The organism is Aquirufa novilacunae, assembly GCF_045310505.1.
GTDB classification, from domain to species: domain Bacteria; phylum Bacteroidota; class Bacteroidia; order Cytophagales; family Spirosomataceae; genus Aquirufa; species Aquirufa novilacunae.
In genome coordinates this window covers 120,635-235,977 of record NZ_JBEWZG010000001.1, presented here as the reverse complement: position 1 = coordinate 235,977, position 115,343 = coordinate 120,635, and the positions used below count along the sequence as shown (strand labels likewise).

General features: G+C 40.9%; 103 protein-coding genes, 1 tRNA gene and 1 other RNA gene (2 of these 105 running past the window's edge). 47 read left to right on the top strand and 58 right to left on the bottom strand.

What is annotated here, in order from left to right:
* Positions 1-1,111, top strand: the 3' portion of a protein-coding gene (hisB, locus tag V7S74_RS01060; protein ID WP_406776924.1) for a bifunctional histidinol-phosphatase/imidazoleglycerol-phosphate dehydratase HisB. 2 nt of this gene lie to the left of the window's left edge; only the last 1,111 of its 1,113 coding nucleotides appear in the window; its start codon straddles the left edge of the window (only 1 of its three bases is visible, at position 1); the stop codon is at positions 1,109-1,111.
* Positions 1,112-1,258: 147 nt separating this feature from the next.
* On the opposite strand, the gene radC is transcribed toward hisB, so the two are convergent.
* Together radC and rpsT are read right to left on the bottom strand one after the other, a co-directional pair.
* Entirely contained in the window at positions 1,259-1,933 is a 675-nt protein-coding gene (gene radC, locus V7S74_RS01055; RefSeq protein WP_406776923.1) for a RadC family protein, read from the bottom strand.
* A gap of 74 nt (positions 1,934-2,007) precedes the next feature.
* Positions 2,008-2,265, bottom strand: a complete 258-nt coding sequence (gene rpsT / locus V7S74_RS01050; RefSeq protein ID WP_406776922.1) for a 30S ribosomal protein S20 — start codon at positions 2,263-2,265, stop codon at positions 2,008-2,010.
* Positions 2,266-2,364: 99 nt separating this feature from the next.
* Here rpsT and V7S74_RS01045 point away from each other — a divergent pair, with 99 nt between their 5' ends.
* Positions 2,365-3,195 (top strand): zinc dependent phospholipase C family protein, encoded by an 831-nt coding sequence (locus V7S74_RS01045; RefSeq protein ID WP_406776921.1) that lies wholly within the window; start codon positions 2,365-2,367, stop codon positions 3,193-3,195.
* A gap of 18 nt (positions 3,196-3,213) precedes the next feature.
* Positions 3,214-4,395 (top strand): class I SAM-dependent rRNA methyltransferase, encoded by a 1,182-nt coding sequence (locus tag V7S74_RS01040; protein WP_406776920.1) that lies wholly within the window; start codon positions 3,214-3,216, stop codon positions 4,393-4,395.
* Positions 4,396-4,442: 47 nt separating this feature from the next.
* On the opposite strand, the gene lepB is transcribed toward V7S74_RS01040, so the two are convergent.
* The 5 genes from lepB to V7S74_RS01015 are packed head-to-tail and all read right to left on the bottom strand — an operon-like array spanning position 4,443 to position 8,627.
* Positions 4,443-5,606: a signal peptidase I gene (gene lepB, locus V7S74_RS01035; RefSeq protein WP_406776919.1), complete on the bottom strand. Its 1,164-nt coding sequence runs from the start codon at positions 5,604-5,606 to the stop codon at positions 4,443-4,445.
* Between the two features lies 1 nt (position 5,607).
* Entirely contained in the window at positions 5,608-6,321 is a 714-nt protein-coding gene (gene dapB / locus V7S74_RS01030) for a 4-hydroxy-tetrahydrodipicolinate reductase (protein WP_406776918.1), read from the bottom strand.
* Between the two features lie 2 nt (positions 6,322-6,323).
* Positions 6,324-6,917 carry a DUF5683 domain-containing protein gene (locus tag V7S74_RS01025; protein WP_406776917.1) on the bottom strand — a complete coding sequence of 198 codons (594 nt, stop codon included), beginning with the start codon at positions 6,915-6,917 and terminating at the stop codon, positions 6,324-6,326.
* On the bottom strand, positions 6,917-7,837 hold the full coding sequence (locus V7S74_RS01020) for a ParB/RepB/Spo0J family partition protein (protein ID WP_406776916.1): 921 nt from the start codon (positions 7,835-7,837) through the stop codon (positions 6,917-6,919). The genes V7S74_RS01025 and V7S74_RS01020 overlap by 1 nt, the downstream gene beginning before the upstream one ends.
* Before the next feature lie 10 nt (positions 7,838-7,847).
* Positions 7,848-8,627, bottom strand: a complete 780-nt coding sequence (locus tag V7S74_RS01015; protein ID WP_406776915.1) for a ParA family protein — start codon at positions 8,625-8,627, stop codon at positions 7,848-7,850.
* Between the two features lie 97 nt (positions 8,628-8,724).
* On the opposite strand from V7S74_RS01015, the gene V7S74_RS01010 reads away from it, so the two are divergent.
* Positions 8,725-10,311 (top strand): peptide MFS transporter, encoded by a 1,587-nt coding sequence (locus V7S74_RS01010; protein ID WP_406776914.1) that lies wholly within the window; start codon positions 8,725-8,727, stop codon positions 10,309-10,311.
* A gap of 1 nt (position 10,312) precedes the next feature.
* Positions 10,313-11,014, top strand: coding sequence for a VIT1/CCC1 transporter family protein (locus V7S74_RS01005; protein WP_406776913.1), 702 nt, complete (start codon positions 10,313-10,315; stop codon positions 11,012-11,014).
* Here the strand turns inward: V7S74_RS01005 and ggt are convergent.
* On the bottom strand, positions 11,008-12,690 hold the full coding sequence (ggt, locus tag V7S74_RS01000; RefSeq protein ID WP_406776912.1) for a gamma-glutamyltransferase: 1,683 nt from the start codon (positions 12,688-12,690) through the stop codon (positions 11,008-11,010). The genes V7S74_RS01005 and ggt overlap by 7 nt on opposite strands.
* Positions 12,691-12,817: 127 nt before the next feature.
* On the opposite strand from ggt, the gene V7S74_RS00995 reads away from it, so the two are divergent.
* Both V7S74_RS00995 and V7S74_RS00990 read left to right on the top strand, forming a co-directional pair.
* Positions 12,818-14,056 (top strand): aminotransferase class I/II-fold pyridoxal phosphate-dependent enzyme, encoded by a 1,239-nt coding sequence (locus V7S74_RS00995; protein WP_406776911.1) that lies wholly within the window; start codon positions 12,818-12,820, stop codon positions 14,054-14,056.
* A gap of 176 nt (positions 14,057-14,232) precedes the next feature.
* Positions 14,233-14,412, top strand: coding sequence for a histone H1 (locus V7S74_RS00990; protein WP_406776910.1), 180 nt, complete (start codon positions 14,233-14,235; stop codon positions 14,410-14,412).
* Between the two features lie 53 nt (positions 14,413-14,465).
* Here V7S74_RS00990 and V7S74_RS00985 read toward each other — a convergent pair whose 3' ends face one another.
* Positions 14,466-14,870 carry a MaoC family dehydratase gene (locus V7S74_RS00985; RefSeq protein ID WP_406776909.1) on the bottom strand — a complete coding sequence of 135 codons (405 nt, stop codon included), beginning with the start codon at positions 14,868-14,870 and terminating at the stop codon, positions 14,466-14,468.
* A gap of 68 nt (positions 14,871-14,938) precedes the next feature.
* Between V7S74_RS00985 and V7S74_RS00980 the strand changes: the two genes are divergently transcribed.
* Together V7S74_RS00980 and dnaA are read left to right on the top strand one after the other, a co-directional pair.
* Positions 14,939-15,778, top strand: coding sequence for a diacylglycerol/lipid kinase family protein (locus V7S74_RS00980; protein WP_406776908.1), 840 nt, complete (start codon positions 14,939-14,941; stop codon positions 15,776-15,778).
* Between the two features lie 274 nt (positions 15,779-16,052).
* On the top strand, positions 16,053-17,483 hold the full coding sequence (gene dnaA, locus V7S74_RS00975) for a chromosomal replication initiator protein DnaA (RefSeq protein ID WP_406776907.1): 1,431 nt from the start codon (positions 16,053-16,055) through the stop codon (positions 17,481-17,483).
* 52 nt (positions 17,484-17,535) lie between these two features.
* Here the strand turns inward: dnaA and recA are convergent, their stop codons facing one another.
* A complete protein-coding gene (gene recA / locus V7S74_RS00970) occupies positions 17,536-18,594 on the bottom strand; it encodes a recombinase RecA (RefSeq protein ID WP_406776906.1) in 1,059 nt (352 codons plus the stop codon).
* Positions 18,595-18,719: 125 nt separating this feature from the next.
* Between recA and V7S74_RS00965 the strand changes: the two genes are divergently transcribed.
* Complete coding sequence (locus tag V7S74_RS00965; RefSeq protein WP_406776905.1) at positions 18,720-19,511, top strand: DUF3108 domain-containing protein; 792 nt, start codon at positions 18,720-18,722, stop codon at positions 19,509-19,511.
* Here the strand turns inward: V7S74_RS00965 and V7S74_RS00960 are convergent.
* Positions 19,487-20,776: a cryptochrome/photolyase family protein gene (locus V7S74_RS00960; protein WP_406776904.1), complete on the bottom strand. Its 1,290-nt coding sequence runs from the start codon at positions 20,774-20,776 to the stop codon at positions 19,487-19,489. The genes V7S74_RS00965 and V7S74_RS00960 overlap by 25 nt on opposite strands.
* Positions 20,777-20,896: 120 nt before the next feature.
* Between V7S74_RS00960 and queA the strand changes: the two genes are divergently transcribed.
* From queA to V7S74_RS00935, 5 genes are all read left to right on the top strand, one after another.
* Positions 20,897-21,949: a tRNA preQ1(34) S-adenosylmethionine ribosyltransferase-isomerase QueA gene (queA, locus tag V7S74_RS00955; protein WP_406776903.1), complete on the top strand. Its 1,053-nt coding sequence runs from the start codon at positions 20,897-20,899 to the stop codon at positions 21,947-21,949.
* Between the two features lie 20 nt (positions 21,950-21,969).
* Positions 21,970-22,635 (top strand): 2-C-methyl-D-erythritol 4-phosphate cytidylyltransferase, encoded by a 666-nt coding sequence (locus V7S74_RS00950; RefSeq protein ID WP_406776902.1) that lies wholly within the window; start codon positions 21,970-21,972, stop codon positions 22,633-22,635.
* Position 22,636: 1 nt separating this feature from the next.
* On the top strand, positions 22,637-25,009 hold the full coding sequence (locus V7S74_RS00945) for an efflux RND transporter permease subunit (RefSeq protein ID WP_406776901.1): 2,373 nt from the start codon (positions 22,637-22,639) through the stop codon (positions 25,007-25,009).
* Positions 25,010-26,191: an MFS transporter gene (locus V7S74_RS00940; RefSeq protein WP_406776900.1), complete on the top strand. Its 1,182-nt coding sequence runs from the start codon at positions 25,010-25,012 to the stop codon at positions 26,189-26,191. It abuts the gene before it with no gap.
* 300 nt (positions 26,192-26,491) lie between these two features.
* A complete protein-coding gene (locus V7S74_RS00935) occupies positions 26,492-28,114 on the top strand; it encodes an NADP-dependent glyceraldehyde-3-phosphate dehydrogenase (protein ID WP_406776899.1) in 1,623 nt (540 codons plus the stop codon).
* 65 nt (positions 28,115-28,179) lie between these two features.
* Here the strand turns inward: V7S74_RS00935 and V7S74_RS00930 are convergent, their stop codons facing one another.
* Positions 28,180-29,796 carry an ABC-F family ATP-binding cassette domain-containing protein gene (locus V7S74_RS00930; protein ID WP_406776898.1) on the bottom strand — a complete coding sequence of 539 codons (1,617 nt, stop codon included), beginning with the start codon at positions 29,794-29,796 and terminating at the stop codon, positions 28,180-28,182.
* A gap of 87 nt (positions 29,797-29,883) precedes the next feature.
* Between V7S74_RS00930 and V7S74_RS00925 the strand changes: the two genes are divergently transcribed.
* Complete coding sequence (locus tag V7S74_RS00925; protein ID WP_406776897.1) at positions 29,884-30,489, top strand: DUF3822 family protein; 606 nt, start codon at positions 29,884-29,886, stop codon at positions 30,487-30,489.
* Positions 30,476-30,934 carry a pantetheine-phosphate adenylyltransferase gene (gene coaD, locus V7S74_RS00920; protein WP_406776896.1) on the top strand — a complete coding sequence of 153 codons (459 nt, stop codon included), beginning with the start codon at positions 30,476-30,478 and terminating at the stop codon, positions 30,932-30,934. The genes V7S74_RS00925 and coaD overlap by 14 nt, the downstream gene beginning before the upstream one ends.
* Here coaD and V7S74_RS00915 read toward each other — a convergent pair.
* A complete protein-coding gene (locus V7S74_RS00915) occupies positions 30,926-31,603 on the bottom strand; it encodes an NUDIX hydrolase (RefSeq protein ID WP_406776895.1) in 678 nt (225 codons plus the stop codon). The two genes, coaD and V7S74_RS00915, sit on opposite strands and share 9 nt — an antisense overlap.
* Before the next feature lie 92 nt (positions 31,604-31,695).
* Between V7S74_RS00915 and pyrE the strand changes: the two genes are divergently transcribed.
* Positions 31,696-32,334, top strand: coding sequence for an orotate phosphoribosyltransferase (pyrE, locus tag V7S74_RS00910; RefSeq protein ID WP_406776894.1), 639 nt, complete (start codon positions 31,696-31,698; stop codon positions 32,332-32,334).
* On the opposite strand, the gene dprA is transcribed toward pyrE, so the two are convergent.
* Both dprA and V7S74_RS00900 read right to left on the bottom strand, forming a co-directional pair.
* Positions 32,335-33,402 carry a DNA-processing protein DprA gene (gene dprA, locus V7S74_RS00905; protein ID WP_406776893.1) on the bottom strand — a complete coding sequence of 356 codons (1,068 nt, stop codon included), beginning with the start codon at positions 33,400-33,402 and terminating at the stop codon, positions 32,335-32,337.
* 25 nt (positions 33,403-33,427) lie between these two features.
* On the bottom strand, positions 33,428-33,790 hold the full coding sequence (locus tag V7S74_RS00900; protein ID WP_406776892.1) for a MerR family transcriptional regulator: 363 nt from the start codon (positions 33,788-33,790) through the stop codon (positions 33,428-33,430).
* An 82-nt stretch (positions 33,791-33,872) separates the two neighbouring features.
* Between V7S74_RS00900 and alaS the strand changes: the two genes are divergently transcribed.
* The 4 genes from alaS to V7S74_RS00880 are packed head-to-tail and all read left to right on the top strand — an operon-like array spanning position 33,873 to position 39,511.
* Positions 33,873-36,497, top strand: coding sequence for an alanine--tRNA ligase (gene alaS / locus V7S74_RS00895; protein ID WP_406776891.1), 2,625 nt, complete (start codon positions 33,873-33,875; stop codon positions 36,495-36,497).
* A 5-nt stretch (positions 36,498-36,502) separates the two neighbouring features.
* Positions 36,503-37,471, top strand: a complete 969-nt coding sequence (locus V7S74_RS00890) for an aminodeoxychorismate synthase component I (RefSeq protein WP_406776890.1) — start codon at positions 36,503-36,505, stop codon at positions 37,469-37,471.
* 1 nt (position 37,472) lies between these two features.
* The gene (locus tag V7S74_RS00885) at positions 37,473-38,072 is read left to right on the top strand and encodes an aminotransferase class IV (RefSeq protein ID WP_406776889.1); all 600 of its coding nucleotides are present in this window, start codon (positions 37,473-37,475) and stop codon (positions 38,070-38,072) included.
* An 8-nt stretch (positions 38,073-38,080) separates the two neighbouring features.
* Positions 38,081-39,511 (top strand): ATP-dependent DNA helicase, encoded by a 1,431-nt coding sequence (locus tag V7S74_RS00880; RefSeq protein ID WP_406776888.1) that lies wholly within the window; start codon positions 38,081-38,083, stop codon positions 39,509-39,511.
* Here V7S74_RS00880 and ald read toward each other — a convergent pair.
* Positions 39,508-40,593 (bottom strand): alanine dehydrogenase, encoded by a 1,086-nt coding sequence (ald, locus tag V7S74_RS00875; protein WP_406776887.1) that lies wholly within the window; start codon positions 40,591-40,593, stop codon positions 39,508-39,510. The genes V7S74_RS00880 and ald overlap by 4 nt on opposite strands.
* 204 nt (positions 40,594-40,797) lie before the next feature.
* Here ald and V7S74_RS00870 point away from each other — a divergent pair, with 204 nt between their 5' ends.
* The 3 genes from V7S74_RS00870 to V7S74_RS00860 all read left to right on the top strand — a co-directional run bounded on the left by V7S74_RS00870 (position 40,798) and on the right by V7S74_RS00860 (position 42,804).
* A complete protein-coding gene (locus V7S74_RS00870; protein WP_406776886.1) occupies positions 40,798-41,268 on the top strand; it encodes an Lrp/AsnC family transcriptional regulator in 471 nt (156 codons plus the stop codon).
* 24 nt (positions 41,269-41,292) lie between these two features.
* Positions 41,293-41,661, top strand: a transfer-messenger RNA (tmRNA) gene (gene ssrA, locus V7S74_RS00865).
* Positions 41,662-41,781: 120 nt separating this feature from the next.
* A complete protein-coding gene (locus V7S74_RS00860; protein ID WP_406776885.1) occupies positions 41,782-42,804 on the top strand; it encodes a DUF6268 family outer membrane beta-barrel protein in 1,023 nt (340 codons plus the stop codon).
* 34 nt (positions 42,805-42,838) lie between these two features.
* Here the strand turns inward: V7S74_RS00860 and V7S74_RS00855 are convergent, their stop codons facing one another.
* The 13 genes from V7S74_RS00855 to V7S74_RS00795 all read right to left on the bottom strand — a co-directional run bounded on the left by V7S74_RS00855 (position 42,839) and on the right by V7S74_RS00795 (position 55,554).
* Positions 42,839-43,303: a DUF2147 domain-containing protein gene (locus V7S74_RS00855; protein WP_406776884.1), complete on the bottom strand. Its 465-nt coding sequence runs from the start codon at positions 43,301-43,303 to the stop codon at positions 42,839-42,841.
* An 18-nt stretch (positions 43,304-43,321) separates the two neighbouring features.
* Positions 43,322-44,707: an aminopeptidase P N-terminal domain-containing protein gene (locus tag V7S74_RS00850; protein ID WP_406776883.1), complete on the bottom strand. Its 1,386-nt coding sequence runs from the start codon at positions 44,705-44,707 to the stop codon at positions 43,322-43,324.
* 60 nt (positions 44,708-44,767) lie between these two features.
* Positions 44,768-45,316 carry a hypothetical protein gene (locus V7S74_RS00845; protein WP_406776882.1) on the bottom strand — a complete coding sequence of 183 codons (549 nt, stop codon included), beginning with the start codon at positions 45,314-45,316 and terminating at the stop codon, positions 44,768-44,770.
* 69 nt (positions 45,317-45,385) lie between these two features.
* Positions 45,386-47,464 (bottom strand): hypothetical protein, encoded by a 2,079-nt coding sequence (locus V7S74_RS00840; protein WP_406776881.1) that lies wholly within the window; start codon positions 47,462-47,464, stop codon positions 45,386-45,388.
* Positions 47,464-48,558, bottom strand: coding sequence for a glycoside hydrolase family 88/105 protein (locus V7S74_RS00835; RefSeq protein WP_406776880.1), 1,095 nt, complete (start codon positions 48,556-48,558; stop codon positions 47,464-47,466). Before V7S74_RS00835 ends, V7S74_RS00840 begins: the two co-directional genes overlap by 1 nt.
* Positions 48,558-48,851, bottom strand: coding sequence for an L-rhamnose mutarotase (rhaM, locus tag V7S74_RS00830; protein WP_406776879.1), 294 nt, complete (start codon positions 48,849-48,851; stop codon positions 48,558-48,560). The genes V7S74_RS00835 and rhaM overlap by 1 nt, the downstream gene beginning before the upstream one ends.
* A 60-nt stretch (positions 48,852-48,911) precedes the next feature.
* A complete protein-coding gene (locus V7S74_RS00825; protein ID WP_406776878.1) occupies positions 48,912-49,925 on the bottom strand; it encodes a threonine aldolase family protein in 1,014 nt (337 codons plus the stop codon).
* Between the two features lies 1 nt (position 49,926).
* Complete coding sequence (locus V7S74_RS00820) at positions 49,927-52,116, bottom strand: carbohydrate binding family 9 domain-containing protein (RefSeq protein WP_406776877.1); 2,190 nt, start codon at positions 52,114-52,116, stop codon at positions 49,927-49,929.
* The gene (locus tag V7S74_RS00815; RefSeq protein WP_406776876.1) at positions 52,117-53,220 is read right to left on the bottom strand and encodes an Lnb N-terminal periplasmic domain-containing protein; all 1,104 of its coding nucleotides are present in this window, start codon (positions 53,218-53,220) and stop codon (positions 52,117-52,119) included.
* A complete protein-coding gene (gene rsmI, locus V7S74_RS00810) occupies positions 53,221-53,892 on the bottom strand; it encodes a 16S rRNA (cytidine(1402)-2'-O)-methyltransferase (protein ID WP_406776875.1) in 672 nt (223 codons plus the stop codon).
* Positions 53,893-53,954: 62 nt separating this feature from the next.
* A tRNA-Ser gene (locus V7S74_RS00805) sits at positions 53,955-54,042 on the bottom strand.
* A 65-nt stretch (positions 54,043-54,107) separates the two neighbouring features.
* Positions 54,108-54,857 carry a tRNA (adenosine(37)-N6)-dimethylallyltransferase gene (locus tag V7S74_RS00800; protein ID WP_406776874.1) on the bottom strand — a complete coding sequence of 250 codons (750 nt, stop codon included), beginning with the start codon at positions 54,855-54,857 and terminating at the stop codon, positions 54,108-54,110.
* The gene (locus tag V7S74_RS00795; RefSeq protein ID WP_406776873.1) at positions 54,844-55,554 is read right to left on the bottom strand and encodes a hypothetical protein; all 711 of its coding nucleotides are present in this window, start codon (positions 55,552-55,554) and stop codon (positions 54,844-54,846) included. Before V7S74_RS00795 ends, V7S74_RS00800 begins: the two co-directional genes overlap by 14 nt.
* 64 nt (positions 55,555-55,618) lie before the next feature.
* On the opposite strand from V7S74_RS00795, the gene kduI reads away from it, so the two are divergent.
* Both kduI and V7S74_RS00785 read left to right on the top strand, forming a co-directional pair.
* The gene (kduI, locus tag V7S74_RS00790; protein ID WP_406776872.1) at positions 55,619-56,449 is read left to right on the top strand and encodes a 5-dehydro-4-deoxy-D-glucuronate isomerase; all 831 of its coding nucleotides are present in this window, start codon (positions 55,619-55,621) and stop codon (positions 56,447-56,449) included.
* Position 56,450: 1 nt separating this feature from the next.
* Positions 56,451-58,316, top strand: coding sequence for a glycoside hydrolase family 88 protein (locus tag V7S74_RS00785; RefSeq protein WP_406776871.1), 1,866 nt, complete (start codon positions 56,451-56,453; stop codon positions 58,314-58,316).
* Here the strand turns inward: V7S74_RS00785 and V7S74_RS00780 are convergent.
* Positions 58,308-58,967 (bottom strand): DNA/RNA non-specific endonuclease, encoded by a 660-nt coding sequence (locus V7S74_RS00780; RefSeq protein WP_406776870.1) that lies wholly within the window; start codon positions 58,965-58,967, stop codon positions 58,308-58,310. The genes V7S74_RS00785 and V7S74_RS00780 overlap by 9 nt on opposite strands.
* Positions 58,967-60,856, bottom strand: a complete 1,890-nt coding sequence (locus V7S74_RS00775; RefSeq protein ID WP_406776869.1) for a beta-N-acetylhexosaminidase — start codon at positions 60,854-60,856, stop codon at positions 58,967-58,969. The genes V7S74_RS00780 and V7S74_RS00775 overlap by 1 nt, the downstream gene beginning before the upstream one ends.
* Before the next feature lie 104 nt (positions 60,857-60,960).
* Here V7S74_RS00775 and V7S74_RS00770 point away from each other — a divergent pair, with 104 nt between their 5' ends.
* Both V7S74_RS00770 and V7S74_RS00765 read left to right on the top strand, forming a co-directional pair.
* The gene (locus V7S74_RS00770; RefSeq protein ID WP_406776868.1) at positions 60,961-62,214 is read left to right on the top strand and encodes an ammonium transporter; all 1,254 of its coding nucleotides are present in this window, start codon (positions 60,961-60,963) and stop codon (positions 62,212-62,214) included.
* Positions 62,215-62,232: 18 nt separating this feature from the next.
* Positions 62,233-62,574: a P-II family nitrogen regulator gene (locus V7S74_RS00765; protein WP_406776867.1), complete on the top strand. Its 342-nt coding sequence runs from the start codon at positions 62,233-62,235 to the stop codon at positions 62,572-62,574.
* Positions 62,575-62,749: 175 nt separating this feature from the next.
* Here V7S74_RS00765 and V7S74_RS00760 read toward each other — a convergent pair whose 3' ends face one another.
* On the bottom strand, positions 62,750-63,415 hold the full coding sequence (locus V7S74_RS00760; protein WP_406776866.1) for a spheroidene monooxygenase: 666 nt from the start codon (positions 63,413-63,415) through the stop codon (positions 62,750-62,752).
* A 57-nt stretch (positions 63,416-63,472) separates the two neighbouring features.
* Between V7S74_RS00760 and V7S74_RS00755 the strand changes: the two genes are divergently transcribed.
* Positions 63,473-64,582 carry a vWA domain-containing protein gene (locus tag V7S74_RS00755; protein ID WP_406776865.1) on the top strand — a complete coding sequence of 370 codons (1,110 nt, stop codon included), beginning with the start codon at positions 63,473-63,475 and terminating at the stop codon, positions 64,580-64,582.
* 1 nt (position 64,583) lies between these two features.
* The gene (locus tag V7S74_RS00750; protein ID WP_406776864.1) at positions 64,584-66,014 is read left to right on the top strand and encodes an AAA family ATPase; all 1,431 of its coding nucleotides are present in this window, start codon (positions 64,584-64,586) and stop codon (positions 66,012-66,014) included.
* Between the two features lie 185 nt (positions 66,015-66,199).
* On the opposite strand, the gene mnmE is transcribed toward V7S74_RS00750, so the two are convergent.
* The 7 genes from mnmE to lpxK are packed head-to-tail and all read right to left on the bottom strand — an operon-like array spanning position 66,200 to position 75,897.
* Positions 66,200-67,555 (bottom strand): tRNA uridine-5-carboxymethylaminomethyl(34) synthesis GTPase MnmE, encoded by a 1,356-nt coding sequence (mnmE, locus tag V7S74_RS00745; protein WP_406776863.1) that lies wholly within the window; start codon positions 67,553-67,555, stop codon positions 66,200-66,202.
* A 3-nt stretch (positions 67,556-67,558) separates the two neighbouring features.
* On the bottom strand, positions 67,559-67,843 hold the full coding sequence (locus V7S74_RS00740) for an SCP2 sterol-binding domain-containing protein (RefSeq protein WP_406776862.1): 285 nt from the start codon (positions 67,841-67,843) through the stop codon (positions 67,559-67,561).
* A gap of 42 nt (positions 67,844-67,885) precedes the next feature.
* Complete coding sequence (locus V7S74_RS00735; protein WP_406776861.1) at positions 67,886-70,711, bottom strand: PD-(D/E)XK nuclease family protein; 2,826 nt, start codon at positions 70,709-70,711, stop codon at positions 67,886-67,888.
* Positions 70,711-72,417: a GMC oxidoreductase gene (locus tag V7S74_RS00730; protein WP_406776860.1), complete on the bottom strand. Its 1,707-nt coding sequence runs from the start codon at positions 72,415-72,417 to the stop codon at positions 70,711-70,713. The genes V7S74_RS00735 and V7S74_RS00730 overlap by 1 nt, the downstream gene beginning before the upstream one ends.
* Positions 72,418-72,425: 8 nt before the next feature.
* Entirely contained in the window at positions 72,426-72,914 is a 489-nt protein-coding gene (locus V7S74_RS00725) for a gluconate 2-dehydrogenase subunit 3 family protein (RefSeq protein WP_406776859.1), read from the bottom strand.
* Between the two features lie 22 nt (positions 72,915-72,936).
* Complete coding sequence (locus tag V7S74_RS00720) at positions 72,937-74,883, bottom strand: putative porin (RefSeq protein ID WP_406776858.1); 1,947 nt, start codon at positions 74,881-74,883, stop codon at positions 72,937-72,939.
* A 9-nt stretch (positions 74,884-74,892) separates the two neighbouring features.
* The gene (gene lpxK, locus V7S74_RS00715) at positions 74,893-75,897 is read right to left on the bottom strand and encodes a tetraacyldisaccharide 4'-kinase (RefSeq protein ID WP_406776857.1); all 1,005 of its coding nucleotides are present in this window, start codon (positions 75,895-75,897) and stop codon (positions 74,893-74,895) included.
* 68 nt (positions 75,898-75,965) lie between these two features.
* Between lpxK and V7S74_RS00710 the strand changes: the two genes are divergently transcribed.
* Complete coding sequence (locus V7S74_RS00710) at positions 75,966-77,015, top strand: o-succinylbenzoate synthase (protein WP_406776856.1); 1,050 nt, start codon at positions 75,966-75,968, stop codon at positions 77,013-77,015.
* A 17-nt stretch (positions 77,016-77,032) separates the two neighbouring features.
* Positions 77,033-77,431: a hypothetical protein gene (locus V7S74_RS00705; protein ID WP_261345521.1), complete on the top strand. Its 399-nt coding sequence runs from the start codon at positions 77,033-77,035 to the stop codon at positions 77,429-77,431.
* 29 nt (positions 77,432-77,460) lie between these two features.
* Here V7S74_RS00705 and hemF read toward each other — a convergent pair whose 3' ends face one another.
* From hemF to V7S74_RS00690, 3 genes are read right to left on the bottom strand one after another with little or no spacing between them, the layout of a single operon-like run.
* Complete coding sequence (gene hemF, locus V7S74_RS00700) at positions 77,461-78,342, bottom strand: oxygen-dependent coproporphyrinogen oxidase (protein ID WP_406776855.1); 882 nt, start codon at positions 78,340-78,342, stop codon at positions 77,461-77,463.
* Position 78,343: 1 nt separating this feature from the next.
* A complete protein-coding gene (locus V7S74_RS00695; RefSeq protein ID WP_406776854.1) occupies positions 78,344-80,956 on the bottom strand; it encodes a transglycosylase domain-containing protein in 2,613 nt (870 codons plus the stop codon).
* 1 nt (position 80,957) lies between these two features.
* A complete protein-coding gene (locus tag V7S74_RS00690; RefSeq protein ID WP_406776853.1) occupies positions 80,958-81,545 on the bottom strand; it encodes an N-(5'-phosphoribosyl)anthranilate isomerase in 588 nt (195 codons plus the stop codon).
* Positions 81,546-81,652: 107 nt separating this feature from the next.
* Between V7S74_RS00690 and mnmA the strand changes: the two genes are divergently transcribed.
* Complete coding sequence (gene mnmA / locus V7S74_RS00685; protein WP_406776852.1) at positions 81,653-82,795, top strand: tRNA 2-thiouridine(34) synthase MnmA; 1,143 nt, start codon at positions 81,653-81,655, stop codon at positions 82,793-82,795.
* On the opposite strand, the gene V7S74_RS00680 is transcribed toward mnmA, so the two are convergent.
* Genes V7S74_RS00680 through V7S74_RS00670 form a run of 3 tightly spaced genes read right to left on the bottom strand, consistent with a single transcriptional unit; the run spans position 82,788 to position 88,308 of the window.
* Positions 82,788-83,303, bottom strand: a complete 516-nt coding sequence (locus V7S74_RS00680) for a metallophosphoesterase family protein (protein WP_406776851.1) — start codon at positions 83,301-83,303, stop codon at positions 82,788-82,790. The genes mnmA and V7S74_RS00680 overlap by 8 nt on opposite strands.
* Positions 83,304-84,269 (bottom strand): zinc dependent phospholipase C family protein, encoded by a 966-nt coding sequence (locus tag V7S74_RS00675; RefSeq protein ID WP_406776850.1) that lies wholly within the window; start codon positions 84,267-84,269, stop codon positions 83,304-83,306.
* A 1-nt stretch (position 84,270) separates the two neighbouring features.
* Positions 84,271-88,308, bottom strand: coding sequence for a two-component regulator propeller domain-containing protein (locus V7S74_RS00670; protein WP_406776849.1), 4,038 nt, complete (start codon positions 88,306-88,308; stop codon positions 84,271-84,273).
* Positions 88,309-88,458: 150 nt separating this feature from the next.
* Here V7S74_RS00670 and V7S74_RS00665 point away from each other — a divergent pair, with 150 nt between their 5' ends.
* Positions 88,459-89,481 (top strand): GntR family transcriptional regulator, encoded by a 1,023-nt coding sequence (locus V7S74_RS00665; RefSeq protein ID WP_406776848.1) that lies wholly within the window; start codon positions 88,459-88,461, stop codon positions 89,479-89,481.
* 31 nt (positions 89,482-89,512) lie between these two features.
* On the opposite strand, the gene queG is transcribed toward V7S74_RS00665, so the two are convergent.
* Positions 89,513-90,430, bottom strand: a complete 918-nt coding sequence (gene queG / locus V7S74_RS00660; protein WP_406776847.1) for a tRNA epoxyqueuosine(34) reductase QueG — start codon at positions 90,428-90,430, stop codon at positions 89,513-89,515.
* A 102-nt stretch (positions 90,431-90,532) separates the two neighbouring features.
* Here queG and V7S74_RS00655 point away from each other — a divergent pair, with 102 nt between their 5' ends.
* Both V7S74_RS00655 and dnaJ read left to right on the top strand, forming a co-directional pair.
* Positions 90,533-91,042, top strand: a complete 510-nt coding sequence (locus tag V7S74_RS00655; protein ID WP_406776846.1) for a nucleotide exchange factor GrpE — start codon at positions 90,533-90,535, stop codon at positions 91,040-91,042.
* Between the two features lie 6 nt (positions 91,043-91,048).
* Positions 91,049-92,209 (top strand): molecular chaperone DnaJ, encoded by a 1,161-nt coding sequence (gene dnaJ / locus V7S74_RS00650; protein WP_406776845.1) that lies wholly within the window; start codon positions 91,049-91,051, stop codon positions 92,207-92,209.
* Positions 92,210-92,380: 171 nt separating this feature from the next.
* Here dnaJ and V7S74_RS00645 read toward each other — a convergent pair whose 3' ends face one another.
* Genes V7S74_RS00645 through V7S74_RS00635 form a run of 3 tightly spaced genes read right to left on the bottom strand, consistent with a single transcriptional unit; the run spans position 92,381 to position 97,040 of the window.
* The gene (locus V7S74_RS00645) at positions 92,381-95,359 is read right to left on the bottom strand and encodes a DUF2723 domain-containing protein (protein ID WP_406776844.1); all 2,979 of its coding nucleotides are present in this window, start codon (positions 95,357-95,359) and stop codon (positions 92,381-92,383) included.
* 8 nt (positions 95,360-95,367) lie between these two features.
* Positions 95,368-96,393, bottom strand: coding sequence for a phenylalanine--tRNA ligase subunit alpha (gene pheS, locus V7S74_RS00640; protein WP_406776843.1), 1,026 nt, complete (start codon positions 96,391-96,393; stop codon positions 95,368-95,370).
* A gap of 8 nt (positions 96,394-96,401) precedes the next feature.
* On the bottom strand, positions 96,402-97,040 hold the full coding sequence (locus V7S74_RS00635; protein ID WP_406776842.1) for a porin family protein: 639 nt from the start codon (positions 97,038-97,040) through the stop codon (positions 96,402-96,404).
* 100 nt (positions 97,041-97,140) lie between these two features.
* On the opposite strand from V7S74_RS00635, the gene radA reads away from it, so the two are divergent.
* On the top strand, positions 97,141-98,520 hold the full coding sequence (radA, locus tag V7S74_RS00630) for a DNA repair protein RadA (RefSeq protein WP_406776841.1): 1,380 nt from the start codon (positions 97,141-97,143) through the stop codon (positions 98,518-98,520).
* On the opposite strand, the gene truA is transcribed toward radA, so the two are convergent.
* The 3 genes from truA to V7S74_RS00615 form a co-directional block, all read right to left on the bottom strand.
* Complete coding sequence (truA, locus tag V7S74_RS00625; RefSeq protein ID WP_406776840.1) at positions 98,492-99,256, bottom strand: tRNA pseudouridine(38-40) synthase TruA; 765 nt, start codon at positions 99,254-99,256, stop codon at positions 98,492-98,494. The genes radA and truA overlap by 29 nt on opposite strands.
* Before the next feature lie 5 nt (positions 99,257-99,261).
* On the bottom strand, positions 99,262-101,493 hold the full coding sequence (gene purL, locus V7S74_RS00620; RefSeq protein ID WP_406776839.1) for a phosphoribosylformylglycinamidine synthase subunit PurL: 2,232 nt from the start codon (positions 101,491-101,493) through the stop codon (positions 99,262-99,264).
* Between the two features lie 327 nt (positions 101,494-101,820).
* Positions 101,821-102,393 carry a nucleotidyltransferase family protein gene (locus tag V7S74_RS00615; protein ID WP_406776838.1) on the bottom strand — a complete coding sequence of 191 codons (573 nt, stop codon included), beginning with the start codon at positions 102,391-102,393 and terminating at the stop codon, positions 101,821-101,823.
* A 66-nt stretch (positions 102,394-102,459) separates the two neighbouring features.
* On the opposite strand from V7S74_RS00615, the gene V7S74_RS00610 reads away from it, so the two are divergent.
* The 5 genes from V7S74_RS00610 to V7S74_RS00590 are packed head-to-tail and all read left to right on the top strand — an operon-like array spanning position 102,460 to position 106,281.
* Positions 102,460-103,623: a class I SAM-dependent methyltransferase gene (locus V7S74_RS00610; protein WP_406776837.1), complete on the top strand. Its 1,164-nt coding sequence runs from the start codon at positions 102,460-102,462 to the stop codon at positions 103,621-103,623.
* Between the two features lie 22 nt (positions 103,624-103,645).
* On the top strand, positions 103,646-104,317 hold the full coding sequence (locus V7S74_RS00605) for a hypothetical protein (protein WP_406776836.1): 672 nt from the start codon (positions 103,646-103,648) through the stop codon (positions 104,315-104,317).
* Positions 104,314-104,589 (top strand): hypothetical protein, encoded by a 276-nt coding sequence (locus tag V7S74_RS00600; RefSeq protein ID WP_406776835.1) that lies wholly within the window; start codon positions 104,314-104,316, stop codon positions 104,587-104,589. Before V7S74_RS00605 ends, V7S74_RS00600 begins: the two co-directional genes overlap by 4 nt.
* Before the next feature lies 1 nt (position 104,590).
* The gene (locus V7S74_RS00595; RefSeq protein WP_406776834.1) at positions 104,591-105,040 is read left to right on the top strand and encodes an SRPBCC family protein; all 450 of its coding nucleotides are present in this window, start codon (positions 104,591-104,593) and stop codon (positions 105,038-105,040) included.
* 2 nt (positions 105,041-105,042) lie between these two features.
* A complete protein-coding gene (locus V7S74_RS00590) occupies positions 105,043-106,281 on the top strand; it encodes a dicarboxylate/amino acid:cation symporter (protein WP_406776833.1) in 1,239 nt (412 codons plus the stop codon).
* Here V7S74_RS00590 and V7S74_RS00585 read toward each other — a convergent pair.
* On the bottom strand, positions 106,259-107,494 hold the full coding sequence (locus V7S74_RS00585; protein WP_406776832.1) for an ABC transporter permease: 1,236 nt from the start codon (positions 107,492-107,494) through the stop codon (positions 106,259-106,261). The two genes, V7S74_RS00590 and V7S74_RS00585, sit on opposite strands and share 23 nt — an antisense overlap.
* A 3-nt stretch (positions 107,495-107,497) precedes the next feature.
* Positions 107,498-107,893, bottom strand: a complete 396-nt coding sequence (rbfA, locus tag V7S74_RS00580) for a 30S ribosome-binding factor RbfA (RefSeq protein ID WP_406776831.1) — start codon at positions 107,891-107,893, stop codon at positions 107,498-107,500.
* A gap of 101 nt (positions 107,894-107,994) precedes the next feature.
* Here rbfA and V7S74_RS00575 point away from each other — a divergent pair, with 101 nt between their 5' ends.
* Entirely contained in the window at positions 107,995-109,362 is a 1,368-nt protein-coding gene (locus tag V7S74_RS00575) for a hypothetical protein (RefSeq protein WP_406776830.1), read from the top strand.
* A gap of 1 nt (position 109,363) precedes the next feature.
* Here the strand turns inward: V7S74_RS00575 and rpiB are convergent, their stop codons facing one another.
* Positions 109,364-109,807, bottom strand: coding sequence for a ribose 5-phosphate isomerase B (gene rpiB, locus V7S74_RS00570; protein WP_406776829.1), 444 nt, complete (start codon positions 109,805-109,807; stop codon positions 109,364-109,366).
* 70 nt (positions 109,808-109,877) lie between these two features.
* Here rpiB and V7S74_RS00565 point away from each other — a divergent pair, with 70 nt between their 5' ends.
* Positions 109,878-110,600, top strand: coding sequence for an LOG family protein (locus tag V7S74_RS00565; RefSeq protein ID WP_406776828.1), 723 nt, complete (start codon positions 109,878-109,880; stop codon positions 110,598-110,600).
* Here V7S74_RS00565 and V7S74_RS00560 read toward each other — a convergent pair.
* On the bottom strand, positions 110,590-112,257 hold the full coding sequence (locus V7S74_RS00560) for a helix-hairpin-helix domain-containing protein (RefSeq protein WP_406776827.1): 1,668 nt from the start codon (positions 112,255-112,257) through the stop codon (positions 110,590-110,592). The two genes, V7S74_RS00565 and V7S74_RS00560, sit on opposite strands and share 11 nt — an antisense overlap.
* 15 nt (positions 112,258-112,272) lie before the next feature.
* A complete protein-coding gene (locus V7S74_RS00555; protein ID WP_406776826.1) occupies positions 112,273-112,740 on the bottom strand; it encodes a methylated-DNA--[protein]-cysteine S-methyltransferase in 468 nt (155 codons plus the stop codon).
* Positions 112,741-112,887: 147 nt separating this feature from the next.
* On the opposite strand from V7S74_RS00555, the gene V7S74_RS00550 reads away from it, so the two are divergent.
* Positions 112,888-114,318, top strand: a complete 1,431-nt coding sequence (locus tag V7S74_RS00550; RefSeq protein WP_406776825.1) for a circularly permuted type 2 ATP-grasp protein — start codon at positions 112,888-112,890, stop codon at positions 114,316-114,318.
* A 218-nt stretch (positions 114,319-114,536) separates the two neighbouring features.
* On the opposite strand, the gene V7S74_RS00545 is transcribed toward V7S74_RS00550, so the two are convergent.
* Entirely contained in the window at positions 114,537-115,049 is a 513-nt protein-coding gene (locus V7S74_RS00545) for a hypothetical protein (protein ID WP_406776824.1), read from the bottom strand.
* A 155-nt stretch (positions 115,050-115,204) separates the two neighbouring features.
* On the opposite strand from V7S74_RS00545, the gene V7S74_RS00540 reads away from it, so the two are divergent.
* Positions 115,205-115,343, top strand: the 5' portion of a protein-coding gene (locus V7S74_RS00540; protein WP_406776823.1) for a helix-turn-helix domain-containing protein. The gene runs 1,049 nt beyond the window's last position; 139 of the gene's 1,188 nt are visible here — the first part of the coding sequence; the start codon lies at positions 115,205-115,207; its stop codon lies off the right edge, out of view.

The window sequence follows — 115,343 nt, the reverse complement described above, 5'->3', positions numbered from 1 at the left end:
GAAAAAGGTGTTATTTATTGATAGAGATGGTACTTTAATTGAAGAACCAAAAATTGACCAGCAAGTTGATAGCTTCGAAAAGCTCGCTTTCTTACCTGGGGTCATCTCTAATCTAAAGAAAATCACTACCATCACCGATTATGAATTGGTCATGGTAACGAATCAAGACGGTCTTGGAACTGAATCATTTCCAGAGGACACCTTTTGGCCAGTTCATCAAAAAATGTTGGACATCTTTGCTTCTGAGGGCATTATCTTCGAGCAAATTCATATCGATCGCAGCTTTCAACACGAAAACAAACCTACTCGTAAGCCAGGCATTGGCATGTTAGGTGAATACTTCACGAATGACTACGACCTAGCTAACTCTTTTGTACTAGGTGATCGCATAACTGATATTGAATTAGCAAAAAATTTAGGCGCCAAAGGAATATTTATCGGCGACTTAGAGATACCCGTTGAATTAAGTGCCTATACCGCTTTGCAATGTCAACATTGGAATGAAATACACGAATTCTTCCTCTTACCAGATAGACGCGTTGTTCATGAGCGCAATACACATGAGACGAAAATTTCCATTGATTTAAATTTAGATGGAAAAGGGATAGCTAAGAACGAAACAGGCTTAGGCTTCTTCGATCACATGTTAGACCAAATCGCGAAACATGGAAATCTTGATCTTTCTGTCAAAGTGGCTGGCGATTTACATATCGATGAGCACCACACGATAGAGGATACGGGCATTGCCTTAGGGGAAGCATTTGCCTTAGCTTTGGGAAATAAAAAAGGAATTGAACGCTACGGCTTTTTATTACCCATGGATGATTGTTTAGCACAAGTAGCTATCGACTTTTCTGGCCGCAATTGGCTGGTTTGGGAAGCCACATTTAAACGGGAGATGATTGGCGAAATGCCGACTGAAATGTTCTTTCACTTTTTCAAATCCTTCTCAGATGGAGCTAGATGTAATTTAAATATTCAAGCTACGGGAGAAAATGAGCACCATAAGATAGAGGCGATCTTCAAAGGTTTCGCCAAGGCGATAAAAATTGCAGTAAACAGAGATCGAAAAAATTTAGATTCTTTGCCAAGCACCAAAGGACTTCTTTAAAATAATTCGTAAATTTGAATCATTAAACAACAATACAATGGGATATTCAGGAGCAGCGTTTTTTATCATCTTATTCGCAATTTCAATTGTAGTAGGTGCTAAACTTCAAAAAATCTATAAAGAGAGAGGGAAATAATCCTCTCTCTTTTAGTTTAGTTTCCCATTATCAGCAAAGCTGTAAAAAGTGGATGCCCCCACGATGAGGTGATCTACCACGTCGATATCGAATAACCTTCCCGCTTCCATCACCTGCTTCGTTAATTCAATATCTGAACTACTAGGCCACATCTGGTCACTTGGATGATTGTGAGCTAAAATAATGGAGGACGTTAAACGCTCCAAAGCAGATTTGAATAAAAGGCGAATATCTACCGTCGTTCCGGAAACTCCTCCGATACTTAACTTTTCTGCTAATACAACCGAGGACGCACGATTAAGATGAAATACCCAAAACTCTTCTCGAATCAAATCGGCTAAATAAGGTTTAATAACCTCATACGCATCGACTGAATTACGAACCACGAATTTAGAGCTAGACTCATATATCTGCCTTCTTCGTCCTAATTCAAGCGATGCGACTAGCAGAGCCGCCTTTGCCGTGCCTATTCCTGGTAATTTCTTAAAATCAAACAGATTATATCGAGCCAGAACACTTAGATCTCCACTAACCGATTGAACAAGTTTGTTCGCTAAATCTTCTGCTGAGTGATTCGCAAAACCTGAACTAATGAGGAGGGTCAGTATTTCGACCAATGTTAATTCCGCAGCTCCTAGACGAGCTAATTTCTCCCGAGGTAAATCTTCCTTTTTGACCATTTTCATGTCTGAAAGGTAGACCTTATAAACGAATAAACCCCTCTTGTGGAGGGGTTTATCACTATCTTGATTATCTAAAATTAAGCAGCTACTTTGTTCACTAACTTAGCTAATTTAGATTTTTGATTTGCAGCTTTATTCTTGTGGATGATGTTCTTCTTAGCCAATTTATCTAAAGAAGATGAAACTTGCTTGTAAAGCTCGATCACCACTGATTTATCAGTCGTCAATCTCAATTTCTTGATTAATGTACGAGTTGATTTGTGTTGGTAACGGTTACGTAAACGCTTTGCTTCGTTAGAACGGATACGCTTTAGTGCTGATTTATGATTTGCCATCTGTTAAATAAAATTCTCTTTTTACAAAATTGAAATGCAAAAGTAAGTAATATGAACATAAGTAGCAAGACTATCCTTAAAATTTTATTATTCTTCTGTATGGCTTCAGAAGTACATGCGAAGACAACCTGGGGATTTTTTGGACATCGGAAGATTAATTTACTCGCTATTTACACCCTCCCTCCCGCTTTACATCTATTCTACCGAAGGCATCAAAAGGAATTACAAGAATTGGCCGTTTTGCCAGATGCGAGGCGGTATATCTTGGATGAGGAAGCTGCGCGGCATTATATTGATCTAGATATCTATGATCTGAACAAAGTGAGTTTTAGCACCTGGGAGCAAATGTTGCGTAGAACGTCTGAGGATTCATTACGCAAGCATGGCATCGTTCCTTGGCATATTCCTATCGTATACCAGCGTCTAGTGAATGCCTTTATAAAAAAGGATAGCCTGCAAATTATCAAGTTATCTGCAGAACTAGGACATTATATCGCCGATGCGCATGTTCCTTTACATACGAGTTCGAATTATGACGGCCAAAAAACAGGACAAAGTGGCCTGCATAGTTTTTGGGAATCCCGTATTCCTGAACTTCTAGGCAATAAATTAGATCAATTTAGCGGCCCCGCGACCCACATTTCGAATGTGCAACAAATGAGCTGGACTTGGGTGTTAGCTTCTCATAGAGAATTACCCCATTTGTTTACCATGGCCAGCAAAATTAGTCAGTCGTTGAAAGAAGCGGAAAAATATAGTTTCGAACAAAAAGGTACCACCTTAATTAAAACACCAAGCCTAAAATATAGTCTAGCTTACCACAAAGCCTTAAATAAACAAATAGAATCTAGGTTTATGGCCTCTGTTCAACATGTGGGTGACCTCTGGTATTCTGCTTGGTTAACGGCAGGCGAACCATCTTTCGAATAAATTTTGCAATTTTGCAAAATGAACACCAACCCATTTATTCAATTAAAACCAGGAAAAGATGCACCCGTTAAGCGCTTTCATCCCTGGGTATTCTCCGGAGCAATTGCGAAACAAAGTCCACAACTGCAAGACGGTGATTGGGTTAATGTCTATAGTTCACGTGAAGAATTCCTTGGAACAGGCCATTTTCATAATGGAAGTATCGCCGTAAAAATCATCTCCTTTCAAGCCATTGAATCGAAGCAAGCTTTTTGGGAGAATCGCATCCAAAACGCATGGGATCTACGTGCCTTATTACCTTTGGAAAAAACCAATGCCTTCCGTTTAATACACGGTGAAGGGGATGGTTGCCCCGGATTAATCATGGATTTATACAAGGATGTGCTTGTCTTTCAAGCCCATACGATAGGAATGCACCGCGACCGAGATGAAATCGTGGAAGCCGTAAAAAAGGTATTAGGTAAGAAGATCAAGGCGATCTACGATAAAAGTAGAGAAACATTACCGACCGAATATGCACAGAATTGCACAAATGACTTCGTATTTGGCGAGGTAGCGGTTCCATATAAGGTCCAAGAGAATGGAATTTCATTTTCGATCAACTGGATTACAGGACAGAAAACGGGCTTCTTTATTGACCAGCGTGAAAACAGAGCCCTGTTAGCAAAATACGCTAAAGGGAAATCCGTCCTCAACACGTTCTGTTATTCAGGTGGTTTCTCACTTTATGCCTTAGAGGCTGGTGCAGCGTCTGTTATTTCATTGGATGCTTCGGCCAAAGCCATTGATTTAGTCAACGCCAATATTGCTTTAAATAAAATGCAAGACTTGCAGCATGAAGCCATTGTGGGTGAAACCCTACCCTATTTAAAGGCTAATGAAGATGAGTTTGATATTATCGTATTAGATCCACCGGCCTTCGCTAAATCCATGAACGCAAAGCACAAGGCTTTACAAGGTTATCAAAAAATCAATGAATTAGCGTTACGTAAAATCAAGAAGAATGGGCTCTTGTTTACCTATTCTTGCTCACAAGTTATTACGAGAGATCTATTCTACAATATGCTTGTTGCCGCTGGAATTGCGGTAGGACGCGAAATTCAAGTGATTCATCAGATGACACAGTCGCCTGATCATCCGATTAACTTATTCCATCCAGAGAGCAATTACCTGAAAGGATTCGTTTTAAAAGTATTGTAAACAAAAAAGGCAGCCCGAGAGCTGCCTTTTTTTATAGATAACAAAGCTTAGTCCACAAAACGGAACAATCGGTTCCAGCGGATAATCTTCCAAAACTCTGACGAGAATAAGCTTTTGTTTGAATCAATCGACATCCAGACAAAGAACGCTTTTCCTACGATGTGGTCCGAAGGCACAAAACCCCAAAAACGTGAATCAGCCGAATTATGGCGGTTATCACCCATCATAAAATAATAATCTTGTTTGAACGTATACGATGTTATTGCTTTCCCTTCCACCGTAATTTGGTAGCCAGCAATCTTCACGTCTTTATTACCTTCGTATTTCTGAATGGCTTCCCCATAAAGGGCCACATTAGCCGGTGTCATCGGAACCGTTAAACCCTTAGCAGGCACTTTTAACGGACCATAAAAATCACGATTCCACTTAAATAAGGTGGTATCATGTGGGAAAATATCTATAAAAGTGACTCCTTTAGGATCTTTAAAAAGATCCTTATCAAAGATTTTAGGAAAAGCTAAGGCTTGAATTTCATCCACCATCGCCTTTGATGTATTCATTTTATAGCCCCAAAGCACATTTTGCGAATCTGGTTCCGCTAAAGGCAACCAATCCGCTGAATCATAACTAGCGTCTGGGGAATTGCGAATGCCATATTCTTCAAAGAATTTTTCATCCAAATTCTCTTTCGTCTTCATGAAAAACGGATGCTGCATGCGAACCGGATTCTCCATGGCCTTGCCATTCACAATCACTTGTTGATCGCGCACCTCTAATACATCCCCAGGAGTCGCTACACAGCGCTTAACATAGAAAGTACGCAAATCTACCGGTGCATCCCCATCCTCTTCAAAATTAGGCACATTAAATACAACCGCATCCCCTTGCTTCACAGAAGAGAATCCAGGAAGGCGATAAATAGGCAAATCCAACCAGCTTAAATAAGAAGGGATATTCGTAAACCAAATCTTTTGATGCGTTAATGGCAACTGTAAAGGCGTCTTGGGCGTACGAACACCATAGTGAAGTTTACTCACAAATAGAAAATCACCTACCATGAGGGAACCTTCCATAGATGGAGTAGGAATCGTATAGGCTTCAAAAACAAAGAAGCGAATTAACGTGGCTGCCACTACAGCAAAAGCCACAGAATCTAACCACTCTCTGAAAGCTGATTTTTGTTTTTTAGGTGTTTCTTTCGTCTCCTTCATCTTATTTTAACATATCGTCCATTCCTAGGACTCCTTTTTTATCTTTAACCCACTCAGCTGCAATGACGGCACCTAAGGCAAAACCCTCCCGGCTAAATGCCTCATGAGTGATTTCGATTTGATCTACTTTGGAAATATATTTTACCGTATGCGTTCCAGGAATAATCGACTCCCGTTGTGACCAAATAGCCACCTCATTCGCAGCTGGAATTTCATTATTCACCCATTTGTCTTTTGCAGGATAGGCATCAATAATGCCCTCAGCAATCGTAATGGCCGTTCCGCTCGGCGAATCTTTCTTTTCTAAATGATGAATTTCATTGGTGTAAATATCGTATTCCTTTTGTGGCGACATTAACTGAGCTAACATCTTATTCAAACGAAAGAACAAGTTTACACCGATCGAATAGTTAGAAGCATAAAAGAACGTGGAATTCTTTGCTTTAGTCAAAGCCTCAACCTCTGCCTTCTTCTCTAACCAACCCGTCGTTCCACAAACCACTGGGATCTGCTTATTTATACACGTCAAAATATTCGCATATGCCGAAGCTGGATTCGAAAACTCAATAGCCACATCCACATCTGAAGCGCTTAAAGACTGCAAATCTGCTTGATTATCGACATCTATCTTGGCTACAACCTGATGGCCACGACCTAACGCTAAACGCTCGATCTCTTTGCCCATTTTACCGTAACCGATTAATACTATTTTCATCTTTATTTAAAATTAAATGTTAAGGTGAGGCCGGATACCAAACTTTGGGAAAAAGGCTGGTAATCAACCGTAGGCTTCACTTTAAGACTGATATCATCCGACACATCAAATGTTTTCAAATGCGCACTCACATTCGCGTCCACCACATTCAAGGTCCAGGCTAACACCATACCAATGTAGGTATAATCCCTATTTCTGCGATAACCATCCGTTAAACGCTTCAACTGATTTACATCTAAATCACGAATTGTCCCATCCTCATAAGGTACCGCCACCGTGGTGGGAGGTTTATAGGTAGGATCATCCGGATGAAGAGAAACCTGGTAATAATACCCTCTGTACTTTGAATAGCGAACATCATTCCAGTTCGCAATCATTCCCAAAGAAACAAAGGCTCCCGCCACTAAAGGTAACTTCCAATATTGCCGATTGTACAATTGTCCCCAACCTGGAATCATTAAAGACTTAAGCGTTGCTTGTCGAGGAATGATTTTATACGGTTTAACTACCGGTTTCAATTGTACCGTATCCCTCACATCCTTTGCGTGTAGGCCTATCGGCAAAAGCAAAACTAACAGGAAGTACCTTAAGTACATTATTGAACCTTGTTAAGAATGGTTAAAAGCTCCTCTTTCGTTTTAAAGCTTAATTTAATTTCTCCCTCCCCTTTCTCATTTATTTTCAATGCTACTGGGGTTTTAAAGAAGGATTTCAAAGTCGCTTGCCACGCCTGTAAATCATGGGCAGACACCTTGGTTGTGGTAGAACCTGTGGCAACCGTATCGATATTCCCAGACTGACGAACCGCGTCCTCTAAACGACGAACGGACCAATCTTCTGCGATGGCTTTTAAAAATAAGGCATTTTGCAAACTTGCATCCTCCAAGGAAACTAAGCAACGCGCATGGCCCATAGACAATTTATTATCACGAATCGCCACTTGAATATGAGGTGGCAATTTCAATAAACGCATGTAATTGGTTACGGTCGAACGATTCTTACCTACACGAGCGCCTAAGTCCTCTTGCTTTAAATCACATTCCTCCATCAATCGCTTGTAGGAAAGGGCGATCTCAATCGCATTGAGATTCTCTCGCTGAATATTCTCGATCAAGGCCATTTCGATCATTTGCTGATCATCCGCCGTCCGAACATAGGCCGGAATTGTTTTCAACCCAGCTAATTTAGACGCTTGAAAACGTCGCTCACCGGAGATTAACTGGTATTTTTTGGCAGAAACCTTACGAACCGTAATCGGTTGAATAATACCTTGAACACGGATCGATTCGGCTAATTCTTGTAATGCCTCAGCGGCAAAATATTCTCGAGGTTGAAAGGGATTCGTTTCAATTAAGTCCAAAGAAATCTCATCCATTAAATTCACCCCTTCTAGGCTTCCTGCGAAATCAGATGGATGACGAGATTGTAGTCCACCTCCATCAGAATCCTCTAACAAGGCACCTAAACCTCTACCTAAACCCGTTCTCTTCTTTGAATTTTCTTGCTTTGCACTCATATATCTGAACCTAGTTGGTCACTAGCAAACCATTCTTGCGAATAATTTCTTTGGCTAAATTTAAATAACTAATGGCCCCCTTACTATCCGCATCATGCAAGATGGCAGGTACACCAAAACTAGGTGATTCCGATAAGCGAATATTCCTTGGAATAATCGTCTCAAACACCATATTTTTAAAATGAGAATTTACCTCATTCACTACCTGATTCGATAGACGTAAACGCAAATCGTACATGGTTAACAAGATTCCCTCTATCACTAAGGCCGTATTTAAACGCGATTGAATAATCTTAATCGTATTCAATAATTTGCCTAATCCTTCTAAGGCATAATATTCACATTGCACAGGAATAATCACCGAATCTGCAGCGGTAAGGCTATTAATGGTTATTAAACCTAAAGAAGGTGAACAATCCATAATGATAAAATCATACAAATCCTTTACAGCCTCTAATGCCTCTTTCATCTTTCTTTCCCGGTTATTTAGATTAATCATTTCAATCTCTGCACCGACTAAATCAATGTGGGAGGGAATGATATCTAAAAAGGGAACTTCGGTAGGTAAAATGCTATCCTGTACGCTAGATAGACCTACCATACATTCGTAGATACTGTTTTTAACTTCTTTCGGATTAAAACCTAAACCAGAAGTTGAATTCGCCTGAGGGTCCGCGTCAATCAAAAGGGTCTTAAACTCAAAAGCAGCTAAACTCGCAGCTAAATTTATGGCTGTCGTTGTTTTACCTACTCCCCCTTTTTGATTTGCAATCGCGATAGTTTTGCCCATAGGATGTTTAACGAAATGAATTAACAATATTACAAAAAAGGTTTCACATCTATCTCGAAATTCTTGTATCTTGTCACGAAAAATTCAGCAAACCTATATGTCAACAACTAGTACCTCACACCCCAAAGGCCTTTATTTTCTGTATTCCACGGAGATGTGGGAGCGCTTCAACTTTTACGGAATGCGCGCCATACTTTCCTTGTTTCTAGTTAGCGCCCTCTCTTTCAAGCAAGACGAAGCTGCCATCTTATATGGTGGATTTTTAGGGCTTAGTTATTTAACCCCTATGCTAGGCGGTTATATATCTGACAGATACATCGGAAATCGAAACAGTATCATCGGTGGTGGTTTTGCCATGGCCATAGGCCAACTTTTATTATTCAGTTCAGCCAGTACATTTACCTTAGATGTCCCCTTCGCTACGAAATTAATGTGGGGAGGATTGTTGTTTTTAATCTTAGGCAACGGATTCTTCAAACCCAATATTTCCTCGATGGTAGGCCAGTTGTATAAAAAAGGAGATAGTCGTTTAGACGCCGCTTTCACTATTTTTTACATGGGAATTAACACCGGTGCCATGCTAGGCATGCTTATTTGCCCTTGGTTAGGTGACGTAAAATTGGATGGAGTTCGTGTGATCGAAGCCTTCAAATGGGGCTTTTTAGCGGCAGGTGGAGCGATGTTGATCGGTACCATTTTATTCATCTTTCTAAAAGGGGTATTTTTGAAAGCTCCTGATGGAAGCGATATTGGTTTAGCGCCTACCTTTAGTGAAACTAAATCAGTCGACGCTGAAACGGAAAAGGCTGAATTCTCAACTCAGTCCATTGTTTTCTCGAGTGCCTTATTCATTGGTTTAATCATCGGGTTTCATTATTTATTCATCACTGAGGTACCTAATCCGATCAAAGACTGGATTTATCCGGTCATCTATTCTGCGGGTATCAGCTTAGCTTTCCTGATTCTACAGGATAAGACCTTGACCAAAATAGAGCGTGATCGCATCTGGGTCATGTATTTTGTGGCCTTCTTTGTCATTTTCTTCTGGGCAGCCTATGAGCAAGCTGGATCTTCTTTGACGTTTATTGCAGACCAGCAGACGGATTTGAATTTCTTTGGCATTATGTTGCCACCTAGCTCTGTCCAAAACGCGAATTCCTTCTTCATCATCATTTTAGCTTTTCCTTTCTCCTGGCTTTGGATGCGGTTAGCAAAAAGAGGAATTGAACCTAATTCACCTGGAAAGCAAGCGATCGGGCTTATGCTATTAGCGATTGGTTATTTAATTATCGCATTAAAAGTGAAGGACTTGGGTTCAGATAAATTAGGTGTAATTTGGTTATTCATCATGTATTTATTTCACACGATGGGGGAATTAAGCCTTTCTCCGATCGGATTATCCTTAGTATCCAAGCTAGCGCCTAAACGATTCTCTTCTTTATTGATGGGTGTATGGTTCTTAGCTAATGCGGCCGGCTATGCCTTGTCAGGAACGCTAGGAGCCCTTTTACCTCCAGCAACGGCGGTAGCAGGTCAAACAGTCTTCCCTAGTTTCTTGGGGTTCGAAATTAAAAATCTATATGATTTTTTCATTGTATTTGTAATAATGGCCGGAATTGCTTCTGTAATTTTGTTTGGCTTAGCTAATGGTCCACTTAAACGTATGATGCACGGCATCAGATAATATGAATACACACGATCATCATTTACACGAACAACATTTAAAAAGTTCAGATTTCATTACGGACGTCGTGATAGGCATGTCCGATGGTCTAACGGTTCCTTTTGCCTTGGCTGCAGGACTTTCAGGAGCCGTGGCCTCTGCTAGCATTGTAACCACAGCAGGTATCGCCGAAATCGTGGCAGGATCTATTGCCATGGGCTTAGGAGGTTATTTAGCAGGCCAAACAGAACAAGAGCACTACGAGGCAGAATTAAAACGCGAGTATGAGGAAGTAGAGCGCGTACCAGAAAGAGAGAAGCAAGAAATTAGAGATGTATTTGCGGATTATGGTTTAAGCCCAGAGGCACAAGAAATTGTCGTTGAATCGATCTCAAAGGACAAAAATAAATGGGTAGACTTCATGATGCGTTTTGAGCTTGGACTAGAACGTCCTAACCCAAATCGGGCTAGAAATTCAGCCTTGACTATTGGCATATCATACATTGTGGGCGGTTTCATCCCACTTCTACCCTATTTTTATGTAGATAAACCAGAACAAGGATTACTTTATTCAGCCGAGGTGACGATTTTAGCTTTACTTGTTTTTGGCTATTTCAAAAGTAAAGTAACCGGCCAAAATCCCATCATCGGATCCCTTAAAGTTGCTTCCATCGGAGCAGCAGCCGCGGCCGCCGCATATTTTGTAGCAACCTTATTTCAATAGGCTGACACGGTATCATCGCCACGGGAATCTGCACCACCCTGAAGATTCCCATTAGGCAAAACTAGAATACCTTCTACTAAGCCAATAGCTGAAACAGGTGAGAAAGTATAGCCTTTCGTCTGTAAACGTATTTGTTGTTCCTCAGAAAAACGTTTGGGTTCTGAAGTAATTTTCTCTGGTAACCATTGGTGGTGAAAACGCGGATATTCTACCGCCTGCTGCATATTCATCCCCATTTCTAGTGTATTCAACACTACTTGGAAGACGCTGGTAATAATAGTAGATCCACCTGGAGTACCTACCACCATCTTTAATTGACCATTTTCCTCCACAATAGTTGGAGTCATGCTAGAAAGCATCCGTTTGTTTGGTTGAATCTCATTCGCCTTGGAACCAATTAAACCATATAGGTTGGGTGACCCTGCTTTGGCAGAAAAATCATCCATCTCATCATTCAAAAGAAAACCAGCACCACCCACAAACACCTTACTTCCATAAGAATTATTTAGGGTCGTAGTGATCGAAACCGCATTTCCTTCTCCATCCACAATACTATAGTGCGTTGTTTCTGGGCTTTCATAGCCTGGGAAACTGCCTGATTGGATGGATGAACTTGGAGTGGCTTGTACAAAATTCATACTTGACATTCTTGTAGCATTATAGGCTGGATCAATCAATTCGTTCACCGGCACTTTCACAAAATCAGGATCGCCAAGCCATTTAGAACGATCTGCATACACGCGTCTCTCTGCTTCTACCATCACCTGAATCGTCGAATCAGAGCTTGGGCCCCATTTGTTTATAGAATAAGGAGCCACCATTTGTAATAATTGGGCTAAAGCAACTCCTCCACTACTTGGAGGCGGCATCCCAATAATCTGGTAATTCTTGTATTTACTTTTAATTGGTGTTCTCCAAACCGCTTGGTAATTCTTTAGATCCTTCATCGAAATCAAACCATTTTGAGCCTGCATTTCTTTCACAATGAATCGAGCTGTTTCACCTTTATAAAAGCCATTTGCTTTTTTGGTCATGATGCGATCTAAGGTAGCCGCAAGGTCACTTTGGACTAATAGATCCCCTTGTTTCCATTCTTTACCATCTGCAGACAATAAATAAGTTTTACCTGGATTTTCCTTCAGAAACTCGGTCCTTTGGCGATTTAAACCTCTTGCTTCCTTCTCAGTCAACAATAATCCTTTGCTTGCAAGATCAACAGCAGGCCTAACTAATTCTGCCCATGGCAAATGGCCTAATTTGTCATGCATTTCTTGCATGCCAGCAACAGTACCTGGTACACCTACCGAGAAAATACCCGTCATCGATTTGCCCGGAATGATATTCCCGTTTGCATCTAAATACATATCTCTACTCGCCGCAGAAGGCGCTTTCTCCCGATAATCTAACGCTTTTACATTTCCAGATTTATCTCGGTAGACTAAAAAACCTCCACCACCAATATTTCCAGCAGTTGGATGACAAACGGCTAAAGCAAAATTGACAGCCACAGCCGCATCAATCGCATTACCGCCTTTCTTTAAAATGGCTAAACCTATTTCAGAAGCGGCAGGGTGAGTCGAAACGACCATGCCTTGCTTGCCTTCGATAAGAGGCTTTTGTGTATTTTGAGCAAATACAGAGAAAGAAAGAAGTAAGAGTTTAAAATACTTAGTCATTCGAATGAGGTTTTGTAATGAAACGACAAATTAATAGAATCTGATGATTTACTAACATTGCGATAATAAAAATATAATTTAACTTTGTGATTATTTAAAGAATTTTTCAATAAAACGTAGACTAACAGTGGATATTTTCGAGAAGGTAGCTAATAACATGGGGCCCATTGGTGCACATGCCCATTATTCCCATCATTATTTTTCATTCCCAAAATTAACAGGTGAATTAGGCCCTAGAATGACATTCATGGGCAAAGAAATGCTAAACTGGTCTTTAAATAACTATTTAGGTTTAGCGAATCACCCTGAAGTTAGAAAAGCAGATGCTGAAGCCACTGCAAAATACGGTTTAGCCTACCCTATGGGGGCACGTATGATGTCTGGAAATACAGATGAACACGAAGAATTTGAACGTCAATTAGCTGAGTTCGTCGGTAAGGAAGATGCGTTTTTATTGAATTACGGTTACCAAGGGGTAATGTCTGTCATTGAATGCATGGTTGACTACAAGGACGTCATCGTATATGATGCTGAATCTCATGCTTGTTTAATTGATGGTATTCGTCTACACAAGGCTAAAATGGGCCAATACTATAAGTTCAATCACAATGATATGGACTCTTTGCGTAAGAACTTAGAGCGTGCGACTAAAATCACCAATGAAACTGGAGGTGGAATTTTAGTGATCACGGAAGGTGTTTTTGGGATGTCAGGTAAGGTAGGATCTTTAGATAAAATCGTGGAAATGAAGAAAGACTTCAATTTCCGCTTATTAGTTGATGATGCACACGGATTCGGTACGATGGGTGACCATGGTAAAGGAGTGGGTGAATACCTGAATTGCACAGAAGGAATTGATTTATACTTCTCTACTTTCGCTAAATCAATGGCAGCGATCGGAGCTTTCATCGCAGCGCCAAAAGAGATCATCATGTATTTAAAATACAATATGCGCTCTCAAACCTACGCAAAAGCACTTCCAATGCCATTTGTGATTGGTGGAATGAAACGCCTAGAGTTGATCAAGAAACACCCAGAATTAAGAGAAAAATTATGGGAAAATGTGCGTGCCCTACAAAAAGGACTAAAAGACAAAGGTTTTGATATCGGAGAAACACAGTCACCTGTAACACCGGTATTCTTACATGGAGAATATGATATTGCAGCCGTGACTAAATTAGTTCGCGACCTTCGTGAAAACATGGGAATTTTCTGTAGTATCGTTGTTTATCCAGTAGTTCCTAAGGGTCAAATCATGCTTCGCATTATTCCGACTTCTTCACATACATTAACAGATATTGAATACACCTGCGATTGTTTTGCTGAAGTTCAAAAAAGATTGAAATCTGGCTATTATGCGCAATAATTGATTGATTAAAAGGTATTTTTAGAGGAAATTGTATTTTTTTGAACTTTTTTTCTGTTTTTTCTTGATTTTAATTTGCATACAATAAGTTTTTTACTAAATTTCGCTTATTAAAGCTCATTTAAGGGCATAAAGACAATCTAATATTATTTACACAACCTAAAAAACAAATTATCATGAGTAGATTTGCACAAGTAAAGGACTTAATTTTATCTTTAGAAGGAGATTTCGAAAAATTCTACGATAAAGGAAATCAAGCAGCTGGTACTCGCGTTAGAGGTGGTTTACAACAATTGAAGACTTTAGCACAAGAAATTCGTACTGAAGTTCAAAACAAGAAAAACGCAGGAAAATAATTTTTCCCCTCTTGCAATAAAAAAGCCCGATTTTCATCGGGCTTTTTTTTATGTTAAAACAATTCGTTGTGCATAGCTGAGGCCATACCGTCCACCATTAGCTTCCCTCGTTCAAGTTCAAAAACCTGCGTTGATATTTCAGCGGTATGTTTAGCGGGATTCGTACTTACGATTTCAAATTTGGCTTTATAGGTAGTTCCTACAAATAGAGGACGTTTAAATTCGGATACTTGCTTTAAGTAGACACTTCCCTCACCTGGAAACTCCATTCCCATAACCCTTGAAAATACACTCGCTATTAAAGCGCCGTGAATAATCGGTTTCTTAAACGGAGTTGTAGCTGCATATGCCTCATCCCAATGAAGTGGATTAAAATCCCCTGATATTTTACAAAACTCATTTACTTGTTCTTGCGTGAAAGAAAACTCAATCTCATACGCATTCCCTATTTCTAACATAGTTTGATCATTTTTTGTAAAATTAAACCAAAATTTGATTCTATTTTTGTGCTATTCTAAAATAAACCATGATTCACTTTATTCTAAATCCAAATGCTGGAACGAATTCGACACAGAAGAAAGCTATGATTTTAGCCAAAATCCAGTCCATTCCATCCGCTAAAGTTTGGGTTTCAGAGTACATCAATCATGCCACAGAACTGACTAAACTTGCCTTATCTGAAAATCCGGAGAGAATCATCGTCATTGGAGGAGATGGAACCATCAATGAAGTCGCATCGGCTATGTTGTTTACGGCTATTCCTTTAGGGATCATTCCATTAGGTTCAGGGAATGGCTTAGCTAGGCACCTAGGCATCCCATTGGATTTTGACAAAGCACTCATCAAAGCATTAAAGGGAGAGATAATAACCATAGATGCTGGAAAATGGAATGAGCGACCATTTTTTTGTACCGCAGGTATCGGATTTGATGCAACGGTTGCGGCTCATTTTGCCAAAAGAGGCAAGAGAGGATTTTTCAATTACCTCTATTCTACTTTTGCCTGCATCACTAAATACAAAGCCGTCGAGATAAACGAAAGAGGACTAGTTTATTCCTTCACTGTCGCGAATGCAAACCAATTTGGCAATAATGCCTACATATCTCCTGAATCGGATTTACAAGATGGTCATTTAGAGTCGATTGAGATAAAACCAGGCTCCTTCTTCTCCTTAGCCATTCTTGGAATAAGTCTATTTACCAAAAAGCTACACCAAAGTAAGTTGGCCACCATTTCATCCCTAAAATCGCTAACAATACATACAAAGGCAGGATTACCTTTTCACCTTGACGGAGAAAGTTTAGTCTTGACTACTGACAAGATCGATATCCATATTTTGCCTGCCTCACTTCAAGTGATAAAATAATTTTCTTATACTTTTTCAAGTTAAAGAATGATTAAAGCACACTAAATTTGAACAATTTTTAGAAGCAAATTTTTAGCCATTTTTTTTCGAGAAAAAACTGGATTTATTTTCGATTTCGAATTTGGAAGGACGCCTTATTTTACTATTTTTGTCTCCCCGCTTAAGAAAAATTTAATCGTTTTCTTAAAAGAAAAACCATTATAAACTTTAAAGACGTAAACCAAGGTGAATTCCTTAAAAATTCACCCTAAGAGCTTTTTTACCCATATTATTAATGCAAATCGAAGTAAGAGACTTGTGGAATCAATGCCTGAATATCATCAAAAATGATATATCAGAGCAAAGTTTCGCGACTTGGTTTGCACCTATTGTTCCTCTTAAGTTTCAAAACAACACGCTAACGATTCAAGTGCCTTCTCAATTCTTCTATGAATGGTTAGAAGAGAAGCACGTTTCGGATTTAAGAAAGGCCATCGATTTAACTGTCGGTCGTCACGGGATGTTAGAATATTCGATTGTGATAGATAACGGAGATCGGAAGAATCCACCCATCACATTCAACCTTCCCCCTACGCATCAGGGACAAAACAACACCGAAAAGGCAGCTAACTTCCCTAACCCAGCGAAGAGTCCATTTGAATTAAAAAACCTAGATTCCTTAGAATTAGATTCTTATTTAATTCCAAAATATACATTTGACAAATTCATTGAAGGAGACTGTAACCGATTAGGTAGAGCTGCCGGAATGGCTGTTGCGAACAAACCTGGTTTAACCGCCTTCAATCCCCTAATGATTTATGGTGGTGTAGGTTTAGGAAAGACCCACTTGATTCAAGCGATTGGAAATCAAATAAAGGACTCCTTCCCAGATAAGTTTGTGCTTTATGTTTCGACGGAGAAGTTTACAAATCAATTTGTCAATGCCATCAGAAACAATTCTATCGAGGCTTTCACGAACTTCTACCTTCAAGTAGATGTGTTAATCATCGATGATGTACAATTCCTATCGGGTAAAGAAAAGACGCAAGAAACATTCTTCAATATCTTTAACCACTTGCATCAATCCGGAAAACAAATCATTCTATCCTCTGACCGTGCACCTCGCGATTTAGCTGGTATGGAAGATCGTTTACTTTCCCGATTCAAATGGGGTTTAACAGCTGATTTGCAACAACCTGATTTTGAGACTAGAATTGCTATCATTCAGAAGAAGTTGCAAGAAGACGGAATTCAAATAGATTTTGATGTATTAGAATATTTAGCTCATTCGATTCAGACAAACGTTCGTGAACTGGAAGGAGTGATCATTTCATTAATGGCTCAAGCGTCATTAACACGCAAAGAAATCGATTTAGAATTAGCGAAGTCTACTTTAAAAAGCATTGTAAACGAGCAAGAGAAGGAATTAAGTGTGGAAAGTATCCTCGATGTGGTGACTAACCATTTCGATGTAGACATCGACACCTTACGAGGTAAATGTCGGAAGAAAGAGAATGTATTCCCTCGCCAAATTGCCATGTACATGCTAAAGGAGTTAACAAACTTACCTTTAAAGTCCATTGGATACCATTTCGGAGGAAGAGATCATAGCACGGTCATTCACGCTGTTCAAGCTGTATCTGAAGCCATGGAAACAGATCAAACGGTGGAAAAAACTATTCGAAACTTGTTTACCCGATTTAATCTCAAAGGAGTTCAATCATAAAAAAAGCGACTAATCTACATTAGCCGCTTTTTTTATACGCATTGTTTAGTGCTTATTCCGCTACCGCGTCCTTATCTAACAAGGCACTATCATCTACTTTTACTTTGTCTTTGATCTTAGCTTCCAATTCTTCCATCAATTCTGGATTATCTTTAATTAAGTCTTTCACCGCATCGCGACCTTGACCTAAGCGATTTCCATTGTAAGAGAACCAAGAACCTGACTTATCAATTACATCTAAGTCTACCCCTAAATCAAGGATTTCGCCTGCTTTAGAAATACCTTCTCCGTACATGATATCAAATTCAACCACCTTGAAAGGAGGAGCTAATTTATTCTTCACAACCTTAACACGCGTTCTGTTACCTGTGATCGAGTCTGCACTTTCCTTAATTTGACCTGCACGACGAATATCTAAACGTACAGAAGCATAGAATTTCAAGGCATTACCACCAGTTGTTGTTTCTGGAGATCCGAACATGACACCAATTTTATCACGTAATTGGTTAATAAAAATACAGCAACAACCCGTTTTATTGATGGTTCCCGTTAGCTTACGTAAAGCTTGAGACATTAAACGAGCTTGAAGGCCCATTTTAGAATCCCCCATCTCCCCTTCGATCTCCGCTTTCGGAACTAAGGCAGCCACCGAGTCAATCACAATAATATCAATTGCGCCAGAAGAAATAAGGTGTTCCGCGATTTCTAAGGCTTGCTCCCCATTATCTGGTTGAGAAATCAATAGGTTTTCACAATCGATACCTAATTTCTCTGCATATGAACGATCAAAAGCATGCTCAGCATCTACGAAAGCGGCTAAACCACCTGCCTTCTGAGCTTCAGCAATCATGTGCAAAGTAAGTGTAGTTTTACCAGAAGACTCTGGTCCATAAATTTCAACGACACGACCTCTAGGCACACCACCGATTCCCAAGGCTAAATCTAATCCTAATGATCCTGTTGAAATCACAGGCACATCCATTACTTTACTATCAGATAATCGCATTACGGTACCTTTACCATAGGCTTTATCTAATTTCTCTAACGTAGTTTGTAAAGCTTTTAACTTTTCAGCCGCCAGGCCTTGCGCATCACTAGCTTGTTTCGCCATTTTCGTTTTTTATCTAAAATTTAAGGGGCAATCGAGTATATTTGTGTTATCGTTTGGCCTATACAAAAATAGAAAATTGCCACTAATTTTTTATACAAACAATTGATAATTAATTGAGCTTTGGCATGAAAAATCAGACTCTTGTTATTTTACTTTTCTTCAGTTCTATTTTGAGCCTATTTGGCCAACAAAATAGTCCCTTACTAGCTGGAGAAAATTTAAAATACCGGATTCATTTAGGATTCATCAATGCCGCCGAAGCCACCATAAAAAGTAGCCCTGGAACAAGTTCCTGGGAGGATCAGACCTTACGCAAGGTCGAAATAGAAGGCAAAACCACGGGGGTGCTCGAATTATTTAGTCCTTTAAGAGATTACTGGTCAGCACAAATCGATACGGAAAGCCTTTTGCCTGTAAAAACAGAAATGCGCAAAAAAGAGGGCCGCTATCGCAAAGAGGAAACCGTTTTATATCAAATGGACAAAGGTTTTGCGCGAATCACCTCACCGCAAAACAAACCCGTAACCTCCACCATCAATGGCCCTAAAGACCTATTGGATCTTATTTCGGCCTATTATTTCTTACGCAGTAAACCTGTATCGGAGAAAAAGCCAGGTTCACGCTGGTCAGCCCAAGTACTTGTGGATAGTAAGATTTACGAATTAGTCCTAGTTGTTCGATCTAAAGAAACGATTGAGACAGAGGCAGGCAAAAAAGCGAGTATCAAAACCAATATTTTGTTACCGAAAAACAACCTATTTAAGGAAGAGGATGCCATTCGCTTGTGGATTAGTGACGATGAATATCAGGTACCACTAAAGGTTCAGGTGAATCTAAAGATAGGTTTCCTCACCATCGACCTCATTGACTATAGTATCCAAGGGAAAAAGATTTATTTCCCTAAGGCAACTTTATAAGCCTCTAACACGCGTCCTCTGGCAAATTCGTGATTCACTATCGGTGCCGGATAAGTGAACTCTTGCAATTCAGGAACCCATTTTTTGATGTAGGCCAAAGACTGGTCAAACTTCTGAGTCTGCAAAGTCGGATTAAATACCCGGAAATATGGAGCTGCATCACAACCAGATCCAGCCGCCCACTGCCACCCACCATTATTTGCCGCAAAATCGAAGTCCAATAATTTCTCTGCAAAAAAGGCTTCACCCCAACGCCAATCAATCAACAAATGCTTCACTAAAAAACTAGCGACAATCATACGCACCCGATTGTGCATAAAACCAGTGGCATTTAACTCCCGCATTCCAGCATCCACGATTGGATACCCCGTTTTCCCTTCGCACCAAGCTTTGAACTCCACTTCGTTATTACGCCAATTCATTCGGTCGTATTCTTTTCTAAACGAATGCCCTTCTGAAATATGCGGAAAATGATGCAGAATATTAAAGTAGAAATCACGCCAAATCAGCTCATTCAGCCAGACCTCAGATTTCCCTAGAGCTCTGCGAACTAAAGATCGAATTGATAGGGTACCAAAGCGCAAATGAACCGAGAGTCTAGAGGTTCCAGGTTTCGCAGGAAAATCACGATCCTGAGCATAGGACTTAATCAATTCATCCTGAACTTGAAGGCTAGGAAATACCAAGCCTGAGGGCTGAAAACCGATATCAGTTAAGCTGGGAATGTTGAATGTATTATCAACGTAATTTGAAATCGCAGCAGAAGAAAAATTAGGTAATACCGTCTCTTGTAATAATGCCTTCCATTTCCTTGAATAAGGTGTAAATACAGTGTAAGGAGTACCTGCACCTGATAGCACTTCGTCTTTTTCAAACACCACCTGATCCTTGAAGGTCTCGAATTTCACGCCCATTTCCTGAGCTAAGGATTTGATTTTAGCATCTCTCTCAAGACCATACCTTTCATAATCGTGGTTTGTGTATACTTTCACCACTTCCCATTCGCTGAACAAGGAACGGAATAGGGTCAATGGATCACCGTATTTTACACAGAGATGTCCACCAATTTGCGTGTTAATTGCTTCCAGTGCCTGGTGTATAAACTCCACACGACCGTCTTTTTTCGAAGGTAAACGATCTAGAATGTTTGTGTCAAAAATAAAGAGCGGTAGAACAGGTACGTCGGAAGACAAGGCTTGGAATAATCCATGATTGTCTTCTATACGTAAATCACGTCTAAACCAAAATATCGAAACTTTTTTCATGCCTTATCTGTCTTAAATGGCTAAACTACGTAGATTCTGTATTGTTTCAAAAATTTACCTTGACAAGCCCCCCCTCAATATGGTATATTTGTAAATTATAAAAATTCAACCCCTCTGAGAATGAAATTATCTGAATTCAGATTTGATTTACCCCAAAACTTAATTGCCCTTAATCCTACCGAAAATCGCGAAGATGCGCGTATGATGGTAGTGAACCGTAAGAACAAAACAATTGAACACAAGAAATTCACAGATATCATTGATTATTTTGGTGAAGGTGATGTATTAGTAACTAACAATACAAAAGTTTTTCCAGCACGTTTATACGGCAATAAAGAGAAAACAGGGGCTCAGATTGAGGTATTTTTGTTGAGAGAGTTAAATAGAGAACACCGTCTTTGGGACGTATTAGTAGATCCAGCACGTAAGATCCGCGTGGGTAATAAATTATATTTCGGTGATTCTGACCTTGTGGCAGAGGTAATTGATAACACGACTTCTCGTGGACGTACGATTCGTTTCTTATACGATGGCGATCATGAGGCATTAATGCAGGCGATTCACGAATTAGGGGAAACACCACTTCCTGATGAGATTCGTTTCAAAAGAGCGGCAACGGAGGATGACCGTGATCGTTTCCAAACCATTTATGCTGAACACGTAGGTGCAGTGGCAGCTCCAACAGCGGGTTTACACTTCTCTAAAATTGTGATGAAGCGCATGGAATTAAACGGCGCTCAATTCACTCCTATCACATTGCACGTGGGTTTAGGTACTTTCCGTCAGGTAGATGTAGAGGATTTGACCAAACACAAAACGGATTCAGAGCACTTCATGATCAATGAAGCAACTTGTAATTATGTGAACGAGGCTATCGATAACAAAAAACAAGTTTTGGCGGTAGGAACAACCGTAATGAAAGCCTTAGAATCATCTGTCTCCGCTTCTGGTCACTTAAAACCAATTAATAGCTGGACAGATAAGTTTATCTTCCCTCCGTACGAGTTTAAAATCCCAACGGCTTTGTTGACTAATTTCCATTTACCAGAATCGATTCTATTAATGATGGCATCGGCTTTTGGTGGACATGAATTAATCACAGAGGCGTATAAACAAGCTATCAAGGAGAAATACCGTTTCTTCTCATATGGTGATGTGATGTTAATCATCTAATATAATTAATCGGGTTTGCTTTGAAAAAATTTGCCATCATTGTTGCAGGAGGCTCCGGCCAACGTATGAATAGTACGATTCCTAAGCAATTTCTGCTTTTACAAGGCAAACCCGTCCTATATCACACCCTTAAAGCATTCCACAAGGCAGACCCCAAGACAGAACTACTGGTTGTCTTGCCCGTGGAACAGTTTGACTACTGGAAATCCATCATTAGCGAATTACCTGAAATAGCTCATCGATTAGTTGAAGGGGGTGAATCTAGGTTCCAAAGCAGCAAAAATGCCATAGAGGCATTAGAGGGTGAAGGAATCGTGGCCATTCATGATGGGGTTCGTCCTATTATTGAACCTGAATTAATTTCAGCTAGCTTCCAAGAAGCAGCTACTAAAGGAAATGCGGTTTTAGCCGTGGCGTCAAAAGATTCTGTTCGTTTTTATTCACCGGAAAAAGCTGGATTCGAACACTTAAATCGAGAGTCCATTCGTTTGATACAAACGCCACAAATTTTCACTTTGAAAGACTTGAAAACAGCTTTTAAACAAGATTATTCAACAGATTTTACAGACGACGCGCGCGTTGTGGAGTCTATCGGTGTTAAAATTAACTTAGTGGAAGGCTCCTACAGAAATATTAAAATCACCACGCCTGAGGATTTAGACTTAGCTGAGGTCCTACTTACATAATATGAAAAACACTTGGGACTGGATTGGGAAAAGCATCCTTCGCTATAAATTCCCCTTATTAGGATTTATTCTATTACTTACTATTGGATTAGGTTTCAAGGCAAGTCAGATTCAGTTGAGTTACGAATTAGCTAAAATACTTCCAAAAACGGACGAGCGTTTTCAGTTATACGAGGGATTCAAAAAGAAATATGGGGAAGATGGCGCCGTTATGGTCATCGCCGTAGAAAACGATCAAATCTTCAGCCCGGAAGAATTCAAAGCATGGCGTGAGTTAAGTTCAGCTGTAAAAAAACAACCTGGCATTAAGAACGTCCTCTCGCTGGCTACTTTACCTGAATTATACCTTGATTCGACTGAGAAGAAATTCAAAACTCGCTTATTACTCGATTCAACCGCCGTTCTTAATGAGGAGAATCTGAATCGCTTTAAAACTCAATTAGGTAAACTACCCATCTATAAGAACTTCCTTTATACAGAAGATTTAAAGACACATCTGCTTCTTATCACCCTAGATCAGAAGGTAATCAATGATAAAGGGAGAATTACCTTAGTAAAAAACATAAAGGCCTTAGGAGAGCAATACCAAGCAAAAATGAAGCATACGGTTCACATGACGGGTATGCCCTTCATTCGGACAGAGTATACTTCTCAAGTGACGAAAGAATTAAGTCTATTTTTAGGACTAGCCATCTTAGTTACTTCACTTATTTTACTCTTCTTCTTCCGTTCCTTACAAGTGGTATTCTTTGCGAATATTGTGGTCTTGGTGGGGATTATAGCCTCCTTGGCCACAATTGTATTCTTTGGATTTAAGATTACCTTATTGTCTGGATTAATTCCTCCACTGATTGTGGTGATCGGTATCCCCAATGTCATATTCCTACTGAATAAATACCACGAGACGTATTTAGCAGGAAAATCAAAAGAAGAATCCTTAATCGAAAGTGCTTCTAAGGTAGGAAGAACCTTGTTTTTAGCGAATTTAACTACCTCTATTGGTTTTGGGGTGTTTGCATTTACTGGGTCAGCGTTATTAGTTGAATTTGGGGTGGTAGCTGCCTTAAATGTAATGATCACCTTCTTCATCTCGCTGGTTCTCATTCCGATATTCTTCAGTTTCTTAGCACCTCCACAGAAGAAAGATTTAGCCCATTTTGAGTCTATTCGTGTAAATAAATTCTTGAATCGAGTAGATGTGTGGGTTTTACACCATAGAAAATTCATCTATGGTTTCATCTCCATTGTACTCGTTATCTCCTTATATGGATTGACTAAAATCCAAGCTGTAGGCTACATTGTGGATGATTTGCCACGTGATAATGCCATCTATACGGATTTGAAGTTTGTGGAAGACCGATTTAAGGGGGTGATGCCATTTGAGATCAATATTGATGCTTTTGAAAAAGGACGGGCATTAACACCTGAGCTTTTGGCAAAAATCAAGAGAACAGAAAAGTTAATCGCTAAATACCCGGAATTCACTCAAGGACTTTCCATTTTAACGGCCACTAAATACTTGTATCAGGTCTACAGAGGTGGAGATCCCAAGTATTTCACTTTGCCTGGAATTGATGAGTTAGCTAAATTAAAGGATTTCCAATCCAGCTTGAATGGCAAAAACAATTTATTCTCAGGATTCTTAGACAAAGAACAACGCTTCACTCGGGTTAGTTTTCAAATGCAAGATGCCGGAACCGTACGGACTAGGGCTTTATTTGATGAAATTCAACCCAAAATCGATAGCATTTTCAGAACAGATATCGAAACGGGGGAATTATTACCAAAAGGTGATAAGCGAGGATATCAAGCGGATGTGACAGGTAATTCGGTCATTTATGCCTTCCAAACAGAATATTTGCAAGTCAACCTCATCGAGAGTACAATTACAGCCATTGTGTTAATTTGTATTTTGATGGCGCTACTATTTAGGTCTTGGAAAATGGTTTTAATCTCTACCCTACCTAGTTTAATCCCTTTGATCATTACTGCAGGCTTAATGGGTTATTTTGGGATTGCGTTAAAACCAAGCACAATTTTAATCTTCTCAATTGCCTTTGGTATTTCCAGTGATGGGACTATTTATTTCCTAACTCGCTACAAAGAAGAATGGGGGAAAAATAATAAAAACATCCAAAAAGCGGTACAGACTACTATTTTAAAGACAGGCGTTTCTATGTTCTATACGGCGATGATTCTGTTTTTTGGGTTCTTCATCTTCACAGCGTCGACATTTAAAGGGACTCAGGCACTTGGAATATTAGTTTCTGTGACACTTTTAATGGCCATGATTTGTAATTTAATCTTACTTCCGGCCTTCTTGTTAGGATTAAATAAAAAGGAGATATCCACCATTTTAGAAGAGGATTTGTAGATGAAGGAGACTAAACCGTCATTGTATACTTTATCGTTCTTCTTACTTTGCCTGAGTAACTTCTTGTTTTCGGCGAGTTTCTCCATGATTATCCCGGAGCTTCCTGATTATTTAGCTAGCTTGGGTGGCAAAGAATACATCGGATATACCATTGCTTTATTTACACTAGCCGCTGGCCTTTCTAGACCCTTTTCTGGTAAATTGACTGATCACGTGGGTCGGATTCCCATCATGGCCTTCGGTTCCTTAGTTTGTTTCATTTGTGGAGGACTTTACCCACTTCTTCATACCGTTCAAGGATTTTTGTTTCTCCGCTTTATTCATGGCATGTCTACCGGAACTAAACCAACCGCTACAGCAGCTTATGTGGCTGATGTGATCCCAGAGGATCGTAGAGGGGAAGCACAGGGAAGTTTAGGAATATTCACTGCGACTGGAATGTCTATTGGTCCAGCTATTGGGAGTTTTTTAGCTTCGACTTATGGTTTAGACCAAATGTTCTATATCTCCTCCGTTTTCGCTTTAGCCTCCATCCTTATTTTGAGTCGGATGAAGGAAACTTTACCCCCTACGATGAAATCCCGGTTAAAATTATCTCTTTTTCGAATCGGGTGGAAAGATGTTTTTGAGCCTAAAATAATACCGGTATTTTGGATCATGTTATTCGTTTCCTTTTCTGCTGGGGCGATGATCACCTTAATCCCTGATACCTCCAAAATTGTAGGGTGGACAAATAAGGGCTTATATTTTACTATTTACACCGTCTCCTCCATCGTTATTCGTTTCTTCTTTTCCAAAGCATCCGATCAATATGGACGAATTCCCGTGTTGATTTTTGGCTGTTTTATGCTAAGCCTATCCATGTTTTTATTAGTATTCTCCGCTAATTCCTATCTGATGATCATATCAGCCATTATTTATGGGGTCGCCTGGGGTTTTAATACACCCACACTTGCCGCTTGGACGAATGATTTAGGGGACAAAAACCACATGGGACGTGCGATGGCAACAATGTATATCGCTTTAGAGGCAGGAATCGGAATAGGCGCTTATGTATCTGGAGAAATCTACCAAGGGATTCCAAATCATATTCCCATTCCGTTTTTAATCGCGGGATTATTATCTTTACTCGCATTCCTACTTTTGTGGAAGAAAAAACAAGCATGGACCTATGGAATTTAGCGACTATTTAGTGCAGAAAAATATTTGTTCCACTCGCTTTTCAGCTGGAGATCCCTCCTTGTTTCAAGCTTGGTCAAGCGCATATAATCTTCTGCATCCTGCTAGTTTCACAGAACAAAACAAGTTCATTATTAACAAAATCCGAAGAAAATATCCTCTAAAAAAGGAGTAATAACAGGTACTCGTTGTCTTTATATTTGTAAATAACCGGAAAAACATGGTACTATTTAAATAATAGATTCTGTCTTTTATTTGAAATGTGCTAATTCCGGAGATTTGTAAAAATTAATACGCAAGACAATGCCCGAAAACAATTTACAGAACTTGTTCCCATCAGCTGGACAAATCCCCAAGGAATACGATTTAACGCAACCCATCGAGCAAAAAGAATATTTAGTTAATGGAGAAATGCGTCAATGGAAAGGAAAAACGCAAGACGTTTGGTCTCCAATCTATGTAAAAACAGACAAAGGTTTTGAGCAAAAACGTATCGGCTCCTATCCTATCACGGATGCGGCAGATGCCATGGAAGTTTTGTATGCTGGCGTAAAAGCTTATTCAAATGGTCGTGGCGAATGGCCTTCAATGACCGTTGCGCAAAGAATCGAGTGTGTAGAGAAATTCACACAAAAAATGATTCAAAAGCGCGATGAGGTAGTCAAATTGTTAATGTGGGAAATCGGTAAATCATTAGGCGATTCTCAAAAAGAATTTGATCGCACTGTTCAATACATTTATGACACCATCGGTGCATTAAAAGATATCGACCGCAATTCCTCCACTTTCTTAATCGAAGAAGGAATCATCGGTCAAGTAAGACGTTCTCCATTAGGAGTTGTTCTTTGTATGGGTCCATTCAACTATCCTTTGAATGAAACCTTTACTACCCTAATTCCTGCCCTAATTATGGGTAACATTGTTTTATTTAAACCACCGAAACACGGTACCTTATTACACTACCCCTTACTAGAGGCCTTTAAAGATTCCTTCCCTGCTGGTGTTATTAACACCTTATATGGTCGCGGAAACTCGATTATCCCTCAATTAATGGAATCAGGGAAAATCGATGTATTAACCTTAATCGGTTCTTCCAAAGTGGCGGATAAGTTAAAGAAGATGCACCCGAAAGTGAATCGTCTACGTGCTATCTTAGGACTTGATGCAAAGAACGCGGCGATTGTAACTGAAAGCGCAGACTTAGATTCAGCAATCAATGAATGTCTTTTAGGATCTCTATCCTTTAATGGACAACGTTGTACAGCCGTTAAAATCATCTTTGTTCACAAATCCCTTGCAGATAAATTCAATGAAGGTTTAGCTAAAAAGATTGAAGCTTTGAAATTAGGTATGATGTGGGAGCCTGGTGTGCAAATCACTCCACTTCCTGAGCCTAATAAACCAGCTTACCTAACTGAATTAATTGAAGATGCGAAGTTGCATGGCGCGAAGGTGATGAATGAGCATGGTGGTGAGAATTTCAAATCGATCTTCTTCCCTGCTTTATTATACCCAGTGAATAGCAAGATGAAGGTTTGGCATGAGGAGCAATTTGGACCCGTGGTTCCTGTTGTACCTTTTGAAAACTTAGACGAGCCGATTGATTATATCCACGAATCATCACATGGTCAGCAAGTGGCGATTTTTGGAACGGATGTAAACCAAATCTCTGAATTGATTGATGCCACCGTGAATCAAGTTTCTCGTGTAAACATCAATGCACAATGTCAACGTGGACCAGACTCCTTCCCTTTCACAGGGCGTAAAGACTCTGCAGAAGGTACTTTATCCGTAACTGCGGCATTACGTTCCTTCTCTATTCGTACAGTAGTAGCTACAAAAGCGACTCAAACGAATAAGGACATCGTGAATGCAATCGTTGAGAACCAACAATCAAACTTCTTATCGACTAGATTTATCTTGTAATCTAACGATTTCGATAAATAAAAAGGCCAGCGCTTTCGTGCTGGCCTTTTTTATTGTTAAAGTTTTTATTTCAAAGCCGCTCTTTGTGCTTTCACCGCAGGATCAGTAATAAACTCATCATAAGTCATCAACTTATCTAATTGACCTTTAGATCCAATTTCAATCACACGATTAGCTACCGTATTCGTTAATTGGTGGTCATGGCAAGTAAACAAAATCGTTCCTGGGAATTCAATCATACCATTGTTTAAGGCAGTGATTGATTCTAAATCCAAGTGATTCGTAGGCTCATCAAACAACAATACGTTTGCACCTGATAACATCATGCGCGAGAACATACAACGTTGTTTTTCACCTCCAGAGATTACGGTACACTTTTTCAAGGCCTCATCTCCTGAGAATAACATACGACCTAAGAAACCACGGATGAAACTTTCATCTTTCTCAGTCGAATATTGACGTAACCAATCCACTAGATTCAAGGAATCATCCTCGAAATATTTGGCATTATCATTAGGCAAATATGTCTGAGTCGTTGTTACTCCCCACTTAAATTCACCTGTAAAATTCGTATTTTCACCTGCAAGGATGTCTAATAAGGCGGTGATGGCTAAGGAGTCCTTAGCTAATAAAGCCACTTTATCGCCTTTGTTAATGGTAAACGAAAGATTCGTAAATAACGGAGCGCCATCTTCTGTAGTAGCTGAAAGGTTTTCTACACTTAATAGTTGATCACCGGCCTCTCTTTCAGGCTTGAAATTAATGAATGGATACTTACGTGATGATGGCTTGATGTCATCCACTTGAAGTTTATCCAACATTTTTTGACGAGAAGTCGCTTGTTTCGACTTCGCTACGTTAGCTGAGAATCGACGAATAAATTCTTCTAATTCCTTGCGCTTTTCATCCGTCTTTTTGTTTTGATCAGCACGCTGACGAGCAGCTAATTGTGATGATTCATACCAGAAAGTATAGGTACCACCATATAATTGAATCTTGCCAAAATCTAAGTCAGCGATGTGTGTACACACATTATCCAAGAAGTGACGATCGTGAGAAACCACGATCACCGTATTTTTAAAGTTCATCAAATAGCCCTCTAACCATAAAATGGAATCAATATCCAAGTTATTCGTAGGTTCATCCAGTAAAAGTATATCTGGATTACCAAAAAGCGCCTGAGCTAATAAAACCTTTACTTTATCAGATCCATTTAAATCTTTTAATAAAGTATAATGTAAATCCGCAGAGATACCTAAACCACTAAGCAAGGAACCTGCCTCCGACTCCGCTTCCCATCCATTTAATTCAGCAAATTCAGCTTCTAAATCTGCCGCTTTATTTCCATCCTCTTCTGTAAAATCCTCTTTCAAATAAATCGCATCCTTCTCTAACATAATGTCATAGAGGCGTTTATTACCCATAATGACCGTCTGTAACACTTCTACCTCCTCGTATTCGAAATGATTTTGCTTCAAAATCGACATACGTTCTCCTGGATTCATCGAAACTGAACCTGTTTGCGATTCAATTTCACCGGATAAAATCTTTAAGAAGGTCGATTTTCCGGCCCCATTTGCACCGATTAAACCATAACAGTTACCCTCGGTAAACTTGATATTCACTTCTTCAAAAAGAACTCTTTTCCCAAAACGAAGGGACACATTAGATACTTGCAACATAGGAGCTGGATTAAATAGGGTGCAAAATTACTAATTTTGAAGGCGATTATCATATTTTTTTTGCAATTTCGAATCGAATATTAGACTATGGATCCTTCGATTTCGAGTGAAACCTTGCATCTTCGACTAAGCGCGGAGAATTTTCGGGAGCAATTACAGGCTCAACCGAAGAAGGATCCCCGTATTGTTTCCGTTCAAATTGAAATCTCAAATGAACTTTTCTTGCTTATTCCGCATAGCTATGATTCGGTCACTTACCGCCTAGGTTTTTTAGAGAAAGCGCTGGGAGAACATGCCTTGGTGGGAAAAGAGATTCACTTTCAACCTATAGAGCAGGAAGGAGCCAATCTTGTTTTTTTAGTCCCTAGCGACTGGAAAGACCTCATTTCAGCGCATTTCCCTTTTGCGAAAATTGAATACACTCACCTGCTAGCAAAATGTTTCATGAAGAAGGAGCAGCAATTAACGCTGTTTGTATTCGGGAATTTAGCTTTTGCGAGTCTTTATCAGGCTCAAAAATTACAGTTAGCGAATGCATTCCCCTTTGAAAGCGCCATTGAATTAGCCTTTTATTTACAATCTATCCGTGACGCCTTTTCATTAAACTGGAATTTGTATCCTCCCCTTTTGGTAGCAGGATCAGAAGAAATTTCAGATGCTCACCTTTATCAAATCCCATATGTCTCATCCTAAAAAAGCATTTTTCCCTGGTTCGTTTGATCCATTTACGAAAGGACATGAAGATATTGTGTTGAGAGCATTAGCTCTTTTTGACGAGGTAATTATCGGTATAGGCCAAAACTCCTCTAAATCACGTTACTTCCCTTTGGCTAAAATGGAGGAATATATTCGTAAAACATTCGAAGGAAAACCTGTAAGTGTGGTGACCTATCAAAATCTTACAGCCAATGTAGCTCATGAATATGGAGCCAAATTTATTGTCAGAGGATTACGAAATACGACAGATTTCGAATACGAAAACTCCATTTCACAAGTGAATAGACACATTCACAATGAACTAGAAACGGTATTCTTAATCACTTCTCCGCATCTAGCTCCAATCAGCTCGACGATTATCCGCGATTTACACCGTTATGGAAGTCCTGTGGACCAATACCTCCCGTATAGCTTAGATTAATTTAGACTTCTCGATGACATAACGTATAGATGAATACGTATTTGTAAGCGCTTGAATTTGCTTCTTCTCATTTAGCCACTCTACCTTTTCGATTCCCTCTTCGATTTGTGGAATTAATTTCCCTGTAAAATTAGTCTTCATCGCATACCAACGCGTTTTCTTCAAGACTAACTTGTTTTTGTGTGTATAGGTATGGTACGTAGTACAAATCTTATTACCTAACTCAGCTTTCACATTGCATTCTTCCTCCACCTCTCTAACGGCCGCAGTTTCGAATTTCTCGTTCTTCTCTAACTTTCCTTTTGGCAAATCCCATTTACCTAAACGAAACATCCACAACACTTCTTGCTGTTGATTAACTACCACCCCTCCAGCTGCTTCAACTAAAGAATACATCTTGATAATGCGTGATTTATAGGTCTTACGATCGTCAACTATAATATATAGCGCATGGAAATGAACACCAGATTTAGCATGAAGATTCATTAACATCTTCTCGACTTGCTCAATACTAGCATTAATGATACAGGTATGTCCACTGAAATTCTCCACTTTCAAGGGAGAAAGACGAGCATCCAGGACTAAATCAAAATCCTCTTTAGATGGAATCGCACCTAACTCTTTCTTCTTCACGATTCTGATCGGTCGATCATCAATAAAAATTACCATCTTTTCAATTTTGTGAGGCAAAAATAGAATTAAATAGTGAAAGATAAACTGAATAAATTATTTTTGTAAATAATAATTAACAAACGCCCCTCATGCAAAATATGACAATTCCACAAGAAGTAGCCCAACACCTTTTAAAGATCCAAGCAATTCAATTACGCCCAGATCAACCTTTTACTTGGGCTTCTGGATGGAATTCTCCTATTTATTGCGATAATCGCGTATCCTTATCTTTTCCTGAAGTTCGTACTTATATTAAAAATTGCCTTTCTGCCGCAGTTAAGGCTTATTTCCCTCAAGCTGATATCATCGCAGGTGTAGCAACCGCTGGTATTGCACAAGGTGCATTAGTTGCCGATTTCTTAGATCTTCCTTTCTGTTATGTTCGTCCAGAGCCTAAAAAACATGGGATGGGAAATCAAATTGAGGGTAAAATTGAAAAAGGCCAAAAAGTGGTCTTAATCGAAGACCTCATCTCCACGGGAGGTAGCTCCTTAAAAGCAGCAGAGGCACTACGTGAAGCTGGTGTCGAGGTATTAGGCATGGTAGCTATTTTTACTTACGGTTTCGAAATTGCGAATGAAAACTTCAAGAATGCAAACATCCCATTATACACGTTAAGTGATTATAATGCACTAATTGAGGAAGCTGTTAAATTAGATTACGTGACGGAAACGCAATTATTAACACTTCAAGATTGGCGAATTTCTCCTAGCACTTGGAGAAAATAATCAAACCAACATATATCCATCACCATTAGTAGGCTGAATCATGCCCATCAGGGCTAAGTTCAGCAGTATTAATGACAAATCCGTTTGCTCGATTTCCGATCGATAAGCTAAGTCGTTAAATGACAATTGTCCTTCTCGGTGTAAAAGGGACAATACGGCGGACTCGTTTAAGGTGAATAATTTATTGCCTAAATCTGGGTGCAAAGCGAGTCTATCCGCTGCTTTTTGCCAGTTTAACTCTTGCATAAGATCTTCCCAGGAGGTGTAAATCATCGCTTTATTACTTCGGATAAGTTGATTGCACCCAATCGAGAAGGGACGATTTAAACTTCCCGGTACAGCAAACACATTTCGATCATAATTAAATGCATAATCAGCTGTAATCAAGGCCCCTCCTTTTTCTGCCGCCTCTACGATAACCGTTGCATCTGAAATACCCGCAATAATTCGATTTCGAACCGGAAAATGATAAGCCGTGGGTGGAATATGAGGTGCATATTCAGATAATAGTGCTCCGTTTTGCAAAATGGGTTGAACAAAAGACCCATTTTCCAATGGATAAATATGCCTAAATCCGCCGGCTAAAACCGCAATGGTTGGAACCTGGTTTTCAATGCAAGCCTTGTGAAGCGCAATGTCAATACCTCTAGCAAATCCACTGACGAGAACAACCTCATCTTTTCGGGCGGCCTGAACGAGATCAACCGTCACTTTTTTGCCCACATCACTCGCATGTCGCGTACCCACGACAGCAACCAGGCGATGACTGTTTAAATCAACTGAACCCTTTTTAAAAAGAACCAAAGGCGAATCATAGAGATGTTTTAAACGTTGTGGGTAACCCGAATTCTGGAAATACAGAATTTCGACTTGATCTTCTTCGCAAATTAGATACGTTTTATAGGCTTCTTCTAAAACCTCCGTAGCGGCCTGACTAAAGGCTGCTAATCGAAATATATCTGATAGATTGGGATAAAATGAGGCTAGTTTGCGCCCTTTTACGGGACCTACGTCTGTAAGATAAGTGAGCGCTATTTGATAAACTTGAGGCGGATACGTGGTTTTCATCGGATGATTTTTCCGAAACCTACGCTTATTCTAAGTCTAAATCTGCCTTCATCCCTTGTAAAAAATCACGAATATCAGTTAGTTGATTAATGATGTTTTGATGGGGATTTTTTTCTTTTCCTTGGAAATTTAAGGCTTGCTTTGCTCCCTCGATGGTCAAGCCTCGTTCATCGATTAGATTAACCAAGATCTTGATTTTTTCGATGTCAGAGGGGGTGTATTTACGAATACCAGAACCGGCTCTTTTAGGTGATAAGTGTGGGAATTGAGTCTCCCAATAGCGAATCTTGGAGGTATTCACCTTGAAGATGGCTGCTACCTCTGAAATAGAATAATATTGCTTGCTTAATTCCATCAATAATTTTAAACCCAAAATGGGCTTCTTCAAAAAATAGACTTAATTTTGTAATTCCTTTTTACAGGTGCCTAAGTAAAACTACAAAGGTTCCTTTCATTTTACAATAAAACGCATGACCTCTTCTGAGATACGTCAACAATTTTTGGATTTCTTTCAATCAAAAGGCCATTTAATTGTTCCTTCTGCTCCTTTGGTGGCAAAAAATGACCCTACCCTATTATTCAATAATTCAGGGATGGCTCAGTTTAAAGATTTTTTCTTAGGAAACGGTACGCCGCCATCGAAGAGAATTGCGGATACCCAAAAATGCCTTCGTGTTTCAGGAAAGCACAATGACCTAGAGGATGTAGGATTTGATACCTACCACCACACGATGTTTGAAATGTTAGGTAACTGGTCTTTTGGTGATTATTTCAAAAAAGAGGCCCTTACTTGGTCATGGGAGTTATTAACGGAGGTGTTTAAATTACCTAAAAACCGTATTTATGTTTCGGTCTTTGAAGGAGATAAAAAAGATGGCGTACCCTTCGATCAGGAGGCTTTTGATATTTGGAAGGCGATTGTAGGTGAAGATCGCATCATCTACGGTAATAAGAAGGACAATTTCTGGGAAATGGGTGAGACAGGCCCTTGCGGTCCTTGTTCTGAGATTCACATTGACTTAAGAAACCAAGACGAGGTTGATAAAATTTCGGGTAAAAGTTTAGTAAACGCGGATCATCCACAAGTGGTGGAGATCTGGAATAACGTATTCATGCAGTTTGAGCGTATGGCAGATGGATCTTTAGTTCCACTTCCTAACAAACACGTGGATACAGGAATGGGCTTTGAGCGTCTTTGTATGGCGATTCAAGGAAAGCAATCGAATTACGATACGGATGTATTCCAAGGTACGATTCAATATATCGCTGCAAAAAGTGGCAAGAAATACGGAGAAGAGAAATGGGCTGATATAGCGATGCGCGTGATTGCGGATCACATTCGTGCGATTGCCTTTACGATTGCAGATGGTCAACTTCCATCTAATAACAAAGCAGGTTACGTCATTAGACGTATTTTACGTCGTGCGGTGCGCTATGGTTATACCTATTTAGACTTCAAAGAGCCCTTCCTACACCTATTAATTCCAGGATTAGCACAGCAATTCAAGGGAGTTTTTGATGAGTTAATCTCTCAGGAAGCCTTTGTCGCTAAAGTAATTTATGAAGAAGAAGTATCTTTCCTTCGCACACTTTCAACGGGTTTAATTCGTTTAGATAAATTGATGGAAGATTGCTCGGGGAAAGTTTTGTCAGGCGAAGATGTATTTGAATTAAACGATACCTACGGATTCCCAGTTGATTTAACAGCCTTAATCGCACGCGAGAAAGGATTGGATATCGATGAGCCAGGATTTAATGCTGCCTTAAAGGCGCAGAAAGAACGTTCACGCAAAGATGCGGGGGCAAGTGCAGAAGATTGGGTAATCGTCAATGAAGGTGATGAGGTTAGTTTCATCGGATACGATTCTAGCGAAACGGAAACGCAGGTATTAAAATACCAAAAGATTCAAAATAAAGCAGGTGTTCAATACAAAGTCGTATTAGAAACTACGCCTTTCTATGCGGAATCAGGTGGACAAGTGGGCGATACAGGAACATTAGAATTCCAAAAATCGGGTGTATCTCTTTCCGTTGTTGACACGAAGAAAGAGAACGATTTAATCGTTCATATCTTAACCGATGCTCGCATCGAAAGTTTAGCAAGTGAGCCTGTAAAAGCGAGTATTGCTACCTTACGACGTCGTGCTATCACACATCACCATAGTTCTACCCACTTAATGCAGGCTGCTTTACAAGAAGTCTTAGGCAAACACGTGGCGCAGAAAGGTAGCTTAGTAAATGAAGATTTATTACGTTTTGACTTCTCTCACTTCCAAAAAGTGACAGACGAAGAAATCAAGCAAATCGAAAAAATCGTCAACGCGAAGATTGCGGAAAACATTCCCTTGTTAGAAGAACGTAATGTTCCGATTGCGGAAGCAAAAAACAAAGGAGCTATGGCCTTGTTTGGCGAAAAATATGGTGATTTTGTTCGGGTTATCACCTTCGATAAAAACTTCTCTGTAGAACTTTGTGGGGGTACCCACGTACCATCGACTGGTGAGATCGGTTTATTTAAAATTACTTCAGAAAGTTCTGTAGCTACAGGTGTACGTCGTATTGAAGCGATTACTTCGCAGAAGGCATACGAATTATTAAGTGAACAAGAAGCCCTATTGAATGAAATCAATGAGCTCTTAAAAGCACCTAAAGATCTAATTAAAGCGGTTGCCACTTTATTAGAAAATAATTCAAGCTTACAGAAAACAGTTTCTGCTTACCAGCAGAAAGAAATTTCTGGTTTGAAGACTGAACTTTTGAAAGAAGTGGTTTCTGGCCCTGTTTCGTCGATCATCAAACAGGTTTCAGCGCCTACGGCTGATGCATTGAAGAACTTGGCTTTTGATTTACAAGAAAACCAAGACAACCTATTCGTTCTATTAGCGACTGAGATAGAAGGAAAAGCAAGTTTAGCGATTTCTATTTCAAAAGCGTTAGTTGAAAGCAAAGGCTTAGATGCTGGGAAAATCATTCGCGAATTAGCGAAAGAGGTACAAGGTGGTGGCGGTGGTCAACCCTTCCTAGCTACGGCAGGAGGTCAAAATCCAGCAGGTATCACTAAATTATTGAGTTTAGCGCCTTCTTATTTCGCCTAAAATCAATGATTCCTATCCCCTTTTCTCCCTTTAATCAGGTAGCCAAACAGATGGACCTATGGGGCGAAAAGGGGATTCCTTTTGTCTTTTTGGTGGATTATACCGGCGAAAATGCTTGGGCAGGGCCTGAAGAAGTAGCTTTAAGTTTAGGAATTACCTTTGCCTTTGATGCTCCCTTTCTACCATCGGAACCTGTAACTTTTCGAAAAAATCCACTCGCAGTCGCTGCCTATTCAGAAAAATTCAACCAGGTACAAGCTGGTTTACAAAGAGGGGATTCTTTTTTAGTGAATCTGACGGCAGAAACACCAATTGAGACAGAGCTGAGCATAAAAGAGATCTTCGAGCGAGCAGATGCTCCTTATAAGATTTTAGTAAATGATTTGTTTACCTCCTTTTCCCCAGAAACCTTTGTTCGAATTCAAGGGAATGAAATCACTTCTTATCCCATGAAAGGGACATTAGCCGTTTCTGAAACAAATAAAGAAGAGGATTTACGCCACGATTATAAAGAGAAAGCTGAACACGCTACCATCGTCGATTTAATTCGAAATGATTTAAGCCAAGTGGCATTCCCCATTCGAGTGGAGAAATACCAATATATTGAACGTGTGAAGACGCATACGGGGGAACTTTGGCAGATGTCATCCAAAATCACAGGTACTTTAATGCCTGAATTTGAACGTAAATTCGGTTCTATTCTACTAAAATTATTGCCCGCTGGATCAATTACAGGTGCTCCTAAAAAAGCCACCATGGAATTGATAAAAAAAACTGAACAGTATGAGCGAGGATTTTATACCGGAATTATGGGTAAATTTGATGGAACTAACTTCAATTCTGGAGTACTCATTCGATTCATTGAAAAGAGCACAAAAGGACTGATGTATAAGAGTGGTGGCGGAATAACCGTCTTTTCTGAGGTTCAAAAAGAGTACAACGAATTAATTCAAAAAGTCTATCTCCCCTTCTAATATGTTTTCCTTTTTAGAAACTATCTGCATTCAAAACGGTCAAGCTCAACACCTTGATTACCATCAAATGAGGGTAAATGAGACCTTTGAGCAATTTTTCCCAGAATGGGAGCCTTTTGATGTGGAAGAATTAGTGGTGGAACAAGTCTTGCCTACGGAGGGAACACATCGATTAAGAATAACTTACCAGGAAGATCCAGAGACCATTGAAATCCTTCCGTACACGAAAAAAGAAGTCAATCGATTCGCCTTAGTCGACACGGGAGAAATTGATTATGGTTTTAAATGGGCTGAGAGAGGTTTTTTCCAAACATTCTTAGATGCACATCCGGAAGCAGATGAAGTGATATTTGTAAAAGACGGTAGAATCCAAGATTGCAGTATGGCGAACTTAGCTTTTTTGAAAGAAGGTATTTGGTATACTCCGGAGGAACCCTTGCATTGGGGAACTACCAGAGCTAGATTAATTATAGAGGAAGAAGTAGAGGAAGCAGAAATACTCGTAGAGGAATTAGCCAGCTATGAGCGCGTTTGTTTAATCAATGTGTTCAGACCTTTATCAGTTGAAAACTCCCTTTCGGTAGCGGAATCTATTTTATAAATTAAATCATGAGCACCGAAAAAAGCCCGAGCTTTTTACTACATCAAAAATTCCCTTTTGAACCTACGCCTTCACAGGCGCAGCTCTTTCAAAAGTTAAGTGGATTTGTGCTCAATAAAGATGAATGGGCGGCGCTAACTTTTATCATCAAAGGTTATGCTGGAACGGGTAAAACGACCGTCATATCGAGCTTAATAAAGATCTTGCCTTCCTTTGGCTATAAAACCCAGTTGATGGCTCCCACGGGTCGAGCGGCAAAAGTGATGGCGAATTATGCCAAGAAAAAGGCCAACACCATTCACAAAAAAATCTACAGACAAGTTAGTAACCCGCATTCTGGCGCACTTAGTTTCCAACGCATGAGTAATTATGCCACGAACACCGTGTTTATTGTGGATGAGGCATCGATGATTACGGATGAATCGGATTTTGGCACAAACAGCTTATTAACGGATTTAATTGAATACGTATTCACGAATCCAGAGAATGGACACACGGGTAATAAACTAATATTCGTGGGAGATACTGCTCAGTTACCTCCTGTTGGAAAAAGTTTATCCCCTGCCCTATCAAAAGACTATATTTCCTCAGAATTCCACATGGAAGTGCTAGATCATGAATTAACAGATGTCATGCGACAGGATGTAAATTCGGGTATTTTATACAATGCCACGGCACTGAGACAACTTTTATTAGCGAATTCTACAGCGATTAAATTCAACACAAAATCCTTTAAAGATATCTTCCGGATGACTGGAGAAAAGATGGAAGATGGGATGCATTATGCTTTTAAAAAATTTGGTAAGGAAGAAACTATCCTATTAACGCGTTCGAATAAGAGTGCCGTCCAATTGAATGAATTTGTGAGGCGAACGATTCTTTATCAAGAGGATGAAATATCGAGTGGCGATTTACTAATGATCGTGAGAAATAATTACCATTGGCTAGACGAGGATTCACCTGCGGGATTTTTAGCTAATGGCGATTTCGTAGAAATCATGAAGATCAAACGGGAAGAAGAAATGCATGGGCAGCGATTCCTAGATGTATCCTTACGACTTTGCGATTACGAAGATCATCCGCCTATTGAGGCCAAAATCCTCTTGGAAACCTTGCATTCCGCAGAATCTGCTTTAGGTAGAGAGGCCAACAAAAAACTGTATGATTCGGTTTGCGAGGATTATGCGCATATTCCGAAGAAAAAAGAGCGGACGGAAGCCATCAGAAAGGATCCATATCTAAATGCTTTGCAAGTCAAATTTGCGTACGCACTAACGGTTCACAAATCGCAAGGGGGACAATGGTCAGCTGTATTCGTTGATCAGGGCTACTTAAAGGAAGATCAAATTGACCCAGAATACCTACGCTGGTTGTATACTGCCATCACCAGAGCAACCCACGAGATATTCTTAGTCAATTTTCACGATCGTTTCTTTTAAAGATTAAACGTTGCCGCTACGCCTGGATGGAAAAGTTTACCATCATATATCGTCAAGCCCTTATTTAAGGCTTCATTCTGAATACATGCTTCTGTCCAGCCTAAATTTGCTAGCAAATGTACATATGGCAATGTCGCTTGAGTTAAGGCCATTGTAGATGTTTGCGGCACAGCTCCTGGCATATTTGCCACGCAATAGTGAACAATACCATCTATTTCATAAATCGGATTCTCGTGAGTCGTAGGTTTGCAGGTCTCAATGCACCCACCTTGATCCACGGCCACATCCACTAAAACCGTACCCGGAGCCATCTTTTTAAGGTCATCACGTTTAATTAAATGAGGCGCTTTAGCACCATGTAATAAAACAGCTCCAATCACTAAATCTACCGAAGGTAAAGCTTCTTGAATCGCATAAGACGTAGAAAACTGGGTGGAAACATTAGCCGGCATTACCTCGTCCAAGTAGCGAAGACGCGCTAAATTCGTATCCATGATCGTCACATTGGCTCCTAAGCCAGCAGCCATCTTCGCAGCTTGTGTACCGACTACACCACCACCTAAGACTAATACATTAGCCGGTTTAACACCAGGAACTCCACCTAATAACTTCCCTTTACCACCTTGTGGTTTCCCTAAGTAAAAGGCACCCACTTGAATGGCCATGCGTCCTGCTACTTCGGACATGGGTGTTAGTAGAGGTAAGCTACGATCAGCTAATTCCACTGTTTCGTAGGCAATACACACGGCATCAGAACTAAGCATCGCAGAAGTTAATTCACGTGAGGCCGCGAAATGGAAATAGGTAAATAGTATTTGGTTCTTTTTGATCAGCGGAAACTCAGCTGCTAAAGGTTCTTTTACCTTCACAATCATATCAGCTATTGCATATACTTCTGCAGCTGTAGCTAGAATAACCGCACCCGCTTCTTTATATTGTGCATCTGTCAGGCCTGAACCCTCTCCTGCACTCGCTTGTACATACACTTGATGTCCATTTGCGGTTAAACCTTGAACACCTGCCGGAGTTAAGCCTACTCGAAACTCCTGTATTTTAATTTCTTTTGGAACACCTATGATCATAACGTTTAGTTTTAAAAAGAAAGGCCACCGAAAAAAATTCGCTGGCCTTTACCTTTGATGAAGTATAATACAATGCAAATATAAGATACGCCATAAAATATCTTGCATAATACCATATAATAAATAATATTTACTTAAAATATAGAAAATAGCAGAAATTAATACGACACAACCTCTTCATTTTAACAATAATCAGAAAACTTTATGGCAAAAAACACGAATCTCGATGAATTGGATTATAAAATCTTACACATCATACAGAATGACAGCCAAAAAACCCTGAAAGAAATTTCAGAGCAAGTTAATTTGTCTCTAAGCCCTACCCATGATCGCATCAAACGAATGGAGTCCGATGGCTATATCCAAGGTTATGTGGCTTTATTGAATCGAAAAAAATTGAACTTAGGACTCGTTGTTCACTGCCAAGTGACCTTAGAAAAGCAGAACCGAAAGAACTTTAGTGAATTCGAAGCGGCCATTCTGAACTTCCCCGAAGTAACCTCTTGCCACTTGGTTTCAGGAAATTTCGATTATTATTTAAATGTGGTAAGTGCGGATGTAGAAAGCTATAATCGATTTTACCAGGAAAAACTAGCTGTATTGCCTTCTGTCGCCCATATTTCCACCCTATTTGTGATGGATGAAATAAAACAAACAACGGCATTGCCGCTGTAATTTTATATCTTTGTTATTCTATTTGGGATCGACCGGTTTTGACAGCTTATGTAGTCCGGTTGTAAGCACGTCGGGAGTTGTAGGCATTTCCTGTTAAAAAAACCTTCGAATTATAGCTGGCAATACTTCGTATGCCATGGCTGCTTAGTCTGATAGACTAACCAATTGCCATCGTTCAGCCCTGTCCAAACTCTGCCGACGGGGGATTCTGAGCGTCGACATGCAGAGTCGCTGATTTTGATTTCTCTAATGAATCAGTAGTATCCAGAGGATAAGTGTTTGGTAAGGTCTGATCTGAACCTATCTAACATCGAAAATTAATCAAATCTAAACGTGTAGAAAGCAGCAGTTCTCTAGGTTTGGACGAGGGTTCGAGTCCCTCCGATTCCACATATGGACGTTTTGTTCAGTTGAAAGCATTCATAAAATCGAAAGACGTTGTGAATGCTTTTTTTATGAACACGTGATAGATTAAGCATTTTGAAATATATTTACACGAAATAAACAGCAACTATGAAAATACACTTAACTATTATATTCACCTGCCTTTCCTTTTTTTCCTTTTCCCAAACAGATAGTACCGACATCTTAGAGGATTACAGCAACTACGGCGAGCCTGAGGGAGTAAAAAGATATACCACACCGAAAGTACTCAACCAGACACCTCAAAAAATCATTAGTTTAGGCTATGACTATACCGGCGAATTTCACATGCCAGATATTCGCATTGCGGAGAACATTACACAATTAGATGATAGACATGTAAACCAAGTGAATGTTTTCAGAGCACAATTGAACATTCCGGTGGTGGCCACCAATAAAATTATATGGCAATTAGGGGCTAACTATTGGGGATCTCAATTCCAAGTGGAAAATGCGAATAGCAACTCCTTCACTAAATTATTAAATCAAACTTCCTTGATCAGTGCGGGTATTAACACATCCATCTTCAAGCCATTGAATGAGACCAATTTTCTAATTTTTCAAGCTAGTGCAGATGTGAATGGACTGTTTACTGAAAACGCAAAAGTCACTTCGAATGCACTAACCTTTAGCGCAACAGCTATTTATGGATGGAAAAAGTCAGAGAAAAACATGATCGGTACTGGGATTGCTAGATCCTACAGGGCTGGAAGGATGATGTATTTCCCGGTATTATTTTGGAACAAAACATTCAATGACAAATGGGGCATGGAATTATTACTCCCAGCAAAAGGACACATCAGATATAATATTAACACCTCCAATATGATTCAGGCAGGTTTCGAATTAGAAGGAAACCAATTCTCTATGCCTATTCCGTCAACTCAGCGTGATTTATTTTACATCCAACGAGGCGAGTTAAAACCAAGAATCATGTGGGACAAAAAAATCACCGGATTTCTATGGTTTAGTGCCCAAGTCGGTCTACGCTATAATTACCGATTTGACGTGATGAATACCTACGATGGAAAAGAAAATAACGAACGGTATTTCACGAGTAAACTGGGGAATCCACTCTACTTTAATATCAGTTTAAACTTGGTATCTCCTTAATAAAAAAGGCTCCTTCTGGAGCCTTTTTTATTACTTATTGTTTTGCAACCTGCCTAGTCCAGGTATCTGTTCTTCCGATGAGTGAAACACCAATAAATCCACGAACCTCTAGTGTATTGCCATTGATCAAACGCATGGTTGAAGAATAGGTATTGCCATTTTTAGGATCATATATATTGCCTTCTTCCCAAAGATTTTCGCTTTTGTACACAAATCCCCAAATATTGATTAAACCTAAAACAGGCTTAGATTTAGCCGCAGGATCCTCGTTATTCTTATCTAATTTAGGCTTTCCTGTCTCTGGATCGATTGGTTCTTTTAACCAAACTACCCTACCCTGGTATTTATTTCCATTCTTATAAATCTTTACCATGGCAGTTCCCTCGCCTGTTTTCCAAACACCAACAATCGCATCTGGATTATCGGAAGCAAAAGAACTAAATGATGAAATAAATAATCCTACAAAAAGGAAAACAAGTAATTTTTTAGCTGTTGACATGATTGACAAAGGTTTAATTTAAAAAATTGATTTCTGAGCGGCCATCTTTTCGATTTCGGCTACGGATCTTGGAGAACCTTTGGAAAGATTCACATTCCCTGTCTCTGTGATCAAAATATCATCTTCGATACGGATACCGATGTTCCACCATTTCTTATCGCATTTGCTTCCTGCAGGAATGTAAATACCTGGTTCCACTGTTACGACAACACCTGCTGCTAAGACGCGAGGTCCTAAGTCATGTACATCTAATCCTAAGTGATGTGATGTTCCGTGAGGGAAATACGTGCGTGCTTCTTTCTCGTTCGCAGCAATACCTAATTTAATTAAACCTGCATTCACCACTGCACGTGAAGCAGCATCAATATCTCCAAACGGAGCACCTGCCTTACAAGCAGCGATACCTGCATCTTGAGCAGCTAAAACGATTTCATACAAGGCTTTTTGGGCTTCTGTAAACTTACCATTTGCGGGAACTGTGCGCGTAACGTCAGCTGAATAGCCATGGTATTCTGCTGCACAATCACTCAATAATAAATCGCCATCTTTTACTGTTTTCAGATTCGTGATGTAGTGAAGAACGCAGGCATTTTCTGCCGCCCCATTTATACTGTTATATCCTGGATATTCTGAGCCCGCATTCTTGAAATGGTATTCCATAATGGCCTGAGCTTGGAATTCTTTCATCCCCGGCTTAATGGCACGCATCACATCATTATGCCCTAAAACACTGATAGAAGCTGCTTTTTGAATTAAGGCAATCTCTTCTGGTTGCTTAATTCCACGCAAAGCACGTAGGGTATTTAAGGTAGTTTTGGAGGCCAAAGGTTTAGCAGACGCAATCACTAAACTATCCACCAAAGAGGCCATGCGAGTTAATGGATCCGGTTTTGCCTGGTACTTTGCAAAGATTCCTTCTGTGCGGTACAAGGTATAAACGGAGTCAACTCCCGCTAAAGAAATAGACGAAGCATTAAATTGATCGTTAATGAACACGTTTTCCATTTTGCTCTTCGCCTTGAAACCATCCGTTCCTAAGATCTTACCGGTCCAAAGCTCCTTGAATGGATCGCGGTTTTGGACAAAAATAAATTCTGTTCCCGTCTTCCCTAATAAGGTAACTGGTTGCTTGAAAAGCAATAAAACAGCGTTAGGCTCCTCTAGACCTGTTAAATAATAGAAGTTCTTGTTTTGTGCATATTGAAACTCTGTATCATTGCTACGCTGGCGAGTTTGAGAAGCAAAAAAGATACCGACGCCTTTATCAGACATTTTCTCTTTAAAGGCTGCACGACGACCTGCATGAAATTCAGGAGTTAAATAATCCGTTGGGTAATCTTGTGCAATGGCAGATTGTAAGGACAAAGTCGCGAACAATCCGATGATTAGGTGTTTAATTTTCATGGAATAATAGTATAATGAAGAAGCAAGATAAGAAAAAAGGCTCCAGATGGAGCCTTTGAATTAATTTTTTTGGGCAAAATACCGACTCAACCAGAGACCACATAGCCCCCAAGCGACTACAGCATCAATTAATTGAGCTCGTAAATCGTACACCGGGTACCAAATGTGTTCGGTATAGGAGGTATTGCAAAAGGCGATTAAGCCAATCACTACAGAAACACCTACAATCGTGGATCGTCTCGGAATTTTAAGTTTAGAGATAATCCAAACCAATAAAAAGACCATAAACACATCTAAAACGAAACCACGAATCATATTCATGGTCATATCTGTTTTGTAAGAAGGATAAAAGATCACACGAGCCCAAGGTTTTCCAGCGATCGATTTAGTAAAACCTTCTAACTCTTCCATCGATTGATTGTGACTCATACGAGGTAAAATATAGCCACCAGGAGCTAATTCCTGTTTGTTCAAATAAGTAAGAATTGAATCTTGCTTAGCTGTGTATTGCTGAACAGGTTCATGCAAATTGAAGGCAACATGAGACAAGGTCTGCCAAATAAAGATAAGTAAGCCGCCTACCAGAGAACCGATAATAAGTTTTTTCATCGTGTTTGAATTGATTGAACGGTAAAACTAATAATAAAATCCTAATCTGGCTAAAAAATATACTATTTATTAAAAGCCTTCTACCCTTACTTTCCATTCTCGGGGGAATCCAGCAAAGGATTTGTTACCATTTTGTCCCTTAGCCATCCATGCGAGCGTCGTTAATAATCCTCCGTTTCCGGGCATATAAAGGCGCAGCCTTTTGTCTTGGTAATTGTGACCATTATTCAGGTAGGTATTCTTTTGAAGGGGCTTCAAAAGAAATTCAATCGCCTTTTTCGAATCGTGCAAACGGAGCGCAGTCATCGCCAGTAATGGATAATCCCATCCCCAAGTGCTTTCCCAATTCCAAACCTTTTCAATTTTCGCCAACGTATTCTTCATTTTTAAAGAATCCGTAGTTGGCAAAGGTTCCACCATTCCCATGGCACCTAACACAGCCGGATGATCGGAGATGAATTTAGGATTTAAATACGTATCTCCATATCCCGCTGCAGCTTGATAAATACCACCAAATTCAGGCAGTGACGGGAAATGGGTCAAAATATGATCCCATTTTTTATTTACACTCACCCCCGAAGATTTTCTCCATTCCTGAGCTACTTGAATTCCTTTATACCAATAAGCTAACTCTAAAGGTGCATTGTAGGTTGTTACAAAAGGCAATGATTCTTGGGCAGGAATGAATCCTGGTCCTAAGCGATAAACCTGCTTCAGCGAATCCCAAGACAATAAATCTTCCATCGCTACTGCCGTCTCCTCTACGAGATAGCCATATTTACGCTTAAAGTTTATCGGTTTCTTCTTAGCTAATACATCCAACATATCGATTATATGTGGTTGTTGCCAAAGCAAAAATGAACCCACGGAAGACGGTGACTCACCCCCAGCTGGGTCTGTCATTTTTTGCCACCTTGCCCCCCTCAGACCTTGCCTTTGGGCTAATTCTTTGGCCTTAATGAAATTCCGTTCATACCAAGGCAAGACCTTTTCCAGATATTCCCCTTTACCCCAATAAGCAAAATGCATCAGATGCCACCAAGTCATCTCTAAATGAGGTCTCCCAAACCACGAATTATATACCAATCCTGTCTCTTGAGGTGGTTCTTCACTAATTGATTGAACTTTAGCGAGGTACATACTTAAAATCATCCTTCGTTCTAATTCAATAGCACGTGGATCTTTCACATTACCAAAATCAATCATCCCTCCTTTTTGCCAATACTCTATCAATGCTGCCCGATTTTTCTGCAATGCTTGAGACCAATTCCGTTTTTTGTCTGAATCAAATCCAACACTAATCTCTATCTCATTTAAACGCGTCGGAATGATCTCAAAGAAATGATCTCGTATTTTGCTCTCTTCAATTGCTTGATTCGATTGAATGGAGACTTGATAATGAAGCGAATCTAAGCTATGCTGAATCAAAATTTGTTTACTGGAATCGCGTAAGAGAGTCGAGTGATGTTTATCTGGATTAGCCATTTCCACCCCTTCATCTAGGAAGGATTGAGATGGAAAAGGAAAATTCAATTGGAAATGCATTCGACCCATTTTTAGTAAATCGGACTGAACTTTCGCATAGATAATATCTTCAAGGGGGTCAGAGAAGGTCCAAACTCGAACAGGAATTCCCTCCACAGAAAATTGCGATAAAATAATACCAGAATAGGGATTTAACGTTTGATTAATCCCTTTAATATCAGATGTAGTAGCTATTTCACCATTTTTCAATAGAATTCGAAAACCAAAATGTCCTAAGTGAATACGGTGCGGATTCGCCCTGAAATAGTCTGTGGCTGCATCTCTTCTCGCATCTTTATGACCTTGCAAAGCATAGGATATAGGACGGCCAGCATAAGGCTCTGAACGATAAGTTTCAGAACGCATAAAATTTTCTTTATTGGGAAATGAATGCCAAGACCAAGAGCTTTGGGTACCCAGTGGTATGCCTTTAGCGTAATATGATGGAAAAGTTTGTAAACCGGTGGCATCCACCGTGTAAGCAAAATGGCCATTCCCCACAGATAAGGAAGATAAGGTATCTAAAGAGCGATTAACCACTTTGTGCCTTTCTACAACTAGTTTTCGATCGATTTTCTGGGCAAAAATACTAACCGAAAACAGCAGTAAATAGAAAATTTTCATTACTTCGCTTTTAGGATTTCTGAACCCGCTAACAAATAACATCCTGCACCAAAGTCTTCAAAATTAGGGACCGAAGTTTTAGTAACGGGTTGTCCGTCTTTAGGCTCTTTACCCGTTCCTTGTACGTAAGCTAAGAATCCATTGGGTTGAACACAGGAATCAATAGCCATCCATCCTTTATCAACCGACTTCTGGTATTTTGATGCCGGTAAAATACCTTGACGTATTCCCCAGGACATACCATAAACGAATAAAGCAGTTCCCGTGAGTTCAGGTCCACCGTAATTTGACTCATCGGTTAAACTTACGTTATAAAACCCATCCTTACGCTGCAAAGGCAATAAAGCGGCAGCCATATCCTGGAAATCTTTCACATATTCTGCTCGATGAGGTGCTTTCGCTGGCATCAAATCTAAGGTTCTCGCTAATGCAGCAAAAACCCATCCATTTCCCCGAGACCAATAACAATTTGTACCGTTTGGCTCTTTATAGGGAGGAATAAAATCTTTATCACGCCACCATAAATGCTCTTGCTGATTGTATAGTTTTACTTTAGTATCAGTGTATAAATCATGCATTTTAGTAAAATAACGATCATCTTTAAATCGAACGCCTAAACGGGTGAAAACGGGCATACTCATTTGAAGACAATCGATCCAAGACCAGTCATTGGACTTTTCAGTCGCAATCATGTTGTCTATATTCTCTTTAATCGGTTTGATTCGTGCAGAATCTGCCTTCAAATCAAACAAATCTAAATACACTTGCCCACAGGCTTGGTCGTCAGCATTCCTCGTTTTCAAGCCATTTCGCAAAGACCAATGATGAAATTCACCCCAATCTTCCATGTATTTCAAGTCTGAGGCGCGAGGGTCTAACTTATATAATTCTAGTAAGCCTTCGTAAAAAACAGCTCTAGTCCAAATATTCGAAGGGCGCGTCTTGTCCGGACTCACAATCACCTTAGTTACGTCTGGCCAAACTCCTTGAAAATAGGATTTCGCCAAATGCATATGTTGAAGAACTTGCTTTCGGTCAGGCTTTTCAGCGATTAAAATCGAAGGAATCAATAAAATAAATAGGAGCTTCTTCATCAGGCTAAATAAAATACAGGGGTTAAATCAATCGCAACTGGAGAATGATCCGCATTCGTTTCCATAATATCGGCCATATAAGCCCACCAGCGCTTCATCACTTCTTGAGCAGGCAAAGAATCCAAGGTGGATATATCAGGTGCTTCTAAGTAACCAAAAAGCGTACGAGTGCTTTCGTCTAGGAAAATGGAATAATTTTGGATCCCGACTTGATGAAGTAATTCGGCTAATTCAGGCCAAATCTCGTCGTGTCGCTTTTTGTATTCCACCGAATTACCGGGTAACAAATACATTTTAAACGCCTTTCGCTGCATAAGAATTGATTTCTTATAGAAGGCAAATCAGCTGAAATTTTACTCTTTGATTCTTTCTGAAAAGGCCTGAAGTGCCTCATCATCAAATCCTAAATGTGTGACAAAACGCACATAAGTAGGGCCGAAAGGGGCACAATAAATACCCTTTTCCTTTAATTCTGCCACCTTTGTTGCAGAAGATAAACCGTCTTGCAATTCAAGAATAACGATATTAGTTGAAACAGGTAGTATCGCTTTCACCCAAGGTAATTTTTCGCAAACCTGCGCAATTTGACGGGCACGGGCATGATCCTCCTTTAAGCGTTCCACTTGATGATCTAGGGCATAAATTCCAGCAGCAGCTAGGAAACCTGCTTGTCGCCATCCACCTCCTAAACGTTTTCTAACACGACGCGCTTTTTTGATAAACTCTTTCGACCCTAGTAAAATAGAACCGACTGGTGCGCCTAAGCCTTTGGAAAGACAAACAGAAAGGGTATCAAACCAAGCACCGAATTGAGCCGGAGTCTGCCCCGTTTCGACCATCGCATTAAAGATACGTGCCCCATCTAAATGAAGCGGAATGTTAACGGAACGACAAAAATCGGATATCTCCTGCAAGGCCTCTGAAGTATAGATACTTCCACCCCCTTTATTGACTGTATTTTCTAAACTAACTAAACGACTTTCGCAGGCGTGAATATCATCAGGTGAGATAGCAGCACGAATTTGAGAGACATTCAAACGACCTAAATCCCCTTTCAATAATTTAACAGAAGCACCGGCATTTGCCATGATACCACCGCCTTCATACAAATAGATATGCGATAACTCGTCGCAGATAACTTCTTGACCTTTAGAGACATGCACCGAAATAGCAATTTGATTTGTCTGCGTCCCAGACACACAAAAAAGTGCGGCTTCTTTGTTGAAAAGCTTCGCCATTTTCTCCTCTAATGCATTTACGGTAGGATCCTCACCAAAAACATCATCCCCTAACGGTGCCGAAAACATGGCTTCTCGCATACCAGAAGTGGGTAAAGTAAACGTATCACTACGTAATTCGATCTTCATATTAGAATTGCTTTAGAAAGGACAATTTAGCTAAAAAACTTTGTTGCTTCTGTTGGGTGTTATCGGATCCTTGGTAATTCAAGGTATTAAATACGAGATAAACATAAGATAAGGGCTGGTATTCCCAGGCCAATCGCATATTCACTGAATTCAAATTATCAGTTGTATTTTTCTGATAGAAGCCGATTAATTGCAAACGCGGATTGATCGCCATTCGAGTCTCCAAAATCAATAAGTTCACTTCTTTCGTCTCACGAGCCACTCCCACATTTTCAAATTTGCTCCAGTTCCACGATAAACCCATATTCACGTGTGGGATGGGCGCCACTCGAAACTTAGAATCAATCATTTGTAAGGTTCCATCAAAAAATCCACCCCAGCCATATTCCGTTGAACCGGAGTATTTTGCACTGGGATCACTCGCTAACAAAAATCCTTTTCTAAAATAGTTATAAGAACCTGGTTTAATGCGAATACCCACCGGATTAAAATCTTCTTCCAAGTTTTGAACACTCGCGTCAATATACCCCCCAATAATACCCCCATTCTGAAGATTAAACCATAAGGGGCCTGAAACCATTTTTTGTTCCACGATATTTCCAGTCTTTAGACTGTGGTATACCTCCGTATAAACACCAGGCTGCCAAAATCGAATAAATTTAGGCAACCATTTTCCACGCACATTAAAATCGACACCCTGCGAATTAGAAAGCACATTTTTCCTTGAAACAAATCCCATTTCCGGATTGTAGTCATCAGAAACCAAGGTATTCGTCCAATATAGCGTGACCAAATTATCCTTGTAAAGAAATTGTCCATACTCGGCAAATCCCTGCTTACTATTCCTAGAATCCTGCGTCAAGGTCCCCATTCCACTGAAGGACAATTTATCATTGAAGCGAATAAAGGCATCTACTGCTCCAGTTGTAGCCACATTTGAAGGCGATGATTTAGTCGTAACAATCGCTCCTATCCTGTTTTGTTTGCCAAAATTCTCCGAATAACGGCCCACCAAAAAATTCGTAAATGGATCACCATCACCCTCGCCTTGGCGCATATAGATTCCTCCAAAATTTCTTTTCTCCGAGCGATAAACAAACCTGGTACCCGCTGTAATGGCAATGGGATTCACATTTTGGTCTAAACCAATCGTACGACTAAAGAAGGGCTGAATATACATCGAACCGCCCACCACCTCGTTAACTGGTGCCAAACCAGCAGAAAAAAGCGAAGCATTTTCCAAGAAAAACTGACGACGCTCAGGGAAGAATACTGAAAAACGAGAAATATTATTTACCTGCCTATCTACATCTGCTTGGGCAAAATCCGTATTAAAGGTGAAGTCCATGATAGAAGTAGGACTGATAGCCCACTTAATTTCGCCTCCTAATTTAAAATCGCTTGTCGATGAATTTCCAATTTCTGTACCTTCTGAACTCTTCGAAACCTGCAATAGGTAGGGAATAAAGCGAATATTAGTGGCAGTAGGTGGAGGAGGAATAATCCCTGTTAACTTACCCGCATAATCCATACGCAAGGGACTCATCGAACGCGGATGAGGCGACCAAACGGCTAATTCATTGCTAGCTCGTCTCACTCGAAAGAAATTAATACCCCAATCTTGCGCTTTTGTTCCATCTGTTTTAGGATACCGAAGCGTTTGCCAAGGAATCGCAAATTCTGCTACCCAAGAAGAATCAGAACGTTGCGTTCTGACGCGGTACAAACCATCCCAATCTATGTCAAATTGTCGATCATCAAACGCCAATAGGTCTCTTTGAGCACCATAGGCGTTCGACTGTAATACAATGGCATTACGCTTATCATTAAACCCATCAATAGCAATTCCAAATAGATCATTCTCAACGAATTGGTAATCGCGTTTTAAGTTCGGCGCTCGGTACCCATTTTTCCCTACCGTATCTCTTAAAATAGCTGCTACATATAGGTATTGATGATTATAGAGCATCTTGACCTGAGATAAAAATGATGCTTTATTACCTTGAAAAGGCTCCACTTGAAAATCTATCCCTAAAGAAGGAGCGTTAGACCACTCCACTTCATCCAAGTTCCCATCCGCTTTCAATGCACGCTCAATTTTCAAGGGCTGAAATTCTTTCCGTGGGACAAGGGGACTAAAAACCTCCTGCGAAAAACTACAGAAAGAGATGAAAAGGAACAGGTAACGCATTTATTTTTTGATGAAGGATAAGCTAACTAAACGGATAAATACAGGTAAACCTGCTAAAAACATAGGTAAAAACTGCATTCCAGACCAGACTAGGCCCACGAAACATAGTACCGAAATGACTTGCAAATACCTCTTCCATTTCATTGGATTTCTGGCAAACCAGATAACCAATGGGAAATTCAATGGGAATAACATGAGAGATGCTGGATTCCAAGCCATCACTTCATGATTTGTGGCTGTGCCTAAAAAGAAAACAAACCAGGCAAGAATTCCAATCAGACCAAACAAAGTAACATCTGCAGCGTATGGAAACGCCTGCTTAAAACTTAAGAATCCAATCAACAGAGTCAATAAACCCAAAATCACAAAAGGTCCAGTGAAATCAAAACCAGTTTCCGGAGCTATTTCTTCGTCGAACAAACTAACTGGATTTGCAGCTAGTTTTGGGGCTAAATTCGTCGCAGCGGCTAAATTATCTGGCAAATAACATGCTTGCGAAGCGTTCGCCTTCACATTCGATGGAACACCTAAGGCTAGATTCATCCCCAATGTCACCCAAGAATTAGGCTCTAAATACTTATTCATCCAATCCCGATAGGATTTACCTTCGAGAGACGGATTCTGATTCCATTGGTATTTACCTGGTGCGTTCTTTTCAATCATGTCACGAATTCGAGTCGAACAGTTATCATAAAAAAACTTATAGGCATACTCTCTATTTTCAGGCAATAAATTCGTCTCTAAAGCCTGAAAAATGGCATTTTTTTGAAGGGAATCGAGCTGGAGTTTATGGGCAATCATTCCGCGTTTCTCATATTGCGCGTTATAATTAAATTCATCCTGCATCGAATGAACGGAGATCGTATAAGGTAAGGTGCCCATTAAGAATTTGAGATAGAAATTCTCCGTCTTAAAATCGAAAGTTCCATAACTATAGGCCCTATCGATGCCATTCGTGGGATCATTTATCCATAGAATCGTATGGCCAAAAGCCGAATGCAACTCCTTACCAGGAGCCACCGTTACTAAAACAACCTCCGCTTTGGAGCTTAATTGGGCTTTTGCAGCAAAAGCCATCAATAAAAATAAAAACAGCTTTCTCATCTATTTTCCTGCGATAACGATAACAATTTCTCCTCGTACTTTGTCCGGATGGGCCGTAAAATAAGTTAAAACTTCGGTGGCAGTCCCGCGAACCATTTGTTCGTGCATTTTACTCAACTCTCTACCTACCATCACCTGACGTTCCGGTGAAATAAATTCGATGATTTGCTCCAATGCTTTCACCAAACGGTGAGGAGATTCATATAAAACGATAGTACGCTCCTCTCCAGCTAATGCCTTCCAGCGCGTTTGGCGTCCTTTTTTATGAGGCAAGAATCCTTCGTAAACGAAACGATCCGTAGGAAAACCAGAATTGACTAAAGCTGGAACAAAGGCTGTTGCACCTGGTAAAGATTCAACTTCAATGCCATTATCCACGCAAGCCTTTACTAAAAGATATCCCGGATCAGAAATTCCCGGAGTGCCTGCATCGGAGATTAAGGCTAATGATTTTCCATCTTTCAGCATCTTGATAACACCAGGAACACCGGTGTGTTCGTTGTGAGCGTGATGGGAATAAAGGGGCTTAGAGATATTCAGGTGCTTCAATAATTGACCTGAATTGCGTGTGTCTTCAGCTAATATACCATCCACTTCTCCTAAGATTCGAATCGCACGCAAGGTGATGTCCTCTAAATTTCCAATAGGCGTGGGTACAAGGTATAATTTCATCCCTAAATTTAATTAAATGACCTGAAACAAAAAAAGCGAAACTTTCGTTTCGCTTTTCGCTCTGGTAGAGAGTGAGGGATTCGAACCCCCGGACCTGTAACAGTCAACAGTTTTCAAGACTGCCGCAATCGACCACTCTGCCAACTCTCTGTCTCCTTAAGAGATTGCAAAAGTAAGGCGTTTTTCCACATTTTGCAATAGCTTAGGCTAAAAATTTAGATAAAATTCAGGATAAAATCTCTTTTGGCCTGAAAATCAAGGGTATCCGGAATCCAATTAATTTCGATTCCTGCACGCTCCATTTTCCGAAAATAGGTCATTTGGCGTTTCGCAAACTGATGAATAGCCGTTTCTAAGCCCTTTTCAAATTCATCCTTGGAAATATGTCCTTCTATGTAATTGATCATCCATTTGTATTCAAGACCCAGCCAGCGCAATTCTTCCGGATGAACGCCATCCACAAGAAGTTGTTGTACCTCTTCCAGCATTCCCTCTTGCAACCTAGCTTGTAGACGCTTCGTAATTTTTTCTCTACGTTCATCCGTCGATGGATTTAACCCAAACACCACATGAGAGAATTGAATATCTAATGGCTCTGAAAGAAAATGAGGTACGTGGGAGAATTGGTAATTTGCTAGCAAAGATTCAATATACAATCCGGTTCCACCGCAAAGTATCGGCTGCTTTCCCCTTGTAATCACATCATTTATTGCATCAAAAGCGGCTTTTTGAAAATGAGCTACCGAGAAGGCTTCTCCTATTTCGTGGCTATCAATTAAGTGATAGGGAATAAAACCATACTCTTTTAGATCCTTGCCCGTTCCAATGTCTAGACGTCTATAGATTTGACGAGAATCAGCAGAAATGATTTCGCCATCTAGAGCACAAGCTATTTCAACTGCCAAAGCCGTTTTCCCACTTGCCGTCGGACCCAATAAAACGATGAGCTTCTTATCTGTAGACATAACGCAATTTCAAATTTCCTTTCGTTTTTCGATTCTCCAATTGAATCGGTTCCGTCTCTCCTATTTTGGCAAAACCAACGGATAAAAACCCTTTTCCCGAATTCCATTCCTTATCCACATAGGTCATTACATTATGCATTTCAGGATTTATATCTTTATATGCTTGCAAGAATTTCGTCAAACCTCCCACCAATCGAATCGTTGATAAGGTGGCTATTTCAATGAGTTCACCGGACAAACAGCCTTCTAAACCTGGCTCTTTCATCAAGAATGACTTCCCAAAAACAGCCACTGCGACTAGCGGACTCTCTTTATAAGAATAAGCGCTTTCAATTCCCCGGAATTCCCGATGCGGCGGAACGATGCAACCAAAATAGCAAGCCCCTTTTAGAAAACCCTTCACGTGTTCCTGATCTAAAAAATCCCTAGCGGTTTCTACATCGATCGGAACGATTCGCGTATCTCGGGCAAATACTGATCGCAAAGGTTTAATACGAGCGACAATGTGTTTTTCGATGGCCACCTGACGACTGATCCATTGATCTTCCCAAATACAGATATCTCCTTCCTCAGAAATACCTGGCATCGCTTTTACGCGTACCTTCGTAGCTTCATGTAACCACAAGCCTTCTCCTATCGACTGAAAACCGACAGAAAGCAGAAATTGGGCGAGGCTGTGCTGAAACTCTTTTGGCATAAAACGTGTAAATATACAGTAGAATTAGGCGCAAAAACGCTTTAAAAACAAAAAACATATTAGAATGGACTATAGATTTGAGGCGAGCCGTAAGGAGGTTTCCACTTTTACGAATCAAGAGATCAGAGATAATTTCTTAATTGAGAAGATTTTTCATGCAGATCAAATACAATTAACCTATACCATTTATGATCGTATGATCATCGGTGGTGCGATGCCGGTATTGAACACCTTGCATCTTCCTAATCCCGAAAAATTACGCGCGAATTTCTTCTTAGAAAGACGTGAACTAGGGATCATTAACGTGGGAGGAAAAGGAACCGTGACAGCAGATGGAGAACAATTCACCATCGATAAATTAGGTGCGGTATATGTGGGACGCGGAGTAAAAGAAGTTAGTTTTAGCTCTGTATCATCCGAAAATCCAGCTCAATTCTACTTATTATCTTCTCCAGCACATGCTAATTACCCGAATGCAAAATTAGATCGGGAGCAGGTTACGACTGTGGTCTTAGGCACGCTGGAAACATCTAATCACCGCACGATTTACAAGTACATCCACAACGAGGGCATCCAATCCTGTCAATTAGTGATGGGATTAACGATTCTAGAGCCGGGTTCGGTTTGGAATACGATGCCGGCACACGTACATGATCGTCGTATGGAAGCTTATTTATACTTCGATGTGACACCAGGACACGCGGTATTGCATTTAATGGGGGAAACGACGGAGACCAAGCACATTTGGGTGCATAATCACCAAGCAATTATTTCGCCACCTTGGTCGATTCACAGTGGAGCAGGAACGAAGAATTACTCCTTTATTTGGGGAATGGCAGGTGAGAACAAGGATTATACTGATATGGATTTTGCAGAAATTTCTGAATTACGCTAAGATGAAAAAACTGATCGTTCTTTTTTTAAGTTTAAGCACAGCAGTGAGTGCTCAAAACTATTCTGAGTTAATGGCGAAGTCCATTATGCACAAGCATAAAGACTCTATTGCTGTAAAAGTAGGTAAGCCGGCGGGCTGGGATTATGAACAAGGATTGGTATTAAAGGCTTTGGAACATGTCTACCAAAGAACGGGGGACGCCACCTACTTTAACTACATCAAAAAAAACATCGACAGTTTCGTCGATGCGAACGGAAACATCCGCACCTACCATTTCGACGAATTCAATTCAGATAATATCACCACCGGTCGAATGCTATTGTATTTGTACCAAGAATTAGGAGATGAACGCTATAAAAAGGCCGCAGATCTATTAAGAAAGCAGATTTCTCAGCAACCGAGAGATGCAGATGGCGGCTTTTGGCATAAGAAAAGATACCCAAACCAAATGTGGTTAGACGGTTTATATATGCTAGAGCCTTTCTATGCGGAATATGGACAAATAACGAATCAAGACAACTGGTCTGATATCGTTAAGCAATTCCAATTGATGTACAAAGGAGCCATCGATTCAAAAACAGGTTTATTATTCCACGCCTACGATCAAGCAAAAGCGCAGCCTTGGGCAGATAAGACCAACGGGCACTCGCCAAATTTTTGGGGTCGCTCGATGGGCTGGTACGTGATGGCCTTAGTGGATGTATTAGATTATATGCCAAAGAATCATCCATCTAGAGGCATTTTAATCCAACAATTAAATCAATTATCAGGCGCTATTGCTAAGATTCAAGATCCTGTTTCTGGGGTTTGGTACCAATTACCAGGATATCCCGGCAAAAAAGGAAATTACTTCGAGGCTTCCGCATCAAATATGTTTGTCTATGCCTTCGCTAAAGGCGTAAGAAAAGGCTATTTGCCTGTTTCCTTCCGTAATAATGCAGAGCGTGGCTATGCTGGAATTTTAAAAGAATTCATCACCAAAGACGCAGCAGGCTATATTCATTTAGAGAAAACTGTTTCTGTGGGAGGCTTAGGTGGCGTTCCGTACCGCGATGGTTCCTATGACTATTATTTAAGCGAACCTTTGCGTACAGATGATTTAAAAGGCGTGGGTCCATTTATCCTGGCATCTTTAGAGATGGAGATCGCCAAAGAATTATCCATCGGAGCAGGGAAGAAGGTCGTTTTAGATTATTTCTTTAACCACGAGACGAAAAATGGAAATCGTTATCACTATACTTGGGAAGATCGGAAAGACTCTGGTTTTAACCAATGGGGCATTCAATTCGAGCAATTAGGGGCAACATTAGATACCTTAGGTATCTCTCCAACCCGCGAGAACCTAAAAGGAGCCTCTATTTACATTATCGTAGATCCAGATAGTTATAAAGAAACAGCTAAGCCAAATTTCATGACCGTAAAAGCGGCAGATGAAATCGAAGCTTGGGTAAAGGCAGGTGGCAATTTGATTCTTTTAGCGAATGACACAACAAACTGCGAAATTCCACAATTCAATATTTTAGCTAAGCGCTTCGGCATTGAATTCGTGGCCCCTAATTTAAACTTCGTTCAAGGACGTAATTGGGAGCAAGGAGCTGTCATGATTCCTGCGGGGAATGAGGTTTTTGACCCGATTAAGAAGGTTTACATCAAGGAAATAACGACGTTGAAATTAAGTGGAAACGCGAAATCACTAGTTAATCACTTAGGATATCCTGTCATGGCTACGGCAAAAGTAGGTAAAGGAAAAGTGTTTGCGATGGGTGATCCTTGGTTATATACCGAGTATACGAATAACCGAAGAACGCCGCTGGAATACGAAAACTTCTTAGCTGCGAAGAAATTAGCGATTTATATGCTAAAGTAATTTTCGAGGGAATTTATAGCCCGTCATTTTTTCTAGCGTAACTAAAGGCACCGAATAGGTTTGCCAGTTTTTATTAAGCAATCTCTCATTTGGAAATAGTATACACCAGATTTTTTCTGGTGTATATACTACTTTCCAGCAATAGGCTGGAACGATAACACCTGAGGCAAGGCGGCCCTTTGATCCAATTCCACCGGAATAGATCAAAAGATGTTGACCTCTTTTAACCGCTAACTTTCTGCAATATTCTTCTAAAAATTTAAAAGGACCCCGATTTAATTCCGGCGTCTGAGGAATCATATTCGACATTAAAAATGTCTCCTCGTTTAAGTATTCTGACGAAGTCCGATCTTCCGAATTACATAGATGACCTCGATCAAAACCTGAATGTGCATAATCTCTTTCATCCACGATCCTAAAACCCCGTGGAAATGACTCATCTTGAATAAATCGATTTGTTCTATCTACAGATCCTACATCACTAGCTCTTAACGTCCAGCCCACCCAATTCGCTCGACCCTCTACCCCATTATAGGACATCACATATCCTTTTTTGACGGAAAGATAGTTCGTCGTAGAAGCAGTCGAGGCGCCCGAAATATTGGGCACCCCGACCGATAATAGAATACTAAAAAGGAGGTTTAAAAGCATTATCTAGCTCTTTTCTCTAAATCTGTACGGGAGATATTCATCATACGACCCATCATTTTTGATCCACGATACGAAACGATGCGCATCAATTCAGCATCCTTAGGAACGGCAACTAGACCAGAGGCTGAAGGATAGTGGTTATCCGGGTAGGAATTGTCAAAACTGTAATGAATCTTCAATCCCGAGATTTCATTTTTCAACTCTACAAAAAGTTCTCCTTTTGCGTTCTTCGTTACCTTTACGATAGCTTCGTACATGGATGGTGCATATTTCTTATCTGCTACATCAAATCTCGCCATATGTTCTTCCACGCGGCTAATAAAATTATCCCAGTTTTTATTTTCATTAGTTGACCATAAAGATTCGGAAATGGCTAAAGCTCGTGGCCACATCATGTATTGTAAGTGACGGTAATTATACAATTGCTCTGACCACATATTCGCCTGTCCTCCCTTCACTAATTTCGCATCCACCCCATCTGGCACTGGATTGAAAGCGTAGGAATCTGTTAATCGAACTGTTCTGTAAACCGGTGGTTCTAAAGCTATATCGCCTTGCATCAAGTCCACGTAAACGTTATCATTTGGTGTCATCACCACTTCATGGCCTAATTTTGCTGCTTCAACACCGCCTTTAATTCCGCGCCATGACATCACTGAGGTGCCTTTTGGCAATCCTCCTCCTTCTAAAATCTCATCCCAGCCTAACATGCGCTTTCCTTTACCCGAAATAATCTTTTCCAAACGACGCACAAAATAAGCCTGCACCTCTTGTGAATTCTTCAATCCTTCTCTAGCTCGTAATGCCAAAATCTCCGGATTCTTATCCCAATAGTTCTTCGGGCACTCATCACCACCCATGTGGATATAGTCATAAGGGAATAAACTAGCCACCTCACCCATTACCTTGTCCAGGAAGGTATATACATTTTCATTCGCTGGACATAAGGTATTATCTTGTAAAGCCTCTGGATGTCCATGCGACCAATCGATGAACGGCTCGCCCGAAATCACTTCATATTTATCCGCACCTGGCGTGCATGAAAGTTCTGGATATGAAGCTACAGCTGCCATCGAATGACCCGGTACATCAATCTCAGGAACGATATTCACAAAACGTTCTTGTCCGTATTTTACCAATTCCTTGATATCCTCTTGTGTATAAAAACCTCCATACGTACGCGGCTCATTCGGCTCAGGCTTAGAGAAAGTCGTAAAACGCCCCACTTTCTTCACATTAAACGCCCCTTTTTTTGTCAAATTAGGATAAGATTTTATCTCAATTCTCCAACCTTCGTCATCCGTTAAGTGAAAGTGCAAGATGTTGTATTTGTATTCCACCATATCGTCGATAAATTTCTTTACATCTTCCTTAGAGAAGAAGTGACGCGCCACATCGAACATTTGACCACGCCAAGCGAAGCGAGGGGTATCAGTGATTTGAGCATATGGAATCGTCCATTGTACGCCTTTTGCTACTAATTTTGATTCAATTTCCTTTGGTAATAATTGATATAAGGTCTGAATTCCATAAAAAAGACCAGCCAGTTTATTGGCCTTGATTTTTACGCCAGTTGAATTAACCTGTAGTTCGTATCCTTCAGCACCTAACTTAGTGTTGCTAACTAATTGCAATTGAATAGTGGCGGTTCCTGCTGATTTAAGACTCACTGGACGACCTGTAGCCACTTTTAGTTTGCCTACCAAAGTCGCATAGGCCACTTTCATCTGAGGATCAGATGGACCAGAAATTGAAATAGACGTAGGTAATGTAAACTTCCCAGCTGGATAAGATGCCTCAGTGGGAATAGGAATAATAGCCGGTTTTTGTGCTGATGATGCGTAACTTAAGCTTAAACTCAAGCATACGAGAGCAATAATTTTCTTCATTGAAATAGGTTTTTGTATAGCGTTAAAGTTCCATCAAAATGCAGAATATTCCAAATCGTTTTGTATTTTTGAAACAAGAAGCATTATATACAAAACACAAAACCATGAATGAAACTGCCACGCTTGCTGCTCAGCAAGTGGAACTCACACACGCTATTGACACGGTATGGGTGGCCCTTTGCGCCGCTTTAATTTTCCAAATGGAAGGAGGATTTGCCCTCCTAGAAGCTGGATTCGTCCGTTCTAAGAATGCCATCAGTATTATTGCCAAAGTCATGATTGACATCATGTTCGGTGGTGTTGCCTTTTATTTAGTCGGATTCGGCATTGCCTATGGCAAATCGAATGGCTACTGGGCTTTCGACACCGGCATCATGGAAGGTGATTTAGGCTTAGGTCTCACCATTTCCAACTCCCTTTTCTGGTTCATCCAAATGGGCTTCGCCGTTGCAGCCATCTCCATTGTCTCAGGCGGTGTAGCCGAACGTATGAAAATGTGGTCATATGCTATTTATGTAGCCATTTTCAGCGCATTCTTGTATCCATTAGCTGCAAACTGGGTTTGGAATCCAAACGGTTGGTTAGCCTTGAGAGGATTTAATGACTTTGCTGGATCCGCTGCAATTCACGCGATGGGTGGCTTTGCTGCCTTAGCTGGTGCAATCGTTTTAGGCCCCCGTTTAGGAAAATACAACGAAGACGGAACAGCAAACGCTATTCCAGGACATAACTTAACTTTATCTGCTGTAGGTGCATTTATCTTATGGTTTGGTTGGTTCGGGTTCAACCCTGGTTCTACATTAGGAGCTGTAGGCAAATGGGATTTGATCGGTTCTGTTGCTACTAACACCTTTTTAGCATCAGCTGCCGGTGGTATTGCCACCATGTTATATACGTATTTGCGTTACAAAAAAGTCGATATCACCATGGTAATTAATGGAGTATTAGCCGGTTTAGTAGCTATTACAGCCGGATGTAATGTTGTTTCAGCTGATTCAGCATTAATCATTGGATTCATTGCAGGTACGATTGTCGATATTGCGGTAGTAGTGGTCGACAAAATGAAAGTGGATGATCCAGTGGGTGCGGTAGCGGTTCACGGGGTGAATGGTTTCTTTGGAACGATTGCCGTAGGATTATTTTCTCAGAAAAATGGATTATTCATCACAGGTGAAAGCGCTCAATTTATCACACAATTAATCGGGGTATCAGTCATTAGTGTATTCTCATTTGCTACTACATACGCTGTATTTATGGCTTTAAAAAAGACCATGGGTATTCGCTTAAGTCACAAAGCAGAATCTGCGGGTATTGATGCCGTTGAATTTGGAGTAGAAGCATACACCACTTTTGAATAATAGCTAAATAAGAACGATATGAAAAAGGTAGAAGCCATTGTAAAACCATCGAAATTAAAAGCTATTCAAAAAGGCTTGATCGATGCAGATATTCCATGTATGACCGTTGTTCCCGTTCGTGGAGCCGGTTTACAGCAAGGTTATTCAGAAATATACCGCGGTACAGAAAAGTCGATGATTTTATTGCCAAAAGTGATGATCATCTGCGTCGTAAGCGATGAAAACCTAGAAAAATGCTTAGATGTCATCCTCGACAACGCCTCAGAGGGCAACGTAGGTGACGGCAAAATCTTCGTGTATGACGTGCAGGATGCGATCCGGATTCGTACGAAGACGAGGGGGATTGAAGCGATTCGATAAAAATGCAAGGCATTTTTATCGAATCGTAGAGAATAGAGCAAAAAGAATAAAGAATAAAGTTGGATTCGCCTGCGGCGATGAACTTTTGAAATATTTACTATACTCATCAAAAAGGGATCGAAATTCGATCCCTTTTTGATTCCTTCATTATTCTTTGTGCTTTATTCTTTGTGCTTTAAATCGTAGAAACCACACGAAACCTCGTAAACATCTCCTCCGAATACCACCCTATCATCCTTGTCTTCTTTATCATAGGCTTGTGCTCCTTACTTTTATAGGCAAAAGAATCCAAGTTTTCTGACGAGTCCCAAAGACTCAAAGTAGCCTGCTCGATGAGGGGAAATTCGCCTACACCTTTGGCAAATAATAAGCCTGCCCTGTTTTCTAAATATTTACTCGCATGAGACACGTAAAACCAGAAGATGGGTGATTTATACCAAACAATACTGGCTCTGGTCATCACTAAAAGCGGTCCATATCCAGGATCTTCCACAATAGAAAAAGGATTCGATCCATTCCAAGTCCCATGGCCTTTGATTGCAACGGCATCCCAGCCATTAGTAGCGTATGCATGCGAAGAAAGGGTCAACCAGCGCTCATTTGAGGTAAAAAAAAGATCAGAAGCAGCTTGGTTATCGAAGACACCTAGAAAGGCATAAGAGGAAAAGTCTGGCCAAATAGAGAATCCGTTGCCTGCTCCTACGCCTAAATGTTTGGCAAAAGAAAGTCCTTCGGATTTCCAGCTTTGAACAAATGAGCGACCCATTTCTGCAAAGGCAAAACGCTTATTTGCAAATCCTTGGAAGGATAAAAATCGAATGGAAATAATTTGTTCGCTCATTTTGTCAAATTTAGTCGTTTATTTGAACAATTAAAGCGTTAGTTGGGTTTTAAAGACATGAATAAAAAGGGATTTTATTTTAAAGAGTTTGAGGAGAAAAGCATCTCCCCTTTTGATAAGCTTTTCGGGATTTTCAAGGAATTAATCACACATACGTCGGGGGATTTTGATGAGGCGATCGAATGGTTACGCGAATTAGACAAGGAATACGAGCTGACGGATGAGAATTATACCATTGAGGATTTTATTGAAGATTTAAAAGCCAAAGGTTATATCCGCGAGGAGATAGATGAGAATGGAGGTTCTGGGATGGGTATTACGGCAAAAACAGAGCGAGCCATTCGCCAGACAGCGTTGGAAAATATCTTCGGAAACTTAAACAAAAGTGGCGCTGGCAATCACAAAACCAAGACATCTGGCCAAGGGGATGAATTGACCGGGGAATTTAGGTCGTATCATTTTGGCGATAGTTTAGAAAAGATCTCTCTTACGGAGAGTTTAAAAAACGCCCAAATCAATCACGGAATAGGCGAATTCGAGTTAACGGAGGAGGATTTAGTGGTTGAAGATACCCAGTTCAAATCCCAAATGAGTACCGTGTTAATGATCGACATCAGCCACTCCATGATTCTGTATGGAGAGGATCGGATTACGCCGGCAAAGAAGGTGGCGATGGCTTTGGCAGAACTCATCACAACTCGCTACCCAAAAGATACGATTGACATTCTGGTCTTCGGAAACGATGCCTGGAGTATTTCCATCAAAGATATTCCCTATCTGAAAGTGGGGCCATACCACACGAATACGGTGGCTGGACTTCAATTAGCCATGGATATTCTGCGCAGAAAGCGGAATACCAACAAACAGATATTTATGATTACCGACGGAAAACCGAGCTGTGTTCGGGAAAAAGACGGATCCTATTATATGAATAGTAATGGCCTAGACCCATATGTGACCGAAAAATGTTACACACAGGCGGCGCAGGCACGTAAATTACACATTCCCATCACCACCTTCATGATCGCACGCGATTCCTATCTACAACAATTTGTGGATAAGTTCACAGAGGCAAATCAAGGAAAGGCCTTCTACACAGGTTTAAAGGGTTTAGGTGAAATGATTTTTCAAGATTACGAAACGAATAGAAAGAAAAGACTGAAATAAGATGATCAAGAATTTAGGTGAATTAAAGGCCTCAGGCTATACAAGTAAATCCATTAAAGACGAATTAAGAGATAACCTAATCGCCCATATGGAGGCGGGTACGACCGTTTTCGAGGGTGTTCATGGGTTTGAAAACTCCGTTATTCCTGAATTAGAGCGTGCAATCTTATCTCGCCACAATATCAACTTATTAGGCTTAAGAGGTCAGGCAAAAACGCGTTTGGCGCGTTTAATGGTCAACTTATTGGACGAATACATTCCTTACGTGGCTGGTTCAGAGATTAACGATGATCCTTTGGCCCCTATTTCTCGTTTCGCGCAAGATTTAATTGCAGCTCAAGGAGATGCAACACCTATCGCATGGTTACACCGCTCTGATCGCTTTGCTGAGAAATTAGCCACTCCAGATGTAACAGTGGCAGATTTAATCGGTGATGTGGATCCGATCAAAGCGGCGAATTTAAAATTATCCTATGCAGATGACCGCGTGATTCACTTTGGGATGATACCTAGAGCAAACCGTTGCATCTTCGTAATCAATGAAATTCCAGATTTACAGGCTCGTATTCAGGTAGCTCTATTCAACATTCTTCAAGAAGGTGATATCCAAATTCGTGGTTTCAAATTGCGTTTACCACTTGATCTTCAATTCATTTTCACTGCGAACCCGGAAGATTATACGAACAGAGGTAGCATTGTGACTCCTTTGAAGGACCGTATTGGCTCTCAAATTTTGACCCATTATCCAGAAACTATTGCGATTGCGCGTAAAATTTCTGCTCAAGAGGCGCGCATTAATGCAGCACAATCTGATCGAGTTTATGTACCTAACCTAGCTTACGATTTACTAGAACAAATCATTTTCGAAGCAAGAGAAAGTGAATATATTGATTCCAAAAGTGGTGTCAGCGCACGTATGAGCATCTCGATGCTAGAAAGTTTAGTGAGTACGGCAGAAAGACGTGCCCTATTAAATAAGGAGTCAAAAACGACTGTTCGTTTAGCAGATTTCATGGGAATCATCCCAGCCATCACAGGAAAGGTTGAATTAGTCTACGAAGGCGAACAAGAAGGCGCAGCATTCGTAGCCGAGCAATTGATTGGCTCTGCCATCAAATCATTCTTCCCAGGCCTATTCCCTAAGATCGAAAAGCTTTCTAAGAAAATCGAAGAGAGTCCTTATGCCGTGTTGATGGAAGCGGTTTATGCCGAAGGCGGAGTCGTTTTGTATGATGAATGTAATGCGGCGGATTATGCGTCGACTTTGAATGATATTAAGCCCTTAGAGGATTTGATCGCTCGTTATCAACCGAATGTTGAGGCAGCTGATAAATTGTTCTTGAAGGAATTTGTGCTTTGGGCGCTGGCGGAGTATCAGAAACTTGGCAAGGAGAGGTTAACGGACGGATTTAAGTTTAATGATTTGTTTTGAACTGCGTAAAGAATAAAGAATAAAGCATAAAGAATAAAGGTGGTATCGCCTGCGACGATAAATTCATGAAATATTCAAAACGTACCATAAAAAAAGAGAACGATTTTCGTTCTCTTTTTTTATTCCCACTTTATTCTTTGTGCTTTATGCTTTATACTTGGCAAATAATTTCTGCTACGCAGAAATTATTTGCCTATACAAAACTTCCCAAAAATATTCCTCAGCAAATCGTCATTCGATATTTGCCCCGTAATTTCACCGAGGTGATGGAGGGCATAGCGAAGGTCTTGTGCGATTAAATCACCTGTTAAACCTGTCTTTAAGGCTGCAAGAACGCCTTCTAAGGTTTCTTGCGTTTGTAAAAGCTGCTGGTAGTGGCGAAGATTAGTGACTAAAGTGCCGCTGGTACTTACTTGATCTAAACCCACCACGTTTAATAAAGCGGTTTCGAGGTCGTTTAGTCCAGAGCGGTTTTTAGCGGAGATGGGAATGGCATCTTCAAAAGCGGCTAATTCCGTTGAAGAAATCTGATCCACCTTATTCAACAACTTTATCACCGGAATATCCAGCTGACCCAGTGCTTCCACTCCAGCAGCAAAACCAACCGGAGTTTCTGAAGTGGCATCCGCCATATAAATCACCACCTGCGCCTTCTTCACCCAAGCCTGTGTTCTCTCCACTCCTAGTGCTTCGATGACATCTGTAGTCTCGCGCAATCCAGCGGTATCCACTAAGCGAAACTTGATTCCACCTAAAGTCCATTCGTCCTCTAAAGAATCGCGCGTCGTTCCGGCGATATCCGAAACAATGGCACGATCCTCTTTCAATAAGGCATTTAATAAGGTTGATTTGCCTGCATTGGGTTTACCTACGATAACAGTAGCCACCCCATTTTTGACTGCATTTCCAGTTCTGAAACTAGCCACCAAAGGGCGAATATTTGCTAATAATTGATTCACCAGATCTTCTAAATCTTGGCGATCTGCGAACTCTACATCCTCCTCGCCGAAGTCTAATTCGAGTTCGATTAGCGAAGCAAAATGGATTAATTCCTCTCGCAAAGCAGCTAATTCTTTCGAAAAACCACCACGCAATTGGTGTAGAGCGGCATTTTGGGCGGCAGCGGAGTCTGCGGCGATGACATCAGCAACGGCTTCAGCTTGTGCTAAGTCGAAGGCTCCGTTTAGGAAGGCACGCTGCGTGAATTCACCGGGGCGAGCGAAGCGAGCCCCTTGTTCCACAAATAATTGAAGGATACTCTCTTGGATGAACGGGGAACCGTGGCAAGAAATTTCGACCACATTTTCCTTCGTATAAGAGCGAGGTGCAATGTATAAACTAGCGACCACTTCGTCATAAACACGGCCTGCTGACTCGATACGACCGTAATGAATCGTATGAGAGGCTTGGACAGAGAGGTCTTTGGGCTGAAACACCTTATTCACGATCTCGATTGCTCGATCTCCCGAAAGACGTATAACCCCAATCGCTCCTACCCCTGCAGGCGTAGCTAAGGCAACAATGGTATCGCTAAAATTCATGGATTACAATAAGTTCGTCAATTTCATCGCAACAGACATGTCGCCTGAAATTTTCACCTTACCCGTCATTACTGCCATCATGGAGTTTAAATCTCCTTTTAAAATAGAAGTAAAGGTTTCTTCCGTCGTCGAGATTGTGCAATCTGAATCTAAATTCTCATTAGAAACAGATCCATCAGCTGCTACAACAATAATTCCACCTGGGAAAGCAAATTTAAATGAGACTCCTTGGCCACCTTTTTCAGCAGCTAAAGCAATAATACGTTCGTTGATTTCTTGAAATGTCATGATTATATAATTAAAGGTCAAAAATAAGTCATTTTCATCAAACTACACGTTTCGATGGCAAATTGAGGTGAAATCACAGTAGGTACATTGATCCATATTGACCGTTTTCTCAAAAACGGAATCCGTTGAGACGAGTTTATTCACCCAAAAACTGACTACCTCTTCCGATTCTTGTAAAAATGCCTCGACTGATTCTCCTTCAGAAAATTCCAAAGAGCTAGAGATAAGTTTGCCCGCAAAGTTTCGGAAAGATATGATTCCAGGCTCTAATTCAATCCTATCGGAGGGTAGACTTCGCAAAAATTCGTTTCGATCCGCAGGTGATTTTTGTAATTCTTTGGCTACTAAAAACTTGTACATCCACAGCTGAAAAAGCTTTGTCTTCAACTCCTCTTCCCGAAGCGTTTCTGCTAGACTCTCCCCTGCATCCACGTCTTGTTTCACTACTTTACCCGTCTTGTAATCCACAATACGCAATACGGAGCCTCCTTTTAAATCCAAGCGATCTATCCGGCCTTTCATGCGTATGGACCACGATTCATTGCCTACAGGCACTGAAACGAATGTTTCCACTTGTTGTTCCACTGCGAGGAGTTTAATTTCCTCGGGATACCAGGAAGCAGATTCTTCGAAGTAATTCCCTAATAAAGTTTTCGCAACCTCCTGAAGAACGTAATTAAATCCTTTTTCTATCTCAAAATTCCCCTCTCGCTCGCGAATATCCTCCATCGCTTTCTCTAAAAGTGGGGCAATCAATTCTTTTTTCTTTTCAACAGAAAGAGAACTCTCAAATCCACCGATGCTAATCAATTGCTTATCAAGCAATTCCAAGACTTTATGTACCCAAGTACCAAAAACATCAGCCCCCATCTCATCATCTCGCTGTTTTTCTTGCTGCAAATTGACGATTTGAGAGAAATAATATTTTAAGGAACAACTCGAAAACATCGCCACGGAAGAAGGGGAAAGTCCCCTTTTTTCGAGAATTCCACGGATTTGAGCAATAAGTTCTGGCGTTTTTTCGATACGTAAAGTCACTTCGTTTTCCTTTTGGACGGAAGAACTAAATTTGATGGCCGGCTCAACTAATTTCAAATGTGGGTTCGCCTTTACCCAGTCATACCTGATTTGGCGAATAAAACGACTCACTTCAGCGGAAGATGATTCGTTTTGGACATAGACTAGGATTACTTCCTTCGGTCTCTGCAAAAGGCGGTAAAAGTGGTAACTCGTCACCGCATCTGCTTGGGTAAACGTAGGCAGTGAAAAAGCCGCCATATTCGCGATGTCGACAGGTATTAAACTTTCTCTTTTGCGCGTTCCTGGTAAACTTCCCTCATTCAAGGATAAAACAATCACCCGATCAAAATCCAGGGTTCTTGTTTCCAACAGACCCATCACATGCAAGGAACGCTTTTCGGCACCCTCAAAGGTCAATTTTTGCTGTTGTAAAAGCTGCTTACAAAGCGCTTGACCACTTTTGACTGTAATAAACGTATGCGTCGAAGCTAACTCTTCTAACTTATCTAAGACCGTTAAAGCTTGCAAAACGGCATGCGACTCCGCATCCCAATCGTCCTTATCTGTTTTGTATAAAATACTGTTTAATAAGCTAATCAGCGATTTTAGGCAGTCCTGAAAACTAGCATCAGCCGGAATAAATAGATTAGAATTTTCAGGAACAGTTGAAAGATATAAATCAGTTTCCTTCCAAGTAGGCAGTGGAATCCCCTGCATTAAGGGATGTTCTTTTAACGATTTAAGCAAGGAGACTGGGTATTTCTCCATAGGGACGAATGACCACCACAAGTCAATCAAAGAAAAAACCTGTGATTTCTTCAAGGAATAGCCCATCGTTATGTTCAAACGATCCTTAAACTCCCCTAAATAGGGCATCAATGAATCTAGAAGGCTCTCATCCCCTAAAACGAGTGCCACTTGCTCTAGCTCTCCATGCTCTGCTTGCCAAGTACGAATTTGCTCTAAAGCGACAAATATCTGAGCAGATGGATTCGCTAAAGCAAGTATTTCCACCTGTTTTGGCTTATCTACAAGATCACGACCCATCCAATGAAAGGGCCCTCGCGATAAATACGCCGGATTTGCTGGATTAGAATAGTCTCTCAACCAATTACCCGCCCGGTGGTGCTTATTTTTAACGTAATATTCATCAACATCCCAAAGCGTCTGCGCCACATTCTCGCGCAACAGCAAGCGAATAATCGTCTCTTCCGATTTAGACAAGGCATTAAATCCGACGAAATAAATCTGCTTAAACCCAAGTGATTTACCCGCCTCTAACAGCTCCACCAATTTACGGTAAGCTAATCCTCGATACGTGGTTCCTTTCGCTTCTAATCGACTTTTTAGACGTATATAGACCTCTAAAAGGGAATCATATAATTTAAAATAGGCCTGCGTATTCGGTGTAATCCAACCTTCCGCCTGATCCTCCCCAAATTCCTTCCCCCATCGTTCAATCGATTTGGCCTCCGATAAAAAGGAAAACAAGGACGTAGGATCCACTAAGTAGAGATCAAGTGTGTCAAAATCCTTCAACATCAATTGACCCCAGGTAACAAATCGATCGAAATCAATTTTAGGATCTACCTCCTTGAAACAAGCATAGGCCTCAAATAATAAGTCAATCGGATCCTCCAGAACGGAATCCGACATCTGCAGCGCAAACTCTTCAATCGTAAAAAAAGAGGGAGAGAGAAAAGGTCTATCTCCCCGAAAGGCTAACTCCTTTTTTAGGTACAGAATACCCCTTTGCGAGGGCATCACCACGGCAATATCCTTCAAACCTTCCATGCCATGAGCCTGAAAGAGGTGATCCGCCGTTTTACCTAAAAAAGTTTCTAGCATTAGATGTTTCCTTTCTTCATTTCTTTTACCGCATAATCCACCGCACGCGCTGTGAAGGCCATGTAGGTTAGGGATGGGTTTTGGGTAGACGTCGATGTCATACAAGCTCCGTCCGTCACAAACACATTCTTCACGTGGTGCATTTGATTCCACTTATTCAATAAAGATGTCTTCGGATCTGAACCCATGCGAACTCCTCCCATTTCGTGGATGTCTAAACCAGCCGGCGCATGTGAATCACGGGTTTTGATATTCTTGAAACCTGCCTTTTCATACATTTCGGTGAACTGATCGATAAAATCTTTGACCATCAAATCATCGTTATTATCGTAGCTGACATCCATATGCAATAATGGCATGCCCCAGTCATCCTTTTTAGTGGCGTCCAAAGTCACTTTGTTACTCTCCTTCGGAATCGTCTCCCCCATCATGTGCGAACCAGCGTACCAATTCGACCATTTCGGGTTCAACAAAGAATTCTTCAGACTTTCGCCTATGGCACTTTGGTCCGCATGCGTTCCTCTACCACCGCTCATACCTGCAGCGTATCCACGTAGGAAATTTGTTTCTTGCTTGTATAAATTTCTAAAACGAGGAATGTAGCCTGAATTCGGACGACCACCGGAAGTCTTGTAATCTAAATATCCTTCATATTCTGCTGAAAGCGAGGCACGGTAATTATGGAAAGCGACGTGCATTCCTAAAAGACCGCTGTCATTACCTAGTCCATTCGGGAATCGAGATGACTTCGAGTTCAACAAGATTAAATTGGTATTTAATGCTGCTGCCGTCACGAAAATCACCTTCGCATAATATTCGACCATCTCCTTTGTATGGGCATCCACTACGCGCACACCTACTGCTTTTTGTTTCTGCTCATCATAAATAATGGAATGAACCACCGAATCAGTTCTGAGCGTCATATTTCCGGTCTTCGCCGCCCAAGGTAAAGTAGATGAGTTAGCGCTGAAATAACCGCCGTAAGGACAACCTCTTTGGCATAAATTACGACCTAAACAGGTTCCACGACCTTGTTGGATGTGAATATCACGAGGCTCCGTTAAATGCGCACAACGACCGATAATCACGTGACGATCGGAATATAAACGCTTCATTTCTTTTTGGAAATGCTTCTCTACGCAGGTTAATTCCATCGGTGGCAAGAAATCACCATCCGGCAAGGAGTCTAACCCATCTTTATTTCCTGATATACCCGCAAAATGCTCCACGTAGGAATACCAAGGATCAATTTCCTTATAAGTAATGGGCCAAGGCACCGCAAATCCATCGCGTGCAGGACCATCAAAATCCAACTGAGACCAACGCTGTGTTTGGCGCGCCCATAAGAGCGATTTACCCCCTGTTTGGTACCCTCTAATCCAATCGAATGGCTTATCCTGAATGTAGGGATGCTCCTTATCTTTCACAAAAAAGTGCTTAGCATCCTCGCGGAAGGCATAACACTTCGAAACGGTCGGATTCTCGCCTATCTCTTGTTTCGTTAATTGTCCCCGGTGTTCAAATTCCCAAGGGCTCATTAACGTCGTCGGATAATCTTCATTATGCGTTACTTTGCGGCCTCTTTCCAACACCAAAGTCTTAATTCCTTTATCACAAAATTCTTTAGCAGCCCAGCCACCAGCCATACCTGAACCGATGACAATCGCTCCATACGTACGTTTCTCCGCGTTAGTTAAAATATTCATACGTAGGTTTATTTTTTAAGAGGTTCACAGCCATTGAAAAATCCTGGTGCCATCACATAGTTCAAGTGATTGACCATTACATACTCTGTAGACATATACCCTTGAATAGTAAGTCCCTTCAATGTTTTCATCGCTTTTTGCGCGTCTGAACCCATTTTCCCTTGTTCGATTTGGAAAAATAACGCTTCCTTCTCTGACTCAGACATCTTTTCAATCGTAGGCAAAGCAGCCAACGCATTCGCTAACATTTCAGACGTTTTAGGCTCATAACAATCGCGAAGCATAACTTTCACGAAGGCAGGAACTCCCAAAGAGACTGCTCCAGGTAAGCTGGATTCCGGGATAATTACTCCCATCCAATTTTTCAATAAGGCCTCTTGATCTGCACTCCACTGAATTGCAGGTGCATCAGCTGCATTTAAGTCGGTAAAAACAACACTGCCTAAGGTAGCCAGCGCCATTCCTTTCACCCAACTCCGGCGTGAAATAGTTGTCATAATTTTATCTAGGTTTAATAATTTAATCAAATAATAGCCAACGAACACCATAACCGAAAGAACGAGGCATCGCCTGATGTAAGTAAGCTGTATAGTAATTCGAATTTAACAATCCTTGCGATACATTCTGCATCTTAAAGAAAAGTCGAACTCGATTAATGCGTAAAGTCACGTAAGCATCCGCTTGAACAAAGGCCGGAATCTCATAGCGATCCTGCAAATGGTATTGTTGAATGGTAGGCATATACGCATCCGCATAATAAGCCGATTGATGTTGTACATCTATCCCAAACTGCATATACAATAATTTCTTGTACTGCACATTCAAAGCCAGATTCGCACTTGCCACTAAATTAGGCATCCTCATCACATCTGGTCCCGTTTTCGTGTTCGCTAAGACCAAGGTAGACCATTCAAAGCGTTTAAACGTCCCGCCAGCTGAAAACCCAGTTCTAAATACCCCAATCCCCTCTGATGTTTGTTTGGCGGTTGCCAAAGTATCGAAATACACATAATTCGATATCCGTTGTATCGTTGCCGTAGGGCGGAAATAGACTTGCTTCGTATGAAAGTCCAAACTTCCTGTCAGCTCATCAAAGGACACATTAGTCAATGATTGATCCCAGCGAAAGGCCGCATTATTTGTCCAATTCTGAGCCACAGAAGGACTGATGGAAGTCCGACTCGCCTTCACTTGAAAGAAGGGCGAACTAAAATTAGCCTGCAAGCGATAGTCGGAACCTAACAAGTATTCTCCATCCGCTGTAAAATCAATTTTATCATTAAACTTCTGCTGCAGAAACAATCCCACATAGTTTTCTAAGCGGTTTCTTCGAGAGCCAGCTATCGGATTATTCAAGTCCCAATAACGCTGTTTGAAATAGGTACGGTAGGTAAAACCTCTAAAGATTCCTTTGAAACCTGTTTGATGCGAATAGGACTGCCATTGATTTTCGTTGTACAAGGAATCCGTCTGTGTACCGTAATTTTTAGGGTAATAGGCATTCGAGAGATTAGTCACAAAATCCATGTCCTTGAATTTCGCCGCCCGATTTTCTACATCCACCCGTTGGAAAAACTGCAAGCCTTTAAATCCAATAAACTCGTGGTAGAAATGGAATTTAAGAAAGGAATCATTTGATTGAGCACCTGCACTCGAAAAAAGGGCCCCATTATCCGTGTACTTCAACGCAGTCGTCGGGTCTAAGCCATTTAATAATTGAACTCCGCCTTGATCCTGAATACCCATATCGAAATAATTCAGGTGAGATAGCAAACGGTAGCGGTTATTTCGGGTTCTGAAATTTGTCTGAAACAAGACTCCCCACTGTTCAGTGAGCGTCTGATTCCCAGATTTATATTTCTGATCTGTCAAAAACTTATCCGAAACCTGTCGCTGAATCTCGAATCCCATATTCCAAAGGGAGTCAATATTTCGAGCAAAAGTGAAGTTTAACCGGGTTTGGCCACCTGCTCCCAAGTAATATTCAACATCCGAATAAGGTGATTTCGTTTGGTAGTATTTAACCTCATCTGTCGCAAAGGCATAGGGCATATAGGCATTATACCCCATCTGAGTGCCTATTTGATCTGGTTTCTTAATGAAAACAGGACGAACGGCGGTACCTTCATTTCCTAAATGAGCGGTTAAAAACCCGGATCTTTCTTGGAATAGATACCGGTGAAATAGGTGTAAACTCGTATCAACCGATTTCTTTACACCGCGTCCGTTTAACACATCTTCCTCTAGCGAATAGGACATGGTTTGGGGTCCATAAATCTGTTTAGTGGAGTCGTCCAAAGCCGCTCGACCTGACTTCCCATTCGATACTGGCTTAGGCGCGTTCGGATCTTTAGGCGCCATAGGATCCGGAAAGTCATTCCGATTCCCGCCAGCTGACTGCAGCGTCTGCCCAAAAACAGGTGAGATACCCAATAAAACAAGAAATAAAACCAGTCTACACTTCACGCTACAAAATTAATTTTTTCCCAACCAGTCCCAAAACTGTTCTTCTTGATCGATGAAATACATTTCCATCGGTAGGTAATATAAATGATTCCCTAAGTTAGGTAATTGACTTAGGTGCGATTGCAAGCGCACAAAATCCTTGTGGGTCGTCAAAAATCCCTCATCACCTGCCATGGTTTTTGCTTGCTGCTCTAATTCCAATAATTCAACTTCCGTAAAACGGTGGTGATCTCCATAAATTACTTCTTCTTGGATTTGCCCTAAAGAAGACGCATACGTAAAAAAGGGCTTAGGATCAGCAATCCCAGCAAATAAGGCCCATTTTGAAGGCAAATGCTCTCGTGGTCCTACCGGCTTAGCATAGCGAACACTCGTATAAAAAATAGGCTTTTCTACTTTCGAATTTCGCAATACCCCTTGTGCAAAATTCGACTTTTGCTCCTTCGTTAAAATGGAAGGGCATCGGGTTACAATCACTGCATCAGCTCGTTCAATTCCCTTTGCAGACTCCCTTAATCGCCCGTGAGGTAATAACGTATCTTGGTAAAAAGGCTTTTCAAAGGTAGAACAAACTAGATTCAGCGAACTTTTTAAGGAACGGTGTTGGAAGGCATCATCTAACAATAATACATCCACATCAGGCATTTTTTCAACTCCCACCTTTCGTTTTTCACAAACTGCCACCGGAATTTCTGGGAATAAACTTTTGTAGGCTAAAGGCTCATCACCCACCTCCTCAGCACTCGATTGCCCATTTACCTCGATATATCCTTTCGTCTTTCGACCATAACCTCGACTTAAAATCCCTAAAGAATCTCCTCCGCGCCAATTCTTGACCAAATAAGCCACCAAGGGACTCTTACCCGTTCCACCCACCGCCAGGTTTCCCACCACAACAATTCGAGGTTTTTCAAAAGTCCTAGACGGCAAAATTCCCCAGTCGAAAAGTTTATTTCGTACCCAGGTAATTAACCCAAAAAGCAAGGAAGGAAGAAAGGTAATTGTCTGCTTCATATAATAACCTTAAAGCTAAAAATAATACGGGAGGGCACAAAATCGAATAGAAAATAATAAATTGCATCATGTCAAAAATCAGTCTGCGATTCCTCCCCCACGAGCTTCAATTTCATTTCGAAGCAGGCACCTCTCGAGGTGTTCTGACGAAGAAGAAATCTTATTTCGTGGAAGTTTCGGATGGAAATCGGGTGGGCATCGGAGAAGCGGGCCCATTGTTTGGGCTGAGCCCGGAATTTCAGGACGATTGCTTACCTGCCTTCATCGAAAGTCTATCCCCTTTTCATGGGCTTGAATCGCCCTCAGATATTTCCGAACTAATCGCTGAAATACCTTTCGAACAACCCTCCTTTCGCTTTGCTTTAGAGACTGCCCTACTTGATTTACAAAAGCCCTTCACGAATGATTTTGCCAAAGGTTCAGCTGCTATTCCCATCAATGGCCTAATTTGGATGGGAACCGCCGATTTCATGCGCGAGCAAATCGAGCAAAAACTGCATCATGGCTATTCCTGTTTGAAGTTAAAAATAGGAGCCATTGATTTTGAGACTGAATTATCCCTAATAAAAAGTATTCGTTCGCGTTTTTCTGCTTCCGAGCTGACCTTACGCGTTGATGCAAATGGAGCCTTTTCCCCAACGGAAGCCCCTTTTAAACTAGAAAAACTGGCTGCCTACGACCTGCATTCCATCGAACAGCCCATCAAAGCGGGCCAACCGGAGGAAATGAAAAAGCTGGTGGCACAACAAATATTACCCATCGCCTTAGATGAGGAGCTAATCGGAATGAAGGACAAATCAATTGCCTCCTACATCAATCCCGACTTTATTATTTTGAAACCGAGTTTCGTCGGTGGCATTCAAGCCACCCGGGATTGGATTGATTGGGCTTCAAAAAATGGGAAAGAGTGGTGGATTACGTCTGCTTTGGAATCGAACATCGGTCTTCAAGCCATCGCCCAATTTACGGGAGATTATGAAGTGAAAATCCCACAAGGTCTAGGTACGGGGCAATTGTACACGAATAATTTTAGATCTGGTCTGTCGATTGAGAAAGGAAATATCAGTTTTGACCCGACAATTCCAAGGGAATCTCCTTTTCAAAACTTATCTTTGTAAAAATTAAACGAATCCTTATGAATACGATTGACGAGGCGATGATCGCCATTTTAGAAAAGCGATTAGAATTGAGCAAATTAAACTACTCGGATGATACGTATGATGATGTAGAAGAGATGCTACACGATTTAGAGGATGATTTCAACGAGAAATACGGTGATCAATTAGAGGATATCTTGGAAAAGGTACACTTGAAACACTGCCCTGAATCTGATGTATTACTGCCTACGGCTTATTTAGCTAAAAAATTCGTAGAGACAGCTGATGGTGAAATCGAAATTGGTAAAAAAGAAGGAGTTGAAGTAGAATGGATCGAAGATCCTGTGGCCAATGCCCGCTTGGTGTTGCTACCCGCTCCCACCCGCGTTCTATTAATGACGCCTAAGGGCATCGATATTGTCTGGGAAGCAGAATAAAAGTAAAGGGGCTTCAAAAGCCCCTTTTTTTATATCCAATTAATTCCCTTTTTCAGTAAATCGAAGGTCGTCTGACCCTCTGGAAAGACCTGTGGATCGTACATGTACTCCCAGGCTGCCATAGGTGGCAAACTCATCAAAATAGATTCCGTTCTGCCGTTCGTCTCTAGTCCAAACTTCGTTCCCCGGTCGTGCACTAAATTAAACTCCACGTAACGACCTCTCCGAATATATTGAAACTCCTTTTCGGCTTGTGTATATTCCTTAGCCGCATTCAAACGCATCAAATGACTATAAATGGGTTCAAAGGCTTCACCTACGGCTTTGACAAACTCAAACACCGTTTCTTTATCTCCCTTGATATAATCAAAGAAAATTCCACCGATTCCTCGTGTCTCTTCCCGGTGTGGGCTGTAGAAATAATCATCTGCCCAGTTCTTGTACTTTGGATAATAGCTTGGATCAAAACGATCACAAACCGCCTTTAATTGCTCATGAAACCACTTAGCTTGCTCTGGAATGATGATATGTGGCGTTAAATCAATTCCTCCACCGAACCAAAACTCCCCATTGCTCAATTCAAAATACCGCACATTCATGTGAATGATGGGCACCCAAGGATTCTCTGGATGCATTACAATTGAAACACCCGTAGCAAAAAACTCAACTTCCGCCGTCACATTCAAACTAGTCACCATCTTCGGATGAAGTGGGCCTTCAACTGCTGAAAAATTAACACCGGCTTTCTCTAAAATGGTCCCTTTCGCTAAAACGCGGGACCTTCCGCCACCGCCCTCCGGACGCTGCCATTGGTCTTCCTTAAAGGAAGCTCCACCGTCAGTTGCGGAAATACCAGCACAAATTCGATCCTGTAAGCCTTGAAAATAGGCCGCAATTGTATGTTTATCCATTTTACTGAGGGGAACCCGTCGAATCCGCAGGCTGTGCATTTTGTTCTAATAAGGCATTCATAGAGTCTAATTCGGAGTCAGAAACTTGAAGCGAATCGGGTAAAGCATAGGAACCATTCGAACAATCAAAATCCTTCTTAACCACTCGTCTATCTAATTTTTCGAAAGGTTGCGGACGGTATTGCGCTAGCAATGGATCCTTCACCACTTTAATCATGAAACGCTTGAAGATAGGCAAAGCCGTTTTAGAGCCCTCACCTAAGGCGCCTGTCCTAAAGTGAATCGATCGATCATCTCCTCCAACCCAAACACCCGAAATCAAATTATGCGACATCCCGATAAACCAACCATCCGAGTGATTCGAAGTGGTTCCTGTTTTACCAGCAAAAACACGTGCATAGCGATTTTCTTTCGGCAATAAGATATCTCCCTCGCCATACAATAAAGAACTACCCGTACCACTTTCGTGAATGACTCCCTCTAACATGTAGCGTACTAATTGGGCGGATTCCTTGCGAATCACCTGCTCCATTGTCGGGTCAAAACGTTGCAATACTTTGCCATTTTGATCCTTGATTTCTTGCACTAACATAGGTTCCACGTGCATTCCCTCATTTACAAAAGCCGAATAAGCACCGATCATCTCGAATAAATTCACATCAAAAGAACCTAAACCGATTGATGCCACAGCCTTCAATGGACTCTTAATACCCATCTTTTTCGCATAATACATCACGGTATCAGCCCCTACCTCATTCGTTAATCGAGCGGTTACAGAGTTGATACTTTGTGCCAAAGCACGCTTAATCGGCATCTCTCTCATGGAGAAACTACCGTTCGCATTGCCTGGACGCCACATTTCTTTTTCGCCTTTGGCATTCTCCACCTCAATCTCAAATGGCTCATCGCGCATCATATAGCAAGGTGATAAATCTTTGGGACCATCGATAGCAGAGGTGTACACAAAAGGCTTAAAGGTCGAACCTGGTTGACGACGACCTTGTTTTACGTGATCGTATTTGAAATATTTGAAGTCTAATCCACCTACCCAAGCCTTAATATGACCCGTAAATGGATCCATCGTCATCATCCCCGCCTGTAAAAACTTCTTATAATATTGAATCGAATCGTATGCACTCATCGTCCGTTTTTCCTCCCCCATCGAATTACGGGAATAGACCCACATATCACGTTTCACATCCTTCATGTAATGTTTCACCGAATCCGGATTTGTAGGAAAACGAGCCACTAGGTATTTATAATATTCCGTCCTTTTAGCAACGGTATCGATGAATCCAGGGATTTCCTGACCATTTTCACCCACCCAGGGGTTTTGATTCGCCCAGTGATTATCAAAGTTCTTTTGGGTCGCACGCATCCCCTCTTCCACCGCTTCCTCCGCATAAATCTGCATCTTAGAATCAATGGTCGTCACAATTTTCAAACCATCCCGGTACAGATCTAATTCAATATCATTCTTCTCCGCCCATTCATTCAGGTATTTAGCCACCGCCACTTTGAAATAATTACCGGTGCCATCGTAAGGCGATTCCTCATTTTCATGCAGTTCAATCGGTAAAACAGCTAATGAATCATAATCCACTTTACGTAAATAACCTGCCTTCACCATTTGGGCTAAAACCACGTTTCTACGCTTCCAGGCTTTATTTTCTGCCAAAGGCTTCCCCACATAACGCTTCGGATTATAGGTCGTCGTTGCTTTTTGCAACCCAACTAAAATCGCTGCTTCTTGGATATTCAAGCTATCTGGCGACGTATTGAAATAGGTCTTAGAGGCTACTTTAATTCCGTACGCATTATTACCGTAATCTACGGTGTTTAAGTACCATAAGATGATCTCGTCTTTTGTATAAAAACGCTCTAATTTGATCGCGGTAACCCACTCTTTGGACTTATAAATCAACTTATTCAATCCTGGGATATAACCCAAGAGACCCGTTTTAACGAATCCTTTCTTCGTTCTCGTCTTAAATAAATTCTTCGCTAATTGCTGTGAAATCGTACTTCCACCTCCACGATCACCCCCTTTTACAATCCCCACTAAAACCCCAGCCCAGGCTTGAAAGTCAATCCCAGTATGCTCGTAGAAACGAGCATCTTCCGTCGCCACTAAAGCCTTCACTAAATAGGGTGAAATTTGATTATAATCGCGAATCGGCGTTCTGTTTTCAGCAAAAAACTTGCCCAAAAGCACTCCATCCGCAGAATAAATCTCAGATGCCTGAGACAATTTAGGATTCTGAAGATCATCTACGCTAGGCATTTCTCCTGTTAAAAAGAAGAAATTCGTCTCAATGACTAAGAGGTAGACCAACACAAAAAGAGCTGATTTAGCGAAGATTTTATAGCCCTTTACGATGGGCTTATAATAAGGCGTGGTCTTATCGACCTTAGAATCGTAATAGGCTTGAATTTTGCGACCTTGGGTTTGAACAAATACCTGTCCCATGACCGAATAGCCGATAACCATGCTATACAAACGCTCCCCTAGTACCTTTTTCAGCAAGCCAAGCAGCAACAAGCCAAAAGCCTGAAGCTTCGATCGAACCATGGCTTTCGCCAGCGTATATTTAGCTTTTATGTTTGCTAGCATATTAGTCAATTTCTAATTTTTCCAAGATACTCATTAAATCAGAAAAATCTCGAAAACCGGGACGGTCTTCTTTTCCTGCCATTAAACCAATTCCTTGAATGGAAGTTTGGTCAACCCACTCTTCTAAATCTTCCTCTGGAACCTCTAAACCTAGTATAATCGGATATTGTGCCGCCCAAATTTCAATGGATGATTCCATCCCCTGCAACGATTCAGGGCTATCCCCCGTTAACAAAAAATGAGAAACATAGGGTGCTGCAGACGCAAATAATGCCGGTAAATTATCCGTATCAATGTTTACGCGCAGAATTTTGGGCAAATCGATATCTTGAATCAACACTAAATTCACTTTAGAATCAATCTCAATCGCATCTGGTTGATGTGACGCCACTAATTCCTTGATTTCCTCAGGCTTCAATCCAGAAGCCTCGCCTACGATTTGAACTCCCGCTAACCAGTTTCTGATCTCAGCAAATTTCTCCAAAGGCATCGCTAACGGAAAACCTAACCATTCCACTCCCATTCCTGCACAATACCGCGCATCGGATAGATTTTCAATCGAACTAACTTTGACTTTTGTTTTTAACATAGAGGGTTTTGTATACTAGAGCAAAAATACGCTTTGTGCACGTATTTACAAAGATAAGCCGTAACTTGCGGCATAATTTCGTCAGGCATTGAACCTGAGCAGCAAATATGGAAAAAAAAGGACGCGTCTTAGTCGCTATGAGCGGCGGAATCGACAGCTCGGTCGCAGCTGTTTTATTACACGAACAAGGATATGAAGTAATCGGTATGACCATGAAAACATGGGATTACGCGAGCTCTGGTGGCGATAAAAAAGAAACCGGATGTTGTTCGTTGGATTCTATCAATGATGCGCGCCATATCGCTGTTTCCCTGGGTTTCCCCCATTATATTTTAGATATCAGAGAAGAATTTGGTGATTCAGTCATCGATTACTTCACGAATGAATACATCGAAGGCCGCACGCCTAATCCCTGTGTCATGTGTAACACGCACATTAAATGGGATGCCTTATTGCGCCGTGCGGATCAATTAGGCTGTGAATTTATCGCGACTGGCCACTATGCGCAGATCCGCGAGGAGAATGGCCGTCATATTATTTCCAAAGGTGTTGACGTTTTAAAAGATCAGTCCTATGTGCTTTGGGGCGTTTCGCAAGAAAGTTTAGCGCGGACGATTTTGCCCTTAGGACATTTAACAAAAGCGCGTATCAGAGAAATGGCGACAGAGCGAGGATTCGTCGATTTAGTCAATAAATCGGAGAGTTATGAGATCTGTTTCGTACCGGATAATGATTACCGCGGATTCTTGAAAAGACGTGTTCCTGAGTTAGAGGAGCAAGTAAAAGGCGGTAATTTCATTGATACAGAGGGTAAAATTATTGGAAAACACGAGGGATACCCCTTTTATACAGTCGGCCAAAGAAAGGGCTTAGGAAAAGCTTTTGGCTATCCAGCCTTCGTTATTGAGATTCGCAAAGAAAGCAATGAAGTGGTGATTGGTAAAGTGGAGGATTTGAACCGCACTGGCATGTGGGTGGGTCAATTAAATCTACAGAAATACGCTTCCATTCCTGCAGAGGGCATTGAAACCATCACAAAAGTGCGTTATAAAGATGCCGGAACGGCGGGTCATATCGAACAAGTGGGCGACCGAATCAAAGTCGATTTCGCATTTGATGTGTCAGGAATCGCACCTGGTCAAGCAGCCGTATTCTATGAGGGTGATGATGTCGTAGGTGGTGGCTGGATTTTAAAGTCTTACCAGAAGGGCAGTGTCTTCGAAAATATTCAATCTTTTCAGACTACTTAATCTTCGTGTGGATTCGGGGCATTTGAATCAGCTCCATGTCATAAATACGTTTCCCATCAATCTTGAATTGCAGGGCGGTTTGCTCTTGATGAAAACCATGTTGACCTGCTGCCCCTGGGTTTAGAAACAACATCTGATTTCGATTCTGATCCCTTTTCACCTGCAAAATATGGGAGTGTCCGCAGACAAAAATATCCGGCAGCCCCATTGCAAACGTTTCTAATGCATCTGGCTTATAAGAAGAGGGCGCACCCGCAATATGCGTCATGGCAACGCTTACTTGCTCACAGGTGAATCGAGCGATTTTGGGAAACATATTTCGAATCGTCCGGTCATCAATATTCCCATAGACGCCATACACCGGCTTTCCAAAACCCATCAAGGTATCCGCCACTGCGACAGAACCCCAATCTCCCCCATGCCAAATCTGGTCACAAGCTTCCACATGCGGAATCAAGCGCGGATCTAGATAACTATGGGTATCAGAAAGGACTAAAATCTGTTGCATCTACTTGTGTAGGGAAATCAATTTACCGGTAGAGATTAACGTATTTGACTTCCATTGAGCTTTTTCTGCTTCGAAAGACGCCTTCTTTTCCGCCGGAATATCTTTCGTCACCCAGGCTGGGGAACCCGCGTCCTTCCAGGCTGAATACCAAAAAGAAGCCACTCGCTGAGAGGATTGAATCATGCGATTCGGAATGGAAGCTCCCATTTTATCACCAAAGGCTTGAATAAACTCATCCGTATAGTAGCGCTGCACCTTACCATAGCGCTCCACCATTTTAAAGGACTTATCCTCCCCTAAAGCTTTTCGAACCTCTGTTTCCGCCTGAAACATGGCTGGAAGCATCGAGTGAGATTCTAACAAAACCTGGAATATAAAATCCTGAGGTTTCGCAATATACGTGGCCGCCTGAGGTTGATATAAGGCATAATTTCTCAATTGTGCTTCCGGAACTAAGCTCTCCCACAGGACGTGCATCCCTTTTTGGTTCGTTAACTGACCATCGTGATTTTTTGTCGTGTGCAAAGGAACGTGCGCATCAGAAACGTAATGACCTAAATCTGCTGCGTAGAATAAGACTGAATCGCGTAGTTCATTTTTGAAGGCATGCACTAAACGACCATACACTCGATTCACTTCCCAAGGCACCAAACCTTCCTTGCGAAGACTATCAAAGCTATATTTCGCCACGGCTTGTTTAAAATCATGGGGAATATCTGTCCGGTAATTAGGACCAAAAATAGCCGCGTCCATATCCAAGTAATGCTTCGAATCCTCCGTCTTGTCATCTTTTCGACGTACATCGGGACGAATCGACTGTTGCACGATGTAGTCCTGATTTGCATAAAAAAACAAACCTAGGTCAGCAGGCAAAGGATAGATGGCAATTTGCTGTAAGGTTTTGTGAGCTAAAAAGCCCCAAGAAACTAAGAAACCACAGACCAGAACGAGAGATAATTTGCGCATATTATTTTTTTGAAATGAATGTTTTAGGGGCGAATCCGTATTGTTTTTTAAAGGCACGAGTAAAATAGGCCGGATCATTAAATCCTACTTGATAGGCTACTTCTGATACATTTAATGAACCTTTTTCTAATAATATTCTAGCCTGTTGTAAGCGAATCGAACGAATAAACTCATTTCCAGCTAACGAAGTTAACATTTTCAATTTACGGTAGAGCTGCATCTTGCTCATATCTAAGGCATTCTCTAAATGCTCTACATCAAAATCAGCCTCGTCTAGATGCTCTATCACCACCTGGGTGGCCTTAGATAAGAATTCATCTTCGAACATAGGGGATTGTTGCAGATCTTGGTTCATCACAGAATCCTGCCAATTCTTTCGCAGGCGCTCTTTCGCCTCTAATAATTTAGCAACGCGTAATTCTAAGATGTCTGCATGAAAAGGTTTGGAGATAAAATCATCAGCTCCAGATTGCATTCCTTCGATTTGGCTATCTTGAGAACTTTTAGAAGTCAAAATCACTACAGGTATGTGACTCGTTTTTGAATTCTTACGAATCTCCTTACACAGACTTACACCCGACATTCCAGGCATCATCCAATCCGTAATTACCATATCAGGTAAATACGTGAGAGCCATCTCCATCCCTTTTTCTCCTCTATCTGCCTCAATTACCTGGAATGATTTTTCGAAAATTTCCCGAATAAACGCGCGCATTTCTTCGTGGTCCTCCACAATAAGTAGAATCTGTTTCTCTTGATATATCGTCTCGACTTGTTGACTTGTTGACTTATTGACCTCTTCCGACTTTGTCCTCACCCAGCTAGGTTCAAATGCCTCCCGAGTCACCGGGAAATGGAGTTTAAAAACGGAGCCTGCTCCTAAATCACTTTGCACATCAATCGATCCGCGATGTACTTCGATCAGTTCCTTACACAAGGATAGCCCTACTCCCGTTCCCATCCGATCCACCTTTTCAGGGATTTGATAGAATCGGTCAAAAATATGCTGAATATGCTCCTCACTAATTCCTTTCCCCGTGTCCATTACCTGAATGGATACTTTTGAAATCGTCTCTTGCGCGTCCTGATAGGTTTTATGCAGTTCCAAACGGATACCAATGATGCCATCCTCCGGTGTAAATTTGAAGGCATTGGACAGTAAATTCGTTACACACTTTTCAATAATATCCGCATCGTAATAGACAAAAAGCGAATCAAGCGGCGACTCCCACTTTAATTTGATTTGCTTTTGTTGTGCATACGCATCAAAACTCTGTTTGATGGAATTCAATTGTTTTACTAGATCATGCTTCTCCACCACAGGCTCCACATGACCGGATTCGATTTTCGATAGATCAAGTAGTTGATTAATTAAACGCAGGAGTTTCTGAGCATTTTGGTAAATCGAATTAATCTTCGTCTTCTGATCTTTATTCAAGCTCGCATTCGATATAAAATACTTCTCTAAAGGGCTGGTAATAAGCGTTAAAGGCGTACGCAATTCGTGTGAAATATTTGTAAAGAAATGCGTCTTTACCTGCTCTAATTCTTGAATGCGTTCCTTCTCAATTTCTTTCAAACGTAGATCGGTTCGGAAAGCCTCTCGTACCCGAACTTCGCGAATGAAGCCATAAATTAGAGCTCCTACCGCCACTAAATACAACAAATAGGCCCACCAGGTTTTATACCAAGGTGGCAAAACGGTTATAAGAAGTTCATAGGGCTTCTCCGCCCAAACACCATCCGAATTACTTGCCTTTACCTTAAACACATAATCCCCCGGACTTAGATTCGTGTAAGTAACCGTGCGCTGAGTCCCTACTAAATTCCATTCCTTTTCAAAGCCCTCTAAATAGTAGGCATAGCGGTTGTTTTTAGGCCTTTGGTATTCCAGTGCAACAAAATCCAAACTGAAGACCGTTTGGTCTGGTTGCAAGATCAAGTGTTTAGTGGAGGAAATATCCTCTGTCAATGGAGAGTTCTCCTGACCCGCTTCCACCTCTTTATTAAAAATCTTTAATTTCGTAAAGAAAACAGGCGGAACATCTAGTCGCATGCGAAGACTATCTGACTTCAGGTAATTCAAGCCATTCACTCCTCCAAAAAACAGCCAATTTTGGCTATTTTTAGCCGCGGCACTCGTCATAAATTCCTTTCCCTGAAGACCATCTGCTTCTTCGAAGTTGACAAATTTCAAGGTTTTGGCATCCATCTTAGAAATACCTCCATTCGTCGAAAACCACAAATCCCCTTTCGCGTCCTCCACTAAACCACGTAATGAATTACTGCCTAATCCATCATTCACCGTATACACCTTAAACCCCTTATCCGGTCCTAGGTATTGATTCAAACCTCCACCTTGCGTCATGACCCAGATGCGATTTTTACGATCTTGGTAAATTTTATTCACGTGATCATAACTCAAGGCTCCTTTTTCAGCAGATTTCACATAGTGGCGAATCTTGTGCGTTGAGATATCAAAAACATATAAACCGAAACCAACAGTTCCTACCCATATCTCCGTCCCATTTAACACGTTGATGGCAGCAATTGACTTATTCAAAAAGGTAGACTTACCTAACTCTTTAATAGGGATCCGGTATTGCTTGGTGACAGGATTAAAAGATACGATACCCATTCCAGCTGTTCCAAGCAAAAACTCAGATTGAAATAAAGCCATCGTAGTAAAATTCGCTTCTCGCACACCCGGTTTGAATGGGAAATCTTTTAATTGATGCTCTTTTGTAAACAGATTAATTCCTTTCCCCCAAAGTCCGACCCACACCCCCCCATCACCTGAAGGCTGAATAAAATTAACATCATACGTTTCCGTTGAGTTTAATTTATTTGTGGTGGCACTCTTCAAATAATGGGTTACCTGACCCGATTTATGATTAAAATAAGACAAGCCCACATTGCTTCCTACCCAAACACCCTTGTCCCCATCGGCTAATAAAGTGCTGACTTTATTACTCAAAAGCCCTTGAAGCGTATTCGGTTTATAGCGTAGAACAGAGAAACGAGGCTTTTGGAAGAAAGAAATATTCAATCCAGCCTCCCAAGTTCCTACCCAAGTATTTTGATTCGCATCTGTGAACAAACTCATGATGGAATTAGAAGACAAGCCTAATTCCGGATCCGGGTTCGAAGGGATATTGGTATAGTTCTTAAAATCCTCGCCATTTAACTTATATACCCCATTATCCGTACCTATCCACAAGTTTTGTAGCGCATCTTTGGCTAAAGAAGTCACAATGTTTTGACGAGATAAGGGATCGGAAGACTGGTAGAAAACAACTTTAAATTGCTGCGTTTTAGGCGTAAAGCGGTAAATCCCTCTACCATCCGTACCGACTAAAATATCCCCATTATTTGTTTCAAATAAGGCTCTCACCCGATAATTCGCTGCTCCAAACTGATAAGGGATAAAGCTATGCGCGTTTAACTGTGATAATAAATAACCGGTTCGCGTTCCCATCCATACCGTACCCGAGGAGTGTTTAAATAGACGAACCACTTCTTTTACAAAAGGATTCTTCCACTCTGATTCCGTAGGGCTAACCTGATTCGTTCGAATATCATACACTAGATATCCCAGACCTAAAACGGCCACCCCCATCTTCCCCTTTCCTAGATTAAGGATACTCGGAATATTCGCATTGGACAAATCTTGCCCGCCAGGTCCTTTCGAAAACCGGGTGATTTTCCCAGTGGAAAGTTCAATTTTGTTTAAACCAGAATTACGCGTTCCTACCCATAGATTCCCCAAATCATCCTCCGCCACGGTAAAAATCTCACTCCCACTTAGGGTTTTAGGATCACTCGGATCATTTCGATAGATCTTAAAATTATGGCCATCGTAGCGATTCAAACCATCACCCGTTGCGAACCACAAGAAGCCTTTTTTATCTTGAATGATTTTATAAACTGAGCTTTGAGAAAGCCCAGAGGCAGTACTGAGACGTTCATAACGTGTCTGCTTTTGGGCAGTTGCACCCAAAGAAAGCAATAACAAGAAACCGATTAGGGCCTTTTTCATACGAACAATAAAATTAGGGAATAATACCAGGAAATTGGACGGATTTATCCTGAAATAAACATTTGCAAGAATTGTCCTCGTATTTGTAAGATTCGTCCTATGCTACACTGGGCTATGTGGGTAATTTTGAACCAAGAATTTTTCTTCGATATGAATAAAACATTTGTTTCATTTAACGTAAAGAATTCAGGAAACAAACTTCCTAAATACCAGCAATTAGTGAATTCACTTTTGCAGGATATTGAGATGGGGGAATTAAAACCTGGCGAGCGATTGCCGTCCATTAATGAGGCGTCGGAAGAATGCTACCTTTCTCGGGATACTGTGGAGAGAGCCTACACCGAATTGCATAAAATGGGTGCGATCACGTCCATTTTCCGCAAAGGTTATTTCATTTCAGAATCTAGTCTGAAAGTAAAGACCAAAGTTCTTTTTCTGATCGGTCGAATGACAGAAACGAACCAAACCTTGTACAATGCCTTTTTAGATCATTTCGGCAAAAACGTGATGGTTGATATTTATACCTACCAGTACAAGCCGCGTGAATTCAAAGAAATCATCGGGCAGCAACTTGGTAATTACCATTATTACTTGATTCAGCCTCATTTAATTGACGAGGATGAAGAAACAGTGAAGATTTTACAAAAAATAGCTGGGGATCGTTTGATTTTATTGGACCAGAACTTCGGTACCATCCGTCATTCTAGTCTGATTTGCCCACCGAATCCCTCGCTAAAAAAGATTTTTAATACCCAACTAAACCTGTTTAATAAGTACCGCAGTCTTAATTTAGTTTTGAGCGAAGACGAATACTTCGATCCTGAATTAATCAATGCGTGCAGTGAATTCTGCGAAGCAAATTCATTGAATTTCCAAGTATTAGATGGCCTAGAAGAGGACGATTACAGACAAAATGAGGTTTACTTCACCTTGTCAGACACCGATCTTTTCCAGGCTATCAAATACGCGGAGAAAAAGAAGTGGACTTTAGGAAAAGACGTGGGAATCATATCCCTGAATGACCATCCATTTAAAGAGATCATTGCCGGCGGAATCACAGTCGTGAGTACTCACCCGGAGAAGTTAGGCCAAAAAGCAGCCGAAATGATCCTCAACAATAAAAAGACAGCTGAGGTCATCGAACCCAGCTTACTTATACGATTATCACTTTAGGGTTTTATTTTGCTTGAAAAGGGCCGTGGATTCACGGCCACTTTTTTTTCACATAATCGATGTTTCGCTGAATGCCCTTCAGCTTCGTGCGTTTTATAGCAGAATAATGGAAAAGCGTTTGAAAAACTTCCTCTGAAAGTCCTTCCCAATCCACTTCCTGTAAATTCGTATCAAATCTCGGTTCATTATGCGGCTTCGAAAAACGATTCCAAGGACACACATCTTGGCAAATATCACAGCCGAAAATCCAGTTTTCGAAATCACCAGTTAGATTTGCCGGCATTTGGTCTTTTAACTCAATCGTAAAATAAGAAATGCACTTACTCCCATCCACTACATAGGGTGTAATCGCCTCCGTCGGACAGGCATCAATACAGCGAGTACAGGTTCCACAAAAATCCTTGATAGGTCCATCCGGCGTCGCTTTCAAATCAATTAATAGCTCCGCTAAGAAATAGAAGCTTCCCTTTTTAGGTATAATCAAATTCGCATTCTTTCCGATCCAACCTAACCCCGATTTCTTTGCCCAGGCTTTCTCTAAGACCGGCGCAGAATCCACAAACATCCGACCAGCAAATTCACCCAAGTCTTCTTGTAGTGAATCCCACAGCATCTGCATCTTGACTTTGATTACCCGGTGGTAATCTTCGCCATAGGCGTACTTCGAAATCTTAAAGGGATTTGCCTGAATTTCTTCTGAAGGGAAGTAATTGTAGACCAGTGAAACAACGGTTTGACAACCATCTACCAGCTTTCTTGGATCTAATCTTTTATCAAAATGATTGGCCATATAGGCCATTTCGCCGTGTTGATTCGAATTCAACCAAGCCTCTAGTCGAGGAGCTTCTTCTTCTAGAAATCCCGCCTCCGAAATACCACAAAAAGCAAAACCGAATTGCTGGGCTTTTTCCTTAATGTGCTGTGAAATTTGAGCGGGACTTTTTGACATTTGCCTAAAATTACAAAGGGCGTTTCATTTATGCCAAAGTGTCAGAAAATTGTTTTTGGTATTGAATTTGTATCAAGGATTTCGCAATCGTAATTTTGTAGTATGAAAAAGAAAGAAAACGAACAAACGCCTGAGGAAGAAATCATTCAAAACCAAGAAGAAACAAGCCCTGAGACAGAGGAGACAGCTCCTGTGGACGAATTAGCGGAAATGAAGGAGAAATACCTTCGCTTGTATTCAGACTTCGAAAACTTCCGTAAACGTACGGCAAAAGAGAAAATAGAGCTTATCCAAACCGCATCAGAACGTTTAATCGTTGACTTATTACCTGTCATCGATGACTATGAGCGGGCATTAGCGAATGCTCCAGAAGGAGAAATATCAGAAGGCACTCAATTAATCTTCACTAAAATTGGGAACATTCTTCAATCCCAAGGCTTGAAAGAACTACCCGCAAAAGGAGAAGTATTCGATGCCGAAATCCACGACTGCATCACGCAATTCCCTGCACCTAGCGAGGAAGAGAAAGGTAAAGTAGTAGAGGTAGTTGAAAAAGGATATAAATTACATGAAAAAGTCATCCGCTTCGCGAAAGTGGTGGTCGGAAATTAATAGATAATGGCGTCAAAAAGAGATTATTACGAGATATTAGGTGTTTCTAAATCCGCGTCGGAGGATGAAATCAAGAAGGCATACCGCAAAATGGCGGTCAAATACCATCCAGATAAAAACCCCGATAACAAAGAGGCTGAAGAGAAATTCAAAGAAGCTGCTGAGGCCTATGAGGTTTTAAGTAACTCCCAAAAGAAGGCACAATATGACCGTTTCGGTCACGCTGGAATGGGTGGAGCTGCTGGCGGTGGTTTTGGCGGTGGCGGAATGAACATGGAAGACATCTTCTCGCAATTTGGAGATATCTTCGGTGGTGGAGACGATAGTCCCTTCGGCAGTTTCTTCAATCAAGGTCGTGGAGGTGGTAGACGCCAACGCAAAGGAACCGATCTACGCATCAAGTTGAAATTAAACTTAGAGGAGATCGCGAACGGGGTAGAAAAGAAAATCAAAGTAAAACGCCACGTAGCTTGTAAATCATGCTCGGGTAATGGCTCTAAGAACGGCACAGACCTAAAATCATGTGGTACTTGCCAAGGTTCAGGTCAAGTACGTCAAGTACAACAAACCATGCTAGGCCAAATGGTCACCTCTTCTACTTGCCCTCACTGTAATGGAGAAGGAAAAACGGTGGGTGCTAAATGTGGCGATTGCTTCGGAGAAGGCCGCGTTCTAGAAGAAGAAATCATCCCAATCAAAATTCCAGCAGGCGTTTCAAATGACATGCAACTATCCATGACGGGAAAAGGTAACGTACCTCCTCGTGGTGGTGTGGCTGGTGATCTTTTAATCGTGATTGAGGAAGAAGCACATGATCTATTACACCGCGATGGAAACAACGTCATTTTTGACTTGTATGTTAACTTCGTGGATGCAGCCTTAGGAACATCTGTAGAAGTGCCTACCATCGGTGGTAAAGCAAAGATTACCTTAGAGGCTGGAACTCAAAGCGGAAAGATCCTACGCTTAAAAGGAAAAGGGATCAAAGAATTGAATGGCTATTCCATCGGAGATCAATTAGTACACGTGAATATCTGGACGCCTAAACAAGTCACCAAAGAAGAATCGGAACTATTAGAAAAGCTTCGCTCCTCCCCTAACTTCGCCCCACAACCTGGGAAATCGGAGAAAGGATTCTTTCATAAGGTGAGGGATATGTTTTCATAAAAAGCGATGCTTTTTATGAAAACAAAGAATAAAGAATAAAGAATAAAGAATAGTTTAGGAATAAAAAGAGCGGCAATTGCCGCTCTTTTTATGTTCTATGAAAAAACATTTCAGAAATCATCGCCGAAGGCGAATCCAACTTTATGCTTTATTCTTTGTGCTTTATGCTTTCTATTGCAACCTCGCCATCTGCTTATTAAACTTCGCCTCTAACTCCTGGTATTTCGCCGGATTCACCTTCGAAGCCTTTAGTGCAGAAATGGCTAAATTCATTTCATAGATCGCGATTTGTACATCACGCTCGTGAGCACCGTAGCGACCATCTAGGTAATAATCCAATAATTGATCATCGCGATTTACAATTCTTGAAGCCATTTTAAGTGCTGCTTTCGAGTCACCCACTGCGATATACAATTCTACCATAGAAGCTGAGAATTGATCGTAAGGAATTACTTTGTCTGGCATTTTTTGGTCTAAATAGTCTAAGACCTTTTTCGCTTGTGCTAGACTTCCTTCACGCACTAATTGATCAGCGAGGCGATACACACTTAAACGAGCGGTTACCGATGGAATTCCTAAATAGAAATCGCCATGGTAGTAGATTTTATCGTTATCTAAACCTGTCCAATACATCTTTTTCAAGATATTATCAGACATGATTTGGGTGTTTACATAGCCATCATTTGCACCTGGAATTTTGAAAGGCATTAAACGATACGCATATCCTTCTAATTGCATCGATTCCTTTAAACCTAAATATTGGTCATTCGGTAAAGTCGACGCGAAATAGATCGGACGTTTCCAACCAGACATCGCGTTATTAGAGATGATCTCTAACTGAATCAATTCCCCTTTGTAGATGTTGTGTGAAGGCAATTTCCAACCCAAGACTGGGGACATATACGGAACAAACTGCTTAGGGAACCAGTTTGATTTAGCTACTGCTGCAATGTCGACGGGAATCACCACAGAGTCTGTAGGTAAGGTATTGATTGTCTCCCCTAATTGCGTTTGCTCCTGGATAGATGGGCTGTCTTTATGTAATAAGTCCAAATAATCCGGTAAAGACATCGCGTTTAAACCTTCTTTAGGATTAAATAAAATCTGGTCATTTACCCCTTCCATTAATTGATCTTTCGATAAAAGAATTGGCAATGGTTGAGATTCGTAGGTCTTGCGCTTCATTTGATCGATGTACCAGTCTGTACCTAAAAGGGACAAATTACATACACGAACGTCCGTTCTGAAACCTTCTACTTCTTGTACGTACCAAAGCGGGAACGTATCGTTATCCCCTCCCGTAAATAGAATCGCATTAGGAGCGCAGGAGTTTAGGAGGTTTTTGGCAAAATCAATCTGGTGCACACGACCACTACGATCATGATCATCCCAGTTTTGTTGTGCTAAAATCGCAGGAGCCGTTAAGCCTAATACAGCGACAATCACCCATTTGGCCTTATCAGCTTTCACAAACTTCTGAATAAATTCCAAAATCTGCATCACGGCGAAACCTGCCCATATCGACATAAAATAGAACGATCCTACGAAGATATAATCACGTTCCCGAGGTTCTGTAGGCGGGGAATTCAGGTAAACCGTCAAAGCTACTCCCGTTAAGACAAACATTAAAATTGTCACTAATAGATCCTTGTCATTCTTGCGAAGCATGTAGAAGAAGCCTAATAGCACGAAAATAATCGGTAAGAAATAGTAATTATTTCTCGCCTTATTGTTGCGAAGAATATCAGGCAATTTCGATGAATCCTCGAAGGTATTGATGGCCCAAGCATCTTGGAAATCGCTTTCGCGACCCACAAAATTCCACAACAAGTAACGCATGTACATGTGGCCTAATTGATGCGTAAACAAGAACTCCAGGTTCTTCCCAAAACTTGGTTTTTCACCCGCAGGAATGCCCAGCATTTCTTGATACAACTTCACGTGATTGGCCTGATTCGAATACACACGAGGTAATAGCATCATTTGGGACTTATCGTATTCATACACCGGTTTCTTCGTGTATTCCACATATTTCCCGTCTTTCATCTTATAAATAGGCGTCTCAGCTCCTTCTTTATAACCTGTCACTTCAGCTGTATAAACTGGACCGTAAATCAAGGAACGCTCGCCATATTGCTCTCTTTTCAAGTACTTTAAGAAGTTCAAGATATTGCTCGGGTCATTCTCATTAATAGGCGTATTATAGCCAGAACGCACTAAAGCAACCGTATAAGTGGAATAACCAATTAATAAGAAGACAAAAGAGAATAGCGCCACATTCAGCACCTCTTTACCTTTCGCATACGAATAACGAATGCCAAAAACCACCGCAGCAATTAAAAGGATCAAGAAAACTATCGCTCCTGTACCGTAAGAAAAGCCTAAGGTATTCACGAAAGTTAATTCAAAAGCAAATGCGACACTAGGTAAACCGGGGATAATCCCAGCATTGATGATACCTAAAATAAATAGCGCTACAAAAATCGAAATGACACCTCCGGTAAGCGTAGGCTTGTCATAGCGTTTGAAATAATACAATAAGCCTAAAGCAGGAAGTGTCACTAAGTTCAATAAATGGACACCAATAGATAATCCAACTAAATAAGCGATGAACAAGATCCAACGATTCGATGCGGCTCTATCTTCCACAAGCTCCCATTTAAAAGCAGCCCAAACAACAATCGCCGTAAAAAAAGACGACATCGCATACACCTCTGCTTCTACTGCTGAGAACCAGAACGTATCCGAGAACGTATATATCAACGACCCAACCACTCCAGAGGCTAATAATCCAAAACGTTCGTTCGAATTCAAGTCTTCAAAGGACTTATTGATCATCTTACGTCCGATCATCACGATCGTCCAATGCAAAAACAAAATAGTCAGCGCACTACTTACCACTGACATCATATTTACCCAATAAGCCACTTTGGTTACATCGCCTAAAGCTAAAAGGGAAAACATTCGACCTAATAAAAGAAATAAGGGCGCTCCTGGAGGATGAGGCACTTGCAATTTATAGGCACATGCGATGAACTCGCCACAGTCCCAAAAAGAGGCCGTAGGCTCTACCGTCAAGGTATAAGTCAACAACGCGATGAAGAAAACTCCCCAACCCGTCCAATTATTTAGTTTTTGAAAACTCCACATAGGTCAGATTAATTAAACTGTTTTAAGAAACGAACGTCATTCTCTGTGAATAGACGTAAGTCCTTGATTTGGTATTTTAACATGGTAATACGTTCGATTCCCATTCCAAAAGCAAAGCCATTGTACTTCTTCGAATCGATTCCCACATTTTCTAAGACATTCGGATCTACCATCCCTGCTCCCGCAATCTCCACCCAACCGGCTCCTTTGCAGACATTACAACCATCGCCTTTGCATAAAAGACAAGTGATGTCCATTTCAGCGCTAGGCTCTGTGAAGGGGAAATAAGAGGGACGGAAACGTACTTTCGTATCCTTACCAAACATCTCTTTGGCAAAATGATACAAGGTATCCTTCAAATCTTTAAAACTCACTTGCTCATCCACATAAAGTCCCTCCACTTGATGGAAAAGGCAATGTGCACGCGCAGAAATCGCTTCATTACGGTATACACGACCTGGCATCACCGAGCGAATCGGTGGCTTTTGGTGTTGCATCAACCGAATCTGAACGTTAGACGTGTGCGTACGTAATAAAACGTCATCCTGAATCTCTCCAGCTCCTTTTTCAATGAAAAAAGTATCCTGCATCTCCCTTGCCGGGTGATTTGCTGGGAAATTTAGGGCCGTAAAATTGTAGAAATCCGTTTCGATCTCTGGGCCATCTGAAACAGAGAAACCCATGCGATTAAATATCTCTAAAATACGCGCTCTCACTTTCGTCAATGGGTGTAGACTACCCTGAGAAATCGGATTATATAAAGTTAAATCAGAAGGCACTTCAAAATCAGCCGCATTACCCGCAAAAACTTCTTGCGCTTCAGCAAACTTCGTTTCCGCTGAATTCTTTAATCCATTTAAGGCTTGACCCACTTCGCGGCGATTCTCTGCAGGTACATTTTTTAACTCATCAAAAAGCGACGCCAAACGACTTTTGCGACCTACAAATTGATGACGAAAAGATTCTAATTCACCTTCATTCGAAATGACAAAAGCGTCAATTTCAGCCTGAAGAGCTTTTATTTGTTCATTCATGAGGGAAATTATAAAATGCGGAAACCTAGGGTTGCCTGGAAATAACTTGGTTTTTGGGAATAATTAAATCCGCTAGGCACGGCAATGGTATTCTGCAATTCAGACATGGCTCCTTCATAACGAAGATCCAATGATAAATTCAAGATATCTACACCTACACCCGCTTGATAAGAAAAGCTAGAACGATTAATCACATCTTGAGTGGTTCCTGAAAAATACGATTTAACTGCAGCATCAGGATTAGTCGACGCGCTGATGGCATATGTAGCCACAGGACCCGCTAATACACGAAGAGGACCTAATTTAACTCCTAGCAATACCGGAACATCTAATGATTTTTGAGAAAAACCAACAACACCTTGATTCGTAGTCAAGGAATTTAATACATCTACATTTACTTCCTTCGCAGCAAAATACACCTCAGGTTGAATAAAAATAGTACGGCCTATACGCGCAAACGCACCTAATTGGTAGCCCGTTTTATTTTCTAAATTAGCACTCAAGCTGGCTACTTTAACCGAAGATAAATTCACCCCACCCTTTAATCCAATTCGAAAATAATCTGCAGGTGCATGCTTCTGAGCAGAAGCGGTAGACATAAAACCCATCACTAGGGCAAACATCAGTGCTAGTTTTGTTGCTTTCATTTTAGTTGTCATTAATTAACTTGTAAAATTATCCTTTTTCATCCGAAAAAAAAGAAAAAACCGAAATCAAAACGTATTTTTGAGCACAAATCGTATAATCGTGGCCAAAGCTAAAACCTCCTTTTTTTGTCAATCCTGTGGACATTCAGCCCCTAAGTGGCTGGGCAAGTGCCCCTCTTGTGGAGAATGGAATACCTTTGTGGAGGAATTAGTGGAAGCTACGGTGCATCCGGCGGAAGTTTGGAAGACAAAAGGCAGTCCTAAATCAGCTGCAAAACCGAAATTATTAACCGAGGTTAGCTTCGAAAACCTACCTAAACTTACCTGTTCAGATCCTGAATTCAACCGTGTTTTAGGTGGTGGAATCGTTCCTGGCTCCCTCGTATTAATCGGTGGAGAACCCGGCATCGGAAAATCAACATTATTATTACAAGTTGCCCTTTCTTTAACCCAAACACGTGTTTTATATGTAACTGGCGAAGAATCTGAGCAACAAATCAAACTCAGAGCTGATCGCTTAGCTGCAAAATCGGACTCCTTATACATCTTAACTGAGACGAATACGCAATCCATTTTCCGCCATCTAGTCGACCTAGAGCCGGAATTAATCATAGTGGATTCTATACAAACCTTATTTTCGGATCAAATCGAATCAGGGCCAGGTTCCGTTTCTCAGATTAGAGAATGTGCCTTGGAGCTAATGCGTTTTGCGAAAGAAAGTGGCACTCCCATCTTCTTAGTAGGACATATTACCAAAGAAGGTTCCATCGCCGGACCTAAGGTTTTAGAACACCTAGTCGATACCGTACTTCAATTTGAAGGGGATCGCCACATGATCTACCGCATTTTACGTACGACGAAGAACAGATTCGGATCTACCTCAGAATTAGGCATATATGAAATGCTTGGGAGTGGCTTAAGACCGGTGACTAATCCTTCTGAAATTCTGCTATCCCAACGCGACGAGCCTTCGTCGGGTATCGCTATCGGTACCTTAATGGAAGGAAATCGTCCGCTATTAGTGGAAATACAATCCTTAGTAAGTGCGTCCTCTTATGGAAATGCCCAAAGAACGGCTAACGGTTATGATGGAAAGCGCTTGAGCATGTTGATCGCGGTATTAGAAAAAAGAGGTGGCTATAAATTAGCAACGCAAGACGTTTTCTTAAATATTACTGGCGGTATTCGGGTGGATGACCCGGCCTTGGATTTAGCTACCTGCATGTCACTTGTATCTTCTTATGAAGACAAAATCATCGATTCCTCCATCTGTTTCGCAGCTGAAGTAGGATTAGGAGGAGAATTGAGATCCGTTACGCGCATTGATCAACGTATCGCTGAAGCAGAGAAACTCGGATTTAAGGAGATTTGGATCAGTAAGTACAATTTGAAAGGATTGAATTACAAAGCGAATAAGATCAAGGTGCAGTCTGCTGCCACCCTGTTAGATGTTATCCTGCACATTTGGCGTCAAAAGTAGACGAAGGGTATTCTACTTTCAACAGATGTAGTCCGTGGGCTGGAACCGCACGACCCGCTTTGCAACGATCTTTTGAATCAAGTATTTCTTGTAATTGCATATTCGATAAGCGCCCCTGCCCTACTTCTAACAAGGTACCCACTACTGCCCGAACCATGCCGCGCAGGAATCGATTGCCTTGAATCGTAAAAATCAATTCTTCTCCCCTCCAGGACCATTCAGCCTGCAAAATCGTGCAATTAAAGGTCGTCACATCCGTCTTTACCTTCGAAAAGCATTGGTAATCGCTATGCTGAAAGAACAAAGCGGCAGCTTTATTCATTGCATCGACATCTAGGTCCACGCTGAAACGATAGGCGTATTGGCTGTTGAATGGAGTTTTTAGCGGGCTAATACGGTATTCGTAAGTACGCGAAAGAGCTGCGAAGCGAGCATGGAAATCATCAGCTACGTGGTAAATTCCTTGCACCGCTAAAGAATCTGGCAACATCCGATTAAGTCGAAAAACCCAATTTTCTTTCACCGATTTCCCTGCTGGAAGATCAAAATGCGCAAATTGTTCGTGCGCATGCACTCCCGTGTCTGTACGGGAACTGCCCACGATTTCCAAAGGTGAACCCAATAAAAGACTTAATTTATCCTGCAAAACCGACTGAACAGTCGTTGCATTTGGCTGAATTTGGTAGCCATGAAAAGAGCCGCCATCGTACGAAAAAGCGATTAGATAGCGGCTCATTTTATTTATTTCATTAATGCAGTTTCTAAAGCCGTATCAAAAGATTGATAAGCTGCAGCCACTGAACTTAATTTAGCTCCATCTGCTATGATATCAGTTCCTTGAACAGAACCCAATGCAGAGAACTTAACTCCTTGTGCTTGCAAAGCTGCCTCAAAAGCTGCCTTCTTAGAAGCATCCACTGAAACAACCACACGAGATTGCGCTTCACCGAACCAGAACGCATCCTGGCGAATCGAAGCATCTGAATTGACACTAAATCCTAATCCACGAGGGAAAGCAGACTCAGCCAAAGTCACCAATAAACCGCCATCCGACACATCGTGAGCAGATTCGATTAATTTATTTTCAATTAAAGACGTAATCGCCTTTTGTAATTTCTGTTCTGTCGCTAGATCAAAATGCGGTGCTGGAGTAGCTTTGATACCTTTGTACGAATACACATATTCAGATGAAGCGATATCATTCACCGACTCCCCTACTAAATAGATAGCATCACCCTCTTTTTTGAAGTCCAACGTCATCTTATTCTCTGGCTTCTCTAAAATTCCTAACATACCAATCGTCGGCGTTGGGAATACTGGACCTTCATCAGATGATTGATTGTAGAAGGAAACGTTACCACCCGTTACCGGAGTCTCAAACGCTTCACAAGATTTCTTCATACCCTTAATCGCACCCACGAATTGCCAGTATACTTCTGGAACATAAGGATTTCCAAAGTTCAAACAGTTCGTAATCGCCACCGGAACTCCGCCTGAGCAGACAATATTACGAGCCGCTTCCGCCACTGCCATCGCACATCCTTCTTCTGGATCTGCATTTACATAGCGTGAATTACAATCTACAGTAATCACAATTGATTTTTGAGAACCATGCACTTTCACCACAGCCGCATCCGACGGCGCATTTGTATTACGGTTCGCACGACCAATCGATGAATCGTATTGTTGAGCAACCCACTTCTTCGAAGCGATATTTGGGTGATTCATCATGTAGTTTAAAGCCTTAGGTAATTCTTCCTTCGGCAAATCAGCTACTGAATCGATTTTAAATTTCTTGAATTCTTGGTAGTAAGCAGGCTCTTTGTATTCGCGGTGATAAACCGGAGCTCCACCACCTAAAACTAAATCGTCCGCTGGAACATCCGCCACTAAAACACCATCTTGATAGAATTGAAGACGTCTCGTGTCAGTAACCGTACCGATTTGCTCACAGTTTAGATCCCATTTATCAAAGATACGTTTCGCCTCGTGCTCACGACCCTTCTCTACTACGATCAACATCCGCTCTTGAGACTCAGATAATAGAATCTCGAATGGTTGCATGTTCGGTTGACGCGTAGGCACTTTGGAAAGATCAATAATCATACCATGCTCCCCTTTCGCAGACATTTCAGACGTCGAGCAGATAATACCCGCCGCACCCATATCTTGAATACCAATCACACATCCTGCTTCGATGATTTCCAAAGAAGCCTCTAACAACAATTTCTCCTGAAATGGATCGCCTACTTGAACCGCAGGCAATTTCTCCGACGATTTCGCCGTGATATCCTCTGATGCAAAACTCGCTCCCCCGATTCCATCTTTACCCGTCGCGGAACCCACAATAAATACCGGGTTACCCACGCCATAAGAGATGGCTGAAGCTTGTGTTCCTACTTTTAAAATACCCGCTGAAAACGCATTAACGAGCGGATTCACATTATAACAATCATCAAATTGTACCTCACCACCTACGGTAGGAATTCCAAAGGCATTACCATAATCACCAATCCCCTTCACGACGCCTTTCACTAACCACTTTGTTTTGGCTAAATCAATATTTCCAAAACGCAAAGAATTCAATTGCGCTATCGGACGTGCACCCATCGTGAAAATATCACGGTTGATACCACCCACACCAGTCGCCGCACCTTGATATGGCTCAAGCGCAGACGGGTGATTATGCGATTCAATCTTAAATGCACAACCCAAACCATCTCCTAAATCCACTAAACCCGCATTTTCCTCGCCAGCCTTAGCTAACATACGTGGTGAGTCTTTAGGCAAAGTCTTCAACCAAACGATTGAATTCTTATATGAACAGTGCTCAGACCACATAACTGAGAAAATCGACAATTCGGTGAAATTAGGCTTGCGACCTAAAATCTCTTGAATGCGATCATACTCTTCGGGCAATAATCCTAATTTTTTGGCTGTTTCGACGGTGGGAAGGGTTCCGATTGATTCCACTTAATTGAGTTTAAAATTGAAATGCAAAGATAGGAAATCTTGCTAAATGGTAAGTGGTAAATGGTAAATGAAAAATGAATTTTTATTGAAACACATCCCATTTACCTTTTACCATTCACCATTTACCATTTGTAAAGCATAAAGCATAGAGCAAAAAGCATAAATATCGAATAAAAAATGGCTGAAGCTCATTTTTTATAAATTCGGTGGAAAACTAAAGCATTTCATAAAGTCATTCGCACAGCGAATACAAACTTTGTTCTTTGTGCTTTTTGCTTTGTTCTTTAGATTTAAAAAGTAAATGGTGGTTTAACCACCGTTTACTTTTTAAATCCCCCAATACTCCCGATCTTCCGGTACATCAACATCCCGGAATTTATCAGAAAAGTGAATGATTTCACACAGCATGGGATTTAAACGCCAGAATTTACCCAAACCCTGATCTCCACTCCAGTTTTTGAATAAAGGACGTAAAGCACTTGGGATTAAAACGGGAGGCGAATTAACTCCTTGAAAGGACGCAACAATGGCTCTTTCGGGATTAGCCAAGGAGATGATATTTTTCATGTGCGCATTCGTTAAAAAAGGCAAATCGCACAATAATACGAGCACATCATTTGCTGAATCTATGGTTTTTAATCCTACTGACAAGGATTCCCCCATTCCTTTTTCCCAATTTTCAATCTCCACATAAGAAAGAGCGGGGAATTCTTTTTGTAATTTTTCGATGATGGACACAGTTTGTTTTACCTCGGCTCCTAAACACACCACTACTTCCTGGCAAACACTGAATGCGAGACGGATGGACCGTTCTAAGAGGCTTTGGCCCTGATAAACTAATAATTGTTTTGCTTCCCCTAAACGAGACGATGCGCCTGCCGCTAATATTAATCCAGTCATCTGATATTTATTCAATTTCACTAATTTAAATAAAAATAATCAAAGCAGAGGTGCTAATTTTAGGGGATGCTTCTAGAAACTGAAATTCAATTTATACAAGAGAACCTCCATCGGGATCCTGTCGCGATTGCCTTAGAAGCATCGAAATACCCTGATTTAGATGTCCCTAAATTAGTAGGCCAAATAAAAGCCAGACAAAAACTCAAGGACAAAATGCCTCAATGGATAGCCAATACCCAGGTGTTTTTCCCTCCTTCTTTGGCATTAGAACAATCCTCCTCGGAAGAAACGGCGCACTATAAAGCTAGCCTTATAAAAGGTAAAATTGTCGATTTAACAGGTGGAATGGGATTAGATTCCTATGCCTTTGCTCAAGCAGGTTGCGAGGTCGATTACCTAGAAAGGCAAGCGGATTTGGCAAAAATCACGGCCTATAATCACCAACAACTGAATGCAGGTAGTATTAGACATCACGCTACAGATAGTCTTACTTGGCTAAAAGAACAGAAAAACGTCTTTGACTTCATTTATGTAGACCCAGCCAGAAGAGATAAAGTAGGAAATAAAGTGGTTTTGTTACAAGATTGTGAACCAAATGCCATCGAATTAATCCCTCATATCTCTGAAAAGACCAGTTTGTTAATAAAAACAAGCCCTCTCCTCGATATAGATAGAGCCATAAAGGAATTGGAGGGGATAGAAAAAGTCTATGTCATTTGTATCAAGAATGAGGTAAAAGAGTTGCTTTTTCTCAAAACGAATAATTCTTCAGAGGATCCAGAAATCAGCATTATTGAATTGAATCAAGAAAATTCGCTTCTTTTCAAGGCAAAAAAATCAAGTGAAACGCAATCGGATATCAAATTCAGTGATTGCAAGAACTACCTATATGAACCACATGCTGGTATTCTAAAAGGTGGATTCTTCAAGACTGTAAGTGCTAGTGTCACGAAGATTGCTCCTAATACACATCTCTATACATCGAAAGAGGCAGATACTAAATTCCCTGGTAGAGCGTTTCAGGTGATAGCAGAAGGTTCTTTGGAAAAAAAATGGTTACAAGAAGTGCTGCCAGGGAAAAAAGCGAATATCTCTACGCGTAATTTTCCCATCAATGCGGACGAAATTCGAAAGAAATTCCAACTAAAAGACGGTGGAGAATTTACACTTTTTGCTTTCCGTGATTTTTCTAACAAAAACAGGGTTGTCCTAGCTAAAAAAATCTCCTAACTTTAATAAAAAATTCGTCTCTATGAAAAAGATCCTTGTTCTACTTCTACTTTCAATCGGTAGCTTCTCTGCTAAGGCACAAGTTTTCACAGGCATGTCTGAAGTAGACAAATCTAAAAAAGAAGGAGTCTACACCTTTGTCAATACACAAGAAAAGTATGCGAGAGCCAGCTGGAAAGCGTATTTATCTAAATTTGGTAAAGTAGTAGAGGGGAAAAATGGCACGTATGCGAGTTCTGATATTCAGATTGCGAGTATCTCGGACAAGCCTTTAACGGTGGTCTCGAAAGTTTCGGAAGAGAATAAAAAAGTAAAATTATTCATTTCCATCGCGACTGGTGCGGATGAATACATTCAAACTGGGCATGCTAAGTTAAGCGAAGCAAGCACTTGGATTGAGGATTTCATCAAAATTGTTGATTTAGAAGAAGGGGTCAGAGTGGAGGAGAACAAATTAGCCGAACTTATCGCCACACAAGCTAAAAACAGTAAGCAAGCCGAGCGATTGATTCGTGAATTAGACTCTAACGCGCGTCAAATAAACAATTTAGAGGAGCGTTTAAAAGAAGCTAAAATCGAGAAAGAGAAGATTCTTACGAATCAAGTGCAGAATAAATTAGACCAAAAGACGAAAGACGGCGAAATCGCAGCACAAAAATTGGCGGTAGAAGCAGCAAAACAAAAAATTAAATGAAAAAAGGATTCATCGGAATTTTAACAATTCTATTTTTCTGCAATTTTGGTCGTGTAGAATATTCTGCGCTGAACCCGAAGGCGAAAACCATACAAACAGATTCGTCTGCAAAAACAATAGCAAACAATCCTCAGAGGATAGTTTCTCAGGAAGAAGGTAAATCAGATCAAGATGTTTCTGATACAACGGAAGAGCAAATGAGCGTAGCAAAATACATAGCCACGGGCATTAAATTATTGTTTGCGACGCTGCTTAAACTTTTGGTAGCCTAATATGCTATCCTTCACCCTCTCCAGCCCTGTAAAGGCTCCCCTCTCTCACATAAAGGAACATTTTACTTCAGACTTATTACTGAAGTTATCGCCCCCTTTTCCTCAAGTTTCATTGGAAAGATTTGATGGATGTAAAAAAGACGATCAGGTAATTCTGAAAATCAATCTACTCCTCACGAAGCTCACCTGGAGCTCACTGATTACAGCAGAAAATGACACGACTGAGGAATGGTATTTTGTCGATGAAGGAGTTGAAATGCCGTTTGGTCTGCGTTTTTGGAGACACAAGCACCGGGTAATTGAGGTAAACCCTCTTCATAGCCTGATTATCGATGAAATTTCCTTTGATACGGGAATGACGTTTTTGAATTACCTACTTTTCCCTTTTCTTTGGGGAATGATTTTTTACCGTAAACCTCTTTATAAAAAATACTTATCCCTCATCAGCTAAAAATGAAATTAACCTTAACGAATAAAATTATCATTGGATTTATCCTTGGCCTAGTGCTAGGAGAATTCTTCTTCCTTTATTTTGCTCCAGAAGTTAGCCACGATTTAGGGGCTAAGGTTCAAATCGTTTCTAAGATATTCTTACGCCTCATCAAAATGATCGTAGGCCCCTTGGTGTTCTGTACACTAGTAGTGGGAATTGCGAAATTGGGTGATTTCAAGGCTGTAGGCCGGATTGGTATTAAAACGATTGGTTATTTCTATTTTGCGACCATTCTTTCCTTAGTAACAGGACTTGTGGTGGTGAACATCACACAACCTGGAAGTCTTCAAAGCTGGCCTAAACCCGCTGCAGGCACAGAAACGGGCATCGATTCCTCGAAAGCCAAAACTATGGAAGACTTCATCTTGCATATTTTTCCGGATAGCTTTTTCAAGGCTTTAGCAGAAAATGAAATTCTTCAAATCGTGATCTTCTCCCTTTTTTTTGGGGTTGCTTTGGGTTCTATTGGCGAGGTAGGAAAACGTTTGATACATGTAATTGAAAACCTTGCAGAGGTCATCTTTAAAATGGTGAATTATGTAATGGAGGTTGCACCCTACGCCGTATTCGCTGCTATGACAACTGTTGTGGCTAATAAAGGTCTAAGTATTTTGATCAGTTATGGCTACTTGATGCTGTGCTTTATGGGTGGCCTGTTATTCTTTACCGTTGTGATCTTGTGGATCATTTGTATCGTGAATGGCATCCCTTATTGGAAACTATTAAAAGAATTAAAAGAGGCTCTATTGATCTCCTTTTCGACGGCTAGTTCTGAGGCATCTTTCCCACAAACTATTGCTGCCTTAGAGAAATTTGGATGTAGCAGACGAATTGTAGGCTTTGTGTTACCACTAGGCTATAGCTTTAATTTAGATGGTTCCATGTTATACATGACCTTCGCCACTGGATTTATTGCACAAGCGTATGGCGTTCATTTAAGTTTAGACCAACAAATCACGATGTTATTAACCTTGATGATTACGTCCAAAGGTATCGCAGGTGTACCTCGCGCCTCTTTAGTGATCATTGCCGGCACACTAACCATGTTCAATCTACCGGTAGAAGGAATCGCCCTTTTATTAGGTGTGGATCCATTCTTAGATATGGGTAGAACGGTAACTTCTGTTGCAGGAAACGGAGTTGCTACTTGTGTGGTATCGAAGTGGGAAGGAGAATTTAATCCGCCTTTGGCTGATTAAAAGTCATTTGAACCGCTTTTCTGGCCGGTATGATGGAGGCCAAAAAGGTAATGACAATCACCACTAGCGCGGTCATCAGAAAATCAAGCCATTCCATTTGAATAGGATAGGCATCAATTAAAGCGTTCGGGATTCCCAAAGGGATAATTCCGAACGTTTGTTGTATCCAGCCCAAAGTAAAACCGAGTCCCATCCCAACCACTGCCCCTGAGAAACTGATGAATAGGCCCACCAATAAGAAAATAAGTAACAACTGACGTTGCGTAATTCCCATAGCCAACAAGGTTCTCAAGTCCTTTTTTTTCTCAATCACAAGAAGCGATAAGGCATAAAAAAGCGTAAAGGAGGCAATGCCCATAATAAAGGCCATTAGAATAAAGACAAACAGTTTTTCAATCTTGATGGCTCGTAATAATATGGCGTGCTGTTGATCCCTTGTTTGGACCCCAAAATTCGAACCTAAGATCTGCTGAATACTTTGTTGAACTTGAACCTCATTTACTCCCTCCTCTAACATAATATCAAAACGAGAAACCGCAGTCGAATCAGACAAAGTCAATTCACGCATCCATTGCAAGGGGACTAGAATTTGTTGATTATCAAACGTTTGTTCTACTTGCAATACTGCAGAAGGGAAAAAAGCCTTCTGATTAGCGGCATCTTGTGTTATTTGAAAATTAGCTAGGGCTTTTTGATTCGGATACCAGGCTTCTATCGGATGAAAACTATCCTCAAAATTCATTCCCATCGCCATAAACACGCCCGCACCGACCATTCCGAAAGGGTGACCTTCATAATCCACTAAATATTCTCCATCTACCACCTGATTTTTCAATCGTTTCGAGGCAATAAAAGAGGAATCGATTCCCTTTAATGTCACGACTAATTGCTTGCCATTGTACCGAATTAAGGCTTGATCCTCTAAAATGGGTTGAATAGAACGGACACCAGGAATTTTAGCTATGGAGTTTAGCTGAGTGGCTTGAAATGAAAAGCGCGATTCTGTTTTGGAAACAATGGTTAAATCGGGATCAAAGGTTTTGAATAAGCCTTTTTGGAAATCCTCTAAACCATTAAATACGGATAATATGAGCACTAATGCCATCACCTCCACTCCCACCCCGATCATCGAGATGCGGGAAATTAAGGTGATAAAACTCGCCTTAAATGGGGAAAAAAAATACCTTTTCGCAACAAATAAGGAAATACTCATCTTTTAATCAATTTCGTCAGCCACCCGATTAGGCTCCTCTCCATCTGCCGGAGGAATAACTAATCCTTCAAATAGCGCTTCAATTTTAGCAGCATATTCCGCGGTATCGTCTAAGAAGAAAACTAAATTAGGAATAATACGCACCTGCTTACGAATGCGATTCGCTAGGGCATTGCGAATGGCCTTATTTCGGATTTCTAATTCATCCATCACAGCCTCCCGATCATCAATCAACAAAAAACTTAAATAGCAACGCGCCACAGATAAATCCGGACTGATTTTCACTTCAGTCACCGTAACCATTCCTTTTCCAAAAATCTCTTTGAATTCTTTTTGAAAAATATCACTTAAATCCTTCTGTATTTGACGGCCAAATTTTTGCTGACGCTTCGTATCCATGCTTGCTCTAATTTTAAAAGGTGTTTTTATCACAAAAAACACCTGCAAATTTCATAATAATAATTGGAATCACCGTAATTTAGGGCTTCGTTTAGCTAAATATGTTGCAATTTATTAAATCCAATAGCCTGATTTCCATCCTACTTTTTTGTCTTGTAGGGGGATTTCTAGCATTTGTGCAGACTCAGCAGGGATTTACTTATTTTCCTTGGGAAATTAAAAACTATTTAATTGGCCAAAAGTTAAACCAAGGGTTCAGGCTTTACAAAGACATTCGAGATAATACGGGACCCTTTGCAACGGGATTCTATCAATTACTTGATTTTTTTTCGATCTCCATTTCCGCTAACCCCTACATTGCTTTTTCCATCATCTGCCTTCAGGCCTATCTTTTTCAGCGTTGTATTTTACAGTTTGATTTGATGCCTAAATTGGGCGGATTGGCTTTTGGAATCTATCTGCTTTTATTTCATCTGACAAGAGAATTTTACGTACCAGATCCTGCCTTACTGGGATTAACCTTTCTGTTATTAACCTGGAGGGAAATCATTCAGCAGCAAAAAACTTTATTAGTTAATGACCGCGTATTTTTAGTTGGGGTCTACCTAGCCACAGCCACCTTGTTATTCCCTGCCTATTTCTGGGTTTTACCTTGGGCTATTTTGAGTTTGTTATTTTATTCAGGTATCAGCATTCGACAAATTATTCTCGTACTGATCGGCTATCTATTTGTCATCACCATAACAAGTTTAGTCTTTTCTTTCCGCGGAAACCTCCCCTATTTATGGCAGGTTTACCGTCAATCGCTCTTCACCTTTCAGCTGATTTCTTGGGAAGAAAGCAAGCGAGTATTACTGACCTTTGCCCCGGCCTTCCTGTTAGGGATTTGGGGTTTATACAAAGTAGTGGGGAATCCCAAAATTAGAGCACATGCCCAGAAAGCACAGCAGACGACCATTATCTGGTTTTTCTTTAGCTTTCTTTCCATGGCTAATTTCCCTGCCTTTCACCGCATCAACTTCGTGATCTTATTGCCTCCTTTGGCCTATTTTGGATTAAATATCTTCTATGTGATCAAGAAGAATTGGCAGAAGGAACTCGTTTTCGTATTACTTTTTGCGTCGGTTTTTATTCTGGCAAAACAAGACTACAAAGAGGCCAAAATGACGATTAAACAGAAGCCTTTATTATTCATTAGTGGGCAAAAATTGCTTGTATTAGGTCCTGAGATAGACGAATACTTGCACAATGAAATGGCTGGACCATTTGTGAATTGGGAATTGGCTAAACCTTTATTAAGTCAATTGAATTCCTATAAAAACGTCATCACGGTTCAGGAATATTTCGCCAAGGATCAACCCACCTATATCTATGATTCGGAAGGTTATTTACCCAAAATTGGGCAGTACCTTCCTTCTATCACGCAACAATACGTGCTAGTAAGTCCTAAACTTTACCGTAAAAAATAGCTTAGCAACAAGAAATCTTGTTCACGCGACCTTGGTGACGACCTCCCTCAAAAGAGGTATCTAAAAATACCTGTAAACAAGCTTTAGCTTCCTCTAAAGAGATGAAACGTACGGGTAAACACAATACATTGGCATCGTTATGTTGACGAACTAAGGCAGCTACCTCCGTATTCCAAGCCAAACCTGCGCGGATTCCTTGGTGCTTATTCGCCGTGATAGCTACCCCATTTGCACTACCACATAATAATAAACCAAAACTTACCTCTCCTTTTTCCACTGCATCTGCGACTGGGTGTGCAAAATCTGGATAGTCTACGGAATCAGCTGAATAGGTGCCACAGTCTTTCACCGTGATACCTTTGGCCTCCAAAAAAGAGATCAAATCATTCTTGTAATCAAAACCAGCGTGGTCACCGCCTACTGCAAAACTTAAAGGAGCATTCATTAATTTATGATTTATTTATTTGCAAAGGTAAAAGGATTAGTCCTACATTTAGGAAACAATTTTGAAAATTATGACGGAGAATAACCGGAAAGAGGAAGAAGAGAAAATCAAGCAGGCCTTTGGTGATAAAACTTGGGCTCAGATTAAATCAGAGGAATCGTGGCGTATCTTCAAAATCATGAGCGAATTCGTCGAGGGAATTGATAAATTATCCAAAATTGGCCCTTGCGTGTCAATATTTGGATCAGCAAGAACAAGTCCTGATAATCCATATTACAAGATAGCGGAAGAAATCGCCGCGAAATTAGTGCGACATGGTTATGGCGTTATAACAGGCGGTGGCCCTGGCATTATGGAGGCGGGGAATAAAGGAGCGGCGAGTGAAAAAGGAAGAAGTGTAGGATTAAACATCGAATTGCCGTTTGAACAAAAGCCCAATCCTTACATCGATTCTGATAAAAACATCAACTTTGATTTCTTTTTTGTACGCAAAGTGATGTTCGTCAAATATTCACAGGGCTTTATTATTATGCCGGGCGGTTTTGGCACCTTGGACGAAATGTTTGAATCACTTACGTTAATCCAAACCCATAAAATAGGTCGTTTCCCAGTTGTATTAGTGGGGAAAGACTATTGGGGAGGTTTACTTGAATGGATTAAAAAGACCATGGTGGGACACGGTAATATTCACGAAGAAGACTTAGAATTATTTTCATTAGTAGATACTCCTACCGAAGCCGTTCGAGTAATCGATGACTTCTATGCGAAATATTTACTCAAGCCTAACTTTTAGAAAAGAATTTTTTAATATCTGCCAATGACAAGGCGTTCAACGTCAATTCCTTCAAAAGGCCTCCTTTTCTTCCCACTTTCACGCCCCATTCCATATCCATAATGCCGGCAATGGCATGGGCATCCGGATTCACAGAAACAAATAGGCCTTTGTCCATCGCCTCGTAGATATAACGCCAGTCTAAATCCAAACGATACGGACTCGCATTCAATTCGACAGATACCCCATTCGCCTTGCAGGCATCTAGAATCTTCGACATCTGCAAAGGAAATCCAGGTCTAGCTAACAATAATCTTCCAGTGGGATGCCCTAGAATAGAGGTGTAGGGATTTTCTATGGCTTTTATCACGCGAGACATCGCTTTATCCAAGTCCATCACTAATCCTGCATGAACAGAAGCCACCACATAATCAAAGGAAGACAAAACGGCAGCATCATAGTCTAAACTGCCATCTGGTAAAATATCAGCCTCAATTCCCTTTAAAATTTGAAAATCAGTCCATTGTGAGTTCAATTGATCGATTTCAGCATGTTGCCTAAGGACATCCTCTTCTTTCAATCCTCCCGCATAGGCCGCATATTTTGAGTGATCTGCAATCCCGAAATAGGATAATCCATGCGCTCGACACGCTTCAGCCATTTCCACTAGCGTATTTTTACCATCCGAATAGGTCGAGTGGTTGTGCAAACATCCCTGCAAATCAGCATATTGAATCAATGAAAGATGGCCATGGTTTTTCGCCCATTCAAACTCCTGAAGGCCTTCTCGCATCTCCGGCTCAATATAAGGCAAGGATTGACTAGTATAGATTTCTTGTTCTGAATCGATTGATTTTCCCTCAAATCGCTCCATAAAATGCACTTGACTTAAATGCTCCTGGGAGGCAGACAAGCCAAAATATTTGGAATTAAACTCCGATTGACTCGCAAAATGTATTTCGACCGGGATCAAATGACCAACAATTACACCTCTCCAAGTGAAAGGAGAAGACTCCTTCCTATCCTCCTCTAAGCCATCCACCGATTGCAACAATCCAGAAGCACCGAACAAATCCTCCGTTTCAACCAAAAACACCAGGCTTGAAATAATTTCCGCATTACGTCTTAACTCGCCAGCTATTTCTACCCGCTTAAAATGTTGGGAGAGTTGTGTCTTGATTTCAGCAGCTAAATCCGCTGCCTTGTTAATACGTAATTTGCTCGAATTCGATTTAATGAATTGAATATTGAGTTTGACACTTTCGACAATAGACCCACCAAATCCCTTCAAATTCGCTAATCTCCCATCTTCACAAGCGACTAATAGATCATCAATTTCTGTTATTTGCAACTCCTGCCAAATCGTCCTTACTTTTTTAGGACCTAAACCTTTAATCTTTAGTAGTTGTAAAAGTCCAGCAGGTGTTTGTTCGATAATTTGCTCTAAATCAGTGCAAGTGCCCGTGGAAGCAACTTCTTGTACTATTTTAACAACGACCTTACCCACACCAGGAATCATTAGTAATTCTTGTTCACTCAAGGAATGAATCAAACCGGGAAATTTATCTAATCCACGCGCAGCAAAAGCTAGATTTTTACTTTTGAATTCATTGCTGTTATGTAAATCCCAAAGCTTCACGAGAAGCTCAAGCACATCGACAATTTGATCATTTTCCATAGCCACAAATATACGCTAAAATAAAGTCGCGCCTTCTTTAGCTAACAACCATTCTTTCCGCCAAAGACCCCCACTATACCCGACCAGTTTACCTGATGCGCCAATTACCCGATGACAGGGATTAAAAAGTAAGATGGGATTTTGGCCATTTGCATTACCCACTGCCTGCGCCGCCTTCGGCATTTTTAAGCGCTGCGCAATTTCTGCGTAAGTCACCGAAGAACCGGTAGGAATCTTGCGCAATTCACTCCATACCTTTTGTTGAAAAAGAGTCCCTACAGAGGGATCAGTTGGATAATCTTGCCAAAGACCCGATTCGAAATACTCCGCTAACATCGATTTAATAGATTGAACCTCGGCAGCATGGTGAATTTCATCTGAGAGGACTTCCTCCACAAAACGACAGGATCTCAATCCTTGATCCGAAAGCTCGAGATGGAGCAAACCGATAGGACTAGAAAAATAAAAGGAGGATATCGACATAGACTTCAATTTCAGACAAAAAATGGTAAATTTCCAATAATTAAAAGGGTATTTCAGGAAATAATTAAAAATTGTTCTGGTTTGGAAAATCAAAACAAAAATAAAATTCTAAATTAAATCTATATCAAGCATTTAACTACCTATACCATGAATTTTTCCTTCAACAACTACGACACAGGCGGCTTTTTCGATGAAATGTTCGACGCGGACGGGAAGGTACGTCCCGGATATGACCACTTCAAAGAACGCGTAGAACAACTTTCTCAAGAAGAATTTCTACGCAGACAACAATCCGCTGAAAGAGCCTTAATGGCCATGGGGATTACATTCAACGTCTATTCTGAAAACGAAGGCACAGAGCGAATCATGCCAGTAGATATCATTCCTCGAATCGTTGATGCGACAGAATGGGAAAAGATTGAAAAAGGCTTAATCCAACGCATTACTGCCCTTAATCTTTTCTTAAATGATATCTATTCCGACCAAAAAATCATCAAAGATGGTATCATTCCAGCAGAGGTTATCAATTCCTCCAAAGACTTTTTAAAACCCTGCATTGGTATTAAACCCGCAAAAAACATCTATATCCACATCACCGGAACCGACCTAATTCGAGGCGCAGATGGTGAATACATGATTCTTGAAGACAATTTGCGTTGCCCTTCCGGAGTCTCCTACATGATGGAAAACCGGGAACTTTTAAAGCAAACTTTCCCTGAAGTGGTGGCTAAAACCAGAATCAGACCCATCTCTGACTACCCAAATAAGTTATTAGAGATGTTACGTTTCATCAGCGACCGCCCTGAACCAACGGTAGTAGTATTAACTCCAGGTATTTATAATTCCGCCTATTTTGAGCATTCCTATTTAGCCCAACAAATGGGAGTTGAACTAGTGGACGCCCGAGATTTAGTCGTTCATGAGGGCTATGTAAAAATGCGTACAACCAAAGGTTTCCAAATCGTAGACGTCATTTACCGCCGTATTGACGATACTTTCTTAGATCCAACCGTGTTCAATCCTGATTCTATGATTGGTATTCCAGGCATTTTCGAAGTCTACAAAAACGGCAAAGTAGCGATTGCAAACGCCCCAGGAACCGGCGTTGCAGACGACAAAGTGATATATGCCTACGTCCCACGCATTATCAAATACTATTTAAACGAGGATCCAATTATCCAAAACGTAAAAACCTACATCTGTTCAGAAGAGGAGGACCGCAAGTATGTTCTAGAAAACATCGAAAAATTAGTCGTAAAAGAAGCGAATGAGGCCGGCGGATATGGTATGTTAATTGGGCCAAAATCCACGAAAGAAGAGCAAGAAAAGTTCAAAGCCCTCATTCTAAGCAATCCACGAAACTACATTGCACAACCGACCATTTCTCTTTCTCGTGTTCCTTGTCTCATCGACGACCACGCAGAAGGACGCCACGTCGATCTACGTCCATATATTCTCTATGGAGATGGCGTAAACGTAATGCCGGGCGGATTGACTCGTGTGGCTTTGAGAAAAGATTCGCTTGTGGTGAATTCTTCGCAGGGGGGTGGGTCGAAGGATACGTGGGTTATGTATTAATATTTCGTGGTCTGTATCGTTGACAGGCCAAATGATTTTGAAGCATCTACATCAATACATATCAGGAAAAATTGCGACCTCCGGACTAATTTCCTCCGGACTAGCGACTAGTGACTAGCGACTGACGGCTGTCCACCGCCCACTGACGACTGACCACTGATTACTGCCAACTGCCACTTATCCATCAAAAAAGGGGCCTTCGCCCCTTTTTATCCAACCTAGTTAAATAGACTTAATATCCCGGCCGTATCATAGACTAACCACTCCTCTTTGATTTTACCCTCTTTCATTAAATCAACAGCATTGATTACAACCTTCACTGTTTTATCGCCCTTTGTTAATACCGCATTTTGATAAGAGATTACATAATGATCGGTAGAAGACATATTTTTAGTTTTATGAACGTATTCCCAAATAGGTGCTACCCTTTCGAATTTAACGGAAATACCATTAGACTTTAAGGCAATCAAAAAACCAATATTCTGAGTTAAATTTTTAGTTTCCTGGTTATCGTGAAACTTAACCTCAGGTGCATAAAAAGATTTATAAGCTGTCGTATCCAGGGATTCTAAAGCTTTGACGGATTTTAAAATCCAGTTCGTGTTAGGTGAATTTTCCAAGCTGTAACCAGCATCCTCTCCTTCAATGGGGGTAGCAGATTTTAATTTAAGAGTTGATTGAGCAGTTGCGATACTTGAAACGCATAGCAATAGTAGAACTAATTTTTTCATATAGAAATTGTTTAAGTTGTAAAACCTAAAATTGGGAAAACAGCCCACTTTCCCCAAGCGACCTGTTGTTAGGAATGTTCCATTTTGCTAAGTTGGAACAAGTTGAAATAGGTAGATTTTATTTATCTTGGACTGAAAACAATATAATTTCGTGTATGGGCATTATTTTCCCTTTGTTTGGGATTTTCACTTCCTTTCTTCTGATTTACTATTTTAGCTCATTGAACAAATCAAATGGTTATCTAGCCCTGTTCTTTTTGATTTGCAATTGGATCGTTTTGATTTATTTCGGTC

Excerpts from the sequence above, each read along its gene's own strand:
- radC (WP_406776923.1), bottom strand. The coding sequence starts at position 1,933 with ATGAAAATGGTCAAAAAGGAAGATTTACCTCGGGAGAAATTAGCTCGT.
- rpsT (WP_406776922.1), bottom strand. The coding sequence starts at position 2,265 with ATGGCAAATCATAAATCAGCACTAAAGCGTATCCGTTCTAACGAAGCA.
- V7S74_RS01045 (WP_406776921.1), top strand. The coding sequence starts at position 2,365 with ATGGCTTCAGAAGTACATGCGAAGACAACCTGGGGATTTTTTGGACAT.
- V7S74_RS01040 (WP_406776920.1), top strand. The coding sequence starts at position 3,214 with ATGAACACCAACCCATTTATTCAATTAAAACCAGGAAAAGATGCACCC.
- lepB (WP_406776919.1), bottom strand. The coding sequence starts at position 5,606 with ATGAAGGAGACGAAAGAAACACCTAAAAAACAAAAATCAGCTTTCAGA.
- dapB (WP_406776918.1), bottom strand. The coding sequence starts at position 6,321 with ATGAAAATAGTATTAATCGGTTACGGTAAAATGGGCAAAGAGATCGAG.
- V7S74_RS01025 (WP_406776917.1), bottom strand. The coding sequence starts at position 6,917 with ATGTACTTAAGGTACTTCCTGTTAGTTTTGCTTTTGCCGATAGGCCTA.
- V7S74_RS01020 (WP_406776916.1), bottom strand. The coding sequence starts at position 7,837 with ATGAGTGCAAAGCAAGAAAATTCAAAGAAGAGAACGGGTTTAGGTAGA.
- V7S74_RS01015 (WP_406776915.1), bottom strand. The coding sequence starts at position 8,627 with ATGGGCAAAACTATCGCGATTGCAAATCAAAAAGGGGGAGTAGGTAAA.
- V7S74_RS01010 (WP_406776914.1), top strand. The coding sequence starts at position 8,725 with ATGTCAACAACTAGTACCTCACACCCCAAAGGCCTTTATTTTCTGTAT.
- V7S74_RS01005 (WP_406776913.1), top strand. The coding sequence starts at position 10,313 with ATGAATACACACGATCATCATTTACACGAACAACATTTAAAAAGTTCA.
- ggt (WP_406776912.1), bottom strand. The coding sequence starts at position 12,690 with ATGACTAAGTATTTTAAACTCTTACTTCTTTCTTTCTCTGTATTTGCT.
- V7S74_RS00990 (WP_406776910.1), top strand. The coding sequence starts at position 14,233 with ATGAGTAGATTTGCACAAGTAAAGGACTTAATTTTATCTTTAGAAGGA.
- V7S74_RS00985 (WP_406776909.1), bottom strand. The coding sequence starts at position 14,870 with ATGTTAGAAATAGGGAATGCGTATGAGATTGAGTTTTCTTTCACGCAA.
- V7S74_RS00980 (WP_406776908.1), top strand. The coding sequence starts at position 14,939 with ATGATTCACTTTATTCTAAATCCAAATGCTGGAACGAATTCGACACAG.
- dnaA (WP_406776907.1), top strand. The coding sequence starts at position 16,053 with ATGCAAATCGAAGTAAGAGACTTGTGGAATCAATGCCTGAATATCATC.
- recA (WP_406776906.1), bottom strand. The coding sequence starts at position 18,594 with ATGGCGAAACAAGCTAGTGATGCGCAAGGCCTGGCGGCTGAAAAGTTA.
- V7S74_RS00965 (WP_406776905.1), top strand. The coding sequence starts at position 18,720 with ATGAAAAATCAGACTCTTGTTATTTTACTTTTCTTCAGTTCTATTTTG.
- V7S74_RS00960 (WP_406776904.1), bottom strand. The coding sequence starts at position 20,776 with ATGAAAAAAGTTTCGATATTTTGGTTTAGACGTGATTTACGTATAGAA.
- queA (WP_406776903.1), top strand. The coding sequence starts at position 20,897 with ATGAAATTATCTGAATTCAGATTTGATTTACCCCAAAACTTAATTGCC.
- V7S74_RS00945 (WP_406776901.1), top strand. The coding sequence starts at position 22,637 with ATGAAAAACACTTGGGACTGGATTGGGAAAAGCATCCTTCGCTATAAA.
- V7S74_RS00940 (WP_406776900.1), top strand. The coding sequence starts at position 25,010 with ATGAAGGAGACTAAACCGTCATTGTATACTTTATCGTTCTTCTTACTT.
- V7S74_RS00935 (WP_406776899.1), top strand. The coding sequence starts at position 26,492 with ATGCCCGAAAACAATTTACAGAACTTGTTCCCATCAGCTGGACAAATC.
- V7S74_RS00930 (WP_406776898.1), bottom strand. The coding sequence starts at position 29,796 with ATGTTGCAAGTATCTAATGTGTCCCTTCGTTTTGGGAAAAGAGTTCTT.
- V7S74_RS00925 (WP_406776897.1), top strand. The coding sequence starts at position 29,884 with ATGGATCCTTCGATTTCGAGTGAAACCTTGCATCTTCGACTAAGCGCG.
- coaD (WP_406776896.1), top strand. The coding sequence starts at position 30,476 with ATGTCTCATCCTAAAAAAGCATTTTTCCCTGGTTCGTTTGATCCATTT.
- V7S74_RS00915 (WP_406776895.1), bottom strand. The coding sequence starts at position 31,603 with ATGGTAATTTTTATTGATGATCGACCGATCAGAATCGTGAAGAAGAAA.
- pyrE (WP_406776894.1), top strand. The coding sequence starts at position 31,696 with ATGCAAAATATGACAATTCCACAAGAAGTAGCCCAACACCTTTTAAAG.
- dprA (WP_406776893.1), bottom strand. The coding sequence starts at position 33,402 with ATGAAAACCACGTATCCGCCTCAAGTTTATCAAATAGCGCTCACTTAT.
- alaS (WP_406776891.1), top strand. The coding sequence starts at position 33,873 with ATGACCTCTTCTGAGATACGTCAACAATTTTTGGATTTCTTTCAATCA.
- V7S74_RS00890 (WP_406776890.1), top strand. The coding sequence starts at position 36,503 with ATGATTCCTATCCCCTTTTCTCCCTTTAATCAGGTAGCCAAACAGATG.
- V7S74_RS00885 (WP_406776889.1), top strand. The coding sequence starts at position 37,473 with ATGTTTTCCTTTTTAGAAACTATCTGCATTCAAAACGGTCAAGCTCAA.
- V7S74_RS00880 (WP_406776888.1), top strand. The coding sequence starts at position 38,081 with ATGAGCACCGAAAAAAGCCCGAGCTTTTTACTACATCAAAAATTCCCT.
- ald (WP_406776887.1), bottom strand. The coding sequence starts at position 40,593 with ATGATCATAGGTGTTCCAAAAGAAATTAAAATACAGGAGTTTCGAGTA.
- V7S74_RS00870 (WP_406776886.1), top strand. The coding sequence starts at position 40,798 with ATGGCAAAAAACACGAATCTCGATGAATTGGATTATAAAATCTTACAC.
- V7S74_RS00860 (WP_406776885.1), top strand. The coding sequence starts at position 41,782 with ATGAAAATACACTTAACTATTATATTCACCTGCCTTTCCTTTTTTTCC.
- V7S74_RS00855 (WP_406776884.1), bottom strand. The coding sequence starts at position 43,303 with ATGTCAACAGCTAAAAAATTACTTGTTTTCCTTTTTGTAGGATTATTT.
- V7S74_RS00850 (WP_406776883.1), bottom strand. The coding sequence starts at position 44,707 with ATGAAAATTAAACACCTAATCATCGGATTGTTCGCGACTTTGTCCTTA.
- V7S74_RS00845 (WP_406776882.1), bottom strand. The coding sequence starts at position 45,316 with ATGAAAAAACTTATTATCGGTTCTCTGGTAGGCGGCTTACTTATCTTT.
- V7S74_RS00840 (WP_406776881.1), bottom strand. The coding sequence starts at position 47,464 with ATGAAAATTTTCTATTTACTGCTGTTTTCGGTTAGTATTTTTGCCCAG.
- V7S74_RS00835 (WP_406776880.1), bottom strand. The coding sequence starts at position 48,558 with ATGAAGAAGCTCCTATTTATTTTATTGATTCCTTCGATTTTAATCGCT.
- rhaM (WP_406776879.1), bottom strand. The coding sequence starts at position 48,851 with ATGTATTTGTTACCCGGTAATTCGGTGGAATACAAAAAGCGACACGAC.
- V7S74_RS00825 (WP_406776878.1), bottom strand. The coding sequence starts at position 49,925 with ATGAAGATCGAATTACGTAGTGATACGTTTACTTTACCCACTTCTGGT.
- V7S74_RS00820 (WP_406776877.1), bottom strand. The coding sequence starts at position 52,116 with ATGCGTTACCTGTTCCTTTTCATCTCTTTCTGTAGTTTTTCGCAGGAG.
- V7S74_RS00815 (WP_406776876.1), bottom strand. The coding sequence starts at position 53,220 with ATGAGAAAGCTGTTTTTATTTTTATTGATGGCTTTTGCTGCAAAAGCC.
- rsmI (WP_406776875.1), bottom strand. The coding sequence starts at position 53,892 with ATGAAATTATACCTTGTACCCACGCCTATTGGAAATTTAGAGGACATC.
- V7S74_RS00800 (WP_406776874.1), bottom strand. The coding sequence starts at position 54,857 with ATGTCTACAGATAAGAAGCTCATCGTTTTATTGGGTCCGACGGCAAGT.
- V7S74_RS00795 (WP_406776873.1), bottom strand. The coding sequence starts at position 55,554 with ATGCCAAAAGAGTTTCAGCACAGCCTCGCCCAATTTCTGCTTTCTGTC.
- kduI (WP_406776872.1), top strand. The coding sequence starts at position 55,619 with ATGGACTATAGATTTGAGGCGAGCCGTAAGGAGGTTTCCACTTTTACG.
- V7S74_RS00785 (WP_406776871.1), top strand. The coding sequence starts at position 56,451 with ATGAAAAAACTGATCGTTCTTTTTTTAAGTTTAAGCACAGCAGTGAGT.
- V7S74_RS00780 (WP_406776870.1), bottom strand. The coding sequence starts at position 58,967 with ATGCTTTTAAACCTCCTTTTTAGTATTCTATTATCGGTCGGGGTGCCC.
- V7S74_RS00775 (WP_406776869.1), bottom strand. The coding sequence starts at position 60,856 with ATGAAGAAAATTATTGCTCTCGTATGCTTGAGTTTAAGCTTAAGTTAC.
- V7S74_RS00770 (WP_406776868.1), top strand. The coding sequence starts at position 60,961 with ATGAATGAAACTGCCACGCTTGCTGCTCAGCAAGTGGAACTCACACAC.
- V7S74_RS00765 (WP_406776867.1), top strand. The coding sequence starts at position 62,233 with ATGAAAAAGGTAGAAGCCATTGTAAAACCATCGAAATTAAAAGCTATT.
- V7S74_RS00760 (WP_406776866.1), bottom strand. The coding sequence starts at position 63,415 with ATGAGCGAACAAATTATTTCCATTCGATTTTTATCCTTCCAAGGATTT.
- V7S74_RS00755 (WP_406776865.1), top strand. The coding sequence starts at position 63,473 with ATGAATAAAAAGGGATTTTATTTTAAAGAGTTTGAGGAGAAAAGCATC.
- V7S74_RS00750 (WP_406776864.1), top strand. The coding sequence starts at position 64,584 with ATGATCAAGAATTTAGGTGAATTAAAGGCCTCAGGCTATACAAGTAAA.
- mnmE (WP_406776863.1), bottom strand. The coding sequence starts at position 67,555 with ATGAATTTTAGCGATACCATTGTTGCCTTAGCTACGCCTGCAGGGGTA.
- V7S74_RS00740 (WP_406776862.1), bottom strand. The coding sequence starts at position 67,843 with ATGACATTTCAAGAAATCAACGAACGTATTATTGCTTTAGCTGCTGAA.
- V7S74_RS00735 (WP_406776861.1), bottom strand. The coding sequence starts at position 70,711 with ATGCTAGAAACTTTTTTAGGTAAAACGGCGGATCACCTCTTTCAGGCT.
- V7S74_RS00730 (WP_406776860.1), bottom strand. The coding sequence starts at position 72,417 with ATGAATATTTTAACTAACGCGGAGAAACGTACGTATGGAGCGATTGTC.
- V7S74_RS00725 (WP_406776859.1), bottom strand. The coding sequence starts at position 72,914 with ATGACAACTATTTCACGCCGGAGTTGGGTGAAAGGAATGGCGCTGGCT.
- lpxK (WP_406776857.1), bottom strand. The coding sequence starts at position 75,897 with ATGAAGCAGACAATTACCTTTCTTCCTTCCTTGCTTTTTGGGTTAATT.
- V7S74_RS00710 (WP_406776856.1), top strand. The coding sequence starts at position 75,966 with ATGTCAAAAATCAGTCTGCGATTCCTCCCCCACGAGCTTCAATTTCAT.
- V7S74_RS00705 (WP_261345521.1), top strand. The coding sequence starts at position 77,033 with ATGAATACGATTGACGAGGCGATGATCGCCATTTTAGAAAAGCGATTA.
- hemF (WP_406776855.1), bottom strand. The coding sequence starts at position 78,342 with ATGGATAAACATACAATTGCGGCCTATTTTCAAGGCTTACAGGATCGA.
- V7S74_RS00695 (WP_406776854.1), bottom strand. The coding sequence starts at position 80,956 with ATGCTAGCAAACATAAAAGCTAAATATACGCTGGCGAAAGCCATGGTT.
- V7S74_RS00690 (WP_406776853.1), bottom strand. The coding sequence starts at position 81,545 with ATGTTAAAAACAAAAGTCAAAGTTAGTTCGATTGAAAATCTATCCGAT.
- mnmA (WP_406776852.1), top strand. The coding sequence starts at position 81,653 with ATGGAAAAAAAAGGACGCGTCTTAGTCGCTATGAGCGGCGGAATCGAC.
- V7S74_RS00680 (WP_406776851.1), bottom strand. The coding sequence starts at position 83,303 with ATGCAACAGATTTTAGTCCTTTCTGATACCCATAGTTATCTAGATCCG.
- V7S74_RS00675 (WP_406776850.1), bottom strand. The coding sequence starts at position 84,269 with ATGCGCAAATTATCTCTCGTTCTGGTCTGTGGTTTCTTAGTTTCTTGG.
- V7S74_RS00670 (WP_406776849.1), bottom strand. The coding sequence starts at position 88,308 with ATGAAAAAGGCCCTAATCGGTTTCTTGTTATTGCTTTCTTTGGGTGCA.
- V7S74_RS00665 (WP_406776848.1), top strand. The coding sequence starts at position 88,459 with ATGAATAAAACATTTGTTTCATTTAACGTAAAGAATTCAGGAAACAAA.
- queG (WP_406776847.1), bottom strand. The coding sequence starts at position 90,430 with ATGTCAAAAAGTCCCGCTCAAATTTCACAGCACATTAAGGAAAAAGCC.
- V7S74_RS00655 (WP_406776846.1), top strand. The coding sequence starts at position 90,533 with ATGAAAAAGAAAGAAAACGAACAAACGCCTGAGGAAGAAATCATTCAA.
- dnaJ (WP_406776845.1), top strand. The coding sequence starts at position 91,049 with ATGGCGTCAAAAAGAGATTATTACGAGATATTAGGTGTTTCTAAATCC.
- V7S74_RS00645 (WP_406776844.1), bottom strand. The coding sequence starts at position 95,359 with ATGTGGAGTTTTCAAAAACTAAATAATTGGACGGGTTGGGGAGTTTTC.
- pheS (WP_406776843.1), bottom strand. The coding sequence starts at position 96,393 with ATGAATGAACAAATAAAAGCTCTTCAGGCTGAAATTGACGCTTTTGTC.
- V7S74_RS00635 (WP_406776842.1), bottom strand. The coding sequence starts at position 97,040 with ATGAAAGCAACAAAACTAGCACTGATGTTTGCCCTAGTGATGGGTTTT.
- truA (WP_406776840.1), bottom strand. The coding sequence starts at position 99,256 with ATGAGCCGCTATCTAATCGCTTTTTCGTACGATGGCGGCTCTTTTCAT.
- V7S74_RS00615 (WP_406776838.1), bottom strand. The coding sequence starts at position 102,393 with ATGACTGGATTAATATTAGCGGCAGGCGCATCGTCTCGTTTAGGGGAA.
- V7S74_RS00610 (WP_406776837.1), top strand. The coding sequence starts at position 102,460 with ATGCTTCTAGAAACTGAAATTCAATTTATACAAGAGAACCTCCATCGG.
- V7S74_RS00605 (WP_406776836.1), top strand. The coding sequence starts at position 103,646 with ATGAAAAAGATCCTTGTTCTACTTCTACTTTCAATCGGTAGCTTCTCT.
- V7S74_RS00600 (WP_406776835.1), top strand. The coding sequence starts at position 104,314 with ATGAAAAAAGGATTCATCGGAATTTTAACAATTCTATTTTTCTGCAAT.
- V7S74_RS00595 (WP_406776834.1), top strand. The coding sequence starts at position 104,591 with ATGCTATCCTTCACCCTCTCCAGCCCTGTAAAGGCTCCCCTCTCTCAC.
- V7S74_RS00590 (WP_406776833.1), top strand. The coding sequence starts at position 105,043 with ATGAAATTAACCTTAACGAATAAAATTATCATTGGATTTATCCTTGGC.
- V7S74_RS00585 (WP_406776832.1), bottom strand. The coding sequence starts at position 107,494 with ATGAGTATTTCCTTATTTGTTGCGAAAAGGTATTTTTTTTCCCCATTT.
- rbfA (WP_406776831.1), bottom strand. The coding sequence starts at position 107,893 with ATGGATACGAAGCGTCAGCAAAAATTTGGCCGTCAAATACAGAAGGAT.
- V7S74_RS00575 (WP_406776830.1), top strand. The coding sequence starts at position 107,995 with ATGTTGCAATTTATTAAATCCAATAGCCTGATTTCCATCCTACTTTTT.
- rpiB (WP_406776829.1), bottom strand. The coding sequence starts at position 109,807 with ATGAATGCTCCTTTAAGTTTTGCAGTAGGCGGTGACCACGCTGGTTTT.
- V7S74_RS00565 (WP_406776828.1), top strand. The coding sequence starts at position 109,878 with ATGACGGAGAATAACCGGAAAGAGGAAGAAGAGAAAATCAAGCAGGCC.
- V7S74_RS00560 (WP_406776827.1), bottom strand. The coding sequence starts at position 112,257 with ATGGAAAATGATCAAATTGTCGATGTGCTTGAGCTTCTCGTGAAGCTT.
- V7S74_RS00555 (WP_406776826.1), bottom strand. The coding sequence starts at position 112,740 with ATGTCGATATCCTCCTTTTATTTTTCTAGTCCTATCGGTTTGCTCCAT.
- V7S74_RS00550 (WP_406776825.1), top strand. The coding sequence starts at position 112,888 with ATGAATTTTTCCTTCAACAACTACGACACAGGCGGCTTTTTCGATGAA.
- V7S74_RS00545 (WP_406776824.1), bottom strand. The coding sequence starts at position 115,049 with ATGAAAAAATTAGTTCTACTATTGCTATGCGTTTCAAGTATCGCAACT.